The sequence below is a fragment of the Mesorhizobium loti genome (genome assembly GCF_003148495.1).
Classification (GTDB): domain Bacteria; phylum Pseudomonadota; class Alphaproteobacteria; order Rhizobiales; family Rhizobiaceae; genus Mesorhizobium; species Mesorhizobium loti.
In genome coordinates this window covers 446,868-558,216 of record NZ_QGGH01000003.1, presented here as the reverse complement: position 1 = coordinate 558,216, position 111,349 = coordinate 446,868, and the positions used below count along the sequence as shown (strand labels likewise).

Genomic DNA, 111,349 nt, shown 5'->3' with positions numbered 1-111,349 from the left:
TACCGGCATAGGTCGGATCGGTTTCGACCTTGGTGGCGATACGGTTCATCATCGCCACGGCTTCTACTGGATAGGCACCGGCCGCTGATTCCGCCGACAGCATGATGGCATCGGCGCCTTCGAAGACGGCGATCGAAACATCGGACACCTCGGCGCGGGTCGGCACCGGTGCCGTGATCATCGATTCCAGCATCTGCGTTGCAACCACCACCGGCTTGCCGGCGCGGCGTGCGGCGCGCGTGATCTGCTTCTGGATGCCGGGCACCGCCTCGAGCGGCATCTCGACACCGAGATCGCCACGGGCGACCATCAGCGCGTCGGACAGTTCGATGATCTCGGCCAGCCGGGCGACAGCCTGCGGCTTTTCGATCTTGGCCATGATCAGCGCCCGGCCGCGCGCGATCTTGCGCGCTTCCGCCAGATCCTCCGGCCGCTGCACGAAAGACAGCGCGACCCAGTCGACGCCTGTCGCCAGCACGGCATCGAGGTCCTTGCGGTCCTTCTCGGTCAGCGCGCCGACCGGCAGGTCGGTGTCGGGCAGGCTGACGCCCTTCTTGTCGGAAATCGTGGTGCCGGCGACGACGGTGCAGACGATAGACTTGCCGTCGCTCTTCACCGCCTTCAGCTCGAGCTTGCCGTCGTCGATCAGCAGGCGATGGCCGGCTTCGACCGAGCTCAGGATTTCCGGATGCGGCAGATAGACCCTGGTCGAGGTGCCGGGCTCGGGACTGTCGTCGAGCGTGAAGGTCTGGCCTTGCGTCAGCACTTCCTTGCCATTGGCAAACTTGCCGACGCGCAGTTTTGGTCCTTGCAGATCGGCCAGGATGCCGATCGGCCGGCCGACCGCCTCCTCGACAGCGCGGATGCGCGCGACCAGCGTGCGCATCAGTTCGTGATCGGTATGGCTCATATTGATGCGGAACACATCGGCGCCCGCTTCGAACAGCTTCTTCAGCATCTCCTCCGACGAGGACGCCGGACCGATGGTGGCTAGGATCTTGACCTTGCGGCTACGTCTCATTGACTGTTTGTTCCCGGGGCGGCTGGAGCGCCTCCCGTTGTGGACTCATCGGTCAGCTGGACCATCCAGCTTGCCTGTTCGCCCGTGTCATATTCCTGGAATCCGGCGCGCTGGAAGCCCCGGGCGACGCAGTCGGTTACGCCGGCGATCTTGAACTCTTTTTCAGCCACGCACATGTTGATCGGGCCGTCCCAGCGTCCACCGCGCTCGGCGTCTTCTGCATAAAGATAGTAAAACCTTGATGACAGCGGCCCTTCGATCAGCGTCTTGCAGCTCGATCCCTCGATGTGCCACCAGCCCTCGGTGATCCAGCCGGCCTTGGCGCGATAGCCGATGCCGACGCCGACCAAGTTCTGCGTGGCGTTGCAGACGCGGAAATCGGCACGCGCCGGCGAGGCCATGGCCATCGCCGCCAAGCCCACGGCAAGGCTCAGGAGCGGCATGGCAAAGGCAGAGCGCATGCGCTGCCTGCCGGCGGAACTCATCCGAAAACCCCTCAAGAACCACATCAGCATCTCTCTGCGCCCCTTTTCGGAAAAGTCCGGGCGCATGTCAACGCACCGTTTTGTTCAATTCCAATCGATTTAGAAAGGCTCCGGCGCACAATTCGCCGACTCCTGCCAGATTTCTCGGGAAACCTTGGCCAAACAACGGCATTGCGCAAGCGTCGTCTTCGTGGAATGACGATAGCATCCTCCCCGGAAGCCAGCGAACAGACCATTTCCCGCCAATGACCCGATCCACAGTTTTCGCGCCTTTCGATGTTGTCGAAGGCGACCGCAAGCGAGGCATCGTGCTGTTGGGCGATCATGCCCGCCGCGACCTGCCCGACGAGTATGGCAGCCTCGGCCTGCCCTTGGCGGAGTTCGACCGCCACATCGCCTATGACATCGGCGTCGAGACGGTGACGCGCGAACTGGCCGCCCTGCTTGGCGTGCCGGCGGTGTTCGCCAATTTTTCGCGGCTGCTGATCGATCCCAATCGCGCAGAGGACGATCCGACGCTCATTCGCCAGCTCTATGACGGCACCGTCGTACCCGGGAATTACCCCATAGCTCCCGAGGAGCGCGAAAGACGGCTCGACCGCTTCTACCGGCCCTATCACGACGCCGTCGGCGCCATGATTGCCTCGGTCGCACAGGCCTCTGCCCGAGCACCCTTCATCTTCTCGGTGCATTCCTTCACCCCTGCCATGCAAGGGATCCAGCGTCCCTGGCATGTCGGCATCCTGTGGGACCTCGACGACCGGGTGGCGCGGCCGCTGATCGACATGCTGGCGGAGGACAAGAGCCTCGTTGTCGGCGACAATGAACCGTATGACGGCGCGCTGCACGGCGACACCATGTACAAGCACGCCATCGTCAACGGTTTCGCCCATGCGCTGATCGAGATCCGCCAGGACCTGATCGCTGACCAGAAGGGCGCACTCGCCTGGGCCGAACGGTTGGCGCCGATCGTTGACGCCATCGACCGCCGTCCCGATATACATGTGGTCAAGCAATTCGGCTCCCGCACCGGGCCGCTATGACGGAGGCTGTGACCATGACCGAACTCAGTGACGAGCAGCAACGCGATTTCGAGGCTGCCGCCTTTCGCCGGCTGGTCGAGCATCTGCGCGAGCGCAACGACGTGCAGAACATCGACCTGATGAACCTCGCCGGCTTCTGCCGCAACTGCCTGTCGAACTGGTATCGCGAAGCGGCCAATGCCGAGGGCGTCGACCTCAGCAAGGACCAGTCGCGCGAGATCGTCTACGGCATGCCTTACGCACAATGGCAGGCGCTCAACCAGACCGAAGCCTCCGACGCCAAGAAGGCCGAATTCGAGGCAAGACGCCCCAAGGACCACTAGGTCAACCGTCGACACCCTCGATCGCCTCCAATCCTCTGTTTGGCCCAAATGCTTTCCCGAAAGAGCGCTTGACTGAAAATTGAATCGATCTAATTTGCCGCGCGAAGCCATTTTTTGACCGGATTAGCCTCATGAACGCGTCGAACGCCATGCAGACTGCCATTCGCGGACGATGGGCCGTCGCTGCCATTTTCCTCGCCAACGGCTTCCTGACCGGCAGCTGGGCGCCGCAGATCCCGGTGTTCCTGACCCGGCTCGACATCTCGAAGTTCACGCTTGGCCTGCTGATCCTGCTGTTCGGCGCCGGCGCCGTCGCCGCCATGACCTGGTGCGGCCATTTGATCTCCAGACATGGTTCCCGCACCGTGCTGCGCTGGTTCGGCCTTTGCGGCAGCCTCGGCCTGCTGGTCGTGGCGCTGGCGCCCAACGTGCCGCTGGCGGCCATCGCCATGTTCATCTTTGGCGGCTCGATCGGCGGCATGGACGTCGCCATGAACGCCAATGCCGTGGTGGTCGAACGGCGACTCTCCCGCGCGATCATGTCGTCATCACATGGCTTCTGGAGCCTCGGCGGGTTCGCCGGCGGCCTCCTCGGCGGTTTCGCCATCCAGACTTACGGTCATCTCGTCCACGCGGCGGTGGTGACCGCGCTCGCCTTCGCGGTTATCGCGGTGGCGGTTCGCCATCTGGTCGGCGAGGACAGGCCGCAGGCCGCGGAGCATCACAAATTCATCCTCCCGGCAAATCCGCTGGTTTATCTGATCGGCCTGATGGCCCTGCTGACGATGATCTCGGAGGGCGCGGTGCTCGACTGGGCAGCGCTGTATCTCAGGCAGGAACTCGGCGCCGACCTTGCCATCGCCGGCCTCGCTTACGCGGCCTTTTCCGGTGTCATGGCAATCATGCGCTTCTTCGGCGACGGCGTGCGCAACCGCTTCGGCGCGGTGACGACTCTGCGCGGCTCGTCGGTTGTCGCGGCGGCCGGCATGCTGATCGCCGGGTTGTCACCCTCGCCCTGGCTTGCGATCGCCGCCTTTGCCCTGTGCGGCTTCGGCATCGCCAACATGGTGCCGATCATCTTCTCGGCCGGCGGCAACCAGGAAGGCATGTCGTCGGGCACCGGCATGAGCGTCGTCACCACAATGGGCTATTCCGGTATCCTGGTGGCGCCGTCGGCGATTGGCTTCGTTGCCGAGCATTCCAGCTTCGGCCCGATTTTCGTCGCTATGTCGGGGTTGCTGATCGTCGTGCTGCTGATGGCCGGCCTTGCTCACCGCGCCGAATTCGCGGCCGCGCCGGCCGAATAGCGCTTCAGCTCCTCGTAGAGGAAATCCACTACCCGGCGGATGCGCACGCTGGTGCGTACGTCGCGATGCATGGCCAGCCACACCGGCAGGACAGGCAAAGGCAAGCCGGGCAGCAATTTCTCCATCGATGGATCACGGTCGACCAGCGGCTCCTGGCCGAGACCGATGCCGTTTCCCGCTCGCACCGCCTCCCACAAAACGATCTGGTTGTCGGTCCTGACGCGAAAACTGCTCCGGGTGACCGGGATGCCATACTGGGTGAAGCCTCTGATGATGTCGTCGCTGCGGTCGAAGCCGACCAAATCGTGATCGACAAGGTCGGCGGGCTTCAGCGGGTGGCCGCGCCTGTCGAGATAGGATCTGGCGGCGCAGGCGCAGAGGGGAATGTCGCAGACCTTGCGCGCTGTCAGCTCATTCTGCGCCGGCTTGACCATGCGGATGGCGATGTCGGCATCCCTGCGCAACAGGTTCTCGACCTGGTTTGAAGCAACGATCTCGACCTCTATGCCGGGCTCCTCGACACCCAGCCGCATCGTCATCTCGGGCAGCACATAGGCCGCCACCACCTCGCTGGCGGCGATGCGCACCGTGCCTTCGATGGCCTCGACCGAACCCAGCGCCAGCAGTGAGAAGGCGCTTGCCTGCTCGCTGACCGCCTTGCCGCGTTCGAACAGCGTGCTGCCGGCCTCCGTCAGTTCATAGCCGCGCCGCCCACGCCGGAACAGCGTGACGCCCAGCGCCTGTTCGAGCTCGCCGATGTGACGGCCAAGCGTCGGCTGGCTTGCCGAGAGCTTTCGCGCGGCAGCCGACAGGCTGCCGGTTTCCGCCACGGTGACGAAACTCTTGATCAGGTTCCAGTCGATTTCAGCCATTCAAAAATGAATATCAAAACTCCATCAATAGTCAATTTCCATTCGCATTCGTAGCGACGATATTCCAGATGCAGACACCAACACGGACTGCAACCACCAACCAGGAGAACATGAAATGACCAAGATCGCCCTCATCGCCGCCGCCATCCTCATCTCCGCCAGCAACGCTTTTGCCGGCAGCGACAAGTTCGGTTCGAACAACGCCAGCCAGCCGGCTGTCACCAGCACCGACAACACCAACACAAGTTCGATCGAGAAGGTGGATGCGACCGCCAAGAAGCCGGTCGCCCAGGGCAGCAACCGCGAACTCTTCGGCAACCGCTGATCCCGATCGCGCTTGTCGCTGATCCCGATCGCGCTTGTCGTGGATCGGACCTCCCGAGCCGACCATGAAAATTCCAAATCAGGAGTACTCGAAATGACCAAGATCGCAATTCTCGGTGCCAATGGCCGGCTCGGCCGCGTGGTCGCCAAGGCCTTCATCGACGCCGGCTACGACGTCCGCACTATTACCCGCAGCGGCAAGGTGCCGGGCGAACTCAAGGGGGCCACCGCCGTCGCCGGCGACGCGCTCGACCGCGAGGGGCTGATCCACGCCACGCAAGGCGTCGACATCATCTTCAACGGCCTCAATCCGATCTACACCGACTGGGGCAAATGCCTGCCGATGGCCGAGAACGTCATGGCCGCCTGCCATGCGAACGGCACGCTGCATCTCTTCCCCGGCACCGTCTACAATTACGGATCGCCGATGCCCGCGGTGATATCGGAAGACACACCTTCCCACCCGACCACGCAAAAGGGCCGCATCCGCTGCGCCATGGAGGAGTTGTTTCGCCGCGAGGCCGAAGCGGGCCGGGTCCGCACCATTCTGCTGCGAGCCGGCGACTTCTTCGGCGGCACCGGCAGCGGATCATGGTTCGATCTGGTCGTCGCCGCCAAGATCAATAAAGGCGTCTATACCGCGCCCGGCCCGGTCGACCTGGTGCATGAATGGGCCTATCTGCCGGACTTCGCCGTTGGCTTCGTCGCGCTGGCGCGCAATCTGGACAAGCTCGGCTTCTATGAAGCGCTGAACTTCCCGGGCCACGCGGTCACCGATCTGCAGATCAAGGCCGCTGCCGAGAAGGCTGTTGGTCGTCCGCTCAAGATGACCTCGATGCCTTGGTGGGTGCTGCGCGCCGGCAGCCCGTTCGTGGCGATGTGGCGCGAGATCGTCTCCATGTCCTACCTGCGCTTCGAGCCGCACCAACTGGCTTCGGCAAGGCTGGAAGGCATCATCGGTGCGATCCCGCACACGCCTCTCGATCAGGCGGTCATCGAGGCGCTCGAGGATATCGGCATCGCCACCGTGAACGGTCTTGCGAAAGCTGCCTGACAGGCAAGGCGGGCGCAGCTACGGGCCTGCCAGCCCCGTCCCTGTAGACTGAAAAGTCTTTCTTCGGCTGAAAGGGCGGCTCAGAGCCGCCCCATCAACAGCAACACCAGAAGCACCACCAGCACCACACCGACAATGCCCGACGGCCCATACCCCCAGGAGCGCGAATGCGGCCAGGCCGGCACCGCGCCGATGAGGACTAGGATCAAGACGATGATGAGAATGGTGGTGATCGGCATAGGAACCCCGCGCTTTGACGTTTGCCACGAGACGACGCTTTCGCATTGCTCCGGTGACAACGCTTTGCGTTGCACCCGGGACAATGCAAAAGGCCGCCCGGTTGTTCCGGGCGGCCTTTGCCGGTCAAATCGGCAATGGGTCTATTCGGCGGCTTTCGGAAAGGCGATTTCCGGCTCGACTCCGGTATCCTGCCCCGGCGCATCGGTCGATGAGATCTCACCCTTGCCGCGCGGGAACAGCCGGCTGAACCAGCCGCGCCGTGCGCCCGGCTTGACCTTGGCACGGGTGAACACCATCAGCATCGACGGCGTCACCACCAGCGTCAGCACCGTGGCGAAGGACAGGCCGAAGACGATCGCCGAGGACAGCGAAATCCACCATTGCGTCGACGGCGCGTTGATCGTCGTCTCGTGATGGAAGATTTCGAGGCCGAGGCCGAAGGCGATCGGCAGCACGCCGAGAATGGCCGACACCGCCGTCAGTACCACCGGGCGAGCGCGTTCGCGGCAGGTCTGCAGCACTGCTTCGACCTTGTCCCAGCCCTCTTCGCGCAACCGGTCATAGGTGTCGATCAGCACGATGTTGTTGTTCACCACCACGCCGGCCAGCGCGATGACGCCGATGCCCGACATGACGATGCCGAACGTCTCGCCTGTTATCAGCAGCCCGAGGAACACCCCGATCGTCGCCATGACCACGCAGGACAGCACCAGCCAGACGCTGGTGAACTTGTTGAACTGCGCCAGCAGCACCAGGAAGATCAGGAAGATCGCCGCACCAAAGGCCTTACTGAGGAAGGCGCTGGCTTCGGCGCTGTCCTCGTTCGAGCCGGCCAGCTTCCAGCGGATGCCGCTGCCCAGATCCATCTCCGAGACAGCCTTGGTGACCTCCTGCTGTACGGCCGCGACCTGGGCGCCGGCGGCGACGTTGGCCTGGACGACCACCGTACGCGCCCCGTCGATGCGGTTGAGGATGCCGACCGTCGGCTCGGGCTTGCGCACGACAAAGTTCGAGATCGGCACCGAGCCTTGCGAGGTCTGCACCCGGAGTTCGTCGAGCGTCGACAGCGTGCGCCGGTCCTCGGGTAGGCGCAAACGGATGTCGACGGCGTCATCGGCGCCGGCCGGACGGTATTCCGAAAGCTTCAGGCCGTTGGTCACCAGCTGCACCACGGTTCCGACCGAGGTCGGACTGATGCCGTACTGCGCCGCCTTGGCGCGGTCGACCTCGAGCGCCCAGTCGACGCCGGGCGGCGGCAGACCATCGGAAATGTCGATGACGCCAGGCACCTTGCCGATGCGCGCCGCGACAGCACGGGCCTTGTCGTCGAGCCCCTTGGGGTCGACGGCCGAAAGCCTGATCTGGATCGGCTTGCCGGTCGGCGGACCGGCCTCCGGCACGCGCACCTCGACATCGACGCCGGGAATGCCGGCCATCACGCCGCGCAGGTCATCCAGGATGTGGTTCGCCGACTTGCGCTCGCGCCAGTCGATGAATTCGTACTGGATGACGCCGACAACGTCTTCGGGAACGTCCTGACCGCCGCCTTGCGTCTTGCCGACGCGGGTATAGACCGACTTGACGCCCGGCCAGCCGAGCAGCCTGTTTTCCGCGATCTTGGTTGCCGTATCCATTTCGGCCAGCGAGAGATTGCCGCGCGCATGCACGTAAAGCAGGCCGTAATCCGGCTCGACATTCGGGAAGAACTCGACGCCGGCGCCATATTTCGAATAGGCAAAGCCGACGCCGAACAGCAGCGCGACGGTCAGCACCAGCACGGTGATGGGGAAGCGCACCGCCTGCTTGACGATTGCCATGTACCAGCCGTCTCGATTGTCATCCTCGTGATGCGGCGGCGCCTTGGCGAAGATCGCACCCAGCGTCGGTGCGAAGACCAGCGCGTAGAGCATCGAGGCCGACAGCGTGACGATCAGCGTGATCGGCATGTACTTCATGAAGTCGCCGATAATGCCCGGCCAAAACAGCAGCGGCGAGAAGGCGGCGATGCGCGTCATCGTCGCGGCGATGACCGGACCGGCCATGCGCTTGGCGGCAAGCGCGAAGGCTTCCTCCTTGGGCATGCCTTCGCTCATCCGTCGTTCGGCGAACTCGGTGACGATGATGGCGTCGTCGACCAGCATGCCGACGGCAAGGATCAGGCTGAACAGCACGATCATGTTGATCGTGTAGCCCATCATCGCCAGGAGCAGGATGCCAATCAGGAAGGATGACGGGATGGCCAGGCCGATGAGCAGCGAGGCGCGGCCGGACAGCGCGTAGAGAATGACGATGAACACCAGGATGACGGCGATCATGACGTGGTTCTGCAGATCGCCCAGCAGTTGGTTGACGAAGACCGACTTGTCCTGCGTGTAGGTGACGTTCATGCCCTGAGGCATGGACTTGACGAACTCGTCGGACACCGTCCGCACCTTGGCGATGGTGTCGATCAGGTTGGAGCCGATGCGCTTCTTGACTTCGATGGCGATGGCCGGCTTGCCGTTGAGGCGGGTCACCGTCTCGGCATCCTTGAAGGTCGAGCGAATCGTCGCGATGTCCTTGGCCTGCACCACGGCATTGGGGCCGGCGACCACCGGCAGTGCCGCGACATCCTCCGGCGTTTCGATCAGCGACGGCACCTTGACCGCGTATTTGCCTTCCGAGCCCTCGATGTTGCCTGCGGCGACCAGACTGTTGGAGTTGCCGACCGCACCGATCAGCTGATCGAGCTGCAACCCATAGGAAGACAGCTTCATCGGATCGATGACGACCTCGACGAGATCGTCGCGCGCACCCTGCAGCGAACCTTCGAGAACGCCGGGCACCTCCTCGATGCGGTCGCGCAGTTCGCGGGCGGCGGCGGTCAGCACACGCTCCGGCAATTCGCCCGAGAGTGTGACGACGAGCACGGGAAACTCGGAAATGTTGACTTCGTTGACTGTCGGTTCCTCAGCCGCCTGCGGCAGGTCGGCCTTGGCGTCCTGCACCTTGCTGCGCGTGTCCTGCAGCGCAGTGGCCAGATTCGTCTGCGGCTGGAATTCGACCAGCACGTAGCCGCCGCCTTGGAAAGCGGCCGAACGCATCTCCTTGAGGCCCTTCAAGCTCTTCAGCTTGCTTTCCATCGGTCGCAACAGCAGCCGTTCCGAATCCTCAGGCGAAATGCCCTGATAGATCAGGCTGATATACATCATCGGAATCGGAACATCGGGCTCCGCTTCCTTCGGCGTCGACTGGTAGGCGACCGCGCCGGCAAGGATGAGGAAGACCAGGACCGAGATGGTCAGGCGGGCATTGTTGATTGCGAGTCTGACGATATCCATGGCTAACGCCTGTTCTTGAATTTCAGGAGCTGCGTCGCAGCCGATTGTCCCCGCCCAGGGCTAGTCCGTCACGGCCCCTTGCTACTGCGTGCCGGCAGTCGCCTCGCCGAGCAGTTTCTTGATGGTCGCCTGGTCGGCCTCGACCGGATTGACCAGATCGCCTTCCTTCACCAGTTCCTGGCCGGCGACGATGATGCGCGCGTCGGCCGGGATGCCGCCGAGCACGAGGCCGGTCGGCGTGTCGTCGACGAGGTCGATCGGGAAGAACGCCACCTTGTTGTCCTTGCCGACGGCACGGATGCCGAGGTCGCCCTTGTCGCCGAGCGTCACCACCGAGCGCGGCAGCAGGACTGCGTCGGTCGGTTGTGCGTTGAGCGCGATTTCCGCCGTCATGCCGGCCGGCACTGAGCCGTCACCATTGGGGATCGCCACCTCGACGCGGAAGGTACGGGTCGCCGACGATGCGTCGCGGCTGATGTAGCGCACTGTGCCTTCAACCGTCTGGCCGCTGACCAGCCGTACATTGGCCTTGTCGCCGAGCTTGAGGTAGCCGAGGTCGCGCTCGCTGACTTCGCCGCGGGCAATCACCGGATCAAGCTTGAGGATGGTTGCCACCTCGCCGCCCTGCATGATGGAACTGCCGAGTTCCACCGGCACCCGGTCGATGACGCCGTCAAACGGCGCCTTGACTTCGTTGCGGTCGAGCTCGGCCTGCGCGGTATCCAGCTGCGATTGCGCCAGAGTCAGATTGGAGCGGGCGGTGTCGAGCTGCAGCTTGGGCAGATTGCCTGTTTTCATCAGCCGCAGGGCCGCGTCCAACTCGGCCTGGCGCTGCACCACGAGCTGCCTGGCGTTGTCGACCATCGAGATCTTTTCTTCCGCCGCCAACATCAGCACCAGATCGCCGGTCTTGACGTGATCTCCTTGCTTGACCGGCAGCTTGTCGATGACGCCGGCGACGCGCGTTGCCAGCACCGCCCGCTTGTCGGCTTCGGTCAGCCCGGAAACACGGATGGCGCGTGCATAGGTCTTGCGCGGCGGCGTCACCACCGCGACGGTGCGCAGCGGTGCCTTCGGCTCGGCTTCGGCCGCCTTGGGCTTGGCCGCGTCCGGCGCCTTGGCCTGCTCGACTTCGGCTGCCTTGGCTTTGTTGGCGGCTACGCTGCCGACCGACGAAAACTCACCTGTCGCCATCCACGCCGCGAAACCAATGAGCACAACAATGGCTGCAAGCTTGTGAAACCTGATTCTCGGCATCGTCGTTTTTTCCACTGCGGGTTCGGCCAGCGTCCTCATAACGCGGGCGCGTCGCCGATATGGGTGCGCGCCAGGCCGTGTTCAATTTGCCGTGATCGGCGAAGCGCGCTTCTACATCAAAGTTGCATCGCAATATAGTGCGAAAGTTGCGGGATCATTGCGCCACCGGACAAGATGCGCCCGCCGCAATCCAATTTTCGATCGCTTGATAGGTTGCTTCGGCAGAGCCCGGAGCCGGCTCACGATCAGACCCCGGCGCCCAGCCCCAGGCGACCAATTTGTCGTCGCGAACATGCAGCGCGATATCCTTCAAGCTGCGGTTGCCATTGCGCAGGGGATCCTTGATCTGGCTGCAGATTTCGGCCGAGGATTTGCCGAACCAGGCCATCTCAGCTGGCGCCAGATGCCAGTTATCGGCCCCGGGAGGCCCATGCAATGCATTGGAATTGCTGGAAAAATGGCAGGTTGTGCAGCGCAGGCCCGGATTGCCGAAGCCCGATCCGTCAGCACCGCGCTGGACATTGAAGGCGTGAACGCGGGTGCCGCCATAATGCGCACCGGACCAGCGCGGCCGGTCGTCCGCGACATGACAGTCGGCGCAGCGCGGATGCGAGAACACCGCATAGATCTTGTCCCATTCGGACAGGCCTTTTGCAGCGTCGACCGTCACCGGCGTCGGCGTCTGGCTCTCTTGCGCGATCGCGAACGGCGCCGCGAGAACGAGCATGGCAGCAGGCGTCAGCATGATGAGGAGCTTCTTCATGCGAAGGCCACCGTTTTCGACAGTGGCAGCGTGCGGATGCGCTTGCCGGTGAGCGCGAAGATGGCGTTGGCGAGTGCTGGAGCCGCCGGCGGTGTGCCGACCTCGCCGACGCCGCCCATCTTGTGGAAGTTCTCCAGGATGGCGACTTCGAAGACCGGGCACTGGAAGATCCGCATGGCGTCGAAATCATGGAAGTTCGACTGTTCGACCATGCCGTCGGCGAAGGTGATTTCCTGACCCATCGCCGCCGACAGGCCGTAGATAGCGGCGGAAGTCAGCTGCGCCTCGATGATGCCGGGATCGAGCGCGGTGCCGACATCGGCGGCGATCCACACCTTCTCGATGCGGATGCCGGCCGGCGTGTCCGCCACCTGGACGATCTCGCCGACCCAGCTGCCGAAGGACAGCGTGAAGGCCATGCCCTTGGCCTTGCCGGCGGGCAGCGCCTCACCCCATTTCGCCATCGCGGCGACTTTCTCCACCACCTTCACCGCCGAGGGATAGGCGGCCATCAGTCTCTTGCGCATCTCGACCGGATCGATTTTTCCGGCAACGGCGATCTCGTCCATGAAGCCCTCATGGAAGAAGCCGTTGACCGAACTGCCGACCGAGCGCCAGGAGCCGACAGGGATGGAGACCGGCGCCGCGACACCACTGACCCGATAATTCGGAATGATATAGGGCTGGTCATAGGCGCCATCGACAATGGTCTTGTCGGGACCGAGCGGCGATATCGAGGGAAACAGCCGGCGCAGCGTGCCGGCAATCACCGATGGCGAGGCCATCTTCATGTCGAGCGCGACCGGCATGCCGTCGTCACCGAGCCGCGCCTGGAATTTGCCTATGGCGGCCGGCCGGTAGGCGTCGTGGCGCATGTCTTCTTCACGCGTCCAGGTCACCTTGAGCGGACGCCCACCCGTCTCCTTCGCCATCAGCGCCGCGCACAGCGCGTAATCCATCTCGACACGCCGGCCGAAACCGCCGCCCATGAAGGTGGTGTGCACGGTGATCTTGTGCTGCTCGATGCCGACCGCGTTGGCGCAAAGCTGCCGCACCAGGGTCGGCGCCTGGTTGCCACACCAGATATCGAGCACGCCGTCCCTGAGCTGTGCCGTTGCGTTCATCGGCTCCATCGTCGCATGCGCCAGATAGGGCACCGCATAATCGGCCTCGACGATCCTTTCGCGCGGCGCGTCGGCGAAGGCGGTATCGACATCGCCATTGTCGCGCATCACCGAGCCCTTGGTGCCAAGCGCCTGCTTCAGCACATCGGATATGGCGGCGCTGCTGAGCGGGTATTCAGGATCGGACCACTGGGCGTCGATCGCCTCGGCCGCCTTGAACGCCGCCCACGTGTTGTTAGCGATGATGCCGAAGCCATGGCCGTAATTTGTCTCGAGCGGCACAATCTTGATCACACAGTCATTTTCTCGGCCCTGGAGAGGTCCGCTTTGACCGGCCTCGACCAGAAGCGCGGGCTCATCTTGACCGTGCCGTAGAGCATGTCCGGCAGCCGGACATCGATGCCGAAGATCGGCGCTCCGGTGACCTTGGCCAGCATGTCGATGCGCTTTTGCGGTTTTCCCAGCAGTTTCCAGTCGGCCCGGTCCTTGAGCCTGACTTCGGCAGGCGGCGCCATCGCGGCGGCGACCGCGGCGACCGCGCCATAGGTCAGCGACTTGCCCGACGGCTTGTGCAGGATCGAACCGTCGGCCGTTTCCAGATCGGCCGCGGCGACACCCAGTTTTTGCGCCGCCGCGGCGATCAGCATCTGTCGGGCGGCTGCACCAGCTTGCCGCATCTTGTCAAAACCGTCGCGTGTCGAAGCCGAGCCGCCAGTGCCTTGCAGGGCAAGGAATTTGCCGACCACGCCAAGACCCGAGCGCACCGCTTGCGCGGTCATGCTCTCGTCGAAAAAGGCGAACGGACCGCCCTCTTCAAGGATCGCGGCGTTGTAATAGGCGTAGGAGGCGGGGCCATGCTCGACCTTGACCCGGTCGAGGCCGACATCGAGTTCTTCGGCGACCATGACGGCAAGCGTCGTCGATATGCCTTGCCCCATCTCGGCGCGCGGCGCGACGATGGTAATGGTGTTGTCGGCGCCGATCTTCACATAGGGGTTGAACGTCGCCTCGCCCTTGCCGAGTTCGGCCTCGAGCGGATTCGGGAACGGCTTGCGATAATAGTAATAGCCGACGGCAACGCCGCCCGCGACAGCAGCCGCGCCGATCAGAAACGTGCGGCGGGCGATCTTTCCGACACTGGCCATGGTCAGAGCCCCGCCGTCTTGAGCGCCGCGGCCTTCTTGATGGCCGAGCGGATCCTGGGATAGGTGCCGCAGCGGCAGAGATTGCCGCCCATGGCGTTGTCGATGTCGGCGTCGCTCGGGTCGGCGACCTCGTCGAGCAGCGCCACCGCGCTCATGATCTGGCCGGCCTGGCAGTAGCCGCATTGCGCAACCTGTTCCTCCAGCCATGCCTGCTGCACCGGATGCAGTCTGCCCGCTGTACCGATACCTTCGATGGTGGTGACAGCGCCGTTGACCTGGCCAACGGGAAGCGAGCAGGAACGCACCGGCTGACCGTCGACATGCACCGTGCAGGCGCCGCAGGCAGCGATGCCGCAACCGAACTTCGGCCCGGTCTTGCCGATGAGATCGCGCAGCGCCCACAGCAGCGGCATGTCCGGATCGGCGTCGATGTCGAATGATTGTCCGTCGACGGTGAGGCGCATGGGGATACCCTTTGTTGTCGTCCACTGCCGTTGGCGAAATGGCCAACCGGTCATTTCCCCTCGATACAGATTGACAAATTACGTCATTTTGTCAATAACGATTTTGCAGGATAGAATTGTTCCATGAATCAGATCGAAGACATGGCCGCCGCCGACCCCAAACGCGTCCGTATCCTGGATGGGGCGATGAAGGTGTTTTTGGCCTATGGCTTCTCCCGCACCACCATGGACGACATCGCCCGCGCCGCAGAGATGTCGCGCCCGGCGCTCTATCTCCTGTTCAAGAACAAGACCGATATTTTCCGCGCCATCGCCATGATGATCCTGTCGCGCTCGGTCGAGGCGGCAAAGATGGCTCTGGCCGGCGATGGCACTTTCACCGAGCGCATGATGCAAGCCATCGACGGGGCATTCATCTCGATGATGAGCGCGGTCATTGCCTCGCCGCATGGCGCCGAACTGCTGGACATGAAATCGAGCCTTGGCGATCTGGTGGGCTGCTGGCGCGGCAGGCTTGGCGAACATATCGCCGGCGCGATCGAGGGCGAAGCAGCCAGGAATGGTGTCGATCTGGCGGCCAGGGGCCTGTCGACGCAACTGCTTGCCGACATGCTGCTCGACGGGCTGGAAGGCATGAAGGCGCGGATCAGCGATCCCCAGGGGCAGCGGCAGGCAGCCGCCGCCCTGATCAGGGTGATCGACCTGACTTTGAAGGCATGATCGCGGACCAATCGACGAACATCGATTGGTCGTTCAGGCCCGGCGGCGCTCCGCCTCGGGGTTCTTCCGCGCAGCAAGAAATTCCTTGACCCGCCGGCCGGGTGCCGGACCGCGCACCGGCTTGAAGCCGTCATCGAGTTCACCGGAGAGATCGAGCGTTGGACGCTTGCCGACGGCGTCGTAATTCTCTTCCAGCCAGTCGCTGGCGGCGGTGCGGCCGAGATCGCGCAGATAAGTCAGGAATGCCCATTCGGCATTGACCTTGGACGATGCCGACAGGTCCTTGAACGCTTCATCGGCATCGATGCGATGCATGCGGATGTCGCGATATTCGCCATGCGGCAGACGGCCGGCGGCGATCAGCTCCTTGACGAAGGCGATAGAGCGGAATTCGCGCAGCAGCCCGGCGTTGAAGGTGATCTCGTCGATGCGGTTTTGAATCTCGTTGGCGCTCCTTGGTGTTCCCTCCCGCACCACTGGATTGATCTGCACCAGAAGCACGTCCTCGGTCGCCGCCGTCTTGAAGAACGGATAGAGCGCCGGGTTGCCGCCATAGCCGCCATCCCAATAGGGCACGCCCTTGATCTCGACGGCACGGAACAGCTGCGGCAGACAGGCCGAGGCCATCACCGTGTCGAGGTCGATCTCGCCATCGGAAAAGACACGCAACTGTCCGGTCTCGACATTGGTCGCCGAGATGAACAGTTCCATCGACTTGCAGGCGCGGACATTCTTGAAATCGATCTCCTGCTGAACCACGTCGCGCAGCGGATTGAGGCCGAGCGGGTTGGCGACGTAGGGCGAGAACACCCGCGACATGGTGTCGAAGAAGAGATAGCCCGGTGTGTTCTCGATCGACCAGTTGCCCCAAGCGACATCCCACGGCATGCGCTGCACCGGGCTGAACCGGCCCTTGGCCGCCACCGCACGCCAGAAATCGTCGAGTTTTTGCCGCGCGCCTTCAACACCGCCGCGGACAAAGCCGTCGGCCAGCGCCACCGCGTTCATGGCGCCGGCGCTGGTGCCGGACACCGCTGATATCTCCAGCCGTCCGTCCTCCAGCAGCCGGTCGAGCACGCCCCAGGAAAAGGCCCCGTGCGAGCCGCCGCCCTGAAGCGCTACGTTGATCTTCTTCGTTTCCTCCGCCTTGCCGTTTTTCGTCATGGCGTCGTCCTTGATCTGTCTGTTTGCGTAGATGATAAATTTTGCGCCTCACGCGGCGATCCAGCCACCGTCGACCGAGAGATGCGTGCCGTTGACCTGCGCCGCCGCGTCCGAACACAGGAATACCGCCGCTGCCGCGATCTGCTCGACCGTGACGAATTCCTTGGTCGGCTGCTTGTCCAGCATGACCTCGCGGATGACCGTCTCGCGGTCCATGTTGTGGGCTTTCATCTGGTCGGGGATCTGCGCCTCGACCAGCGGCGTCAGCACATAGCCCGGGCAGATGGCGTTGCAGGTGATTTTTTCACGCGCCAACTCGAGCGCGACCGTCTTGGTCAATCCCATGATGCCGTGCTTGGCCGAAACATAGGCCGACTTGAACGGTGACGCGACCAGGCCGTGTGCCGAGGCGATGTTGACGATCCGGCCGCCGCCGGCCTTTTTCATCAGCGGGATCACTGCCGCGATGGTGTGGAACGCCGACGACAGGTTGATGGCGATGATGGCGTCCCATTTCTCGATCGGGAAGTCTTCCACCGGCGCGACATGTTGGATGCCGGCATTGTTGACGAGAATATCGACCGACCCGAATGTCTCAGCCGCCTTGGCGATCAGCGCCCGGCATTCGGCCGGCTTCGACATGTCGGCCTTGATGTAGGCAGTCTTCACCTTGTGCTGCCTGGCGATCGCATCGGCGACGGCGTGGTCGGCGGCCGTGTCGGAGAAGGAGTTGACGACGACGTTATGGCCTTCGGCCGCCAACGCCTGGGCGATGGCCAAGCCAATGCCTGATGTGGAGCCGGTGATAATCGCGGTTTTTCTGGCGGCCAAGGGCGGAATCCTCTGGTTGCGGCAAGAGCGGGCTTATGTTGCAGTGCAGCATATATGCTCAATGCGACGCAATAACAGCGGCCAGAATTTGCGGCGAGATGAAATTTTCGTCATGAACGGTCACACAACCGCTCCCAGGAAGACGTCGGCTGGATCGCCCCGTCCTTCCCTGCAAAACAAAAAAGCCTCAGGCGACGAGGTCCGGCACCGGCCCGACATAACGCGACTGCGGACGGATCAGCCGTCCGGTCGTCTGCTGCTCGCGTGCATGCGCAATCCAGCCGGCGACACGCCCGGCGGCAAAGACATTGCTGAAGGCTGACGGTGGAAAGCCCGCCGCCTCCAGCAGCAGCGCGGTGTAGAACTCGACATTGGTCTGCAGCGAGCGCGACGGCTTGGCGACCCGCAGCACGTCAAGCGCTGCTTGCTCCACTGTCTCCGCGAAGGCCAGCCGGCGGCCGGTTTCGCCCTCGCCGCCGAGTTGCCGTACGACCGCTTTCAGCACATCGACGCGCGGATCGCGCACGCGGTAGATGCGATGTCCGAACCCCATGATGCGCTCGCCATGCGCGACCTCGTCGCGCAGCCAGCCGGCGGCATCGCCATGCTCCGCGATCGCATCCAGCATCTCGATCACCGGCCCTGGCGCGCCGCCATGCAGCGGCCCCTTGAGCGCGCCAAGCCCGGCCAGCACGGACGATGTCAGGCCGGCCAGTGTCGAAGCGACCACGCGGGTGGCAAAGGTCGATGCGTTGAGGCCATGGTCGCAGACGGTCACCAGATAGGTGTCGAGCGCGCTCGCCAGTGCCGGTGAGGCGACGCTGCCGCTCAGCATCCGCAACATGTCGGCGGCATGGTCAGCGCGGCTGTCCGGCGCGATCGGCTCCTCGCCACGCTGCAGGCGCAGCAGGGCCGGCGTCAGCACGGCGGGCGCCGCGATCAGCAGCAAGGCGTCCGTCAGCCTGTCGCCGTCCGGCAGCAGCGCCATGCCGGCGCGCATGGCACTGTAGACATCGAGCGATGCCAGCAGGGGCAACGAGGGCAAAAGCCGCTCAAACACATCCGCACGTGCTTGGCCTAGCGCCCGGGTCAGGTTCGCATCGCCGGGAAGGTCGTCGAAGAAGCCGTCGAGCAGCAGGCGCACCACCTGGGCATAGTTCCAGCGGCCGGCCAGCTCCGGCAGCGAATGACCTCGGATCGTCAGACGACCGCCAAGACCATCCACGTCGGAAAGCACGGTTTCCGCCGCTACCACGTCATCGAGCCCATTCGCCATAGCCTTGTCTCCTTGAAGCATTTCCGGATCGGAGATAAGGCTGGGCAACATGCCCATCAATCTTGATCAATAGAATCAATATCAGACCCCCAATATGTCCGAGTGGTTGTCCAGGGAAGAAGCGCTCGAGCGCCTCAAGGTGCGGGCACAGACGCTGTACGCCTATGTCAGCCGTGGGCGCATCGGCATGCGGCCCGACCGCGCCGATCCGCGCCGCAGCCAGTACCGCGCCGACGATATCGCCGCACTGGCGACCCGCCGGGCGCGCGGACGGAGCCCGTCAGTCATCGCTGAAAGCGCCATTGCCTGGGGCGAACCCTCGATCGCAACGGCGATTTCGACCGTCTCGCACGGTCGGCTCATCTATCGCGGGCAGGACGCCGCAGCGCTCTCCAGGCACGCCACACTGGAAGAAGCCGCTGCCGTCTTGTGGGCCTTGCCGGAACCGGTGGCTTTCGAAGCACCGTCACCCGATGCACCCCACCAGGCTGGCCGGGCCGCGGCCTTTACGCAACTTGCCGTGCTTGCCGACCAGGGACGCCCATCGCTTGGGCGCAGCGCCGCCTCTCTGCATGCCGATGCGGCGCACGCGGTCGGCGTGCTGGCCGGCGCGCTGGGGGCACCGGCAGGATCAAATCTGGTCCATCAGCGGCTGGCGCAAGACTGGTCGGTGGATGCAGGCGGCGCGGAAGCGATCCGCCGCGCGCTTGTCCTGCTTGCCGATCATGAACTGAATGCGTCAACCTTCGCCGCGCGCGTCGCAGCCTCGACCGGCGCGCCGCTGGCCGCTTGCCTGCTCGCTGGGCTCGCGACGCTATCGGGGCCACGTCATGGCGGCGCCGGCGAGGCGGTGATGCAACTGGCCGAGGATGCGGCGCGACATGGCGCTGAGGCGACGATCCGGCGCTGGCTCAGCCATGACCGGCCGCTGCCGGGATTCGGTCATCAGCTATATCCCGACGGCGATCCCCGAGGAGCGGCGCTGCTGTCGGTGATCGAGGTTGACGGCACACTATCGTCGCTGCGCGATGCTGCCCTTGCCGCTACCGGTGCGCTTCCCAACGTCGACTTTGGGCTGGCCGCCCTGACGCGCAGCCTTGCCTTGCCGCGCGATGCACCGTTCCGCCTGTTTGCGCTCGCACGCAGCGTCGGCTGGGCCGCGCACACGGTCGAACAGATAACAAGCGGAAGTGTCATCAGGCCGCGCGGCCGCTATGAGGGAGTGCTGCCGTAAGATCGCGAGAGTGCTAAGCGCTCACGACATCGTGTCGAGCTTGCGCTGCATGGCCGCGATCTGATCCTTCAATTCCTGAAGGTCGTCGGGTTTTTCTGGCGTTTCCTTCCTGGCCGGCTCGGGCGTTGGCGCAGCCGCTGGCGCGGAGCCAGCGGGCGGGAACGGCGTGAACAGCCGCATCGCATTCTGGAACATTTCCATGTTGCGGCGTGTTTGTTCCTCCAGCGCCTTGATCGGCGTGGTGATCTTCATCATGTCGAGCGGCGACTTGCCGATCGCCCCCTTCATCTGCTCGCGAAAGCGCTCCTGCTCCTTGGAGAAGGCGAGCATCGACTGTTCGAGGAAGCTCGGCACGATCATCTGCATCTGGTCGCCGTAATAGGCGATGAGCTGGCGCAGGAACGGGATCGGCAGCATGTTCTGCCCATCCTTGTTCTCCAGTTCGAAGATGATCTGTGTCAGCACCGGATGCGTGATGTCGTCGCCGGTCTTGGCGTCCTGGACGGTGAACTCCTCGCCCTTCTTGACCATCTCGGCGAGGTCCTCGAGCGTCACATAGGTGCTGGTGCCGGTGTTGTAGAGGCGGCGATTGGCGTATTTCTTGATGATGATCGGATCGTCTTTAGCGGCCATCTACATCCTCCCAGGGACACCGGCGCGCCTCTGAGTAAGCCGCCGATAACGATTGTGCCTTTTTTGAGGATATGCGCAAAAGCCTCACAATTCCAAGCAGTTTGTGCAGTGCGGGATCACTAAATGCTGCATAGCGGGCAAAATATGCTGCGCAGCAATGGACGAATGGCCGCCACGGCAAGGCGCGACCTGCTTGCCGCGCATGGGCGCCATGCCTATTTCCGGTTTGACTTGGGGTTGGGAAAGGGCAAGAAAAGTCCTCAACGACAGAACAACACCTTTGAAGTCTGGAGAAGAAAATGTCCGCTTCCATCGTCATTGCCAGTGCAGCGCGCACGCCGGTCGGTTCCTTCAACGGCGCCTTCGCCGCCACCCCGGCGCATGAGCTCGGTGCCATCGTCATCAGCGAATTGCTGTCGCGTGCCGGTGTCGAACCAGGTGAGGTCGACGAGGTCATCCTCGGTCAGGTGCTGACTGCCGCTCAGGGTCAGAACCCGGCCCGCCAAGCATCGATCAATGCCGGCCTGCCCAAGGAAACCACCGCCTGGGGCCTCAATCAGGTTTGCGGCTCGGGCCTGCGCGCCATTGCGCTCGGCATGCAGCAGATCGCCACCGGCGATGCCAAGGTGATCATCGCCGGCGGCCAGGAATCGATGTCGCTTTCGACGCATGCCCAGCACCTGCGCGCCGGTGTCAAGATGGGCGACTTCAAGCTGATCGACACCATGATCAAGGACGGGCTGTGGGATGCCTTCAACGGCTATCACATGGGCAACACCGCCGAAAACGTCGCGCGTCAATTCCAGATCACCCGCGAAGACCAGGACCAGTTTGCGCTCGCCTCGCAGAACAAGGCCGAGGCCGCGCAGAAGGCCGGCAAGTTCAAGGACGAGATCGTCGCCGTCACCATCAAGGGCAAGAAGGGCGACACCATCGTCGACCAGGACGAATACATCCGCCACGGCGCCACGATCGACGCCATGACCAAGCTGAAGCCGGCTTTCGACAAGGACGGCACGGTGACCGCCGCCAACGCCTCCGGCATCAATGACGGCGCCGCTGGCGCGCTGCTGATGAGCGAAGCGGAAGCGGTGAGGCGCGGCATCACCCCGCTGGCGCGCATCGTGTCCTGGGCAACCGCCGGCGTCGATCCGCAGATCATGGGCACCGGACCTATTCCCGCCTCGCGCAAGGCATTGGAAAAGGCCGGCTGGTCGGTCGGCGATCTCGACCTGGTCGAGGCCAACGAAGCTTTTGCCGCCCAGGCCTGCGCCGTCAATAAGGACATGGGCTGGGATCCCTCGATCGTCAACGTCAATGGCGGCGCCATTGCCATCGGCCACCCGATCGGCGCGTCGGGCGCCCGCGTCTTCAACACGCTGGTCTTCGAGATGCGCCGGCGCGGCGCCAAGAAAGGCCTCGCCACCCTATGCATCGGCGGCGGCATGGGCGTCGCCATGTGCGTCGAAGCACTCTGAACAAAGACTAACCCGGGCGGCGCGAGCCGCCCGTTCTGTATCCAGTGCCTGCCAAGCCCGACAACAGGGCGATATCAAAAAAGGGGAAATGCATGACCAAGGTAGCAATCGTCACAGGCGGATCGCGCGGTATCGGCGCGGCAATCTCGATCGCATTGAAGACCGTCGGCTATTCGGTTGCCGCGAACTATGCCGGCAATGACGAAGCGGCGGCGAAATTCAAGGCCGAGACCGGCATTCCGGTCTACAAATGGTCGGTCGCCGACTATGACGCCTGCGCCGCCGGCATCAAGCAGGTCGAGGCCGATCTCGGCCCCGTCTCGGTGCTGGTCAACAATGCCGGCATCACCCGTGACGCCATGTTCCACAAGATCACGCGTGAACAGTGGAAAGAGGTCATCGACACCAACCTGTCCGGCGTCTTCAACATGACGCATCCGCTGTGGGGCGGCATGCGCGACCGCAAGTTCGGCCGCGTCATCACCATCTCCTCGATCAACGGCCAGAAGGGCCAGGCCGGCCAGGTCAACTATTCCGCCGCCAAGGCCGGCGACATCGGTTTCAGCAAAGCTCTCGCTCAGGAGGGGGCGCGCGCGGGCATCACCGTCAACGTCATCTGCCCCGGCTACATCGCCACCGAGATGGTCAAGGCGATCGACGAGAAGGTGCTCAACGAGCGTATCATTCCGCAGATCCCCGTCGGCCGCCTCGGCGAGCCCGAAGAAATCGCGCGCTGCGTCGTCTTCCTCGCATCCGAAGATGCCGGCTTCATCACCGGCTCGACCATCACGGCCAATGGCGGCCAATACTTCGCCTGACGACGTGGCGATTTAGGTGGAGAGATCGACGGGCCGGCACACCGGCCCGTTTTTCGTTGCCGGCATGATCCCTTTGACGTGCTCGCGACGGCAGCTGACCCAATCCGGCACGCAGAGGTTAACAGCCACCCGCTGCCCTGTGCGAAAGCTGCTTCGCAACCTGTGGATTCTCGGTGGATAAGCTGTTCACAACACAAGATATTGGGGTGAACAAACCAAGAAAATTCCGGCATCGCTGATTCGTCGCCGATTCGTTCCGGCTTTGAGCGGAACGTTAACGACGACAGCCGGAATCGCCTGCCAGTTCCTTAACGTCGATTAAGAAAGATCAACAATTTCATAATCTTGGCCAAGGCGCGCCAAGCCAATATGATCGTTCATCGGCAAAGGTTAACGGCAATGCCCTCTTAGCATCAAACGGGCCAGTTCAGCGATTCAGCATGTTGTGCGACTCGCGGTCGCAAAATCCACATGTAGCCGTGAACAAAAGCTGAATCTGCAGGAGTCACTGATTCGTCGCTGATTCGTTCCAGACTCGTTCTATCTGTTAATCCGCAGCCGATTGTGAGCTTGACAAAAACACCTTCTGGCCGCTGGCGGAACATTCCGCTTTCGCTTCGCGCCCGAAATCCCTATGTGTCGCCTGTCATACGCGCCACTTGAGGCACGCTCCCGACAACCAGAGGCCAGAAAGCCTTATTTCCAGGTCCCGGAAGCCTTATTCTAGGTCAATGAACATCCAGCCCAAACACACCGAGCCGCTGATCCTGTCGGGCCGCGACGTGACCGCCGTGCTTGGGCCGACCAACACCGGCAAGACCCATCTCGCCATCGAGCGCATGGTGGCGCATGAGAGTGGCATCATCGGCCTGCCGCTCAGGCTGCTGGCGCGTGAGGTCTATGCCCGCGTCTGCGAAAAGGTCGGCGCCCACAAGGTCGCGCTGATCACCGGCGAGGAAAAGATCCAGCCGCCGGGCGCCAGATATTCGGTCTGCACCGTCGAGGCCATGCCCCGCGAGACCGACGCCGCCTTCGTCGCCATCGACGAGGTGCAGCTTGCCGGCGACCTTGAGCGCGGCCACATCTTCACAGACCGCATCCTGCATTTGCGCGGCCGCCAGGAGACGCTGCTGCTGGGTGCGGCCACCATGCACGGCATCCTGCAGCGCCTGCTGAGGGGGGTCTCGGTGGTGACGCGGCCAAGGCTGTCGCATCTTGCCTATGCCGGTTCGAAGAAGCTGACACGCCTGCCGCGGCGCACGGCGATCGTCGCCTTCTCCGCCGACGAGGTCTACGCCATCGCGGAACTCATCCGCCGCCAGCAAGGCGGTGCCGCCGTCGTGCTCGGCGCGCTCTCGCCGCGCACCCGCAACGCCCAGGTGGCACTATTCCAGTCCGGCGATGTCGACTATCTCATTGCCACCGACGCCATCGGCATGGGCCTGAACCTCGATCTCGACCACGTCGCCTTCGCCCAGAACCGCAAGTTCGATGGCTTCCAGTATCGCAACCTGACGGCGGCCGAGCTTGGCCAGATCGCCGGCCGTGCCGGCCGGCATCTGCGCGACGGTACCTTCGGCGTCACCGGTCAGGTCGACCCCCTGGACGAGGAGCTGATCAAGAAGATCGAAGGCCATGATTTCGATCCGGTGAAGGTGCTGCAGTGGCGCACCGCGCATTTCGACTTTGCTAGCCTCGATGCGCTGAAGCGCTCGATTGAAACCAACGCCCCGGTCGAGGGCCTGACGCGGGCATTGCCTGCCGTCGACGCGCAGGCACTCGAGCATCTGTCGCGCGACGAGGACATCCGCGCACTCGCCACCAATGCCAAGCGCGTGGCGCTGCTGTGGGAAGCCTGCGCGCTGCCCGACTACCGCAAGATCGCGCCGGCCCAGCATGCCGACCTCATTGCTTCGATCTACACGGACCTCGCACGCCACGGCCATGTCGACGAGAATTACATGGCCGAGCAGGTGCGCCGCGCCGACACAACGGAGGGCGATATCGACACGCTGTCGCATCGCATTGCCCAGATCCGCACCTGGACATTCGTGTCGAACCGGCCCGGCTGGCTGGCCGATCAGGCACACTGGCAGGAAAAGACGCGCGAAATCGAAGACAGATTGTCGGATGCGCTGCATGAGCGGTTGACGAAACGCTTCGTAGACCGCAGGACTTCCGTCCTCATGCGGCGCCTTAGAGAAAATACCATGCCTGAAGCCGAAATTAGTCCTACCGGAACCGTCCTTGTCGAAGGCCACCATGTCGGCGAGTTGCAAGGGTTCCGCTTCACCGCTGATCAGACCGCCGGCGGCGAAGACGCCAAGGCAGTGCGCACCGCCGCGCAGAAGGCGCTGGCCGCCGAGTTCGAGGCGCGTGCCGAACGCTTCGGCGCCTCGGCCAATGGCGACATCGCGCTTGGCTCGGACGGCACGCTGCGCTGGATCGGCGCGCCAATCGGTACGCTGGTCTCGGGCGAAGACGCGTTGAAGCCGCGCCTGGTGCTGCTGGCCGACGAACAGCTGACCGGCCCGGCGCGCGACAAGGTTGCCGCGCGTGCCGAACGTTTCGTCAATTTCCAGATCGAGTCGCTGCTGAAGCCGCTGGTCGACCTGAAGAATGCCGACCAGATTTCCGGCATCGGCCGTGGCATCGCCTTCCAGCTGGTCGAGAATTTCGGTCTCATCAACCGCCGCGACATCGCCGAGGAGATGAAGTCGCTCGACCAGGAAGGCCGCGCCGCGCTTCGCCGACTTGGCGTGCGCTTCGGCGCCTACCATGTCTTTGTGCCGGCGCTGATCAAGCCGGCGCCTGCGGGGCTGGTGACGCTGCTGTGGGCGCTGAAGAACGACGGCAAGGACAAGCCAGGCTTTGGCGACGTGGTCCATGCGCTCGCCTCTGGCCGCACCTCTGTGGTCATCGATCCTGCCTTCGACAAGACATTCTACAAGCTTGCCGGCTATCGCAATCTCGGCCGCCGCGCCGTGCGCATCGATATTCTGGAACGGCTGGCCGATCTGATCCGTCCGGCGACCAACTGGAAGCCCGGTCTCGGCCAGCGTCCGGATGGCGCCTATGACGGCCAGTCCTTCATGGTGACGCCGCCGATGATGTCGATCCTCGGCGCCACCGCCGACGACATGGAAGAAGTCCTGAAAGGCTTGGGCTACCGCGCCGAGCCGAAGCCAGCCGTCGAGGTCAAGGCGCGGCTCGAAGCACAGGACAATGCCGCGCGCGAAGCGGCGGTGGCAAAGTTTGCGGCGGAAGAGGCTGCACGAGCCGAGCAGGCCAAAGCGGCCGTTTCGGAAACGGCGGCCGAGATCGTCGCGGACGCTGCGGCCGAACCTGCTGTGCCTGCCGTGGAAGAACAGGCGGACGCTCCGGTCGAAGCCGTGCAAGACGAAGCGCCGGTAGCCGAGACTGCTGCCGAAGCCGCTGAACCGGCGCCGGTTGAACCGCAGGCAGAGGCTGAGACTGGCCAGATTGAAGCCGCGGCGGCAGAAGAAGCCGCACCGGCCGAGCTGGTGTTGGATGCCGCGCCCGCGACGGACGCGGTCCCGGACGAACCTACTGCGGTGGCTGAAGCAGCCGTCGGCGAACCCGCTCCGGAAGCCGAAGCGCCAAAACCCATCCTGTTGTGGCGTCAGGGGCGGTTCGAACAGCGCCCGCGCAACCGCGACGACAACCGCAGGAACAATCGCCCGCGCAACGGACAAGCGCGCGGCCGAAGTGATGCGCCTGCGGATGCCGCCGGCGCACCGGCCGCAGCTGCACCCGGAGAACGTCCGGCCCATGAAGGACGGCGCGATGGAGCCGGCAAGCCGCGCTTCGACCGCTCGAAGTTCAAACCCAAGCCGCAGGCCGAAGGCGAGCAGCGGCGTGAGGGCCGGCCGCAAGGCGAGCGTCCCGACCGCCGCGAAGGCCGTCCCGACTGGAAGGGTGGCAGGCCGGATGGCAAGGGTGGTCCGCAAGGCGGCAAGCCCGCCTTCCAGCCGAAGCCGCGCGAGGAGCGCCCGGTGCGCTTCGATCCGGACTCGCCCTTCGCCAAGCTCGCCGCGTTGCGCGACCAGCTGAAGAAGTAGAACCCGGCTCGCTTCGATGGTTGCTGAAGGCCGCCAGCGTATCGACAAATGGCTGTTCTTCTCGCGCGCCGTGAAATCACGCTCGCTGGCGGCAAAGTTGGTCATCGCCGGCCGGGTCCGCATCAATCGCGACAAAGCAGCGCAGGCCTCCGATCAGGTCAAGCCAGGCGACGTGCTGACCATCACGCTTGAGCGGCGCATTTTCATCTGGAAGGTGCTCGGCGCCGGTGCACGACGCGGCCCGGCCGAGGAGGCCCGCACGCTCTACGAGGATATCTCGCCACCGCCCGCACCGAAGGGCGAAGCCCCTCCTGATACAATTCCGGGGCTGCGTGAGGCCGGTAGCGGCCGCCCGACCAAGAAGGAACGCCGCCAGACCGACCGACTGCTCGGCGAAGATTGATGCCTAGCGTACGCAGCGGTTTTGCGACAGCGATACGCCTAAGGCAAGAACTGAGCCCGGCAAACAAGACGTTCTGCGGGACACGACTGACTTCCGCCGGCGCTGCCGTCTGGAATTCCATTCCGGAAACACCGGCACCGCCCGCAATGGCTACCCTTGCAAGCGGTCGATAAAGGCGTTACCTGACGGAAAAAGCCCAACAAAAATGGGACGTCCCGGAGCCGACCGATGACCTATGTCGTGACCGACAATTGCATCAAATGCAAATACATGGACTGCATCGAGGTCTGTCCGGTCGACTGTTTCTACGAAGGCGAGAACATGCTCGTCATCCATCCCGACGAGTGCATCGACTGCGGCGTTTGCGAGCCGGAATGCCCGGCCGACGCAATCAAGCCCGACACCGAGCCGGGCCTCGACAAATGGCTGCAGGTCAACACCGAATACGCCGAGAAATGGCCCAACATCACCGCCAAGAAGGAACCGCCGGCAGACGCCAAATCCTTCGACGGCGAGGCCGGAAAGTTCGAGAAATACTTCTCGGCAGAGCCAGGCGAAGGCGATTGACAACACGGCCGCAAAGGCCGGTATTACCCAAGGTAAGAGGCAGGTCACATTAACCGGCTTGACAGCTGGCGCTGACCCGTGGCCTTCGCGTATGCAGCAAAACCTTGATTCTTCCGACTTTTTGTGTTACATCAGCCAAACATGCCGGTGACACAACGTCGATTTATGGCGCAGACGCCCCAAATCACTGAAAGGTGAAAATCCCATTCCGGACCAGAGCGATCTGGGCCAGGCGGCCGCAATATTGCGTTTGCCGGTCCGGCTTTTCCGATGGGTTCATCTGTTGTGCGGCTAACGATCGGTTTCCCCGATCGCGCGAGTTCGGGCCGGCAGGACGCCGGTACCACAACAAGGAGTTCAGGGCGTAATGGCAACGATCACCCCGCAGAAGAAGTCCACCGCTGCGCGTCACGGTTTCAAGACCGGCGAGTACATCGTCTACCCGGCACATGGCGTCGGCCAGATCGTCTCGATCGACGAGCAGGAAGTTGCTGGACACAAGCTGGAACTGTTCGTCATCGACTTCTCGAAGGACAAGATGCGCCTGAAGGTGCCGGTCGCCAAGGCGACCTCCATCGGCATGCGCAAACTGTCGGAAGAGGATTATGTCGAGCGCGCGCTGAAGGTCGTGCAGGGCCGCGCCCGCGTCAAGCGCACCATGTGGTCGCGCCGCGCCCAGGAATATGATGCGAAGATCAATTCGGGCGACCTGATCTCGATCTCGGAAGTTGTGCGCGACCTCTACCGCGCCGACAACCAGCCGGAGCAGTCCTATTCCGAGCGTCAGCTCTACGAGGCGGCGCTCGACCGCATGGCCCGCGAGATCGCGGCCGTCAACCGCATGTCGGAAACCGAAGCCGTGCGCCTGATCGAGGTCAACCTCAACAAGGGCCCTAAGCGTGGCGCCAAGGCCGACAATGAGGAAGCCGAGCAGGAAGAAGCTGCCTGAGCTTTTTCGCCTTTGAATTCATGAAAAACCCGACCTCGCGCCGGGTTTTTTGCTTTCTGGCGTGACGCTCAACCGAAGGCAGCGCTTACACCTCGCCGCCACCTTCCCTCATGGCCTCCTGCTTCAGCGTCGCAATGAAGCGCTTGGTCCGTTGCTGCTCAGGGTTGTTGAACAGCACCGCGGCCGGCCCCTTCTCGATGATGACGCCAGCGTCCAGGAACACCACTTCCTGGGCGATCTTGGAAGCGAGGCGCAGATCATGTGTCGCCATCACCATGGTCGTGCCTTCGCTGGCGAGCTTGCCGAGCACGTCGACCACCTCTTGCGCCAGTTCCGGGTCGAGCGCCGAGGTCGGCTCGTCGCAAAGCAGCACTTTCGGCGACGGAGCCAGGGCGCGGGCGATCGCCACGCGCTGCTGCTGGCCGCCGGACAGCGTCGCCGGCCAGGCATCGGCCTTGTGTGCCATGCCCACCTTCTCCAGCAAAGCCAGCGCCCGCTCGCGGGCCCTCTCAGGCGGCCATTTCAGCACCGTCACCAGCCCTTCCATGACATTTTCGATCGCGGTGCGATGCGGAAACAGCTGGAAGTTCTGGAACACCATGCCGGTCTGCAGGCGCAGGCGCTGGATATCCCTGGCCGGAACCCTGCCGCCAGGGTGGAATTCGAGCGTCTCGTCGCCGATACGCACCCTGCCCGAGGTCGGGATCTCCAGGAGGTTGATGCAGCGCAGTAGGGTGCTTTTTCCGCCGCCCGAAGGGCCGACAAGCGCCGTGACGTTGCCTTCGGCAATGGTGACCGTCACACCCTTCAGCACGAGATTGTCGCCAAAGCGCTTCTCGATTTTGGTAAGGCCGATCATGAGCGTGCCTCCAGGAAGCCGCCATAGCGATTGAGCCGGGTCTCCAGCCGCGTCTGCAAGGCCGACAGCACCGAACTCAACGCCAGATAGAGGATCGCCGCCTCGACATAGAGGATCAGCGGCTCATAGGTGGTGGCGACGATGCGCTGCGCCGCCTGGAACATCTCCGGCACGGTGATGGCGGCGGCCAGCGAGGTGTCCTTGACCAGCGAGATGAAGGTGTTGGAAAGCGGCGGCACCGCGACCCGGCCGGCCTGCGGCAGGATGGTGCGCCGCATCGCCTGACTCCAGGTCATGCCTATCGAATAGGCGGCTTCCCACTGGCCTTTCGGCACCGAGCCTATTGCCGCGCGGATGATTTCCGACGTGTAGGCGCCGATGTTGAGCGTGAAGCCGATCAACGCCGCCGTGAAGGCGTCGAGCAGGATGCCGACCGACGGCAGGCCGTAGAAGATCAGGAACAGCTGCACCAAAAGTGGCGTGCCGCGGAAGATCCAGACATAGAAGCGCACAAGCGCGACCAGCGGCTTCGGCCCGAACAGCCGGGCAAGTGCTGCACCCAGGCCGACCGTCAAGCCAAGAGCGAAGGACAACAGCGTCAGCGGCACGGTGAAGATCAGCGCCGCCCACAGGAGCGAAGGCAGCGACTCCAGCATCAGTTGCAGCCAGTGCGGCACGTAAGACCCTCCAAATTGGTCGAGGCAGTTGGTCAAGACGCGAATGCGTCAGCCATATCACGACAAAAGCGGCGGGCCGTCAAAGACGGCTCGCCGCTCGATATCTCTCGTGGCCGGAGACCGGCCCACCTCATTAGATTACTTCGAAACGTCCTGGCCGAAATAGGTGTCGGCGATCTTCTTGTAGGTGCCGTCGGCCTTGATGTCGGCCAGCGCCTTGTTGATCGCCGCGACCAGCTCCGGATCGCCCTTGCGCACGATGACGCCGGAATAGTCGGCGTTTTCCTCTTGCGCGGCGATCTTCACATTGGCGTCGGGCTTGTGCTTCTTGAAGTCGAGGAACGACAGGCTGTCATTGATCGTCGCGTCGGCACGGCCTGTCAGAAGCAGCTGGATCGACTGGTCGAAGCCATCGGTGCCGACCAGCTCGGCGCCGTTCGTTTCGGCCAGCTTGCCGAAATTCGAGGTCAGCGACTGCGCAGACTTCTTGCCCTTGAGATCGGCGAAGCTCTTGATGTCGGTGTTGTCACCGCGCACGATCAGCACTGCCTTGGAGGCAATGTAGGGATCGGAGAAGTCGTACTTGGCTTTGCGGGCGTCGGTGATGCCGACTTCGTTGATGACGGCGTCATAGCGATTGGCGTCGAGACCGGCGATCAACCCGTCCCACTTGCCTTCGAGGAACTCGGCCTTGACGCCGAGCTTGTCGGCGATCGCCTTGGCGATTTCGACGTCGAAGCCGACCAGCGCGCCGGAAGTGTCATGATAGGTGAATGGCGCATAGGTGCCTTCCGTGCCGATCTTGATGGCCCCGGCCTGCTTGATCTGGTCGAGATTGGCGCCGGCATGGCCTGCGGTGACAGCCAGAGCCTGCAGCGTTCCGGCGATGATGAGCGACTTGAGCCATTTCATTTTTCTGTGATCCCGTCCTTGGCCGGATATCCGGCATGTTGTGAGCGCTGGAAACTGGCAGATGCAAGGCAAGAAAATAAGGAATGAAATTTCAAAAACAAACCGCTCTTGAAATCGGATACTCAAGATTCTGCTTTTTCGACGAGAGTCGGCGCCATTCCAGACCATCCCGCAAGCCGTCTGGACAGCGCGTCAGGCGCGGCGCCGGCCAGGGAACCATTCCCCTGCATGGCACGTTCTGGCTGTTCTAGGGCACGACGCCGCCATTTCAACCCGGGCGCCAGCCAAGTTTGCAAAGTCATCCGCATCGCCCAGGGAGCGCCTCATGATGGAAGACACGGCAGGACGGATCATGGTCCGCGCGGCAATGAGGGCCCCCTACCTCGAACGTGACGAGGAGCATCGGCTGGCATTGCTCTGGAAAGAGGACAACGACCAGAACGCGCTGCACAGCATCACCGTCGCCCATATGCGGCTGGTCATTTCCATGGCCTCCAAATTCCGCCATTACGGCTTGCCGCTTGGCGATCTGATCCAGGAGGGTCATGTCGGCCTGCTCGAAGCCGCCGCCCGCTTCGAGCCCGAGCGCGAGGTGCGGTTCTCGACCTATGCGACGTGGTGGATCCGCGCCTCGATGCAGGACTACATCCTGCGCAACTGGTCGATCGTGCGCGGTGGCACCAGCTCGGCGCAGAAGGCGCTGTTCTTCAACCTGCGACGCCTGCGCGCGCGGCTGGCGAATGGCGCCGAGCCGCTGTCCAACGCAACGCTCTATCGCGAAGTGTCGGAGGCACTCGGCGTCTCCGAAGCCGATGTGGCGATGATGGATTCGCGGCTGTCGGCACCCGACTCCTCGCTCAACATGCCGATTGCCGACGATGCGGGTTCGACTGAGCGGATGGATTTCCTTGTCTCGGACGATCCCTTGCCCGACGAGATCGTCGGCGACAAAATCGATGTCGCGCGCCGCTCGCTCTGGCTGAGGGAAGCGCTTCGCGCGCTCAACGCGCGTGAGCTGAGGATCATCGAAGAACGCCGGCTGAACGACGAGGGCGCGACACTCGAAGCGCTCGGCGAGACGCTCGGCATTTCCAAGGAACGTGTCCGCCAGATCGAGGCGCGCGCCATGGAAAAGCTCAAGGTGGCGTTGGTGAAGCAGAACCCGGAGTTCATGGCGACGGCCGCCTGATCTCCTGACGCCCCCGATCTGCTGAAGCAAGGACGACGGTGTCAGACATCCGGCAACTCGCGACGAGCTTATTTGTCGGTGACGATCTTGACCTTGTCGCCGGCCGAAACCGCGGCGCCCGGCGACAGCGCATTGAGCACGCGGAACAAATCGAGCTTGCGGTCGACGCCAACCATCTGCGCCGAGAGCGAACCCATCGTCTGCCCTGGCTGGACAGTGACGACGCGGATATGCAGCGGCTTCAGCGCCGCCTTTTCGGCAGCGCTGAGGATTCGGAACGAGCCGCTGACCGAACGCGCCACGGTGTCCAGCGAGGTGCTGGCCGAAGGGGCAGCGGTCAGCAGCCGGTAGACCTGGCCACCGGCGCGGATCACGGCGATGTCGAACTGCCAGCCTTCGGCGCCGGCGTGCGCTGTCGCCGCCTCGTTGCCGTTGATGGTTTCCTGCTTGACGGTGCTGTCGTCGAGACCGGCCACCCAACCACTGCGGATATAGTCGGTGAGCGCGCGGTTCTTGTCGATCGAGACGCCGTCGAAGCGGATGGCCATGTCACCGGGACCGGTTGCCGTCACTGCCGCCGCCGAATTGTCGATGATGAAGCCCTGCGGCACCGAGAAGGACACGCCGAGGCCCGGATGCAGGAAGGTTTCGCCGCGCACATAGCCTTCCTCGGGCGTGTCGCCATAGAGTAGACCGTCTATGCCGGCGAGAAAGGAATCGCGGTCGCGCGTGCCGAAGCCGGGCGCGCCGAACTGGCGGGCATGGCGCTGCGCCAGATCGATGCGCTGCGGCGTGTTGGGGTGCGTGGCCAGGAAGTCGAGGCTGGCATCGGTGGCGCCGCTGATCGAACGGAAATCGGTGTAGGCCGACATCGACTGCAGAAAGCGGCCGGCGGCGAAAGGATCGTAGCCGGCTTCACCGATCGACTTGATGCCGATGGCGTCGGCTTCCAGCTCCTGGTTGCGCGAGAATTGTGCCAGCCTCAGCTTGCCGCGGATCAGCGCTGCTTTGGCGGTCGGGCTGTCGCCGAGCACATCGGAAACCACCTTGGTCGCCAGGCCTTCTTCGGCCTCGAGCTGCTGGCGCTGCAGGCCGTGATTGGCGGTGACGTGGCCCATCTCATGCGCGATGACCGCGGCAAGCTCTGCCGAATCATTGGCCAGCGCCAACAGGCCGCGCGTGATGTAGAGATAGCCGCCCGGCAGCGCGAAGGCGTTGACGTTGGGCGAATTCAGGATGGTGATGCGATAGGTCTGCGTCGGGTTGGCCGAGACCACGGTCAGATTGCCGACCACCTTGGCGACCATGCGCTCGAGCTTCGGGTCGGAATATTCGCCGCCATAGGTCGCCAGGATGCGCGGATGCTGCGCCTTGGCCAATTCTGCGAGCTTGTTGTTGGCGCCGACATTGTCGACCGTGATCGGCTTGTCGGAAGGCTGGAAGCCGGACTCCTGGACCTCCGGCGGCGTGAACATCTGGCAGCTCGCCAGCGCCACGGCAAAGCCGGCCAGCGCAAGAAAGCGCGCCAGCGGCTTCATTCCTAATGTGTTAGCGCCGATCGCCAGAACGGCTTCCTTTCGGGTCCCGGCGCATGATCACGAAAATCGGGGGCGATCTTCGGAATGTGTCATGCGCCATATCTCAAACTGCTGCAGTATCCGTTGCACGTCCCCCAGGGGCGGGCGGCGGATACTGCAGGCAAATCACGTCCTGTGCCGGACCAGTAGGGCGGACCTAGCCACACTCCTCCAGTCATGGCAAGCAAGCGCCACATCGCCCGGAACCGGTTTGACCGTAAATTATGTCCGCTTCCGGGCAACATCTCGTGATACGGCACCCCCGGCACCTGCGCCGATATAGCGCCGGAACGCTTCCGGGCCAGCCCCGGCAAAGAAATCATCCGCCTTGCCGGTTGCGGCAACCAACCCATTGTCCAGAAACACCATGTGCTCGCCGATACGGCGGGCGTCTTCGGGCTGGTGGGTGACGAACAGTATCGTCATGCCCCGCTCGGCATGAACGGCGGCGACCAGCTCCAGCATGTCGTCACGCAGCGCCGGACCGAGCGAGGCGAAGGGTTCGTCGAGCAGCAGCACCGGCCGGTCGCGCACCAGCACCCGGGCCAGGGCGACGCGCTGGCGTTCCCCGCCGGAGAGTTCGCGCGGCAGGCGTCGTTCCTTGCCGGCAAGACCGGTACGCGCGAGCGCCCCGGCGATCGCGGCGCGGTCCGCTTCTGTCAGCCGCAAGGATGGCGAGCGGCCGAGCCCGACATTCTGCTCGACGGAAAGATGGGCAAAGAGATTGTTTTCCTGGAACACCATCGACACCGGCCGAGCTGAAGGCGGCTCGGCGCTGACATCGGCCCCGCCGATCAGCACGCGGCCCGATTGTGGAGTCTCGAAGCCGGCGACCAGATTGAGCAGCGTCGACTTGCCAGAACCGCTCGGCCCCATGATGGCGTTGATCTTTGCCGTGGCGAAATCGACGTCGAAGACAAGCGGCGCTTCGCCATAGCTGCCATGACTACCATAACTGAACGACACCTTGTCCAGCCGCACCGGTGCGCCCTTTTCAAGCCCGCTGGCCACCCCCTCAGGCATCCCGGACCTTCTCCTTTCCCAGCCAGTGCGCCGCCACGATCAACGCGAGGCAGACGAGGCCGAGCAGCAATGCCAGGCCGGCGGCGTCCTCGGTGCGGTAGCTGCCCATCCGCGCCAGGAGAAGGTAGGGCAATGTCTGCACGGAATCACTGCCGAACAAGGCAATGACGCCGAGATCGCCGAGCGATAGCGCCATGGCGAAGGCGAAGGCCGTGGCGAGCGGCCGCCGCAGCGGCGGCCAGTCGACCAGCGTGAGCCGGTTCCAGCCGGCAATGCCGAGCTGTGCACAGAGCCGTTCGTGGCGCTCGCTGGCCGCATCATAGGCGGGACGGACGGCGCGCAGGGCGAACGGCATTGCCATCACCGCATTGACGGTGACGACCATGACCGGGGCAATGGCGAAGACATCGCCGACATGGCGCAGCAACAGGAACCAGCCGGCGCCGACGACGATCGGCGGCACGACCAGGACAAAGCCGGCGCCGGTATCGGTGGCGTGTTCGAGCACTGTCTTGCGGCCAGCCCGGCGGTTCAGCGCCAGGGCCCGCCGCGCCATGGTCAGCGCCAGCGATAGCGTCACCGAAAGCAGCGCCGACAGGAAGGCGAGCATCACGCTGGTCAGCGTCGCCTGCCGGACAGTGGCCTCGCCAGCCAGCCGGCCGAGATCGGCGCCGAGCCCGGCCATCACCGTCGCCGCCATCGGCGCGACAACGAACAGCAACGCCAGCACGATCAGTAGGGTGTTCAGCCAGGTCTCGCTTCTGTTGACTGAGAGATAGCGGCGTTGCGCGACCGGCAGGTTGGTGTCGCCGACCACATTGGCGCCCAGCCGCGTCAGCGCCAGCACCACGATAAAGGTCAAGGCGATCTGCAGCAGCGTCAGCGTCACCGCGCGTGCGGGATCGAAATCGAAACGAAGCGCCTGGTAGATGCCGACCTCCAGCGTCGTCGCGGCCGGCCCGCCGCCCAGTATCAGCACGATCGTGAAGGATGTGATGCAGAGCATGAACACCAGCCCGGCGACTCCTGGCATGGCGGCACGCAGCGTCGGCCATTCGATCAGCCGGAACGCCGGCCGCGCCGACATGCCAAGCTGGCTCGCCAGCCGCCATTGGTCGGCTGGAATCGTTTGCAGCGCCTCGAGGAACAGCCGCGTCGCCAACGGCAGATTGAAGAAGACATGGGCGACGAGAATGCCGGACAGGCCATAGATCCCCGGCCAGCTTCCACCGCCGATCACGGCGAGCACGCCGGCGAAATAGCCGGCGCGGCCATAAAGCGCCAGGATGCCGAGGGCCGCGACGATGGCCGGCAGCGCCAATGGTACGGCGAAGAGCTGCAGGATGAAGGCGCGGCCAAAGAAGCGTGGATGCCGCGACAGAGCGCGCGCCACGAACAGCGCCGGCACGACGGAAAGCAGCGTCGACAGCGCCGCTTGCCAGAGCGTGAAGCGAATGACGCGCAACAGATAGGGATCGAAGGCTGCCCAAGCGCCCGAGAAATCATGGGTGCCCTCGAAAAGCAGGCCAGCAAACGCGCCGCCGATCAGCAGCGCGATTGCGGCGAGCGCGACAATGCCGGCGCTGACGCGGGAATCCGTGGAATACGCCGGCGTCATCGCGCTGCCTACTTGCTCATCACCGCCAGCCACTCATCCACCCAGGCCTTGCGGTTGGCGGCGACCTCTTGCGGGCTGAACTGCAAGGTCTTGGTTGGCTTGACCAATTTGTCAAAGGCCGGGTTGAGCGGCTTGTCGGTCTTGCCTGCCGGGAACATCCAGTTGGTCTCGGGGATGGCATCCTGGAATTTCGGTCCGGTCATGAAGGCCATGAACTTTGCCGCCAGCGGATTCTTGGCCCCTGTCGTGGTGATGCCCGCCACCTCGATCTGCAGATACTCGCCCTCCTCGAAGGAGGCCGCCTGATAGCGCTCGGTGTTCTCGGCGACCATGTGGTAGGCCGGCGACGTCGTGTAGGACAACACCATCGGCGCCTCGCCCTTCGTGAACAGGCCATAGGCCTCGCTCCAGCCCGGCGTCACCGTCAGCACCTTCGGCTTGAGCTTGGCCCAGGCCTCCGGCGCCTTGTCGCCATAGACCGACTTGACCCACAGAAGCAGGCCGAGGCCGGGCGTCGAGGTGCGCGGATCCTGGATGACGATCTTGTCGTCGGCACTGCCTTCGACCAAGTCCTTCAGGCTCTTCGGCGGCGTCTTCAGCTTCTCGGTGTCGTAAACGACAGCGAAATAGCCGTAATCAAAGGGGACAAAAGTGTCGTCGCTCCAACCGCCCGGCACATTGACGTCAGTCACCGCGCCATGCGGTGCGAACAGGCCTGACGCCTTGGCATCGGCGGTAAGATTGGTGTCGAGGCCAAGCACGATATCGGCCTTGGTCGACGCGCCTTCGAGCTTGACGCGGTTGAGCAGCGCGACGCCATCGGCGACCGAGACGAATTCGACATCGCAGCCGCATTCGGCCTCGAATTCCTTCTTCACCACGGGACCCGGACCCCAGTCGGCGGTGAAACTCTCATAGGTGTAGACGGTGAGCTTGTCCTTGGCCAAGGCCGGTCCGGACAGGACCACGGTCATTGCTGAGACAAGAGAATATAAAAGCGTGCGCATCGGCGCCTCCTTCGTTCGAATTGAAAGGAATTGAGGCGTCGGACTGTCCGAAACGTCTAATCCCTCCGCCGGTACAAACCGGATCAGGTTCAGCGGGTTGGCGAGATTGCCTCTCAGCCGGTCCGCGAAGATCGCGTCCGGCACCCCGTTAGAGCGTTTCGACACATAGGCCGGGCCGATCCCCCACGCAAGTGGGAGTTTGCCGCCTTCCGTTTCCCGTGCCGGGCTGGTAAGGGCCACACGATATGAGCACATTCACCATCCTGCTTGGCGGCGATCTCATCCGCACGCCACGGCTCGACCGCCAGGTCGAAGGCTCCCGCGTCATCGCCGCCGACGCCGGCATCGGCCATGCGCGGCTGCTGGGTCTCGTGCCGGAGCTGTGGGTGGGTGATTTCGATTCGGTGCCGGCCAACCTGCCTGACGATCTCGCTTCCGTGGCGCGCCGGACCTTCCCGGCGGAAAAGGACCAGACCGATGGCGAACTGGCCATCGCCGCCGCACTGGAGCGCGGTGCGACCAGCCTGGTGCTCGCCGGCGCCTTCGGCGGCAAGCGCGCCGATCACGCTTTCCTGCATCTGGCGCTAGCCCTGCGGCTGGCCGAGGCCGGAACTGATGTGCTTTTGACCAGCGGCGCCCAGGAAGGCGTTCCCCTGCCGCACGGAACGGCTGGCTTCGACTATGCCGACGGCACGCTGTTTTCGGTACTCGGCTTTTCCGAGCTTGCCGGCCTGACCGTCACCGGCGCCAAATGGCCGCTGAACAACGTCAAAGTGGCGTTCGGTTCGTCGCTGACCATCTCCAACGAGGTCAAGGGCCACCTCGAAATCGCGCTGGATCATGGCCGCGCGATGCTGCTCGCTCATCCCTATCCCTTACCTGAAAGCTGACATGGCCCCGCCCCTTCTCAACCTCGACGGGATAAAGCTGACGTTTGGCGGCACGCCGCTGCTCGATGGCGCCGCCTTGACCGCTTCGGCCGGCGACAAGATCGCCCTGGTCGGCCGCAACGGGTCCGGCAAGTCGACGCTGCTGAAGATCGCCGCTGGCCTGATCGAGCCGCAGGACGGCGAGGTGTTCCGCCAGCCTTCGGCAACCGTTCGATACCTGCCGCAGATGCCCGACATGGAGGGTTTTGCGACCGTTCGCGCGTATGTCGAGGCCGGACTTGGCCCCGCCGACGATCCCTACCGCGCCAGCTATCTGATGGAGCATCTCGGCCTGTCGGGCGAGGAGCGGCCGAACGATCTTTCGGGCGGCGAAGCGAGGCGCGCCGCCCTTGCCCGCGTCATGGCGCCGGAGCCGGACATCCTGCTGCTTGATGAGCCGACCAATCATCTCGATCTGTCGGTGATCGAATGGCTGGAAGAGGAGCTCATCCGCACCTCCTCGGCACTGATCGTCATCTCGCACGACCGCCGCTTTCTCGAGCGCGTGTCGCGCGCCACCGTCTGGCTCGATCGCGGCCAGACCCGCAGGCTGGACAAGGGTTTTGGCCATTTCGAGGAATGGCGCGACCTCGTGCTGGAAGAAGAAGAGCGCGAGCAGCACAAGCTCGGCCGCCAGATCGTGCGTGAGGAGCACTGGCTGCGCTACGGGGTGACGGCGCGGCGCAAGCGCAACATGCGCCGGCTCGGCGAACTGCAGACCATGCGCCAGCGTTTTCGCGGCCATCGCGGCGCCGAAGGGTCGGCCACCATGGTGGCGAGCGACGCTACCGAATCCGGCAAGCTGGTGATCGAGGCCAAGAACATCGAGAAGAGCTTTGGCGATCTCACCGTGGTCAAGGGGTTTTCAACCCGCATCCAGCGCGGCGACCGCGTCGGCCTGGTCGGGCCGAACGGCGCCGGCAAGACGACGCTGTTGAAGATGCTGACCGGCGAGATGAAGCCTGACGCCGGCTCGATACGGCTCGGCACCAATCTGGAGATCGCCACGCTCGACCAGAAGCGCGAGGCGGTCGACCCGCAAGAGACGCTGGCGCAGTATCTCACCGACGGTCGCGGCGAAAACCTCGTCATCAATGGTGAGCAGCGCCACGTCGTCTCCTACATGAAGGATTTCCTGTTCAAGCCGGAGCAGGCGCGCACCCCGGTGCGCGAGTTGTCCGGCGGCGAGCGGGCACGCCTCCTGCTGGCGCGCGTGCTGGCGCGGCCGGCAAACCTTCTGGTGCTCGATGAGCCGACCAACGATCTCGACATGGAGACGCTGGAACTGCTGCAGGAACTGGTCGCCGGGTTTGCCGGAACGGTCATCCTGGTCAGCCACGACCGTGATTTCCTCGACCGCACCGTGACCAGCCTGATCGCGCCGGACGGTGACGGCCGCTGGATCGAATATGCCGGCGGTTACTCCGACATGCTGGCGCAGCGCGGCGGCACCCGGCTCGACGACCGCAGGGCGCGCGCGAAGGCCGAAAACGGCGATGCGCCAATGACGACCAAAAGTGAAGCTGCTGCGCCAAAGGGGCCGGCGAAGAAACTGTCGTTCAAGCAGAAATTCGCGCTGGAATCCCTGCCCAAGAAAATCGAAGCTGTGATGGCTTCGATCTCACGGTTGGAGAACAACATCGCCGATCCGGCCTATTACGAGCGCGACCCGGCCTCCTTCCAGAAAACCATCGCCGCCCTCGACAAGGAGCGCGCCACGCTGGCCGCGCTTGAAGAAGAGTGGCTGGAGCTGGAGATGCTGCGGGAGGAAATGGAGAGGTGAAGGATTGCGTGCGGGCTTTTATGCGCCTACATTATGCGCATAAAAGGAGGCGGTCTCTATGCTTCAATCGACGCCAAAACCTCAGCGAAAGTCCGTTAACACATCCATTGATTCTCAGCTGATCAAAGACGCCAAGGCGTTGGGCATCAACATCTCCCGCGCCGCAGAGGCAGGTATCGCAAAAGCGATTGCGGCGGAAAAGACGCGTCGTTGGCAAGAAGAAAACAAGGAAGCTATTCAAAGCTCCAATGAGTATGTCAGGCGCAACGGGCTGCCATTGGCCAAACACCGGCTGTTTTGATGGCACTCTACGATCTCTATCGGAATGCCGAAGGTAGCGGTTATCTTCTCGATGTTCAGTCCGACCTTCTTGAGGGACTGACCACGAGGGTCGTCATTCCGTTGATGCCGCCCGACATAGCCCCGGTTCCGGGCCGCCGTCTAAACCCGACCTTCGCAATCGACGGCAGGAATCATGTGATGGTCACACAATTCATGTCAGCCTTGATGGCCTCAGAATTGCCTGATGCCGAGGGAAATCTCTCCAGACACCACGACGACATCGTCGCCGCGCTCGACATGTTGTTCCAAGGCTTCTAAACCAAAGGGGCTCCGGGCCGGCGCCCTTCTCAGCCCGCCGTTTTCGCCTGCCAGGCCTTGATCGCCTCGTCGAACACCTTCTCGCCGGGAATGCCCTTTTCCATGGTCAGCAATGCCCGCCGTCCGGTCTTGTAGACGACCGGCACGTCGATCCAGTCCTGGCCGCGAAGCAAGGTCATGTTGGCGTCTTCGTCGGCCTTGGTGTCGTTGAGCGCGACGAGGAAGAAACCGTCGGCGATCTTGGCCGGAATCCCGATCAGCGGGCTGCCGGCATCCTGTTCCGAACTTTTCATGGCGACGCGCAGGATGTTGTCGACACCGCCGCCCTCAAAACCGTCGGGCGTCAGAAAGATCATCTCAATGATATGGCTGGCCGGCAGTGTCTGGTCGGTGTTGCGGCGGATGGTCATGCGCAACTGGATATCCTTGCCGGGAATGGTGGCTTCGGCGCGGATCGCCGGCTCCGGCGGCAGGTCGCCTCCGGGCGATTCCTGAACCAGCGACCAGACGATATTGCCCGGCTCCGCCGAACCCTGGGCGGTGCTGGTGCGCTCTTCATAGAAGATCGCCTTCTGGCCGACCGGCAGCGCGGTTTCCGCGGGCGCGGCCGCCGGTGCGGGCGGCGCAGCACCTGCTGGTGCGGGCGGAGTGGCGGCAGCATTGACCGGCGCTGCCGGGGCAGCTCCATTGGCAGGCGGTGTTGCGGGGGCGGCACCTGTCGCCGGAGGCGTAGTCGCGGCAGGCGTGCCGGCGGCCGGTGCGGAAATCGCCGGCGCGTTCGTCGCCGAGGGCGGCGTGGTCAGCGCGGCGACCGATTCGCCTTCACCGATACCGCTTTGGCCACCGGCCGGGCCGGGGTCGACTTCACTGCCCTGCGGCGTCAGCCGCTGGGTGAATTTCGTGCTTTCGGCTTCCGTGCCGCCAGCCGCGGGCGCCGGCGGCGTTGCCCCCGCATCGGTTGCCGGCTTGGCCGGCGCCGGCTTCACGGGCTCGGTCTTCGCGACCTTGGTGCCGTCAAGCCCCAGCATCTTGCCGAAGGCGTCCTTGTTCAGCCAGATGCCGTAGCCGCCGCCGGCAACGACCAGCAGCGCAACCACGGCGGCGATCAGCCCACCATAGCTGCGCTTGCGCTCCGCGGGACGTAGCCGCTGGAAGGTGTCGGACACCGGCTCTTCGTTGCTGGAAAAGATATCGGCCCCGTCGTCCGCCTCGTCGGCGTCCATACCTGCAGCGTCCATGCCTGCAAGAGGCGCGTCGGCGCGAGCCGGCTGGGAAGGTGCGGCTGCAGGCTTCCAGCTTGGCTCGACCTTGGCGGCAGGTGGAGGTGCCGGTCGATAAGGTTCAGGCTTGGCCGCGGGCGGTGCCGGCAAGGCGGGTTCCGCCTTCGCCGGTTGCCGTGTATGGCTCGGCTGGTTCTTGTTGCGATCGATCGAGGAAAAGATGTGTTCCAGTTCCGCGAGCGGGTCGGTCTCCGGCACGCTCTTGGCATAGTCCCGCTCGACACTCGCGATGGCGTCTTCCAGACCGCGTTTCTGCTTGGCGACATCCTCCGGCGAAAGCGGCGGATCGCGCTGGGCAATCTTCGCTGCGATCGTAGAGCGGGCCTTGTCATAGACCTTCGCCCGCATCTCTGGCGACTGATCGCCGAGACCGTCTATCGCCTTTTTCAGAACAAAAACGAAATCTGCCATGCTTCAGTCGACCTGTATTTTGTTTCCGCGCCGGCCCCCGCAAATCGGCCGCGATGCCCGGAAAGGCTGAGAAACTAGTCTTGAAACGGATCGGTCACAAGTATCGTGTCGTCGCGTTCCGGGCTGGTGGAAAGGAGCGCGACCGGGGCGCCGATGAGCTCCTCGATGCAGCGGACATATTTGACGGCCTGGGCCGGCAGATCGTTCCAGCTGCGCGCGCCGGCGGTGGTGCCTTTCCAGCCCTCGAGCGTCTCGTAGACCGGCTCGACACGCGCCTGTGCGCCCTGGCTGGCCGGCAGATAATCGATCATCTCGCCGTCGAGCCGGTAGCCGGTGCAGACCTTGATCTCGTCCAGCCCGTCGAGCACGTCGAGCTTGGTCAGCGCGATGCCCTTGATGCCGTTGACAGCAACAGCCTGGCGCACCAGCACCGCGTCGAACCAGCCGCAGCGGCGCTTGCGGCCGGTGACGACGCCGAATTCATGGCCGCGCGTGCCGAGGAATTCGCCGATCTCGTTCTTCTGCTCGGTCGGGAACGGACCTTCGCCGACGCGCGTCGTATAGGCCTTGGTGATGCCGAGCACATAATTGATGGCGCCTGGGCCGACGCCGGAGCCGGCGGCCGCCTGGCCGGCAACCGTATTCGACGAAGTAACGAACGGATAGGTGCCGTGGTCGATATCGAGCAGCGTGCCTTGCGCGCCCTCGAATAGGATGCGCTCGCCAGCCCGGCGCTTGTCGTCGAGGATTTTCCAGACCCGGTCCATATAGGGCAGGATCTCGTGCGCAACCGAAGTCAGCTCATGCATGATCGCATCATGCGTGACTTCCGCATGGCCAAGCCCGCGACGCAGCGCATTGTGGTGCGTCAGCAGCCTGTCGACCTTCAAGGGCAGCGTTTCCAAATCCGCCAAATCCATCACCCTGACCGCGCGCCGGCCCACCTTGTCCTCGTAGGCGGGGCCGATGCCACGACGGGTCGTGCCAATCTTCGTTCCGGAATTGGAGGCGGCGTCCTCGCGGAATCCGTCCAGTTCCCGATGCAGGGACAGGATAAGCGCTGTGTTTTCGGCTATTTTCAGGCGATCCGGCGTTACTTCGACACCTTGTGCCTTGAGCTTCGCCACTTCGGCAACGAAAGCGTGCGGGTCGAAAACCACGCCGTTGCCGATGATGGACAGCTTGCCCTGGCGCACGACGCCCGACGGAAGCAACGACAATTTGTAGACCTTGCCGTCGACGACCAGCGTGTGGCCGGCATTGTGGCCGCCCTGGAAACGCACCACGACATCGGCGCGCTCCGACAGCCAGTCGACGATCTTGCCCTTGCCTTCGTCGCCCCACTGCGAGCCGACGACCACCACATTGGCCATGTTTGTTTTCCCTTGAGACGCCGCGTGGCGGCTGGAAGACTGTTCAAAACGACAGGCCTCTATAACGTCAAGACCTCGCGAGCGCGACCTTTCTTTGCCGCCGAAAATGCCCTGAGGCACAACAATTTTCGGCTTTGACATCATTTACTTGGATGCACGGGGGCAATAGGCCGACAAACACCGCGGCTTGTCCTCAAAGCGCGTCATGACGTGCTTTGAGTTTTTTTGTTTCAATGCATGTCGTTGTCCCAAAACCGCTGCCCACTTTTGGGCGACATGCAATAGTGGCCGGAATCCCGCGATGCATCGAAGCGCTTACATATTCCTGCTGCTCACCACCTTGCTGTGGGGTGGCAACTCGGTGGCCGGCAAGCTGGCGGTCGATCACGTCTCGCCGATGACGCTCGTCTTCCTGCGCTGGGTGCTGGCCGTGGCGATCATGCTGCCGATAGGCTTGAAGACAATACGCAAGGACTGGCCGGTGGTGCGCAAGCACTGGCTCGTGCTGGCAGCGCTGGGCGCCAGCGGCTTCGCCTTGTTCAACACCATCTTCTACACGGCGCTCAACTACACCACAGCGATCAACGTCTCGATCGAACAGGCGGCGATGCCGATCCTGATCATGACAGCCAATTTCGTCTTCTTCCGCCTGCGTGTGAACTGGGCGCAAATTGTCGGTGTCGTGCTGACCATCGCCGGCGTGATCCTCACCGCCTGCCACGGCGACCCGCGCCGGCTGTTGACGCTGGAGCTCAATTTCGGCGACGCCATCATGCTGGTCGCCGTGTTTCTCTACAGTGGCTATTCGGTCGGACTGCGGCTGAAGCCGGTGATGCATTGGCAGAGCCTGATGCTGGCCCTGTCGGTTGCCGCCCTCGTCACCTCGCTGCCGTTCTTCCTGTGGGAGGTCGCCGCCGGCAGGGTCATCGTGCCTGACGCGCGCGGCTGGGCCGTCATCGTCTATACCGCGATCGGCGCCTCGGTCATCTCGCAGATCTTCTACATCAGGGGCAACGAACTGATCGGCGCCAACCGCGCCGGCCTGTTCATCAATCTGGTGCCGATCTTCGGCACGCTGCTGTCAGTGCTGATCGTCGGCGAGACGTTCCAGCTCTATCAGGCACTGGCTTTGGTGCTCGTGCTGGGCGGCATCGGGCTTGCCGAATACAGCGGGCGCAAGATGGCGATTCAGCGATCCGCCAGGACACGCTGAACGAAAAAAGGCGCGGCCCGGTCCGCGCCTTTGGATCTTTCACAGCAGTCCGGCATCACATCGCGTTGACGTCGAACTGCAGCCGCTTGGCCGAGTCGATCGACTTGTGCGCCTTGATCTTTTCCAGAACCGAATCAGGGAACGGCGCGTCGAGATAAAGCAGCGCGATGGCATCGCCGCCGGGCCGGTTGCGGCCGAGCTGGAAGTTGGCGATGTTGACGCCGTTCTCGCCGCACACGGTGCCGAGCAGGCCGATGATACCCGGCGCGTCGGCATTGGTCGTGTAGAGCATGTGCTGGCCGACCTCGGCATCGAGATTGATGCCCTTGATCTGGATGAAACGCGGCTTGCCGTCGGAGAAGCAGGTGCCGGCGATCGAGCGCGTCCTGTGCTCGGTCGTCACCGTCAGCTTGATGTAGCCGTCGAACACGCCCGATTTGTCGCGCTTGACCTCGGCGACGATGATGCCGCGCTCCTTCACCATGATCGGCGCCGACACCATGTTGACGTCGGAGACCTGCGGCCGGATCAGCCCGGCAAGCGCCGCACTGATCAGCGCGCGCGTGTTCATTGTCGCCGTCGAGCCGTCGAACAGGATCTCGACCTCCTTGATCGGATCCTCGGTGACCTGGCCGACAAAGGCGCCGAGCACTTCGGCGAGCTTGACGAAGGGCTTCAGCCGCGGTGCTTCCTCGGCTGTAATCGACGGCATGTTGATGGCGTTGGAGACGGCGCCCTTGATCAGATAATCGGCCATCTGCTCGGCAACCTGCAGCGCGACATTCTCTTGCGCTTCCGCTGTCGAGGCACCGAGATGCGGCGTCGCCACCACGTTCTCCATGCCGAACAGCTCATTGTTCTCGGCCGGTTCGACCTCGAACACGTCGATACCGGCTCCGGCCACCTTGCCGCTCTTCAGCGCCGCGACTAGGTCGGCCTCGACGATCAGCCCGCCGCGGGCGCAGTTGATGATGCGCACGCCTTTCTTCATCTTGGCGATCGCCGCCGCATCGATGATGTTGCGCGTCTTGTCGGTCAGCGGCGTGTGCAGCGTGATGAAGTCGGCGCGGGCGAAAAGCTCATCCAGCTCGACCTTGTCGACACCGAGTTCCTCGGCACGCTTGTCCGACAGGAATGGGTCGAAGGCGATGACATGCATCTTCAGCCCGACGCCGCGCGTCGCGACGATCGAGCCGATGTTGCCGCAGCCGATGACGCCCAGCGTCTTGCCGGTGATCTCGACGCCCATGAAGCGGTTCTTCTCCCATTTGCCGGCGTGGGTAGAAGCGTTGGCTTCCGGGATCTGGCGGGCAAGCGCGAAGATCATCGCCACCGCATGTTCGGCCGTCGTGATCGAATTGCCGAAGGGCGTGTTCATCACGATGATGCCCTTGCGGCTCGCCGCCGGGATATCGACATTGTCGACGCCGATGCCGGCGCGGCCGATAACCCTGAGTTTGGTGGCGGCGTTGATCAGCTTTTCGGTGACCTTGGTCGCCGAGCGGATGGCGAGGCCATCATACTGGCCGATCACTTCGAGCAGCTTTTCCTTGTCCTTGCCGAGATCGGGCAGATAGTCGACCTCAACGCCACGATCCTTGAATATCTGCACGGCGGTGGGAGAAAGTTTGTCTGAGACGAGAACGCGGGGCGCCATGGCGGCCTCCTTGAAATGGATTTGATGGGAATGGGCGGCCCGAAGGCCGCCACCGAAAGATGTCAGGCTGCCGCTTTGAGCGACGCCTTCTGTGCGGCGAAGGCCCAGTCGAGCCAGGGCAGCAGCGCTTCGAGATCCGATGTCTCGACCGTCGCGCCACACCAGATGCGCAGGCCGGGCGGTGCATCGCGATAGGCGCCGATATCATAGGCGACACCTTCCTTGTCGAGCACCGACACCAGTCCCTTGGCGAAAGCCGCCTGCCCGTCGGCGTCGAGCGCGGACACATCCGGGTCGGTGAAGTGCAGGCAGACCGAGGTGTTCGACCGCGTCGCCGGCAGGGTGGCGAGATGACCGAGCCATGAGGACTTGCCGACAAAGCGATCGAGGACGGCCGCATTGGCATCCGCCCTGGCGATCAGCGCATCGAGGCCACCGATCGACTTCGCCCAGTTGAGCGCATCGAGATAGTCCTCGACGCACAGCATCGAGGGCGTGTTGATGGTTTCGCCCTTGAAGATGCCCTCGATCAGCTTGCCGCCCGAGGTCAGTCGGAAGATTTTCGGGAGCGGCCACGAAGGCTTGTAGGTCTCCAGCCGCTCGACGGCACGAGGCGACAGGATGAGCATGCCGTGTGCGCCCTCGCCGCCCAGCACCTTCTGCCAGGAGAAGGTGACGACATCGAGTTTTTCGAAATCGAGCCTCTGTGCGAAGGCGGCCGAAGTCGCGTCGCAGATGGTCAGGCCCTTGCGGTCCGCGGGAATGAAATCGCCGTTCGGCACACGCACGCCGGACGTGGTGCCGTTCCAGGTGAAGACCACATCGCGGTCAAAATCGATCTTTGTGAGGTCCGGCAGTTCGCCATAGCCGGCTTCGATCTTGCGCACGTCGGCGAGCTTCAGTTGCTTGACCACGTCGGTGACCCAGCCGGAGCCAAAGCTCTCCCAGGCGACCATGTCGACGCCGCGCTCGCCGAGCAGCGACCACAGCGCCATCTCGACAGCGCCGGTGTCCGATGCCGGCACGATGCCGATGCGGTAACCCGCCGGGACCTGGAGAATTTCCCGCGTCAGCTCGATCGCCTGTTCGAGCTTGGCCTTGCCGATCTTGCCGCGGTGGGAACGGCCGAGCGCAGCAGCTTTCAGCGCCTCGACCGACCAGCCGGGACGTTTTGCGCACGGACCTGAGGAAAAATTGGGGTTTACCGGACGGAGTCCGGGCTTCGTATGCGTCGTCATCGTGGTCTATCCTTCCAGATAGTGGCCCCTCGTTGGGGAGGGGTGGCCCACTCCGGGAAATACAGAAACGGCCGGAAAAGCGCAATAGGGAAATGGATTTGTCAGCGACATCGCGGCCGGAACGAGTGGGCACACCGCCAGGATATGTCCGCAAGGGAGAGGCGAAAAGAAGGGGATTTCCCCGAAAAACGCGACAGCCCGAATGCAAAGTGCCCGCCACCTTTCGGCAACGAGCACTTTGTTGGAAGAGCGTTTGCGGCGAATCTAGAACCTTACGATGATCCCCGCAGTGCCCTTCAGCGCATGGCTGCCTTCGAAGCTGGACGAGGCCAGCGCCTCGCCAAACAGGGTATATTTGCCGCCGGCCCATTTGTAGGTGCCACCCAGGCCGAGTTCGCCGCCGAAGCGCTGTGGCTCGAACGAAAGGTCGACCCCTGAGACGGCGACCGAAGTGCCGTTGAGGAACTCGTAGGTCAGGTTGGCGATGCCATAGACATGGCTTCCGGTCGCCTGGACGTCGTAGTTCAACGCAGCACCCAGCCGGCCCTTGAGGCTGTCACCCTTGCGCAGCGACACATTTGCGCCGAACGGATCGGTGAAGGCGTCGAAATCGACCGAGGCATAGGCAAGCTGCGCCTGCGGGGTCAGCGACCAGGCGCCGTCGAGCCCAATCTTGCGTCCCGCCTCCAGGCTGAGCGCATAGCCATTGCCATGAATGCCATCGCCGATCTTGCCGATGACGGCGGCGTTCATGTCGCTGCGCAATGTCGCGAGTTGGGCCTGGCCGTCGACATAAAAGCCATTCTCGCCATACCAGGTCAGCGTGGCGCCGACGCCATAGCTGACGGTGGTGTTGCCGCCCTCGCCGAGGCTTGAGAAGATGTCGGCGTCGGTGCGTGAATATTGCGCCGTCAGCCCGGCGACCAGCCTGCCGGCCGCCGTTTCCGAAAGCTGACCGTCGATGCCCGCCTGCACCAGCGTGGTATCGACGTCATAGGAAGCATCAGCGCTGGACGCATTGGCCTCGACATGGCCGTGCGCGCCTTCGAAACGGGTCCAGATGGCTTGCTGGCCCGTCTCGGCTCCGCCATCGAGCACGGTACGGCGGCGGTCACCGACGCGCTGCTCAAGCGTCGGTAGCGCAATCATCCCCAGCAGGACCTGCGGGTAATTCTGGTAGACCGGCGTCGTCGGCGCAAGGCTGGCGGCGCGCAGATACCAGTCGCCGTCAGTCGTATTGGCGAGGCCGTTCTGGAACAGCTTGTAGCTGTAGGCGCCACCGATCGCCGGGCCGTTGAGCACGAAGGCGTCGGCCGCCGAGGTGCCATCGACCTGGACGATCTTGATGCCGTCGGCTGTTGTTTGCGCACCCAGGCCGCCGACGTTGAAGACGTGCACCTGAGTTGTGCTGGTACCCAGAATGCTGTTGCCGGTGATGATCAGGAGGTCAGTCTGCGAGCTGTCGCCGGCAAGGACGGTCTCAATTTCAAGCGCGCCGCCATTGCTGGTATAGGTGCCGTCCACCATCAGCGTGCCGAAACCGTCGATGCCGGGTGCGATGACTCCGCCGAGGTGGTTGGTGGTGGCACCGACGGTGCCATTGCCCTGCAGTCGGCCGCCCAATACATCCATGGTGCCGCCTAGCGTGCCGTTCACGGAGAGTGTGCCGCCTTCGACGCGCGAAGACCCGGCAAACAGCGAGCTGTCACCGGTGAGCATCTGCTGACCGCCGGCAAGAACGAAGCCGCCATTGCCGGCGAAGTCGCCGGAGAAGGTGTCGTTGGCTTCCGTAAGTGTCAGCGTCTGGTTGCCGAACTCGACGGTGCCCGCACCCGCAAGCCGCTTGATCGATGCCCCGTCGGCTACGCCAGAAATATCCAGCGTGCCATCGACAACCGCACGGCTCGATGCAGCGATGCTGCCCGTGCCGCTCAGCGCCAGCTTGCCTGCCGACACGGTCGTTTCGCCCGAATAGCTGTTGTCGCCGGTCAGTTCCAGCGTGCCGCCGCCGGTCTTGGTCAGGCCACCGGCACCGCTGAGAATGCCTGACGCCGTCAGCGTGGTTGCTGCCGCTGTGTCGATTTTGCCGGTTGTATTCAGCGCCATGCCACGGTTCGTGGTGAAACTGGCCGTCGTCTGCAGCGTGCCGCCGTTGAACACAAGCCCGCTTGCGGCGTCACCGAGGCTGCCATCCCCGGCAATCGACAACGTACCGCCACTCAGCGTCCAGGGCGTCAACGCCGATGTGACGCCGGTCAGCACCCAGGTGCCACTGCCGGTCTTTTCGAAGCTGCCGAAGCCACGATATTGCGCGCTGTTACCGATGGAGGCGGCGTTGAAGCTGCCGTTGCCGGCACCGCCGAGGGTGAAGCTATCGGCGGCGCTGAAGGCCTGGACATTGCCTGTTATGAGCGAGGTCGACCACAGTTCGAGCGAGTTGACCCCGCCGGTGAAGGTGATGGCATTGACCCTGCCACCGCCGGTAGTCGCGCCGCCGGAGATCGTGCCGGCATTCAGCACCGAGACGTTGGCACCTTTGATGCCGGCCCCGCCGGAGGATGCGGCGACACCAAATCCGCCAATGCCGGCTCCATTGAGGCCGGCGGCCCCGCCGGTAATCGATGCCCCGGCATTGTTGACGACCGTGCCGCCATTGATCAGCCGAATGCCTTCGCCGCCGCTGCCGCCCGCACCCGTCGGAAACCCCGCGCGCCCATCGCCCCCCTTGCCACCGAGCAACGTGCCACTGTTGGTGATCGTGCCGCCGCCGGTGACCAGGAGGGCTGCCGCGCCACCGCCGCCGCCGCCCTGGCCGGCCAGCAGGCCACCGGCGCCGCCGGTAACTGTGCCCAAGGCGTCGATCGTGACATCGGCGGAAGTGAACACGCCGACGCCACCGCCACCGCCGCCGCTGGATGAGCCGGCTGATCCGCCCGCGCCGCCTTTTACCGCGCCGCCCGCCTGCACGGTCAGATCCATCGTCGTGGACAGGCCGACGCCACCGCCGCCACCGGCGATCCCGGAGCCAAGGTTGCCGGCGCCATTGCCCCCGGAAACCGTCCCACTGACCGTTGCCAGACCAATGGCACCGGCCCCACCGTTGGTCGGACGAGTGGCGCTGACGCCGCCGAGCAATTTCGCATTGCCTCCGGCCTGGCCGTTGCCCGTCGTCAGGTCGGTCGCGCCGCCGCCGCCGCCTGTGATGGACGCACCAGCCGGGCCTTTCGTACCCTCGGCCTCGGCCGCCGTGCCGTCGACACCGCCCGCACCACCTTTGACGCCTGAGGCGGTGGAAATGCCCTGCCCGCCGTCTGCCGCATAGGCGCCTTGCGGCATTGCGACACCGCATGCCAGCAGCGCCGCGACCGAGACAGCACCAAGCAATGGCGAAGAAAAACCTCGGCGACTTAGAAAATTAGAGCCATCTAATACAGAGGATATACCCGAATCAGATTTACGATTGTTCACGAGAAAACCCCAGATTCGCCATTAAAGCTGTACATAAACCACTATGGACACATATGTACGGAATTATATATTCCGCCAGCGGTTAAAAATAGCTGACATTGTAAGGCACAGGGCTGAACGACGGCCCCACGATGACGGTGGCGCGAGCCAGGGTGGAATACGAAGCACTGGAGCCTAGCCGACGCATCCGCAAGGCCGGGCCAGGCCGGTGTTCGACGAGAGAGTTTTTTGAACGGATAGGCATGGCTACTCCCTGCCGGAAGCCGCCTTGAAGGCTCCGGATTCGATATTCAAATACGAGCCTTCCTGTCAGGGATTGCGGGGCGCATACGGCAGGCTGCCGCACAGCCTGCCCCCTCCGTCATGCCCGCCGCGCCCGGAGGGTAGCGTGGAACCGGACGAGTGACCGTAGCGCCATGTCTCATTTATCCACGCACTATGTCTCATCTCACTAGGCAAACCCCGGCTTGAGCACCAAGCCATTGAGGCGGCAGGAGAATCACGATAGCGCTACACACCGTGAACCTGCCGGCCACGGCAGTGATCCAGCCTGTCACAGCAAGTGTATTCAGCGCCTCGGCGCACATGGACGAGGCCTATCGTGCAGGAGGGATTGCTCCTCTCTACGGATCTTGTTCAATCGGACCTGCGCACCGAATATTGGCGCGAGATCACGCGGCCGTTCTTCGAGACCACGCAGCATCAGGAAGGCAGCAATGCCACACTCGAAGGCTCCTTGAAGTCGCGGGCGATAGGCTCGCTGCTGATTGGGCCGACCAGCTTCAACCAGCAGCAATATCGCCGCGACCGATGCATCGTCCTGCAAGGCGGGCTCGACCAATATCTGGTCCAGCTGTTCATCGCCGGTACGCTTGAAGGCGACTGCGACGGCCAGTCGATTTTGGTCGGTCCCGGCGACATTTGCGTTTTCGATCTCACGCGGAATTTCAAAAGCCGGGTGCATGAGGGCGCGACCATATCCATCGTGCTCCCGCGCGAGCGGGTGGACAAGGCAGCGGGTGGACGCAGCCTTCACGGCGTGGTGCTCAGGAAAGGCGCTCCCCTTACGCGGCTTCTGGCGGATTTCATCGTCAGCCTCTCGGATGTGTCGGCGGAAATGGAACGCGCCGACGCGCTGGCCATGGAGGACGCGGCAATGGAACTGCTTGCTTGCGGGCTTGCGCGCCAGCTGCCCGACGGCGCCACGAGTGATCCCGCCCTCGCCCAAGTGCTGCGCCGGCGCGTGCTGGATTTCATCGATGCCAACCTGACCGAGCCTGAACTTGGCCCAACGCTGCTCATGCGCCGCTTCAGGGTTTCACGCGCCCATCTCTATCGGGTGTTTGCCGCCGATGGTGGCGTCGCCAGGGTCGTGAAGGAAAAGCGGCTGGATGCGGCGTGCCGCGAACTCATGCACATCGGCGGTCTGTCCCGCTCGATCATCGAGATCGCCCACGGGCTGGGCTTTTCGAGCAGCAGCCAGTTCCTGCGCGCCTTCCGTGCCCGTTTCGACATGACGCCGAGTGACGTTCGGCAGCAAAGGGAGGAACTCGCCGGTCAACGTCTCGCGCATGTGCAGGCACACTTTGCCGAATACGCACAGCAGCTTGGCTTGATGAACAGGCTGGGATGACGCACACGCGATTGCCGATCCAGCGCATTTATCGGTTCATCGCCAGACCTCCGAGACGCAGGAAGAATGCTGACCATCAGAAGAGCAAACGGCGAGCCAGAGGCTCGCCGCTACAAATGCCGTCTTCTAACACCGCTACCAGAGGTCGTATCGCAGCCCGAGCTTGACCGACTGATAGTTCACCCCCTTGTGGATGCCGAAAGCACCGCCGTCATAGGCGACATATTTCATGCCGGGTACAGCAAAGTATTCGTAGCCGAGGTCGACCGACACATTTTTTGTCACCTGATAGGAAAGCCCCGCGGCTAGGGAATAGGCAAAATCGTAGCTTGACTTCGATGTTACGGCTCCCTCGTAACCGGCCGGATCGTCGCAATTGAACTGTTGGACAGTCTGTAGGCCGCCGGCCGTGCTCGTGGTGGTTGTCGGAACGCAATCGCGCGCGCCAATCGCCCTGCTGAGTTTGCTGTACGCCAACCCGACACCGCCCCCGAGATACGGCGTGATCCCCACATAGGTACCTAGGTCGACATAGCCATTGGCCATCAGGCTATAGGCCTTGTTGTTTGCAAAGTTCGTTCCCCTGCAAGGCGGTGGCGGAGCGGCAGCGGCATTGGTCTGGCTGACAATGGTGCTGGTTGCGATGCTTGTTACCGTTGTCGTGATGGAGCCATCGCAAGTCGTCACCAGTTCATCGCCGAACTTGTTCGATGGCAGGATGCCGAAGTTTAATTCAGCCCGCAGATAGTCGTTGAAATGATAGCCCATGCCTACACTGCCATCGAACAGGGTGCTGCTCGATGAGAAGCCCGAAGCGTCTTGATGATTGTCGAAAGGATGGCTGAAGGCGTAGCCGATATCGCCGCGCAGATACCAGCCGGAACCGACCTCGACCGGCACGTAGTCGGGCGCCTGGTCGACATAGATCGGCGGATCGTAGTCGGCTGCGTGCACGGGCGTCAGCGGTGCCAGGGCGAGTGCGACAAGCGCCATACGCAATGTGAATTTCATGGTCCCCGACTCCCGAATTTGGCGCCGCTAGCAATCGCAACGGCAGCCATCGTTTCAAGGAGCATTGTTAACCATAGTGGTTAAGTGCCGGTTAAGGCTAACGGAGCGTTAGCAGTTTGATTTTCAAGAATTTCATCCGAAACGCACAAACGAAAACCGCCCGGTCGATGCCGGGCGGTTCGCAGACTTCAAGCAGTGCAGGTGTTACTTTGTGTAGATCGGCTCGGGTTCGGGCTGGTAGGCCACGACCGGCGCGGCGCAACCATTGTTGCCGCCGAACTGATAGCGCAGGCCACCGCGTACTTCGTGCGTGTTGATGCCGCGGTCGAAGCCGGGGCCGGAGCTGCCCACATTCCAATCGAACATGCGGCCGCCCTGGATATGGGAGAAGCGGTAGCCTGCATCGAGGATGATCTTGTCGGTCAGGCAGTAGGAAGCGCCGGCCATCAGAGCGTAGGCGAAACGCCAGCTGGATCTGCCGGGATTGGTCTCGGTAGCGCCCGGCGTCGGGTCATAGACTGTATCCCATTTGACATGCGCGCCGCCGATGCCGGCGCCGACGTAAGGCGTAATGCCATGATAGGTACCAAGATCGGCATATGCATTAGCCAGGAGCAGGAGGGCGCTCATTTTCGACGACTCAGCCGACGTGACAATGACCGGCGAACCGCCAGCCGTGCCAGTTGTCTGACCGTTGAAGTTCGACTTGAACCAGTAGTCGGCGGTCAGGTCGGTGCGGAAATGGTCGTTGATCTTGTAGCCGACGCCGGCGCCGAGCGAGAAACCGCCCTTGAGCTTGCCGAAATCGAAACTCTGGCTGCCGGGTGTGACCGTACAGTTACAGGGATCGACGGTGTAGGTCATGTAGTCGATGCCGCGCACGGTCGACTTATGATAGTCGATGTCGCCGCGGATGTACCAGCCGCCAACTTCGGCCGGCTGCTCGTAGACGGCCGGAGGCGGAGCCTCTTCGACCACCGGCTCCGGCAGGTCGGCTGCGAACAACGGTCCTGCCAAGCCCGCGAACAGTAAGGCGAGCAGGACCTTTCTTGCTGTATTGAACATGCTTGTCACCCCTGAGAAGTTCGGAACGGCCATCGCGTCCGAATGCAATTGGCTTTCAGTCGTGGATAATGAAGTGCAAAGGTTAAAAGGCGTTTAACCCTGTTGCTTAACCACGAATCTCGAAACTTCGAGGGATCGGCGCATGGTTTTCGAAATCCCGGAGCACCCGCCGGCGAACGAAAAAAGCTCGCCAGGAGGGCGGGCTTTGAACTGGTGAAGCTGTATGCGGCGACGCCCTGCCGGGCGCGCTGGGATCAGGCGGCGCTGCGCGTTTCCGAGATGATGTCAACGATGCCATTGACGACGGACTCGACCAGTTGCGGGTCGTCGCCCTCGGCCATCACACGGATCAGCGGCTCTGTGCCGGAGGGCCGGATAACCAGCCGCCCGGCCTTGCCGAGGCGGTGACGGGCGTCTTCGATGGCTGCCTTGACCGGCGCTTCCTCGAGCGGCTTGCCGCCGGAAATATGGACGTTCTTCAGAAGCTGCGGCACCGGTTCGAACTTCTTCGACAATTCGCTGACCGGCCGCCCCTGCCGCTTGATGCAGGCCAGCACCTGCAGCGCCGAGACGAGGCCGTCGCCGGTGGTCGAAAAGTCAGACAGCACGATATGGCCCGATTGTTCGCCGCCGACATTCAGCCCATGCGCGCGCATATGCTCGACGACATAACGGTCGCCGACCTTGGTGCGGTGCAATTGCAGCTTCATGTCGCCGAGGAAGCGCTCGAGGCCGAGATTGGACATGACCGTCGAAACGACGCCGCCGCCAGCAAGCCGCCCGCTCTGGTGCCAAGATTCGGCAATCAGCGCCATGATCTGGTCGCCATCGACGATCGCCCCGTTTTCATCGACAATGACGACGCGGTCGGCATCGCCATCGAGCGCGATGCCGATGTCGGCGCGCACTTCGTGCACCTTCTTCTGCAGGCCGGCGGGATGGGTCGAGCCGCATTCCTTGTTGATGTTGAAGCCGTTGGGCTCGACATTGATGGCGACGACTTCGGCGCCCAGTTCCCACAGCGCCTCGGGCGCCACCTTGTAGGCCGCGCCGTTGGCGCAATCGACGACGATCCTCAAGCCGGAGAGTGACATCGAGCGCGGCAAGGTGCGCTTGGCGAATTCGATATAGCGGTCATGCACGCCGTCGACGCGCTTGGCGCGGCCAAGCCCGTCGGAATCGGCGAGCGTCAGTTCGATATCCTTGTCGAGCATGCTCTCGATGCGCTCCTCGATCTCGTCGGAGAGCTTGTAGCCGTCGGGTCCGAACAGCTTGATGCCGTTGTCGTAGTAGGGGTTGTGCGAGGCCGAGATCATGACCCCGATATCGGCGCGCAGCGAACGCACCAGCATGGCAACCGCCGGCGTCGGGATCGGGCCGAGCAGGAACACGTCCATGCCGGCAGCACAGAGACCGGCGACCATGGCATTCTCGATCATATAGCCGGAAAGCCTGGTGTCCTTGCCGAGCACGACGCGGTGGCGATGGCTGCCGCGCTGGAAGGAGAGGCCGGCGGCCATGCCGACCCGCATCGCGATTTCCGCGGTCATCGGAAACTTGTTGGCGCGCCCGCGAATGCCGTCCGTGCCGAAATAATTCCCTGCCATGCTAGCCAGTTTCCTCGACGTTTCTTCCCCGGCACGTCATGCCACAATTGGCCAGGGCGCTATGATCACAGTGTGTGATTATATGTTACCAATCCTTAGAAAATCATTGTTGTGCACTGCACACAACATGGCTGCATCCTAACATGCTGAGACTGCCATGCTGCAATATACCAGTCATGCGAGCCTCTCAGCGCAGATGCACCTGGAAAATCTTGCTCTGAAGCTGGCAACGGGCAACGATTTCATCACCTTATCGGGAGAAGACGGCTTTCGGCGATATATACGCCACTTAGCATCTGGCGCAACCGATCGTTGAGCGTTATTGATTCGCCGGGACGTATCATGGGCTGCTGCAACGGAGAAACGCTATGCTCATCCACCGACTTGCCACTTTGACCGGCCTCGCCGTCGCGACCTTGTTCCTGGCCGCGCCGGCCAACGCACTGACGATGGCCGAGTGCAGCACGAAGTACAACGCCGCCAAGGATGCGGGGACACTCGCCGGGGCGACCTGGAACCAGTTCCGCAAGGCCCAGTGCGGCACCGACGCTGCGGCCACGACCGACGCCAAGCCAGCCGATACCAAGAAAGCAACCGACACCAAGAAGGCTGCCGAGACGAAACCGGCCAAGGCGGCCAAGGCAGCCGCTGCGGCGGACGACAGCACGGCCAAGGGCCTGACGGCGAAGGAATGCAGCACCAAGTACCAGGCGGCGAAGGCTGCCGGCACGCTGAACGGCATGAAGTGGAACGACTTCCGCAAGTCCGAATGCTCCGCCGGTGCATCCGCCGCTGCCGCCGCCAAGCCGGCAACCACCAAGGCTGCCGCGGCTCCCGCCGACAATGGCGGCAAGGGTCTGAGCATGGCCGAATGCAGCACCAAGTATCAGGCTGCCAAGACGGCCAACACGCTGAAAGGCATGAAGTGGAACGACTTCCGCAAGACCGAATGCGGCGCCGGCGCATCGGATGACGACACCGTGCCGGCCGCCGACGAGGCGAGCTACACCAAGGAGCCGGCGAAGCCGACGACGGCTGCGCCCAAGGGCGTCACTTTCCCCTCTGCGATCTCGGCGAAATATGCCAGCGAGACCCCCGGAAAAGGCCGCATGCATACTTGCCTTGACCAGTACTATGCCCTCAAGGACGCCAATGCGCTTGGCGGCCTGAAGTGGATCCAGAAGGGCGGCGGCTTCTACAGCCTGTGCAACGCCAAGCTGAAGAGCTGAACGACAACAACATCTGAACAAGAAAAGGCCCGCGAGCCGCAAGGTTCGCGGGCTTTTTTCTTGGGCTACGTTCAGGACAGGCCGTTTGCAGGGAGGCGCCATCGGCAAAGCTGCCAATCTCCCTCCCCGTGGGGGAGATGCCTGGCAGAGCAGAGGGGGGCGCGAAAGATCGCTGCCTTTCTGGCTTGGGTTCCTCGCGCCTCATGAAAGGGGGAGAGTGCCTCAGCGAAGCCAAGACAGAGAGAAAAGCAAGGATAACAGTCCGAACGAAAGTCCGCCCAGCAGAAGGGCCGGCCTGAGATGTCGGCGGGACAGCGCCCCCCTCTGTCCTGCCGGACATCTCCCCACACGGGGGGAGATTGGCTGCCACGCCGGCTTTCGCCAACTTGCCAGCGTTGCAGGATGGGCGCCTGCATTGCAGTTGGGCAATTGAGGAGCAGCGCGCTGGGTCCGCGACAACTGGGCGGCCTTAAGCTAGGCAGACCGCCAGCAAGGCCTCTATAAACAAAAACGCCGCGGATCATGCCGCGGCGTTTCTAAAAATCAACCTGCTTGGTCGAACTCAGCTCGACGGCTGCGGTTCCATGCCGCCTTCGGGCTCCGGGCCCTTCTTGCGGCGGCCACCGGACTTCGGCACAGCCGAGCCGCGGCTCGGCGGCGTGTCGTCGCCAAGGTCGCGCGCGGGCTTGTGGCCGGCGATCAGCTGCTTGATCTCCTCGCCGGACAGCGTCTCGTATTCGAGCAAGCCCTGCGCCAGCGCAATCCATTCCTTCTTCTTCTTGGTCAGGATGGACTTGGCCGAGACATAGGCCTCGTCGATCAGGCGGCGCACTTCGGCATCTATGATCTGAGCCGTCTCTTCCGAAACGTTTTGCGTACGCGCCACCGAATGGCCGAGGAACACTTCTTCCTGGTTGTCGCCATAGGCGACATGACCGAGCTTGTCTGAGAAGCCCCAGCGCGTGACCATGGCGCGCGCCAGCTTGGTCGCCTGCTCGATGTCCGAGGACGCGCCCGAGGTGATGTTTTCCTTGCCGAACTTGAACTCCTCGGCGACGCGACCGCCCATCATGATGGCGAGCCGCGAGATCATGTATTTGTAGCTCATCGAATAGCGGTCGCCTTCCGGCAACTGCATGACCATGCCGAGCGCGCGGCCGCGCGGGATGATGGTGGCCTTGTGCAGCGGATCGGCCGACGGCACGTTGAGCGCGAGGATGGCGTGGCCGGCCTCGTGGTAGGCGGTGAGCTCCTTCTCGGCCTGCGTCATGGCCGACGAACGACGCTCGGCGCCCATCATGATCTTGTCCTTGGCGTCCTCGAATTCGGCCATGGTGACGAGACGCTTGTTGCGGCGCGCCGCCATCAGCGCGGATTCGTTGACGAGGTTCATCAGGTCGGCGCCGGAGAAGCCCGGCGTACCGCGCGCGATCACCTTGAGGTCGACATTGGGCGCCAGCGGCACGTTGCGCACATGCACCTTGAGGATCTTTTCGCGGCCGACGATGTCGGGGTTCGGCACCACAACCTGGCGGTCGAAGCGGCCTGGCCTGAGCAGTGCAGGATCGAGCACGTCGGGCCGGTTCGTGGCAGCGATCAGGATGATGCTTTCGTTGGATTCGAAGCCATCCATCTCGACCAGCAACTGATTCAACGTCTGCTCGCGTTCGTCATTGCCGCCGCCGAGGCCGGCGCCGCGATGACGGCCGACAGCGTCGATTTCATCGATGAAGATGATGCAGGGCGCGTTCTTCTTGGCCTGGTCGAACATGTCACGAACACGGCTTGCACCGACGCCGACGAACATCTCGACGAAGTCCGAACCGGAAATGGTGAAGAACGGCACATTGGCTTCGCCGGCAACCGAACGGGCGAGCAGCGTCTTGCCGGTTCCCGGAGGACCGACAAGCAGCACGCCGCGCGGGATCTTGCCGCCGAGCCGCTGGAACTTCTGCGGATCGCGCAGGAACTCGACGATCTCTTCCAGATCTTCCTTGGCTTCGTCGACGCCGGCAACGTCCTGGAAAGTGACGCGGCCATGCGCTTCGGTGAGCAGCTTGGCCTTGGACTTGCCGAAGCCCATGGCGCGCCCGGACCCGGACTGCATCTGGCGCATGAAGAATATCCAGACGCCAAGGATGAGGATCATCGGCAGCCACGAGATCAGGTAGCCGAACAGCGAATTGGAACCGTCTGTTTCAGGCCGCGCGTTGATGGTGACGTTCTTGTCCTGCAGCCGCGAGACCAGTGAAGGGTCGCCGGGCGAATAGGTCTGGAAGCCGCTGGCATTGTCGGTGTAGGTGCCGCTGATGCGAGCGCCTGCGATGGTCACTGTCTTGACGCGGCCCGCCGCGACATCCTGCAGGAACTGCGAATATGGCACATCGCTGGAAGCCCCCCGCGTCTGCGGCGTCTGGAACAGATTGAACAGGGCGATGAGCAGGACCGCTATGATCGCCCAAAGCGCGAGGTTGCGATAGTTCGGATTCATCAATTGTCCCGTTGGCGTCCGCCGGGCGGACACGCGTCATAAGAGGAAACTTGCGCCTAACATAGGGAGAGCGCCTCCCCTTGCCAAGCATAACAGCATGTCTGGGTTAAGCTTTCGCGCAACCATCAACCGGCACTGTGGCCGCTGAAAGGCAAGGGCGGCACCGGGGCCGCACCAATCAACCCGGCGACGACCCGCGCCGGCGCCAGATCGAAGGACGGTAGGAAGCGGGCAAAGGGCGCAACGACCGGCCGCACTTCAACCATCGCGGACGTCGTTCCATGTCCAGGCAAACCAAGGCATTCCCCGGCCTGCCACAACGCCGGCTCGGCGGCGAGCGCGGCGCGCATCAAGCTCGGCGGGGTTTTTCCTTCGCCAATCGCCAGCCGCTTCGCCGCTGTCCCGAACGGGGCGATCAACAATGCGCCGCTGCTGTCGTTCAATGTGATGCGCCGGCGGCCATCCCAGACGGTGCTGTCGGTGGCGGCAGCGGCGGCGGGCAAGCCGCGCGCCTCGCGGCGCAGGAAGATGCCGGCGCGCCGGAAATCGACAACCGTCCGCGACAATGTGGCGCAAAGAAATCCGGCCTTCAGCCGGCCGAACAGCGCCTCGCTGCGGGCTTGATCCGGCAGGAAGGCGATCCCGCCGGCCGTGGCCAGCAGGATGCGCAACGCATAGATGGTTGCCCGCTCGTCGCCGGCGCTCAACAAGCCCGGATCAAGACGAGTGAGCCCGCAGGCCGGCTGGGTCGCAAAATCGCCGATCAAGCTTGCGGCGCCAAGGCCGAGTTGACCGCGCGCACGGCTCTCATGCGCGGCCAGCGCCAGCGCATCGTCGATGCGCCGCGCACCGTCGCCGTCGGCAAGGGCTGCCCGCATGCGCGGCCGCTCGAAAGCCTCGTCGGCATTGGTTGGGTCGTCGGCCCAGCCGACATTTTGGCGGCGCAGGACATCGCGCAATGCCGCGCGCCGCATGCCAAGGAGCGGCCGCACGATCCAACTGCGCCAGTCATACAAGGTGGCCGGCGCCATGCCGGCAAGACCGCGGCCTGACAGTTCGACAAGACCTCGGCCCTCGTTCCGCGCCAACCCTTCTTCGCGCCCTTGACGCATCAGCACCGTTTCCGCCTGGTCGTCGGCGGTATGGCCGGTGAGGATCAGGCCGAAGCCTTGCGCTTGTGCCGCTTCAGCCAGCAACCGGTAGCGCTCTTCCCGTGCCGCGGCGGGCAGACCCGTCGACGGCTTGGGACCCGACCATGTCACAATGCGGTGTGGAATTCCGTGTGTAGCGCACAGCTTGGCCACCGCTTGCGCCTCCGCTGCCGAACCGGACCGCAAGCCGTGATCGATCGTCACCGCCAGCAGCTTGGTTGCCGGCGCCGTGCGGTCGAGATGGTGTTTGAGAAGGAGGAGCAGGGCGGTCGAGTCGCTGCCGCCGGACACGGCCGCAACAGCGCCGCTGGTAAAATCGATATGCGAAAAGAGACTTGTCGAAAGATCCGGCTCGATGTCGAGCATAATGCATGTCGCCCAAAAGTGGTCCCGGTTTTAGGACAACGACATGTATGACAAGGATTAGCAGGCAGCCAGAGCCTTCTCCTGCTTGACGCGTTCCTTGAGCGCACTGGAGATATCAGGGTAACGCTTGCCGACCTCGCTGAAGGTGGCGCAGGCAACGTCATGCTGCTTGAGGCCGACCAGCGACACGCCGAGCTTAAGCAACATGTCGGGAGCCTTCTTGGCCTTGGGATAATCCTTGCTGGCGGCAAGGAAAGTCTCGGCAGCGTCGCGGTACTTCTGCTGGCCAAGCAGCGACTCGCCCAGCCAGTAATGCGCGTCCGCCGCCTTCGCATCCTTGGGGAAGCGGGCAATGTGGTCGCGAAAGCCCTGCTCGGCGGTGCCATAGTCGCCCGAGAGGATGAACTGGTAGGAGTTGCGGTAGAGCTCCTCCGGGTCGTTGGTGGCGGGCAACGCCGCGACCACCGTATCGGATTTGCCGGCCTTGGCCGGGGCGCCGGTGGCTGGGGCGCTATCCTGCGCCGGCGCGGTCGCCTGCGTGTTGCCGCCGGCATCGATGACATTGCCGTTCTTGTCTACGGTGATGGTCCCGAAGGTTTTTTCCGGCGCTCCCGCACCGGGAATGACCTTGCCGGGGTCGCCATCGGGCGATTCGACGATGACGTCCTGGACCGTCTTGCCGCCTGCTGACTGATCGTTGCCGGGCGCGGCGCCGGCATCGGCCGGCGCCTGTGTTGCCGGGGCCGCTGCCACGTCGGTGTCGGTGCCGGTGGTGGCATCCGATTTCTTCTGCGCCGGCGGCTGTCCGCCTTGCGTGCCGCCGCCTTCAAGTTGCTGGAAGCGGAATTCGTTGTCTTCCTGCTGCTTGCGGATCTGCTCCTGCATCTGCAGGACCTGGAAATTGAGTTCCTCGATCTTGCCGTTCATCTGGCGCAGCTGCTCTTCCAGGCTGGTGACAGCGGCAGGATCGGACTGCACCATCTGGACCTGATCCGGCTTCTTCTTCTGGCCGAAAAGGCTGGGCAATTCGATGCTGGGCAGATGAAAGGAAAAGCCGCTGTCGGTTGATTGCCCTGTACCGCTAGCCCCCAAGCCGCTAGCCAAGGCGGTGACGCCTGATAGGAGCAGCAGCGCAAGCGTGCCGCTCAGAACCGATCTCAAATGCATGTGCCTCTCGCCGTGATTTCGTTAGCTTGTTCGCGCCTTCCAATCAGAATGGGACCAGCCAAGCGCCTTCGGCTCATAGCAGGAGCCGAGACTTCGGCCAAATTTTGTTTCGGGCATCCGGATATGGAAAAGGCGGCCCCAGGGCCGCCTTTCGCATAGATATGTTGCATTTTTACCGCTAGACCGCCGCGCGTTCTTTTGACGCGCCGATCGGTGCACGATGCCTCAGGAGCCAGCGCCGCTGAGCGTGGTGACCGCCCGGCGATTCTGCGACCAGCAGGAGATGTCGTCGCACACCGCGACCGGACGTTCCTTGCCGTAGGAAATGGTCTTGAGACGGCTGGCCGAGACACCCTTGGCGACGAGGAAGTCGCGGGTGGCGGCAGCACGGCGGGCGCCGAGCGCCAGATTGTATTCACGTGTGCCGCGTTCGTCGGCATGGCCTTCGACGACGATGGCATACTGCTTGTACTGGTTCAGCCACTGCGCCTGGCGAGCCAGGGTCGTCTGCGCGTCGGCACGGATCGAGGTCGAGTCCGTATCGAAGAAGATTCGGTCGCCGATGTTGACGGTGAAGTCCTGCGCCGATCCGGGTGTTGCGGCACCCGCGCCATTGAGGCCGAGATCAGCCGCGTTGTTCGGCGTCTTCTTCGAGGCGCAACCCGCGATGGCGAGCATCGCCACCAGCGCGATCATGACCGGGTTTCTGGTAAGTGCTGCGATACGGCCCATGCCGCCTCTCCTTCGTATTTCGAGTGATCGTATTCGAGTGATTTCGTTGATCACCCAGTAACCACGTTTGGGTTAACCGGCATTCAAGAAACACGGTTAAAATTTGGTTTAGGCTGCCCGTCCGCAGCCGTTCGGCTATGAGCCACAGTTGGCGCGGACCCTAGGCGGAAATGCGGCCAAAACGCGACCAATGCATGGAAAAGGGGCCGAAACGGCCCCTTTTCAGTATGTGTTGCAATCCAGCCGAACCTATTCCAGCAGCGGCGACCAGGCCGGGTCCGAAGCGAAGTTCGCCGTCGGGATCGATTGCTCGTTACGCCCGGTAAGATCGACCGAAACCAGTTTGGGCCCACCGGCGGAATCGCGGAAGAACATCAGCACGCGGCCGTTCGGCGCCCAGGTCGGCCCCTCCTGCTGGAAGCCGGAGGACAGGATGCGCTCGCCCGAACCATCGGTCTTCATGACGCCGATCTGGAATTCGCCGCCAGTCTGCTTGGTGAAGGCGATGAGGTCGCCGCGCGGCGACCATACCGGCGTCGAATAGACGCCGTCGCCGAAGGAGATGCGGGTCTGGCCCGAGCCGTCGGCGCCCATGACGTAGATCTGCGCGCGGCCGCCACGGTCGGAGGTGAACACCACCTTGCTGCCGTCGGGCGAATAGGACGGCGAGGTGTCGATGGCGGTCGAGTTGGTCAGGCGCGTCGTTGAACGACTGCGCAGGTCCATGGCGAAGATGTTGGAATTGCCGTCGTCGCGCAGCAGGCTCATGATCACCTTCTGGCCGTCGGGCGAAAAGCGCGGCGCAAAAGTCATGCCGGGAAAATTGCCGACCAGTTCGCGCTGGCCGGTCTCGATCTGCAGGAGATAGACCCGCGGCTGGCCGCTTTCATAGGACATGTAGGTGATTTCCTGCCGGTTCGGCGAGAAACGCGGCGTCAGCACGATCGACCTGCCGTCCGAGAGATAGCGGACGTTGGCGCCGTCCTGATCCATGATCGCGAGGCGCTTCTTGCGCGCGTTCTTGGCACCGGATTCGTCGATGAAGACGACGCGGGTGTCGAAATAGCCTTTTTCGCCGGTCAGCCGCTCATAGATGGCGTCGGCGATGATGTGGGCAACACGCCGCTGATTGGCGTCGTTGGCAAAGAACTGCTCGCCAGACATCTGCTGGCCCGCAAAAGTATCCCACAACCGGTACTGGGCGCGGATACGGCCATCGGCTTCCTTGCTGACGCTGCCGGTGACCAGCGCCTGCGCGTTGATCACTTTCCAGTCGTCGAAGCGCGGGGCGGCATCGGGGTTGGTGATCTTTTCGATGAAGGCGCTCTTGTCGATCGGAGCGAACAGGCCCGAACGCTTCAGGTCGGCGGTGACGATCTGCGAAATCTGCGCGCCAAGCGCGTCGCCGCCCTGGAAATCCGTGATGGCGATCGGCAGCGGCTCGACATTACCCTTGTTGACGTTGAGCTCGACGAGCGCCAGCGCCGGCAACGTACCAGCCGCGGTCATGCCCGTCGCCATTGCTGCGACCATCAGGAGCGGCTTGAGGATTGATTTCATGTCTTCTCGCTTCTCGTACTGATTTTCGGATGTCAGGGCCCTAGAGGCCCAGCATCTCCCTTGGATCGAAGGTGACGCGGACGTCGGCCCAGATGTCCTGTTTGCCGGCAGGAACCTGCAGGCCGGTGACATCGCATTTCTGCACCGCGCGAACGGCACTTTCGTCGAACTGGCGGTTTCCGCTCGACTTTTCGACCGCCGGGCGCCCGTCCAGCTTACCGGACGCATCCAGGTTGAACCGCACCACGACGACGAAATTCTCGGAACCTTCAAGGCCGACAGGAAGCGTCCAGCAGCCGCCAAGCTGGCTTTCCAGGGCGCCCATTTCGGACCTGGAAAGCTTCTGGCCCTGATCCTTGTCGCCGCCGAGCGACGCCTGCTGGGTCGAGCGCTTGGCGCCACCGCCGGATGGCTTCTGCTTGTCGAGGAGCGCGGAGATCTCGTCGGCGTTGAATTGCTTGTCGTCGGACTTCGGCTTCGACGAGGCTTCCTTGACCGGCTTGTCGGCATCCTTGCGCTCCGGCGCCTTGGCGCTTTCGGCCTGTGCCGGCTGCGGCTTCGGCCGGGCTTCCGGCGCGGGCGCCGAGTCGGGCAGCTGCGTCGCCTCGGCAGGCGGCTCCTGCGCTATGGCTTCGGCAACGGCGTCAGGCTTGACCTCGGGCGTCGGATTGATGGCGGCGGTCTTGTCCTGCGGCGGCGGGGTCGGCGCCGGCTTGGCTGGTGTCGGCTTGGGGTCTGCCTGCTTGACCGGCTCGGGCTTGACCTCTTCCTTGGGCGTCGGCGCCGGCGCCACTTCGGTTGCCGGAATAGGCTTCGGCTTTTCCTGCGGCTTCGGCACGTCCTCGGGCTTCGGCTTCTCGATCGGGGTCGGTGCGGGCGGTGGAGCCGAGGTCATGTCGACGGGTTTCGGCTTGGCCTCCGGCGTTATCGGTTTGTCGGTATCGACGCTGTTCTCGCCGACCTTCTGCGCATCCGGCACGATGTCCGGGCGCTGCGTCGGCACAGGGGCCGGCTTTTCATGCATCACGGCCTTCTTGTCGCCCTGCAACGTCTGCGCAATGGCTTCCATCGGCACGATGTCGACCGCGACCGACTCGACGTCGGAGGACGGAAGCGCGGCCGGCGCCGTCAGCGTGAACAGGCCGAAGGTCAGCGCCGCCGCATGCAAGATCACCGATGTGGTGAGGCCGGTCTTCATCTTCTTGTCTACTGATCCTGTTCCTGCAATGAAACCAGGCCGATGTTCTTGTAGCCGGCGGCCGAAATGCGGGCCATCACCTTCATCGCCGTGCCATAGTCGGTGGACTTGTCGCCACGGATGAAGATGCGCTCCTCATAGCCGGTCTTCGAGATTGCCTGCAGCTTGGCCACCAGCTCCTCGATCGGGATCTCGGTTTCCTGCAGATAGATCTGGCCTGTGGCGTTGATCGAGACGGTGATCGGCTGCGTGTCGGCATTCATCGCCTTGGCCTGCGTATCCGGCAGGTCGATCGGCACGCCGACCGTCAGCATCGGTGCGGCGACCATGAAGATGATCAGCAGCACCAACATCACGTCGACCATCGGCGTGACGTTGATCTCGGACATCAGCGCATGGTGACGGCCGCGCCGCCTGTGGCCGCGCCCGCCGCGTCCTGCCATGCCCATGGACATACCCATCTGCTACTCCTCAGGCCTTGGGGGCCACTTTTTCATCGATTTGGCGCGAGAGTATGGCGGAGAACTCGTCGGAGAACCCTTCCATGCGCACGGCGATCTTGCTCGCATCGGACGACAGCTTGTTGTAGGCGATGACGGCGGGAATGGCGGCGAGCAGGCCGATGGCCGTCGCCAGCAGCGCTTCGGCGATACCCGGCGCAACCACCGCGAGACTGGTGTTCTTGGAGCCGGCGATTGCCTGGAACGACGTCATGATGCCGATGACGGTGCCGAACAGGCCGATGAAGGGTGCGGCCGAGCCGGTGGTGGCGAGGAAGCCGAGGCGGCCCTCCAGCTTCTCCATTTCGCGTGTCAGCGCCAGGTCCATCGCCTTGTCGATGCGGGTCTGCAGGCCGAGCGGCGTTTTGGCGCCCTTCTCGAAGCTCTTCTTCCACTCGCGCATGGCGGCCACGAAAATGGCGCCCATGCCGGTGGTCTTGCGGTCGGCGAGCGTGCGGTAAAGCTCCTCCAGCGACTGCCCCGACCAGAACACCTGCTCGAACCGGTTGAGCGCCAGCCGCATGCGGGCGTAGGAAACCAGCTTGTCGACGATGATCGCCCAGGTCCAGACCGAAGCACAGAGCAAGCCGATCATGACCAGCTTGACCACCCAGCTGGCCGAAATGAACAGCGACCAAACCGACAATTGCGCGCCCGGATCGGCGAGTGCGATATTTTCCATCGTTACGTCCTTAAGATTTTCCGGGCGAAGCTGGCGGCTGGCCCCTGGCATCCCTTGTGGTCGGTTCGCACGAACATACCGGAACAACCCCAAACTGTGCCGTTCTCGGCCTTTTCGGGGCAAATATTGGTGAAAGGAAGGCGCTCCGATAACGCCAATCTTCACCAATCTCTTCATGAACCGTTATGGTTAAGGATGGGTTAGTATATAAGGCGCGGCGCATTGCCGCGCCCAGTGGCAAGGCCATCAATTCAATGGCTGCGCCTAGGGTGTGCCGAGATTCAGGTCAGGCCGAGCCGAAAACGGTAGATTCCGAGAACCGGAGCGGAGCGTACTTTTCGTACGTGAGCACCGGAAGCGCAGGAAGCTGCTGTTTGCAGGTCGGCATCACCTGAATATCAGCGCACCCTCGGCATGAACGCCGCCACCCACTCCCTGGGAAAGCGCCTTGGGCGGCCATTCTCGCCGATGATCGCAGCTTCGACCTTGGCCTCGACCAGCAACTCGTCGCCGCGTTTGAGCTGCTGCGCCATGAAGATGCGCGCGCCGGAAATGTCCTCGGTGCGGGTGTCGACCGTCAGGATGTCGTCTATGCGGGCCGGGCCGCGAAAGTCGATCTCCATGCGCCGCACCACCCAGACTATTCTTTCGCCGTGCTTGCCGTCGGCAAGCTCGGTGTGGTGCACGCCGGTCAGCCGGAGATAGTCGGAGCGGCCGCGTTCGAAGAATTCGAGATAGCGCGCATGGTAGACGACACCGGAGAAATCGGTGTCGGCATAATAGACCCGCGCCATCAGCCGGTGGCCGAACGCCGTCAGCGCGCCGGAAAGCCCGGCCAGCAGCGTCGCCGATTCACCATGATCGCCCATTGCGCTTCCTTTTTCAGCCCCGACGGGGCACCTGTTCCCGCGTGGCACAGCATCGGATGGCACTGTTGGCGGCGATGATCAAGACCTTGATGGCGGCGCTGCTTGTGCTCGCGGCGTTGGCACTGCCCAGCCAAGCGGCGAGCTTTTCGATGAAGCGCGGCCTCAATCTGGACCAATGGGTCACGTGGCCGGGCGAGGACCAGTGGGGCGATACCAAGGCCATTCTGCCCTATCCGGAATGGCGGAAATTCCTTGGGGAGGGCGACCTCAAGGCACTGAAGCACGCGGGCTTCGATTTCCTGCGCATGCCGGTCGACCCCTCGCCCTTCCTGTCCGGCCAGACCGTGGCGTTGCGCGACGATCTCTATGCCAGCGTGCTGGACTCGGTGCGCATGATCAACCGCGCCGGGCTGAAGGTGGTCGTCGACATGCACCTGATCCCGGCCGGCGGCAGCCGCAAGATCGGCATGGCGCAAGTGATGGAAGACCCGCGGACCTTCGACACCTATGTCGACATGGTGCGCAGGATGGCCCGCACGCTGGCGAATGAAGATCCCGCCCAAGTCGCTTTCGAGCCGATGAACGAACCGATCGTCGATTGCGACAGCGACAGCACCAGCCTATGGCCGGACCGCCAGCGCAAACTGTTCGCCGCGGCGCGATCCTCGGCGACGAAACTGACGCTGGTGCTGACCGGCGCCTGCTATTCCGCCGCGAGCTCGCTGGAAAAGATCGATCCGAAGACGATCCCGGACGATAACGTTATCTGGACCTTCCACTCCTACGATCCGTTCCTGCTCACCCATCAGGGCGCGACCTGGGCCGGCGACTTCATTCCCTATGTGACCGGCCTGCCCTATCCGCTGACCGCGGTGCCGCGGGCACAGCTCGACGTGACGCTCGACACCATCCGCGCCAGGATCAAGGCCGAGGCGCCCTGGACGCGGCAAAGCGGTCTGCTTGCCTATCTCGACGAACAGGTCGCCAGCATGGACAGTCCCGACAAGCTGCTCGGCCTGATGGATGCGCCGTTCAAGAAGGTCGAGGCCTGGGCGAAGGCCAACGGCGTCAAGCCGGAAAACATCACGCTGGGCGAGTTCGGCATGATCCGCCAGGAATATGGCAACGCCTATGTGATGCCCGCCGAGTATCGGGCCGCCTATGTCAGGGACATGATCTCGCGCGCCGAAGCACATGGCTTCTCGTGGTCGGTGTGGAGCTATGGCGGCGCCTTCGGCATCGTCGATGCCTTCAACGGCGACAAGGCCGAGCCGGACGTGCTGGAAGCGATCAACGGGCTGCGTTGACCGTTCAGGCAAGATCGATCGAGAAGACTCCGGGAGCATTCCAAACGCACCTGCGCAATGCTGAAGCCAAGCCCGCCTGAGACAACGTAGCGGCGCTCTGGAAAATTACTCCTCCTGGAACAGGTTGATCTGCTGCTGCGCCAGATCCTTCGGCGCGTCGAGGCCGAGATGGCGCCAGGCATTGGCCGTCAGCATGCGGCCGCGCGGCGTGCGCTGGATAAAACCCTGCTGGATCAGATAGGGCTCGATGATGTCCTCGATGGCGTCGCGCGGCTCCGACAGGCCGGCGGCGATCGTCTCGATGCCGACCGGGCCGCCGCCGAAATTGCGGGCGATCATGCTGAGATAGCGGCGGTCGAGCGCGTCGAGGCCGAGCGCATCGACCTCCAGCCGCGTCAACGCCTCGTCGGCGATCTTGCGGTCGACATGGCCGTCGCCGGCGACCGAGGCGAAATCGCGCACGCGGCGCAGCAGCCGGCCGGCGATGCGTGGCGTGCCGCGCGCGCGGCGCGCGATCTCCAGTGCGCCATCGTCGCCGAGCGGCATTTGCAGGATGCGCGCACCGCGCCGCACGATCTGCTCCAGCTCCTCGACCGTGTAGAAATTGAGCCGCACCGGAATGCCGAAGCGATCGCGCAGCGGGTTGGTGAGCAGGCCAAGCCGCGTTGTTGCGGCGACCAGGGTGAAACGGGCAAGGTCGATCTTGACCGAGCGTGCGGCCGGTCCCTCCCCGATGATCAGGTCGAGCTGGAAATCCTCCATCGCCGGATAGAGGATTTCCTCGACCGCCGGGCTCAGCCGGTGGATCTCGTCGATGAACAGCACGTCGCCTTCCTCGAGATTGGTCAGCAGCGCGGCAAGATCGCCGGCCTTGGCGATCACAGGACCCGAGGTCGAGCGGAAATTGACGCCGAGCTCGCGCGCCATGATCTGCGCCAGCGTCGTCTTGCCGAGGCCCGGCGGCCCGACGAACAGCACGTGGTCGAGCGCCTCGTTGCGGCCCTTGGCGGCCTCGATGAACACTTTGAGATTGGCCCGCACCGCCGCCTGGCCGACGAAATCGTCGAGCGTCTGCGGCCGCAAGGTCTGCTCGGCATCCTCGCCGCGTTTTTCCGGCGCAATCAGGCGGGGCGACAGGCTCATGCCGCCTTCCTTGCACACGGCAAGGGGCTGGACAAGCGGCGGTTCACCGCGCCAGTTCCTTCAGTCCAAAGCGGATCAGCTTCGGCGCATCGGCATCCTCGCCCGCCGTCTTCAGCGCGGCCGCCACAGCATTGGCGGCCGTGTCGCGCGAATAGCCGAGATTGACCAGCGCCGAGACCGCATCGGTGATTGGCGCGGATGCGACGCCGTCGCCGAGCTCCTGCTTCAGGCCGATAGTCCCCGAGGCAGTGCCGGCATAGGCCGGCGCCTTGTTCTTCAATTCGGTGACGATGCGCTCGGCCACCTTCTTGCCGACGCCGGGTGCGCGCGAAACCATGGCGATGTCGCGCAGCGCAATGGCATTGGCGAGATCGGCCGGCGCAAGCGTCGACAGGATGGCCAGCGCCACCTTGGCGCCGACGCCCGGCACATTGTTCATCAGCAGCCGGAACCACTCGCGCTCGAGCTGCGACTGGAAGCCGTAGAGCCGCAGCATGTCCTCGCGCACATAGGTCTCGATGAACAGCACCACCGCTTCGCCGGGCGAAGGCAGCGCCGCCAGCGTGCGCGCCGAGCAATAGGCGACATAGCCGACGCCATGAATGTCGACGAGGCAATGATCCTCGTCGACCTCGTCGAGCCTGCCCTTGAGCTTGCCGATCATTGGACGCAGCCCCCGTTAGGGATGAGTATCGGGCGTGATGAGCTCGACATCTGGAAAGTACTTTCTGAAACCTGCGGGATCGCGAGTAAGAATGGGATAGCCTCGGATGGCAGCGTGAGCCCCAATCAGGAAGTCGGGCATCACCTTCTCTCGGGGTCCGCCCAACCGCCGATAGACCGAGAACGCTCTCGACGCCGCAAAGGCCGCTTCGAACGGAAGACTTTCGCGTCGGAACTCATCTTCAGGCAAGGCATCATCGACATCGTCTATCGCCTCATAGCGCATCGAAAACTCGGCGTAGATGATCTGATTGATGACCAGGCTGCCTTGCTCAAGGGCAGACACCATTTTGGACCACGACCACTTTGACCAGACGGGATCGCGAACGGCGACATCGATAAGTACATTGGTGTCGACAAGCGTCGCCAAGATCAGCGATCCCGGGTCAAAGCCATGACGGCATCGGCATTCATTGTCTGATCGCCGCTGCCCTCAAGCCGATCGAGCGCAGCAAGAAAACGGTCCAGTCTTTCGCGGTCGGCCAACCGCCCCTTGTCATGCTTCGGCGTGATCGTGATCTTGCCGCCCTCAATGCCGAAGATGACTTCGCTGTTGGCGCCAATCCCAAATGTCTCCCGCAGATCCCGTGGGATTGTCACTTGGCCTTTGCTCGTCACACGCATGAAACGTACCTTTCTTACAAGTAAGGAATATTCCAACTGCGTGAACAAGTCAAGAACACCACTAGCCGGCAAGCGCCATCCGATAGACCACGCTCTGCCGGTGATGCGCGTGGCAGATGGCGATGGCCAGCGCGTCGGCGGCATGTTCGGTGTCGAAAATGGCCTTCGGCAACAGCACCTTCACCATCATATGGATCTGCTTCTTATCGCCATGGCCAACGCCGATCACCGCCTTCTTGACCGCATTGGGCGCATATTCGGCGACCACGAGGCCCGCACGCGCCGGCACCAGCATTGCGATGCCGCGTGCCTGGCCGAGCTTCAACGTCGCCACGGCGTCCTTGTTGACGAAGGTCTGTTCGACGGCCGCCTCGTGCGGCATGGCGCTGTGCAGGATCTCGGCCAGCCCGTCATGCAATTGGCACAGCCGCGTCGCCAGCGCCGCCTTGTCGTCGGACTTCACCGTGCCGGAGGCAATGAAGCGCAGCGAGTTGCCAAGGCTTTCGACGATGCCCCAGCCGGTGCGCCGAAGCCCCGGATCGATACCGATGATGCGAATCGCTTCCGCCATTTGCCGACTTTACCTCCGGCGTACAGCGATGCCAGCAAAATGTGAACAAACCGGAAACGAAGAGGTGACCGAGGTTACCCTCTGGCGAAAGCCGTGTTCAGCAGGCTGATCTGGTCGGAAACCGGATTGAGGCGGCGAGCCATCGGTTGCATGTCGACTACGGCGCCGGAGCCATAAATCTCCTCGTCCATGCGGCGCACCAGTGCCTGCAGGCGCAGCGAACGGGTGACGAGGTCGAGAAAATCCTCGGGCAGTTCGGCCCAGCCGGCGGCTTCGTCATGGGCAGAAGCGGTGTCGAGACGCACCTTGGACTTTTCCGACGCGACCTGGTCGCGGGTCATCTCGCCGGAGTTGGCGGCGCGCTGCAAAAGCAGCCAGGAGGCAACCTGCATCAGCCTGGTGGTCAGCCGCATCGATTCGGCGGCATAGAGCGTGGCCGCCAGCCTGGACAGTTTCTTCGCCTCGGCCCGACCCTTGCCGTCGAGATATTCCGCCGCCTGTTCGACCAGGCCCATACCTTCCTGGTAAAGCGGCTTGAAGGATTGCGAGAAAACCCGGCGTTCCGCCAGCTTGACGGTTTTCGCACTGCCCTTCGAAGGCTCGTTCATTGATACGCCCCTGCACTTGCAACCGGCTGATTCGGCTCCCTGCCGTACACCCGGAACCCTATCTGACTGAAGCTTGAAAATGCGCTTCGGCACCGGTGAAGGCAAGCACATGTTTAACAGAAGGTTAACGGCGAGCCGATGTCGGGCGTCCCCTCTGAAATTCGAACGAAAAGAGAAAATGCGGACAAAAAAAGAGCCGCGGATAAGGCGGCTCTCAGGAGTTTAACAGGGAGGCGTCAAACAAAGTGGCTCCAACCACTCGGTAAGAATCCAGATCACTGGATGAACATAGTAAACACCTGTAAAGCTTAATGAAGCCTTAACCGCGCGGATGTTTTTTGACCGAACGCCGCCATCCTGTGCCGTAACAGTACAGCCTCACTGCCTCTGGTTCAGCTCAGGCCGTCTTCCAGACCGCAGGCAAAGCGATGAAGGCAAATAGCAGCATGCCCGCATAGAACCCGATCGAGAAAATCCCGAGCAGCGGTTCTATCCCCGGATTGCCGGCGAGCAGAATGTAAAGGCCGATCATGAGCCCGATACCGCTGATGGCAGTCAGCCAGAAATGAACTTTGGCCAGGGCCTTTTGCCCGACAGCCGGAAACAGATGGTAGAAAAAGGCGAAGACCGCCGACATCAGCCATCCGGCCACCATCGTGTGGGCGTGGGTTGGCATCTGGCCATGGTCATCGCTGATCGCCATGTGGATGCCGAGCGCCATGCCGCACAACGCATAGATGATGGCCAGCGTGAAGAAATTCCGTGCTACCCCTTGCATAATGTCCCCTCGAATTGCCTTTTCCCGTTTCTCGGGAATGGGTTGATCGTCAGGCGACTGTTGTCGCCACCGGGCTCCCGGCGTTAGCGCACTAGCATCGGCGATGTTTCCGGACGATGTCGCGCCAACCCCTCCCGACGATTCGTATATTAGCAGGAAATCAGATAGCGCGTTCACGATCTCAGCCGCTTCTTCATTGCGCTGAAACAGAGCCGGATTTTTCGTGACATCGTTCCGAAACAGGCGCCGCGCTAAACGCCCGCTCCTCTGACGGCGGCCAATCCGCGCCGCCGCAAACCTGACACTGCAGGAGCAACCCATGGACTGGTACTCGATCGTCAAATTTCTTCACGTCGCCACTGCCATTCTGTGGGTCGGCGGCGGCTTCGTGCTGTTCCTTCTCGGCATGCTTGCCGAACGGGCGGGCAACATCGAGGAAAAACTGCAGGCGATGCGCGCCAGTGGTCAGCTGGGCGGCAGGTTCTTTGCGCCGATGTCGATGCTGACGCTGATCTTCGGTCTCATCATGTGCTGGTTCTGGGTCGGCTTCTCCGATCTGTGGATCCTGATCGGCCTGGCCGGCTACGCCACGACGTTTTCGATCGGCATGCTCATCTTCAAGCCGACCGGAGAGCGCATGGGCGCGATGATCGCCGAGGAAGGCGTCACACCAGCTGTTCTAGCCATCGGTGAGCGCATGATGAGCGCGGCACGCTTCGACTATGCGGTGATGCTGGTGATCATTGCCGACATGGTGCTCAAGCCGACCGCGCATGACATCGGCATCCTCGCCGGCATGGTGCTGGTCGTCTTGGTGGGCGCCACACTTGCCTTTGGCGGCAACCGTCGCCTGGTGCCGAGCGCCGCCTGACCCCTGGCGGTGAGGGACGGTTGCGCGGCGGCCTTTCTACATCAGGCCGACGATACCATCCCACAGCAGCTTCAGCGCCACGACCGCGACGGTTGCGTATGTGAAGGGATAGAAGGTCTCCGGGCGCATCCGGCGCACCAGCCACGCCCCGGCGATGGTCGACAGCGGCGCCAGCGGCATCAGCACGGCCGACGCCGTCAGATTGGCGGTGTCGAACTGGCCGAGCGCGAAATAGGGCACCAGCTTCAGCGCATTGGTGGCGGCAAAGAAGATCGCGGCGGTGCCCGACAGAACCTTCGGATCGAGCCGGATCGGCAAGGCATAGACCTGGAAGGGCGGCCCGCCGACATGGGCGACGAAGCTGGTGAAGCCGGCGACCGTGCCCCAGACGGCGGCGGCCACGCGGTTGGGCGCGGCCGCGTGATCGGCGCCGTGGCGGAACTGCAGATAGAGCCAGCGCAGGACGAAAATGATCGCGACGGCGCCGACGATGAGCCGCACCGCCTCTTCGGTTACCAGTGCCGCCGTCAGCCAGCCGAGACCGATGCCGATGACGGCGCCCGGCATCATGTCGACCAGCATCTTGCGGTCGTAAACACCCCACCATGTCCACACCGAGACGATGTCCATCAGGCACAGGATCGGCAACAGGATGGCCGCCGCCTGCACCGGCGGCATGGTCAGCGCCATCAGCGGCACGCCGACGAAGCCGACAGCGCCGCCGAACCCGCCCTTGGACAGGCCGACCAGAATGACCGCCGGAATGGCAGCCGCGTAGAACCACGGATCGAGAAGCAGGCCTGACATGGGAGGGGACTGGTCCGGAGGGAAAGCGTGTCGACGCTTGAATAACCCAGAAAGCCGGGCGGAGCGACAGCAAATGTGAGCGTGGCGGCCGCGCATCCGGCCGACGCCGACCAGTGCCTATCGGCGGGCCGAGACCAGCAGGAACATCGGCCGCTCGAGCTCTTCCGCCAGTTCCGGCTTGGCCGCGATCTGCTCGGCAGTCGGGCAGAATTCCTCGACATGGTCGATGGTGAAGCCGGCTTGGATCAGAGCGTTGAGCGTGGTGCCGATCGTGCGGTGATGTTTCACCACGCCCTTGGCCAGCCAGTCGGTGCTGCGCGGCCCCTCAACCAGATACTGGTCGACGGGCCATGTCTTTCTTCCCGCGACGTCGATCGACCAGCCGGGTTTGGTCGGCGCCATGAAGATCGGATGCTCGGTCGAGAAGACGAAATGCCCGCCGGGCGACAGGGCCTGATGCGCGGTCCCGAACAGGCGCATCACGTCCTCGACATAGTGCAAGGCGAGCGAGCTGTAGACGAGATCGAAGCTGGCTTGCGGCAAGCTGAGCTGGTCGAGATCGGCTGTCTCATAGCTTATGCCCGCATCCGGGCCGGCGGCCCTCGCCCGGGCAAGCATCTTCTCTGACAGATCCAGGCCAAGCACCCGCGCCGCCCCATGCTCGTGGGCCCAGCGGCAGAACCAGCCGAAACCGCAGCCGAGATCGACGACCCTCAAGCCGCTGACATCGGGCAGCATCGCGTGCAGCGCCGGCCACTCGGCGGCACCATCCAGGCCTTCCACGGAGCGGCCGAGCTGACTGTAGCCTGCGAAGAAATCCTCGCGGTCGTATATGTTCTGCGCCATTATCGTCTCAGCCTCGTTTGGGCCGACACCCTAACCAACCGGCCGCCGGCTTTCCACCCGCTGCGACCAGCCCTCTGAAAACCAGGGCGTGGCCGGTTCGGCTCAGATTGCCTGCAAGGCTTTTGCCCTGTCACGAGGCGATGCTGCATCGAGCGGCGGCGGCCGGCGGCGGATCGGCTGCGCCTTGATGATGGCGGTGCTTGTCTCGGCCTTGTCGGCGATACGGTCGAGAATCCCGTCGAGGTCGCCGATCGAACGCACGAACAGGCGGGCGACGAAGCAGTCATCGCCCGTCACCTTGTCGCATTCGCCGAATTCGGGGATGTCCTCGATCAGCTTCTGGACGATGTGCAGCTTGCCGGGCAGAGGCCGGATGCGCACGATGGCCTGCAAGGTATAACCAAGCGCCAGCGGGTCGATGTCGACAGTGAACGCCCGGATGACGCCGCGCTCCTCGAGCCGTCGCAGCCGCTCCGAAACGCTTGGCGACGACAGCCCGACTTGGGCGGCCAGATCCTTCAGCGAGGTCCGTGCATCCTTGACCAGGATTTCGAGGAGATTTCGGTCGAGATCGTCCAGCATTTTACATTTCCTGCTGATTTGGAGCCGTCGCCTAATATAATTAGGCCATTTACTCATACCTCCTTCCTCATCCGATGGAAAGCCGCGTAGCCGCATGAGATTATAGCGGTCGAACGGATACGGAGGTTTGTTGTGAACGAAACAGTGCGTGGCACGGTCGAAATGTCCGCCGCAATGTTGATCCTGGGAACGATCGGATGGTTCGTCGTCCTGTCCGGCCAGCCGATCATGGATGTGGTGTTCTGGCGTTGCGCTTTCGGCGCGCTGACGCTGCTCATCATCTGCGCCGCCCTCGGGTTGCTGCGCAACAGACTGTCGCTGCGCATCATCGGCATCGCCGCGCTCGGCGGCGTCGCCATCGTCGTCAACTGGCTTTTGCTGTTTAGCGCATTCTCGCGCGCGTCAATCTCGATCGCCACCGCTGTCTACAACACGCAACCCTTCATGCTGGTCGGCTTCGGCGCGCTCTTCTTCGCCGAGCGGCTGACCCTGACAAAGCTGACCTGGCTGGCCATCGCCTTCGCCGGCATGGTGCTGATCGTGCAGTCGGGCCCCGATGCCGGTGATGTCGGCACGGATTATTTTACCGGAATCGTCATGGCGTTGGGCGCGGCTTTCTTCTGGGCCGTCGCCGCCATCGTCACCAAGAAGCTCAAGGGCACGCCGCCCCACCTCATCGCGCTGATCCAGGTCTGCGTCGGCGTCGTCATGCTGGCGCCCTTCGCCAATCTTACCCATCTGCCCACCGATCCATGGAGCTGGGCCATGCTGGCGACGCTCGGCATCGTCCACACCGGCCTGATGTACATCCTGATGTACGGGGCCATCCAGAAGCTGCCTACACATCTGCAGGGATCGCTGTCCTTCATCTATCCCGTCGTCGCCATTCTGGTCGATGTCTTGGCCTTCGGCCATCGGCTGCATCTGAGCCAGATCGTCGGCGCCACCGCCATCCTGATCGCCGCAGCCGGCATGAATCTCGGCTGGACGCTGTGGAAGTCGAAACCATCAGTCGCGAGCCCGCACCCGATCAAGTGAAGCGGCCCCGCCGGCTGCCCGGCGGGTCAAACATCGCGATCCCGGCTGCCCGCCTGTTCAAGGCGGGCACTTTGCTCTATGCCGCAATCCAACCATCTTCGCCCGGCATAGGCGAAACGCGGGACCCGAAGAACCATGAATGACGCAACGCCCCCCAACCGCTGTCGCATCGTACTGATCGCGCCGCCAGGCGTGCCGGCGGCCCGTATCACCGCGGCATTCGAAGGCGGCGATGTCGCTTCGCTGATCCTGCCCGAGAACGGCATGGATGAGGCCTCCTTCCAGGCTTTCGCCGAACAGATCGTGCCGGCAGCGCAGGCCGCGGGCGTGGCTGTCATCATCGCCGGCGACACCCGCATAGCCGGCCGCGTCCAGGCCGACGGCATCCATGTCGAAGTCTCCAAGGCTGAACTCGCCGAGACGATCGAGCATTTCCAGGCAAAGATGATGGTCGGCACCGGCGGCGCCAAGACGCGTGATGACGCGCTCGAGCTTGGCGAGACACGGCCCGACTACATCTTCTTTGGCCGCTTCGGCTACGACAACAAGCCCGAACCGCATCCGCGCAACCTGTCGCTCGGCGCATGGTGGGCCGACATGATCCAGATCCCGTGCATCGTCATGGCCGGATCCGACATCGCCTCGGTGGAAGCAGTGGGCGCCACAGGTGCTGAATTCGTGGCGCTGTCGAGCGCCGTGTTTGCCGACGGCACCAATCCCAAGACAGCGGTCGCCACCGCCAACGCGCTGCTCGACGAGACCGCGCCGCGCTTCGAGGACTGACGTGCTCTCGGCGAGGCTTCCCCTCCAGGCTCTGCTTGCGGTGCTCATGGTTCAGGCGGCGGCCGCGGAGACCATCCCGCTGCCGCAGCCCAAGCCGGAACTCGGCGTCCACACCGACAAGCCGATCGACAAGCCGCTGCCGCAACCCGCCACCACAGCCGAGCCCGCGCCGCTGCCGTCGGCCGACACCATCAACCCCGACCGCTTCGGCGCCAAGCCGGCGGACGCCGCCTATGGCGCCTTCCAGCGCGGTCTCTACAAGACGGCCTACAATCTCGCGCTAGTCCGGGCGCAAAACGGCGACCCGGCGGCGCAGACGCTGGTGGCCGAGATTCTGTCGCGCGGGCTCGGTGTGCCGCTCAATTCGGCGGAAGCGGCGAAATGGTATGCGCTGGCCGCCGAACAGGGCGTGCCGGAATCACAATTCCAGTATGCGCTGATGCTGCTCGACGGCCGCTACGTCAAGAAGGACGAAAAAGGGGCCTATGCGTTGATGCAGGCCGCCGCCGAAGCCGGCAACCGGCTGGCGCAGTTCAATTTCGCGCAGATGCTGGTCGAGCAGGACCCCGGCGACGCCGGCATAGCCAAGGCGGTTTCCTATTATGAGCGCGCCGCCGCGACCGGCCTCGCCGACGCGCAATATGCGATGTCGCAGATCTACGCCAATGGCGTCGGCGGCAAGCCGCGTGACGATGTGCAGGCAAGGCGCCTGCTGGCGCAGGCAGCAAGGCAGAATTACGACACCGCACAGATCGATCTCGCCGCCTGGATGATCGAAGGCCGTGGCGGTGCGCGCGACCTGAAATCCGCCTTCGGCTGGATGAAGCAGGCGGCGGAGGGCGGCAATGTCGCCGCCCAGAACCGCCTCGCAAAACTCTATATGCAGGGCATCGGCACCGATCCGGATCTGGTCCTCGCCGGCGCCTGGTACATCGTCGCCCGCCGCGCCGGCCTCATCGATCCGCAGATGGACGACTTCCTGCAGGGGCTGAGCGACGACGAAACCAAGCAGGCCCTGCAGAAGGCAAACCGCCTGCCGTAACGGCCTCTCCGGCTCAGCGCCAACTTGGCGCTCCCTTGCCTCTTCTGACGATTTGTGGTCTTGGGAGCCCGAAATCGCTTTACCAGCGAACACCCCGTACCAACGGCCAGACCGTTGGTATCCATTCCGGATCACCTCATCATGGCCAAGATCAATGGCAACGAAATCCGTCCCGGCTATGTCATCGAGCATGATGGCGGCCTTTGGGTGGCGGTCAGGACCAACACCGTCAAGCCCGGCAAGGGCGGCGCCTACAATCAGGTCGAACTGAAGAACCTCATCAACGGCACCAAGCTCAACGAGCGCTTCCGCTCGGCCGAGACGGTCGAACAGATCCGGCTCGACCTGAAGGACTTTTCCTTCCTCTATGCGCAGGAAGACGCGCTGGTGTTCATGGACACCCAGAGCTACGAGCAGCTCGAATTGAACAAGGACTTCGTCGGCGATCGTGCTGCGTTCCTGCAGGACGGCATGATGGTGACGGTCCAGCTCTACGAAGAGAGGCCGATCGGCATTTCACTGCCCGACTATGTGACGCTGACCATCACCGAGGCGGACCCGGTGGTGAAGGGCCAGACGGCAGCCTCGTCCTACAAGCCGGCGATCCTGGAAAACGGCATCCGCGTGCTGGTGCCGCCATTCATCGGCGCCGGCGAGCGCATCATCGTCGACACCAACGAAATCACTTACGTGCGCCGCGCCGACTGATGCATGTCGCCCAAAAGTGGCCCCGGTTTTGGGTCACCGACATGCATCAAGCCAGAGCTTAAGTGCAGCACCAGGAAGAACCACTATGGCACGCTCAGCCCTCCTCAACGTCATGGTCCAGGCCGCAATGAAAGCCGGCCGCTCGCTGTCGCGCGACTTCGGCGAGGTGCAGAACCTGCAGGTCTCGATGAAGGGCCCAGGCGACTATGTCAGCCAGGCCGACCGCAAGGCCGAGGACATCGTCTTTGCCGAGCTGTCCAAGGCACGGCCGGGCTACGCCTTCCTGATGGAAGAGCGCGGCGCGGTCGAAGGTGACGACGGCCAGCATCGCTGGATCGTCGACCCGCTCGACGGCACCACCAATTTCCTGCACGGCATCCCGCTCTTTGCCGTTTCGATCGCGCTGGAACGCCAGGGGCAGATCGTTGCCGGCGTCATCTACAATCCGGCGATGGACGAGCTCTACACCTGCGAACGCGGCGGCGGCGCCTTCATGAACGACCGCCGCTTGCGCGTCGCCGGCCGCATCAAGCTGGTCGACACGGTGATCGGCTGCGGCATGCCGCATCTCGGACGCGGCCACCACGGCAATTTCCTCGTCGAGCTGCGCAATGTCATGGCCGAGGTTTCCGGCGTCCGCCGCCTCGGCTCCGCCTCGCTCGATCTCGCCTATGTCGCCGCCGGCCGCATGGATGGCTTCTGGGAAACCGGCCTGTCGGCCTGGGACATCGCCGCCGGGCTGCTTTTGATCCGCGAAGCGGGCGGCTTCGTCTCCGACATGGATGGCGGCCAGGACATGCTCGACAACGGCTCGGTTGTCGCCGGCAACGAGGTCATTCAACGCGCGTTGCTGAAGGCCGTAAAGAAGCCGCTCCCCTCTCGTTGACAGGCAAGCCGCGCTGACCGCCGCGCTGATGCGCCGCAGTCGCAAAACCGCAACGGAAGCTTGAAATACTGCCCGGCGAGCGCCCAAATTGAGTGCGCGGCGCAGGAAACCCGGCAGTGAACGACATCAAGCCCACCCCCGACATCCCGTTCATCGGACGCTGGCACTATTCGCGCGCCGAGATGATCGCCGATGGCATCGTCCACGCGGTCGGCATCGTGCTGGCGATCTCGGCCGGTTCCGCACTGCTGGCGCTGGCGGCCTTTCGTGTCGGACCGGGCGAATACATCGCCGCCGCCTTCTACGTGGTTTCGCTACTCACCGTGCTGTCGGTGTCGATGACCTACAATCTGTGGCCGGTGTCGTCGCCGGCGAAATGGGTCTTGCGGCGTTTCGACCACGCCGCGATCTATCTGCTGATCGCCGCGACCTACACGCCTTTCCTGGCCCAGCTCGAAGGCTCGCCGCTGGCGCGCTGGATGATCGCCCTCGTCTGGACCGCGGCAGCACTTGGCATCGCCATCAAGGTGTTTTTTCCCGGCCGCTTCGACCGGCTCGCCATCGTCTTCTATCTCGCCATCGGCTGGAGCGGTATCGTCCTGGTCAAGCCGCTGGTGCAGACGCTGCCGACGACATCGATCGCGCTCATCGTCGCCGGCGGCATCGTCTACTCCTGCGGCGTCATCTTCTTCGCCTGGAAGGGGCTGCGCTTCCACAATGCGCTGTGGCACGGTTTCGTCGTCACCGGCGCCGGCCTGCATCTGGCCGCCATGGTCGACTGTCTGGTCATCAATCGCCTCTGACACGGTACAGCAATATTGCCAGGACAATCGGGTGAATGAAAAATTCCTCGGTCGAGCCGAACAGGCGGTGATTTCCATTTTTGCGCAGCGAAAATGGCAAGGCCGAACGGCCGTCGGCGCTTATGCGCCGTAAGCCAAGGGCGCGGATGCGCCCGCCCGGCGCTTGAGGGGAGAAAAAGGAAAGGGCAAGCGGGTTCACCCGATTGCCCTGGCAATATTGCCAAGCGCCATTCAATTTGGTCACAATTCCGTTTAGAGTCGCGGTTTACGTGATCGGCGGCGGCATCGGAAACGGGGCACGGATGGCTTTTCTCAAATCCTTCGGCATGGGCAGACGTTCTGATGTCCTGATCTACGATCCGCACAAACTGTCGAGCCCGCAGGTCTTTCTGCTGACCATGGTGATCTTCCTGGTCATCGTCGCCTTCATCGCCGCCATCCTGACCCGCCAGATCTCGACCGCCTTTGGCAGCAATCCCGGCCTCAACGGCCTGATCGTCGGCGTTCTGGTGGTCGGCATCCTGCTGGCCTTCGCCCAGGTCGGGCGGCTGTTTCGCGAAGTGCGCTGGGTCAACTCCTTCCGTGCCGGGTCGGAGACCACCGAACCGGTGCTGCTGGCGCCGATGAAGGCGATGATCGGCCGCTCCTCGGCGACGGCCTTCTCGACCAGTTCCATGCGCACCATGCTCGATTCCATCGCCACCCGCCTCGACGAAAGCCGCGACACCTCGCGTTATCTCGTCGGCCTGCTGGTGTTTCTCGGCCTGCTTGGCACCTTCTGGGGCCTGTTGAACACCATCGGCTCGATCCGCGAGACCATCGAATCGCTCGATCCCGGCACGGGTGACGCCGCCGCGGTGCTCGATTCGCTGAAGCAGGGGCTTTCGGCGCCGCTCGCCGGCATGGGCACGGCCTTCTCGTCCTCGCTGTTCGGCCTGTCCGGCTCGCTGGTGCTCGGCTTTCTCGACCTGCAGGCCGGCCGCGCCCAGACGCGCTTCTACACCGAGCTTGAGAACTGGCTGTCCTCGGTCACCGATCTCTCGTCCGACATCGTCGTTGCCGATCCAGCCAAGACCGAGCCTTCCGACGAGATTCGCCTACTGTCGGAACGGCTGCGCAGCATGCAGGAGAATGGCGGCGGCTCCAATCCGCGCGTCGCCACCGCCATGGCCAATCTCGCCGACGGCATTTCCGGCCTGGTCAAGAACATGCGCTCCGAGCAGCAGATCATGCGCGACTGGGTCGAGGCACAGTCCGACGAACAGAAGGCGATGCGCAACACGCTGGAGAAGATCGCCGACGCCCTGAAGAAGCCCGGGGTCCACTAGCATGGCACTCGCCAGGGGCCGGCGCACCGATCGCCGCATCGACTATTGGCCGGGCTTCGTCGACGCGCTGTCGACGCTGCTTTTGGCGATCATGTTCCTGCTCACGGTCTTCGTGCTGGCGCAGTTCCTGCTCGGCCGCGAAATCTCCGGCAAGGATACGGCGCTGTCGCGCCTCAACTCGCAGATCAACGAGCTGACCCAGCTTCTGGCGCTGGAGCGTTCGACGGCGCAGGACAAGGATGATTCGCTGGCCAATCTGCAGGCGTCCCTGTCGGCCGCCGAAGCGGAGAAGAGCCGGCTCGAACAATTGCTGGCGCAAGGTGCCGGCGCCGGCGACGCCGCCAATCAGCGCGCCGCGGCGCTCGGCGGCGAACTCGACAGCCAGCGCCAGATCAGTCAGCAGGCGCTGAGCCAGGTCGAGATCCTCAACCAGCAGATCGCGGCACTGCGCAAGCAGATCGGCGCGCTTGAGGATGCGCTCAACGTCTCCGAAACCCGTGACCGCGATTCCAACACCAAGATCGCCGATCTCGGCCGCCGCCTGAACGTCGCACTTGCGCAGCGCGTCCAGGAATTGAACCGCTACCGCTCCGACTTCTTCGGCCGCTTGCGCGAAATCCTCGCCGACCGCGAAAACATCCGCATCGTCGGCGACCGCTTCGTCTTCCAGTCGGAAGTGCTGTTCCCGACCGGCTCCGAGGTGATCAACGATGCCGGCAAGGTCGAGATGAAGAAACTCGCCGACGCCATCATCGAGCTGCAGAAGGAAATCCCGCCCGAGATCAACTGGGTGCTGCGCGTCGACGGCCATACCGACAACAAGCCGCTCTCCGGCACCGGCCGCTACCGCGACAACTGGGAGCTGTCGACGGCGCGCTCGACCTCGGTGGTGAAATTCCTGATCGAGAACGGCGTACCGGCCAACCGCCTGGTCGCCGCCGGTTTCGGCGAGTTCCAGCCGCTCGATCCCGCCGACACCGAAGAGGCACGCAACAAGAACCGCCGTATTGAACTGAAGCTCACCGAACGTTGATCCATCATCGCGCGAACTCACGCGAATTTGTTCGTCGGCTCAACTCTAGGGCGCAGATCAAGGCCGGCAAGGCCTGAAAACATTATCTTTTTTTAATTACACATTGTCGCAGGGCGGTCCTAGCTTCCCGCCTGGGCCGAGAACCGCCGGCGATGAATCCCCCCCTCGTCGCGACACGACGGAACCCGACGGCCCACGGCCGGAAGGCAGGCGGAACGACCGCTGCCTTCCTCTACAAGAGGAGACGCGTGATGCGCTCTTTCACTCCCAAGACCTCGCTCAGAACTGCAACGCTCACGGCGTTCCTCATCGCCGTTCCGCTTGCCGGTGCCTATGCCGCGGGCCATCACAAGGGCGCTCTCGACGCGAGCGATCCGACCGATTTTACCGGCCCGCGCGTCGAAGGTCTCATCCAACAGGTTGAAGGCGTCCGTCAGGGCATCCTGGACGCGAGGCAGGCCAACAACATTACGCCGGCCGTGGCGGAGCGTCTGGAAATGCGTACCGTCCGCATCAGCCAGGCGGCCGAGAAGATAGCGGCGTCCGATCACGGCAGGATACCGGCCGCGCAATACCATGACCTGCTGCGCCGTCTCGACAATGTCGACCAGCGGCTGAGGGTCGATACCGGCAGCGGTTTCCTCATGGGCGATGGCGCCGACGGCGGAAGCTACCCGAACGGCTGAGGCCATAGCGGCTGAAACGGTCCAAGAGGAAGGGACCACCTGACGCCTTCGGGAGCCAATCCCGCGGGCGTCCTTTTTACCAGCCCAGCCAGACCGCGATCAGGGCAATCACCGCCGGCACGGTCTGGATGAACAGGATCTTGCGGCCAACCGTGGCCGCGCCATAGAGGCCGGCAACAGCCACACACAGCAGGAAAAACGCCTTGACCTGAAAACCGGCCGCACCGAGGTAAAGTCCCCAGATGAGGCCGGCGGCAAGGAAACCGTTGTAGAGCCCCTGATTGGCGGCCAGCACCTTCGAGGCGCTGGCGAATTCGGGGGTCAGATTAAAAGCCTTGTGCCCACGCGGCGTGTCCCACAGCACCATCTCGAGATAGACGATGTAGACATGGATCAAGGCCACCAGCCCGACCAGGATGTTGCCGACCATGTTGTTCCCCCTTCATTGGCCGCCGGCAGCATTTCATACGCGGCGTCGTCCGCGCAAGGTGCATTTGCCGGACGTGCCTGAGGGTTGCAAACGCCTTTGCGTTGGTATCTTTTCGCGCCGTCCCCAATCACGGAAGCCGCCATGTCCTTTCAGAAACTCGATGACCTCGGCCACAAGCTCGAAGCGCTTGAGCATGCGCTGGCTATCCTCGGCGCCGACGAGGCCACCCACATGGCCGTCGGCGGTGGCGAGAAGCGTGCCGAGGCGATGTCGGCACTGGCCGGCATGTATCACACCAGGGCAACAGCGCCGGAGATAGCGGACTGGATCGCCGCGGCCGAACAGGAAGCGTTGGGTGAAGAGCAGCGCGCCGCCGTCTCGGAACTGCGGCGGCAATACACCAACCTGACTTGCCTGCCGGTCGAATTCGTCGAACGCCAGACAACCGCGCGCATGCGTTGCGAGCAGCTGTGGCGCGACCTGCGCGCCAAGAACGACTGGGCTGGCTTCCAGCCGGCGCTGGAGGGCGTGGTGGCGCTGGTGCGCGAGGAGGCGGCGCTGCGTGCCGACGTGCTCGGCCTTGCCCCCTATGACGCGCTGATGGAGCAATACGATCCCGGCAACCGCACCGCCGACATCACGCCTGTTTTCACCGACCTGAAGGCTTTCCTGAAAAGCTTTGTGCCGGAGGCGCTGGCGATTCAGGACGCGCGGCTGCGCAAGCGCCCGTTGAAGCCGCTGTCGGGCACCTATGCGATCGACCGGCAGCGCGAACTCGGCCTCGCCATGATGGCGGCGGTCGGCTTCGACCTGACGCACGGGTCGCTGTCGGTGTCGCACCACCCTTTCTGCGGCGGCGTGCCGAGCGACGTGCGCATCACCACCCGCTACAAGACCTCCGATTTCCTGTCGGCGCTGATGGGCGTGCTGCACGAGACTGGCCATGCGCTTTACGAACAGAACCTGCCCAAGGCATGGTCGCACTGGCCGCTCGGCAAGGCGCGCGGCATGGCCGTGCATGAAAGCCAGAGCCTGTTCGTCGAAAAGCAACTCGGCCGCAACCCGGCCTTCTGGCGCTGGGCGCTGCCGGTGGTCGAAAAGCATCTTGGCGAAGCCTGGTCGCTCGACGACATCCTGCCGCATGTGCATCGCGTCGAGCGCGGCCTGATCCGCGTCGATGCCGACGAGGTGACCTATCCCCTGCATGTCATCCTGCGCTACGAACTGGAGCAGGAGCTCGTCGCGGGCAGGCTTGAAGTGGCCAACCTGCCCGAAGCCTGGGACGCCAAGATGCGCGACTATCTCGGCCTCTCCACCATCGACAACCCCGCCGACGGGCCGATGCAGGACGTGCATTGGCCAGGCGCCGCCTTCGGCTATTTCCCGTCCTACACGCTGGGCGCGATGATGGCGGCGCAGCAATGGGCGGCGCTGACGAGGGAACATCCTGCCGCCGATGAGGATCTCGCCAAGGGCAATTTCGAGGCGATCAACGACTGGCGCCGCCAAAAGATCTGGTCGCAGGCGTCACGCTGGTCGACGCCGGACCTGCTCGAACGCGCCACCGGCGAAAAGCTCAATGCCGCGTATTTCGTGAACCATCTGAAGCAGCGATACGGAGGCTCATAGCGGCGGTCGGCGCAGCGGCAGATGTTTCTGACTACTCTGCCGCGCCCCTGAAGGCGCTGGCGCCGGTTTCGAACTGCAGCTTGGCCAGCCGCGCATAAATGCCGCCCTTGGCGACTAGGCTCTGATGCGTGCCTTCCTCGACGATCGTGCCGCCATCCATGACCAGGATCCTGTCGGCCTTCAGCACCGTTGCCAGGCGGTGGGCGATGACGATGGTGGTGCGGCCCTGCATCAGGCGTTCCAGCGCCATCTGCACCAGCGTCTCGCTTTCGGCGTCGAGCGCCGAGGTGGCCTCGTCGAGCAGCAGGATCGGCGCGTCGCGCAGGATGGCGCGGGCGATCGCCACCCGCTGGCGCTGCCCGCCTGACAGCGTCACGCCGCGCTCGCCGACCTGGCTGTCGTAGCCCTTTTCGAGCTTGAGGATGAATTCGTCGGCAAGTGCATCCTTCGCCGCCGTCTCGATCTCGGCCTTGCTGGCTCCTGGCCGGCCGAAACCGATATTGTCACGCGCGCTTGCCGCAAAGACGGTGACGTCCTGCGGCACGATGGCGATGCGCTGGCGGACGGAAACGGGGTCGGCCTCGCGCACGTCGACGCCATCGATCAGGATCTTGCCTGTTTCGGGATCGTAGAAACGCAGGATCAGCGAAAAGACCGTGCTCTTGCCGGCCCCTGACGGGCCGACGATCGCCACCGTCTCGCCGGGCATGACCTGAAAGCTCAAGCCGTGCACGGCAGCGCGGTCGGGCCTTGCCGGGTAGGAGAAGGAGACATTGTCGAAGACGATCGCACCCTTGGCGACCGCAGGCAGCGGCTTCGGATCGGCCGGAGCCTGGATCGCCGGCTTCTCTGCCAGGATCTCGGTCAGCCGTTCGGCAGCGCCCGCCGCCTGCGCAAGCTCGCCCCAGACTTCCGACAGGGCGCCCAGCGCGCCGGCGGCAAACACCGAATAGAGCAGGAACTGACCGAGCGTGCCCGGCGATATCGAGCCTTCGAGCACGTCGCGCGAGCCGAACCACAGCACCGCCACAACGGACGAGAAGATGGTGAAAATGGCGAAGAAGGTGAGGAAGGAGCGCGCGAAGATCGAGCCGCGTGCCGCCTCGAAAGCGGCTTCCACCGCGGCCGAGAAATGCCCGGTTACCAGCTTCTCATTGGTGAAGGCCTGCAGCGTGCGCACAGCGCCGATCTGCTCGCTGGCATAGGCGGTGGCATCGGCAAGCGTATCCTGCGCCTGCCGCGACTTGCGCCGCACCGAGCGGCCGAAGGCGACCAGCGGCAGCACGATGACGGGAATGGCCGCAATGACCAGGCCGGACAGTTTCGGGCTGGTGACGACCATCATCGCCAGCGCGCCAAGGCCGAGGATGACATTGCGCAGCGCCACCGAGGCCGTCGCTCCGACCGCCGACTTGACCTGCGTCGTGTCGGCGGCGAGCCGCGACACGATCTCTCCCGACTGGGCGGTGTCGAAGAAGGAAGGCGACAGCGTCGTGACATGGGCAAAGACATCTCGGCGGATGTCGGCGACGACGCGCTCGCCGAGCGTGATGACGAAATAGTAGCGGCTGGCCGATGCACCCGCCAGCACGGCGGCCATCGCCACCAATGCGGCGAAATATTCGGCGATGAAGATGGTGTTGGCCGACGAGAAACCATGATCGATCATACGCCGTACGGCCAGCGGCAGCGCCAGCGTCGTTGCCGCGGCGATGACCAGCGAGATCACGGCGCCGACGACCAGCGTGCGATAACGCGTGATGTACGGGAACAGGCGCCTGAGCGGCTTGAGCGAACGCCGACGCTCGTCTGCGCTGATGAATTGCGCCATCCCAGTGTTTCCTCTGGCCGCCCTTGGGCTATGCGCCGCAATATGCGCTTGCCCCGGCCTTGTGATTCAATTCCGGCTGATGTATAGGCTCGCCGACCGTTTTAGAAGCCGTGGCTCCTCAATAGCTGCGGCTTCGAGTTTAAAAAAGGGGCGCATCGACGCAGGCTTATGCCCGTCGGCAGCGCCGGCAAGCCAGGAACCGAACCCATGAAGACCGACATTCATCCCGATTACCACACCATCAAGGTCGTCATGACCGACGGCACCGAATACATGACCCGTTCGACCTGGGGCAAGGAAGGCGATACGATGAACCTCGATATCGACCCGACCACCCACCCGGCCTGGACCGGCGGCCAGCAGACCCTGCTCGACCGCGGCGGCCGCCTTTCGAAGTTCAAGAAGCGTTTCGAAGGTTTCGGCCTCTAAACCAAACAGCGTTCTGCGATCAAAAACCCGCCCACGAGGCGGGTTTTTTGTTGCGACGAGGTGGATCGCCACAAGCTGGCGCTCGCCCCCTACCTCCCCCTGGTCGGACCGAAGGTCCGGGTGGGGGTCTGGCGCCGCCCCCACCCCGCTGCTTCGCAGCGACCCTCCCCACGAGGGGGAGGGTGGGGAGCATTCTATCCGTCCAGCAATTCCCTGAGCGCCATGCGCTTGTAGGCGGCGACCAGCCTGTCGCCCTCCTGCCGCTCAACGGAAATCGCCAGCCGCATGGCGGCTTCGCCCATTTGCCAGACGAGGAACGCCGTGGTTTCCAGCGCCACTGGATCGGCTGCCGGCCGCAGCCGTTTCAGCACCGCGGCGAGGAATTCGGCGTTGGCGCGACTGTCGGCGAGTTCGAGCTGGCGCAGCGCCTTGTCGGCCTGCGTGCCCGACCAGATATCCCGCATCACCGGCTCCGCCAGGAACAACCGGTAATAGATGTCGACCAGTTCCGAAAATGCCTGGCCCAAGCCTTCGGCGTCGCCGACGCCGGCAAGTGCTGCCGAGATGCAGGCCTGGCTCTCGGTGGTGTAGCGCTCGGCCAGCGCCCAGACGATCGCCCGCTTGTCCGGAAAGAACTGGTAGAGCGAACCGATCGACACCCCTGCCCGTTCCGCCACCTCACCCATGCGCATGGCATCGCTGCCTTGCTCGGCAATCAGCGCCGAGGCAGCGGCCAGCATGCGCTCGACCCGCTCGCGGCTGCGCTGCTGGCTGGGCGCCCGGCGCGGTGAAGCAATCTGCTCCTGCGGGGAAACCGGCGTGGCCGTGTCTTCCATGACTGACTCCAATGCCGGCAAAATCGCTTGACTCGCAAAATACGAGGGTTTATCACGTTTTGCAAATATGAGGGTTACTCATGTTTGTAAACGGAGGAAACCACCATGAATGACGCAATAACCAGCCCCATCCTGATCCTTGGCGGCACCGGCAAGACCGGCCGCCGTCTCGCCGAGCGGCTGACGGCGCACGACCTGCCGGTACGGATCGGCTCGCGCTCCGGCAACCCGCGCTTCGACTGGGAAATCCCCGCGACCTGGGGGCCGGCCTTGCAAGGCGTGAGTGCCGTCTACATCAGCTACTACCCCGACATCGCCGTGCCGGGCGCCGCCGAAACCGTCGGCGCCTTCGCCAGGCTTGCGGTGGCCAATGGCGTCACCCGCCTGGTGTTGCTCTCCGGCCGCGGCGAGGCGGAAGCCCAGCGCGCCGAGGAGATGCTGAAAGCCTCGGGCGCTGACTGGACGATCCTGCGCTGCGCCTGGTTCTCACAGAATTTCAGCGAAGGTTTTCTCGTCGAGCCCTTGCTGGAAGGCGAAGTAGCCTTGCCGGTCAGCAATGTCGGCGAGCCGTTCGTCGATGTCGACGACATCGCCGAAGCCGCCTTCGTCGCGCTGACGGAGCCAGGCCATGTCGGCCAGCTCTATGAGCTGACCGGACCACGGCTGCTGAGCTTCGCCGATGCGGTCGCTGAGATCGGCAAGGCCGCCGGCCGCGACATCCGTTTTGTCAGGATCCCGCATGACGAATTCACCGCCGCGATGGCCGCACATGAACTGCCGCCCGAAATCGCCTGGCTGCTCAACGAGCTGTTCACGCAAGTGCTCGACGGCCGCAACGAGACGCTGACCGATGGCGTCCAGCGTGTGCTCGGCCGCGCGCCGAACGACTTTTCCGCCTACGCAAATAAAACCGCCGCAACCGGCATCTGGAGCAACTGAGATGACCAAGCTTCTTCCCACCCTCACTATCATTGCCGCAATCGGCTCGGGCGTCGTCGGCGGCGTGTTTTTCGCCTTTTCCAACTTCGTCATGGCGGCGCTTGCCCGACTGCCCGTCCCAAGCGGCATCGCCGCGATGAATTCTATCAACATCACGGTGATCACCCCGACCTTCATGACGGCGCTTTTCGGTACCGGCCTGCTCTGTCTGGTGCTTATCGCCGCCGCTATCATGGGCTGGAGCCAGTCCGGCTCGTACTGGTTGCTTGCCGGCGCGGTGATCTATGTGGTCGGCAACCCGATCGTGACCATGGTCTTCAATGTGCCGCTCAACGATGCGCTCGCCGCCGTCGACCCCGCCAGCAGCAATGGCGCCGCCGTGTGGGCGAACCATTTGAGCCAATGGGTGATATGGAACCACGTCCGCACCATCACCGCCATCGTGGCGATGGCCTGCTTTATCTTCGCATTGCTCTAAGCGGTTTTACGAAACGCAAAGGACCCCGCTCAGGCGGGGTCCTTTTGCGTCTGGTCTTTCGACGTGTGACCCTTGCGGTCGGCATGGCCGAGATCGCGATCCGGGTCGATGACATCACGGACCAACTGCTTGAGCTTCGCCGCGTCCGGAAAGCCGCCGTCGCGCTTGCGGTCCCAGACCAGCGTGTCATTGCAGGAAATGGTGAAGATGCCGCCGGTGCCGGGCACCAGGGTGACCTCGCCCAGATCGGTGCCGAAGGTCGACAGAAGCTCCTGCGCCATCCAGCCGGCGCGCAACAGCCACTGGCACTGCGTGCAATAGGTGATGCGGATGGTGGGCAGAGGTTGCTCGCTCATGCCGCGCTGAGCTTAGCCATGGTCTCGTCGTCGACTTCGAAGTTGGCGTAGACGCTCTGCACGTCGTCGTCGTCCTCAAGCGTGGCGACCAGCTTCATCAGCGACTGTGCCCGCTCCTCGTCGACCGGAACATTGTTTTGCGGCCGCCAGATCGGCTTCACCGATTCAGCCTCGCCGAGCGCGCCTTCCAGCGCCTTCGACACTTCGCCGAGATTTTCGAAGGCGCAGTAGATCGTGTGGCCTTCCTCGTCCGACTCGACATCATCGGCGCCGGCTTCGATCGCCGCATCCATGATCTTGTCGGCGCTGCCCGCCGATGCCGGATAGTAGATCTCGCCGGCACGGTCCCACATGAACGACACCGAGCCGGTTTCACCCATCGCCCCGCCGGCCTTGGTGAAGGCGGCGCGCACATTCGAGGCCGAGCGGTTGCGGTTGTCGGTCAGGGCTTCGACAATGACGGCGACGCCGCCGGGACCATAGCCCTCATAGCGCACGGCTTCGTAGTTCTCGGCATCGCCCATCGAGGCCTTGTTGACGGCGCGCTGGATGTTGTCCTTCGGCATCGACACCGCCTTGGCGTTCTGGATCGCCAGCCGCAAACGCGGGTTCATCGATGGATCGGGCGTCCCGCTCTTGGCGGCGACGGTGATTTCGCGCGCCAGCTTGGAAAACATTTTCGACCGCACCGCATCCTGGCGGCCCTTGCGGTGCATGATGTTCTTGAACTGTGAATGGCCAGCCATGGCACCCCTGTCGTCTTCTCGGCTAAAGCATCCCGAAGCGAAGTGATCTCACCTCGTCTTCCGCAATGCCCGAATTCAAAATTTCAGAGCGTCCCAGGTGCAACTCGTGGAAGCACGGCGTTCTCTGTCGGAATGGCCGGCTTATAGATAAATCGGCTCAATTCGTCCAGCCGCACCGCACACGGGACGCCCGACATTGGCGGCTGCGAGCGCTCACGCCTCCAAATCGGACTTCAACCGGTCGATGATGCTGAGCGCATGGCCGGCATACTGGCTGATCCAGCGGTCGTGGATCTGCTTGATCGGCAGCGCGTTGAGATGGTTCCAGCGCTCGCGTCCGTCGCGCTGCGCGACAATCAGATCGGCCTCCTCCAGCACCTTCAGATGCAGCATCACGGTGCAGCGATCGATATCGGGAAAGGCCTCACACAGCATGCCGGTCGTCTTCGGCGTATCCTTCAGCTGATCCAGCATTTCGCGCCGGCGTGGATGCGCCAGCGCCTTGAAAACATTGTCGTCTTGCGATTGGCTTGACATGTTATATTTCTATAACATATCGTTGAGCCAATCAAGGGAAGGAGCTGTGGATATGTCACTTGGATTCAAGGTTTCCGGCCGCATCGGCAAGCCGGTCGCCGACGTCTTCGACGCAGTCGTCAATCCGAGGAAGCTGAGCGGCTATTTCACCACGATCGGCGGCGCCAGCGCGCCGCTGGTGGCGGGTGCCGGCGTCGTCTGGTGGGGCAAGGTGCCGGTCGAGGTCGATGAAGTGGTCAAGGACAGCCGCATCGTGCTGCGCTGGGATGCCACCGACGCCGACGGCAAACCCGCCTACAAGACCCGTATCGAGATGAATTTCGAGCCGCTGGACGAAGGCGGCACCTTCGTCACCATCGCCGAGAGCGGTTGGCAGGAAGGCGCGGTCGGCCTGAAGAAGTCCTACCTCAATTGCGAGGGCTGGTCGCAGATGCTGGCCTGCATGAAGGCCTATGTCGAATACGGCATCAATTTGCGCGACGGCTACTACCGCAGCGAGATGAAGGGCGAACCCGCCAACGAGACCAATATCTGAGCGACCCCATATCTGAGCACCCAGGAAGGAAGATGGAGGCCTGCAATGACGAAAGTAACGCCATTCCTGATGTTCGAGGGCAAGGCCGAAGAGGCAATGACCCTCTATTGCGAGACCATTCCCGGCAGCAGCGTCCTTGACGTCACAAATTACGGCCCCGGCGAAGACGGTCCACAAGGAATGGTCAAGCTGGCACGGGTGTCGATCGCTGGCCTGGAAGTCCTGGTCTTCAACAGCCCCGTGCACCACGCCTTCACGTTCACGCCGTCGGTCTCGCTCTATGTGGACTGTTCCTCCGAAGACGAACTGAACCGCATTGTCGAGACACTGGCAAAGGACGGTGGGTTTCTGATGCCGCCCGACAATTACGGCTTCAGCCGCCGTTTCGCATGGCTCAACGACAGGTTCGGGGTCTCCTGGCAGGTCAATCTCGCATAACCAGCCCGGGCAAAGCCGACCAACAGCTGAAACGGAGCCAGCTATGACCACGAAAATCACCGGCGGCATCAACATCGCCATGAAGGTGCCGCCACACCAGTATGAGGCGACGATCGCCTTCTACCGCGACGTCGTCGGCCTGAAGCCATTCACAGACAAGGCGCCGGCAATCGGCTTCGAGCTTGGCCCCAACCGCCTGTGGATCGATGAGGCGCCGATGATGAGCCAGGCCGAGGTGTGGCTGGAACTCTTCACCGATGATTTCCCCATGGCCGCGGATCGTCTCGCCAAGGCGGGCGTCGTGCGTTGCGACGCCATCGAGCCCCTGGGCGAGGGCTTCCGTGGCGGCTGGATCACCAACCCAGCCAACATCGTTCACATGCTGCGCGAACCGGACGCCTGGTGAGCGCCAAGCCCCGAAAGGACAATCCGATGGAGATCCGCGAAACACCAACCGCCGAAGCCGGCATGCTGATCCGGCGACCTGTCCCTGAAGTGTTCGAGGCCATCGTCGATCCGGCCATCACCACGAAATTCTGGTTCACCCACGCCAGCGGGCGCCTGGACAGCGGCAAGGAGGTGCGATGGGAGTGGCGCATGTACGGGGTCTCGACGACGGTCGATGTCAGCGAGATCGTCGCGAACGAAAAGATCGTCATGCGGTGGAGCGATCCTCCGACCACCGTGGTCTGGACCTTCACCGAAATGCCGGATCAGACGACTTTTCTCGAAGTTCGCAACTTCGACTTCGCAGGCAATGGCGACGAGCAGGTGAAAGAGGCCATCGGCTCAACCGGCGGCTTCACGCTCGTGCTGGCCGGCGCCAAGGCCTGGCTGGAACAGGGCCTGACGCTTGGCCTGATCGGCGACCGTCAGCATTAGGCTAGCCCGACAGACCAGCCTCAGTGCCCGCCGCCCGATTTCGCCTTCTTGCGCCGCCGCGCCAGCATGTTGAGTCCCTCGACCAGTGCCGAAAAACCCATGGCGGCGTAGATGTAGCCCTTGGGCACATGGTAGCCCATGCCGTCGGCGATCAGCGTCATGCCGATCATCAGCAGGAAGCCCAACGCCAGCATGACGATGCTCGGGTTCTTGGCGATGAAATTGGCCAGCGGCCCGGCCGCCAGCATCATCACGCTCACCGCGACGATCACGGCGATGTACATGATGGCGATCTCGTCGGTCATGCCGACAGCGGTGATGATCGAATCGATCGAGAAGACCAGGTCGAGCAGCAGGATCTGGAAGATCGCGCCGGCAAGGCTGATCTGCAGCGTCTCACCCAGCATCGAGTCCTGGTGGTCGTCGGGGTCCACCATGTGATGGATCTCCTTGGTCGCCTTCCAGACCAGGAACAGGCCGCCGGCGATGAGGATCAGGTCGCGCCAGGAAAAGCCATGGCCGAAGGCCGTGAACACCGGCGCCGTCAACTGGACGATGATCGAAATGGTGGCCAGCAGCACCAGCCGCATGATCAGCGCCGCCGAGATGCCGAGGCGGCGGGCGCGGGCCCTTTGCGCTTCCGGCAGCTTGTTGGTCAGGATCGAGATGAAGATCAGGTTGTCGATGCCGAGCACGATCTCCAGCACCACCAGCGTCAGCAACGCGACCCATGCCGTTGGGTCGGACACGAATTGAAAATGCGGCGCCAGAAATTCGATGAGCTGCATGGAGGTCGTCCCCTACGATCTAGAGCAGTGTCGCCGGCAGTTAGGTACTGCGCGCGCCTATATCAATGTCACGACCAGAAGGATGGCGCGGTTTCCTCCAGCCGCGGGCCGCGACGAAACGGCGCGATCCGCTCGGTGAGCCCCGTGCGGTCGGAAATATCGACGCCGACGCCGCACAATGTCGCCGGTCCGGTGGCTGCCTCGAAACGCCCTTTCGGCACTTTCGACAGGAAGCGGTTGAGTGGCTCCTCCTTGTCCATGCCGAGCGAGGAATCGTAGTCGCCGCACATGCCGGCATCGGACAGATAGCCGGTGCCGCCATTCAGGATCTGGTGGTCGGCGGTCGGCTGGTGCGTGTGAGTGCCGACGACGAGGCTGGCGCGGCCATCGACGAAATGCGCGAAGCACATCTTTTCCGAGGTCGCCTCGGCGTGGAAGTCGATGACCACGGCATCCGCCTGCTCGCCAAGCGGACAGGCGGCAAGCTCGCGTTCGCCGGCCTGGAACGGATCGTCGAGCTCGGGATGCATGAACACCCGGCCCATGATGTTGGCGACCAGCACGCGCGCGCCGCTCCTGGCAATGTAGACGCCGGAGCCGCGCCCGGGTGTGCCCTTGGGAAAATTGGAGGGGCGCAAAAAACGCTCTTCGCGCGGCGCGAAGGCCAACGCATCGCGCTGGTCCCAGACATGGTTTCCGGTGGTAACGACATCCGCACCGGCCGCGATGGTCTCGCGAAAGATATCTTCGGTGATGCCGAAACCGCCGGCGGCGTTCTCGCCATTGACGATGACGAAATCGAGTTTGAAGTCGGAGATCAGGCCGGGCAGCTGTTCCCACACCGCCGTCCGTCCCGTCTTGCCCACCATGTCACCGAGGAAGAGAAGTCTCATATGATCTCGCACCGAAGGTCAGCGAAAGCTGCATGACGCCAGTGAAAGATCATGCGTCCCTTGTACTTATCTACAATTTTGGCGCGAAGCGGCGCAACCCGCTCTCGGTGAGTATTTCCGGAATGATGACGTCGTGGTTCTCATCCGGCACCATTGCCACCTCCTGGCAATCGAAGGCGATGCCGACCAGCCGCGGCGGCTGGCCCTTGTCGACCAGCCTGCCGATGGCGCGGTCATAATAGCCGGCGCCGTAGCCGATGCGATGGCCGCGCGCATCGAAAGCGGCAAGCGGCACCAGCATCACCGCGGGGTCGAGCACCTCGGCCTCTTCATGCGGGCCGACGGTGCCGAAGCCCATTTCGACCATCGGCGCGCCACGCACCAGTTCGCGAAAAACGATGGTGGTCTTGTCGAGAATGGCCGGCAGGCAAAGCCGTGCGCCCTTTTCGCGCAAGGCAAACATCAGCGGCCTGACGTCGACTTCCGAGCGCATCGGCCAGAAACCGGAGACGATCTGGCCCGGCTCGATGTGGAGGTGATCGCGTGCGGTCTCGGCCATTTCAAGCGCGACCTCCACCCGCCAGAATTCATCGAGTGCGTCGCGGCGCCCGAGTGCCTCGCGGCGAAGCTGCTTTTTCAGGTCTTTGGGAGAGGTCATGCGGCCAGGGTAGAAAAGGTCAGAGCGGGATGAAGCGTTGGGAGCGACGTTTTCCACCGCATCGTCCACCGAAATGCGTGGACGCGTGGCAATAAGTGACGATCCACACAACCGGTGGAGAGAGCGATCCCGGGAACCTACAAAGTAGGTGGGCGCCGTGTGAGAAAACCCACGGGTCTTCCCAGGGACAGCTCCCTAAGGATCGTTAAGGCCCCGGGGAAAATGTTCTCCTGCCGGGAAGCACAGACCGTCCCAGCCAATATAGGCTGCCGGTCGACTAAGCGCCAGTGAGACTGGCAGATGTTTCCATCGCGGGTTTCAAGTCTTTCGTGGCGGTGGGTGCGCCCTTGCACAGGCTGAGCCGCGTCCTTACGGTCGCGATGACCAACCGAGGAGCAAGAATGCGTTTCGAAGGCACGGCGGCCTATGTCGCCGACAAGGATCTGATGGTGGCCGTCAACGCGGCGATCGCACTGGAACGGCCCTTGCTGGTCAAGGGTGAGCCCGGCACCGGCAAGACGGAACTCGCCCGCCAGGTGGCGTCAGCACTTGGCCTCGACCTCATCGAATGGCACGTCAAGTCGACCACCAGGGCGCAGCAGGGCCTTTACGAATATGACGCCGTCTCGCGCCTGCGCGACAGCCAGCTTGGTGATATCAGGTTCAACGACATCAGGAACTACATCAAGCGCGGCAAATTGTGGGAGGCGTTCGCGGCCGGTAGGAAGGTCGTGCTTCTGATCGACGAGATCGACAAGGCCGATATCGAATTCCCCAACGATCTCCTGCAGGAACTCGATCGCATGGAGTTCTTCGTCTACGAGACCGGCGAGACGATCCGCGCCGCCGTCAGGCCGATCGTCATCATCACCTCCAACAACGAGAAGGAGCTTCCGGACGCCTTCCTGCGCCGCTGCTTCTTCCACTACATCCGCTTTCCCGACGTCGACACGCTGCATAAAATCGTCGACGTCCACTATCCCGGCATCAAGCAGAACCTGGTTCGGGCAGCGCTCACCCAATTCTACGAGATCCGCGATGTGCCGGGGCTGAAGAAGAAGCCGTCGACCTCCGAGGCGCTCGACTGGATAAGGCTGCTGGTCGCCGACGACATCGCGCCCGAGGATTTGCGCGCCGATCCGAAGAACGCCCTGCCCAAGCTGCATGGCGCTCTCCTGAAGAACGAGCAGGACGTGCACCTGTTCGAGCGGCTGGCCTTCATGGCCAGAAGGCAGGGATGAAGAGCGGTTCGCGCATGATCTCTGGACCGCAACAACACGGCCTCTGACGCCGAGCTGGAAGGCCGGTTGCTACGAGCGGGCCTCGCCCGCAGTCTGAGCGGAACCATGCCCGCTCTGCTCTTGCGGCGCGTCGGTCTTGGCGCGAAGATGATGAAGCTGATGACGGCAAGAGCGAGAACGCCGATCCCGCAATAGAGCATGACCCAGCCAAAACCGTTGACCAGGGCGGCATGCGCGATGGCGCCGGATGGGTCGAGGGTCGCGAGCCTGGGCGAATATTGCGTCAAGCCATCGAGATTTCCGGTGGCGATCTTTTCCGCTAGTGCACCCAGTTCATTCGGGTCGAAGGCCCCGTCAAACGCGTTCCGCAGATAAGAGACTATCCCCTGCGTCAGCAGCAGGCCCAGCACCGCGATGTTGATGGCGAGCGTGATCAAGCGCGCACTGATATCGATGCCCGAAGCCATGCCGGCGCGATCCGGCGACACCGAGCCGGTCGTGGTGTTGGTGGTCGGTGAATTGGTCAGGCCGATGCCGATGCCGGCGATCAGCGTGCCGGGCAGCATGGTCACCCAATTGGCGCCCTCGAGCCCGGACCCTATCCGCATGGCGATAAAGCCGATCCCTAATGTCAGCAGACCGAGCGGGATCGCAACCCGCGCCTGATAGCGCGCGCGCAGGCGCTCGGCGGTCGAGGACATCAGCATCAAAGGAAGCGTGTAGACCAGCAGCAACAGCCCGGTCGTTGTGCTGTCATAGCCCAGAACACCCGAAAAATAGATCGGCAGATAGATGATGAACGGCCAGTAGCTGAAATTCATGCCAATGCCGCCCATGATCGCTCCCGAAAACTGGCGGATGCGGAAGACGGAGAAATCGAACATCGGATAGGGACTGATCTTCTCGGCAAAAAGGAACGCGATGAAGGACAGGACGGCCGCGACAGTCACGCCGATGCGGGCGCCGGACTCGAGATCGGCGCCTTGCGTGATCAGATAAGAGAAGCCGAACACCGCGAACGAGAGCGTCAGGATGCCGGCCCGATCAAGCCTCTGGGCGTTGTGATCGCGTGATTCAGTGACACCTCTGCCGATGAAGACCAGAGCAAGGATCGCCAGCGGCACATGGATGAGGAACACCCATTGCCAACTGGAGAACGCCACGATCAATCCGCCAATAGCGGGCCCGAAACCAAGCCCGATGCCCGAGACGACGCTCCAGGCAACGAAAGCCTTGCCGCGTTCACCCCCATCCTGAAACTGATGGGACAGCACGGCCACGCTGCAGGTGAACATCGCTCCACCCGCGAGCCCTTGCAAAAAGCGGGCAATGATCAGAATTGGAGCGCTCGGTGCGAGGCCGCACAGCAAAGAGGCAAAGCCGAAGGCCATGGTGGTGATGACCATAACCCGTTTGCGGCCGAAACGGTCGGCCAGCGTCCCCGTCGCCATCAACACCGTGGTGCAGGCAATGGTGTAGGCATTCATGATCCACTGCAAATCCTTGAAATCGGCGGCGAGCACGCTTTCCAGTTTCGGAAGGATCACCGGTACGCTGGAGATTTCGAGACCGAACAGCAGCGAGGCAAGGCAGGCCCCCACAAGCGCAACGGTGTTTCGCTCAATTTGAAACCTCATATCGATCACTTTCTATCGGAGTTGCAGGCAATGCTTTTCAAACTGCCGTCGATGAGATAGACCAGCCCTGATCATGAAAAAAGGCTATGCATCTCTATTTCAGAGATGACAAAATGGAATACTCGAGATGACCAGTCTTGATGTCGACGCCGTGCGGACCTTCGTCATGGTGGCCGATCTGCAGAGCTTCACCCGGGCGGCGGCGGCGCTGGGCAGTACCCAGGCGACGATCAGCGTCAAGCTGCGCCGGCTTGAAGAAAAGCTCGGCGCACGTTTGATCGAACGAACCCCGCGCCGCGTGAGCCTGTCAGCGAGAGGAGCGATCTTTCTTCCAGCGGCGCGCGAATTCCTTGCCGCCCACGAACGCGCCATCACGGAGTTTTCCGAGGCGCCGTGCCGGCTTGCCCTCGGCTTTGTCGACCATGTCGCGGGGCCCGAGCTTTCCATCCTGATAGCCCAGCTTCATGCCCACGATCCGTCGCTCGCGCTCAACATAAGGATCGATACCAGCTCCTTGCTGGAGGATGCTTTCGATCGCGGCGAACTCGATGCGGTCATTGTGCACCGGGAGAGCGACGGTCGCCGGGGCGAGGCCTTGTCGCGCACCCATTATGGCTGGTTCGCCGCCCCCGCCTTCGAATGGCGACCCGGGACGCCCTTGCGCCTGGCGCTTTTAAGCACCGTATGCAACTGCCCCGACCGCGTGAGAGCGGTCGAGGCGCTTGATAAAGCAGGCATTGCCTGGAATGAGGCTTTCGTCGGCGGTGGCGGCGCGGCCGTCAACATCGCGGTATCGGCCGGTTTTGCTCTATCCGCCCTCGCTTACCGTGTCGCCCCTCCCGGTTTGATCGAGGTTGGCCGCAAATTCAGCCTGCCACCAATTCCCCCTTCCGAGATTGTTCTGCATGCGCGCGCTTTGGCGCCACGGGCACGAGAGGCGCTGAAGATGCTCGCAACCGCTTTTCGCGAGTCCAATTTGCCGACAGGATAGGCACAGGTGTCCCGATCCGATTCTATCGGATCGGGCTCCAAACTTCGGAGGAATGAAATGACCGAGATCACCGTCCGCCCGCTCGCGCGGTCCGACCACGCCGACTGGCGGCGGCTGTGGACCGATTATCTCACCTTCTATGAGACGAAGCTGCCGGAAGAGGTCTACGCCGTCACCTGGAAGCGGCTGTTCACGGCGGGCGAGTTCGAGCCCAAGGGTTTCATCGCCACGCTCGACGGCAAGGCGGTCGGCCTCACCCACTATCTCTACCATCGCTCCGGCTGGTCGGAGCACAACAACTGCTATCTTCAGGACCTGTTCGCCGACCCGGATGTGCGCGGCAAGGGCATTGGTGCAGCACTGATCAAGGCTGTAAAAGAGGAAGCCGCAAAAATCGGCGTCAAGAACGTCTACTGGATGACGCACGAGACCAACACCACCGCGCGCAAGCTCTACGACCATGTGGCGCGCAGGACCGGCTTCATCGAGTATGATCTGCTGTAACTGGCCATGTTCATCCCCTTCTTCCTTGAACTGAAGGCAGCGCGTGTTCCCGTCTCGCTGCGGGAATATCTGTCGCTGCTTGAGGGGCTGGAAGCCGGGCTGGTCGACTATGATGTCGAAGGTTTTTACTACCTCGCCCGTGCGGCGCTGGTGAAGGACGAGCGCCATATCGACCGCTTCGACCAGGTGTTTGCGCATGTCTTCAAGGGCATTGAAGCGCTGGGCGGGCCGGATGCCGTCGATGTCACCAACATCCCCGAGGAATGGTTGCGCCGCCTCGCCGAAAAGCACCTGACCGACGAGGAGAAAAAGCTGGTCGAAGCGCTCGGTGGTTTCGAAAAACTGATGGAGACCTTGAAGCAGCGGCTGGAGGAGCAGAAGGGCCGTCACCAGGGCGGCTCGAAATGGATCGGCACCGGCGGCACCTCGCCCTTCGGCGCCTATGGCTACAATCCCGAAGGGGTGCGCATCGGCCAGCATGAAAGCCGCAACCGCCGCGCGGTAAAAGTGTGGGACAAGCGCGAGTTCAGGAATTTCGACGATGCGGTCGAGCTCGGCACGCGTAACATCAAGATCGCGCTGAAGCGTCTGCGTCGCTGGGTGCGCGAGGGCGCCGAGGAGGAGTTCGACTTGCCCGGCACCATCCACGCCACGGCCGAACATGGCTATCTCGACGTGCAGACGCGGCCCGAACGGCGCAATGCGGTGAAGCTTCTGATGTTCTTCGATGTCGGCGGCTCGATGGACGACCATATCAAGAGTGTCGAGGAGCTATTTTCGGCTGCGCGAGCCGAATTCCGCCAGCTTGAATATTTCTATTTCCACAACTGCCTCTATGAGGGCGTGTGGAAGGACAATCGCCGCCGCCATGCCGCGACAATCCCCACCTTCGACCTGCTCCACAAATATGGGCCGGACTACAAGGTGATCGTCGTCGGCGACGCCTCGATGAGCCCTTACGAGATCGCGCACCCCGGCGGCTCGGTCGAACACTGGAATCCGGAGGCAGGCAGCGTCTGGCTCGGCCGCCTGCTGCAGCAATGGCCGAACGCGGTATGGCTCAACCCCGAAAACCCCGGGAATTGGGGCTTTACCCACTCGATCGCGATGATCCGCGACATCTTCGGCGGCCGCATGTTTCCGCTGACTTTGGCCGGGCTGGAAAGCGCGACGAAGCAGCTTTCGAGGAAGCATTGAATGGACCGGCAAGAAACCTGCTTTCTCTGCCTGCAATGCGGCGTCCAGTTCGCGGCAACAGAGACGCCGCCGGAACACTGTCCGATCTGCGAGGACGAGCGCCAATATGTGCGCTGGGAGGGGCAGGCCTGGATCACGCCGCAGGAACTCGCTGGCGAGCACCAGCTTGTGATGAAGGACGACGCCGGCGTACTCGCCTTCGGCATCGAGCCGCGCTTCGCCATCGGCCAGCGGGCGCTGCTGGCGCAGACGCCGCACCGCAATGTGCTGTGGGATTGCATCTCGATGGTCAGCGACGAGGCGGTGACCGAGATCAACCGCCGCGGTGGCCTGGCGGCGATCGCCATCTCACACTGCCACTATTATTCGGTGATGGTCGAGTGGAGCGAGGCGTTTGACGGCGTGCCGATCTATCTCCACGCCGACGACCGCCAGTGGATCATGCGGCCGCACAAGGCGATCGTTAGTTGGGAGGGCGAGACGCTGGCCATAAACCTTTCGCTGACGCTCATCCGCTGTGGCGGCCACTTTGCCGGTGGCCAGGTGCTGCATTGGAAGCGCGATGGCGGCAACGCCCTCATGTCCGGCGACATCCTGCAAGTAACGCCGACGCGTCGCCATGTCAGCTTCATGTACAGCTACCCGAACCAGATCCCGCTCAACGCAGCCGCGATACGCCGCATCGCCGCCGCGCTGGAGCCATTCGCGTTCGATGACATATTTGGCGCATGGTGGGACCAGAACATCATCGGCGGGGCAAAACCGGCCTTGTCTGCCTCAGTCGATCGCTATCTCGCGGCAATCGCATGACAACCCGATCGAAAATGCGGGCAATGCCGTAACAAATGCCTATCTTGGTGCGAATATGAGGTTGCAATCAACAACGAGCCGGCAAGGCTGAGGAGATCAAATGGACACCCACACCTACCCCGTAACCCGCACCGACGCCGAATGGCGCGCCCGGCTGACGCCGGAGCAATATGCGGTCATGCGTGGCCACGGCACCGAGCGGCCGGGAAGCTGCGCTTTGCTCTACGAGAAGCGCGCCGGCACATTTTCCTGCGTCGGCTGCGACCAGCCCTTGTTTGAATCCAAGCTGAAGTTCGAGAGCGGTACCGGCTGGCCGAGCTTCAACGATCCGGTGCCGGGTTCGGTCGAAAACACCGTCGACCGCAGCTACGGCATGGTCCGCACCGAATGCCATTGCGCCCGCTGCGGCAGCCATCTCGGCCACGTCTTCGAGGACGGCCCGCCGCCGACCGGCCTGCGCTATTGCATCAACGGCGTGGCACTGAAATTCGAGCCGGCGGCTTGAGCCAAAATTCGATTGAATGAATGAAAAGGGCAGCTGCGGCTGCCCTTTTCATTGCCCAGGCGGGAAACCCGGCGAACGCGATGGGCACCCGTGTCCGCGCTGTCAGACCACGACCGTCAGGATTAGCCATAATGTGGCGCCGAGCGTCATCAGCGAGGCCTTGGCGCCACTGACCTTTTCCGTGGTTCGCCATACGGCAAAGGTCAGAAAGATGTTGTAGGGCACCGGCGCGAAATGCACCGCCAGAACCACCGCGAGCGGCAGCTTCAGTCCGAGCAGGATGATCGCGGCCACCAAAGATGCGACGTTGAACGCCGTGCCGACAAGAACAAGGTCGCGCCAGAACAGCCGGTCGAGCGGCACCAGGCCTTGCCAGCGCGCGCGAAAAAAGCTCCGGCTTGCGGTGTCGCTTTCGTCTTCGGGACGTTTTGAAACACTCATCGACGCGACCTTCTCCTCGGCTGCCGCAGAGATTTCAAACGCAGCAAACTCTCAACGCCAGGCGATGATGGACCTGTATCGCCAGATGATCCGACCCGTTGTCATCAAACGGTCGCGAAACCTTTCTACGCCGCCCTTGTCGATACACTTTGCCAAGCGGCGACGTCCCGATGGAATTTGTCGCCCAATCATCCAGTCGCCTGCCAGGGAGGTCTTGAGATGAGCGACAATTTCTACAATGTGCTGTTTCTGTGCAACGCCAATTCGGCGCGATCCATTATGGGGGAAGCGATCCTCAACCGGATCGGCGCCGGCAAGTTCAAGGCCTTTTCCGCTGGTTCGCAGCCGAAGGGCACTGTCAATCCCCACGCACTTCAACTGCTGGAAACTCTCAACTTCGACACTGGCTTCGCCCGCTCGAAAAGCTGGGACGAATTCGCCGCGGCCGATGCGCCGCAAATGAACTTCGTCTTCACCGTCTGCGACAACACCGCGAACGAGGCCTGTCCCATATGGCCAGGCCATCCGATGACGGCACTGTGGGCGATACCGGACCCGGCCAAGGCCCACGGCACCGACGCCGAAATGCATCTCGCCTTCGCCGATGCCTATCGCATGCTCAACAATCGCATCTCGCTGTTCGTCAATCTGCCGGTGGACACGCTCGACCAACTGACGCTGCAGCACCATCTGGACGAGATCGGCCGGGACACCCAGAAGCCAAATTAGAGCAATTCCAGGAAAAGTGTGAAGCGGTCTTCCCGGGAGAAGCGCATAGCGCTTTCCCTTGGGAATTGTGTCAAAACAAAGAGATAGAGCGGCAGGCCATCGGATTCACGAACCGCCGTCGCCGGCATTGCCAAGAACCTCGGTCACCGCACGTTCGATGCGCGAGCATTCGGTCACCAGCCAGTCGGTCATCGCTGGCCAATTGTCCTCGGCATAACAGTTCACCCGCCACATCGAATTGATGCCGAGGCCCTCGCAACTCTGTTCGGGCCTGAGCTCCAGCCTGGCTTCGATCGCCGGTTGGAACGGTTTCAACCGCGACCAGGCTTGCGTGGCGCCGAACTTCTCGTTGCGGCCAAAGAAGACGCCGACATGGTTCTGCGCCGGCGCGACATACATGGAAAGGACCAATGCGAAGTCGGGCAGCCCGCGCTGCCAGAACCAGGGTCCGCGCCTCGCCATCAGAGCCCTTTCTTCCGAATGCCGCTCAGCGAACAGCGTCCAGAAGCCGCGCTGGCGGAACTCAGAGGCGCGACGGGCACCGAAGTCGAATTCGCTCATGGCTCAAACCGTATCTCCGGCAACCGCGTCGGTGCCGGGGCCGGCTAGTCTTACACCATGCCGAGTGCGGCCTTGTACAGATCGAGGATGGTTTCCTCTTCCTGCCGCTCGGCCTGGTCCTTCTTGCGCAGCCGGATGATCGTGCGCATCGCCTTGGTGTCGAAGCCGGTGCCCTTGGCCTCGGCGAACACTTCCTTGATATCGTCGGAAATGGTCTTCTTCTCTTCCTCGAGCCGCTCTATGCGCTCGATGAAGGCACGCAGCTGGCCGGCGGCAACAGTCTGGCTGGTCTCGGTGATATCGTCGGCCATGTTTTTCTCCAAAAAAATCGGTTCTGCGCCGCGACTCGGAATGCATGCAGCGGCGAATTGAGCGGGCTCGATGCCCGACCGGGGGCGGCGGGTCAAGCCGTTATCGAACAGCTAGCCAAGGGCTGCCGACAGAAGCCGACAGCCATCTCGCCGACATGGACCTGGGCATGTCGAGATTCAGGTCAGGCCGAGCCGAGAATGGTGGCTTCCGAGAACCGGAGCGGAGCGTACTTAAAGTACGTGAGCACCGGAAGCGCAGGAAGCCGCTATTCGCAGGCCGGCCTCACCTGAATATCGACATGCCCTAGCTGAAGGCGATCAACAAATCCTTGGCATCGATCTGGTCGCCGGCCTTGACCAGCACCTCGGCGACCGTGCCGTCGCGCTCGGCATGCAGCGCCGTCTCCATCTTCATCGCTTCGATGGAAAGCAGCACGTCGCCGGCCTTCACAGCCTGGCCGGCAGCCACTGAAAGCGCCGAGACGACGCCCGGCATGGGTGCGCCGACATGCGCCTCGTTGCCAGGCTCGGCCTTGCGGCGGGCCTTGGCGGCGGACGCGCCATGCGCCCTGTCGGGCACTTTCACGCGGCGCGGCTGGCCATTGAGCTCGAAGAACACGGTGACCATGCCCTTCTCATCGACATCGCCGATTGCAAGGCAGCGCACCACCAGCGTCTTGCCCTTCTCGATGTCGACGAAGATCTCGTCTTCCGGCCTCATACCGTAGAAATAGGTCGGCGTCGGCAGGACGCTGACCGGCCCGTAGGTCTCCTGCGCGCCGGCGAAATCCGTGAACACCTTCGGATACATTAGCCACGAGGCGAATTCGAACTCCGAAAGCTTGCGCTCGAGCTTCTCCTCGATCTCCTTGCGGCTGGCCTTGAGGTCGGCCGGCTTGAGCAGCGAACCGGGCCGCACCGTGATCGGCTTGTCGCCCTTCAGCGCCTTCTTCTGCAGCGCCGCCGGCCAACCGCCTGGCGACTGGCCGAGATCGCCGCGCAGCATCGAGACGACCGAGTCCGGGAAGGCGATATCCCTGTCGGGATTTTCGACATCGGCGACGGTCAGGTCCTGGCTGACCATCATCAACGCCATGTCACCGACGACCTTGGACGACGGCGTCACCTTGACGATGTCGCCGAACATCAGGTTGACGTCGTGATAGGTCTGCGCCACTTCGTGCCAGCGCGTTTCCAGCCCGAGCGAACGCGCCTGCTCCTTGAGGTTGGTGAACTGCCCGCCCGGCATTTCGTGCAGATAGACTTCCGACGCGGGCCCCTTGAGGTCGCTTTCGAAGGCGGCGTACTGGTTGCGCACCGCCTCCCAGTAAAACGAGATGTTGCGGATCCATTGCGGGTCGAGGCCCGGGTCGCGTTCGGTGCCCTTCAGTGCCTCGACGATAGAGCCGAGACATGGCTGCGAGGTGTTGCCCGACAGCGAATCCATCGCCGCGTCGATGGCATCGACGCCACTGTCGACCGCCGCCAGCACCGTCGCCGCCGACAGGCCTGACGTGTCGTGGGTGTGGAAATGGATCGGCAGGTCGGTCGCTTCGCGCAGCGCCTTGAACAGCACGCGTGCCGCCGCTGGCTTCAACAGCCCGGCCATGTCCTTGACGGCGATGATGTGGGCGCCGGCCGCCTGCAATTCCCTGGCCAGGCCGACATAGTATTTGAGGTCGTACTTCGCCCGCGCCGGATCGAGGATATCGCCGGTGTAGCAGATCGCCGCCTCGATCAGCTTGCCCTCGGCGCCGACCGCATCCATGGCGACGCGCATGTTCTCGACCCAGTTCAGGCAGTCGAACACCCGGAACAGGTCGATGCCGCCGGCAGCTGCCTGCTTGACGAAATGCTGCACGACATTGTCGGGATAGTTGGTGTAGCCGACACCGTTGGCGCCGCGCAGCAGCATCTGCAGCAGGAGATTGGGCGCGGCCTCGCGCACCAGCGACAGCCGCTCCCATGGATCCTCGGTGAGGAAGCGCATGGCGACGTCGAAGGTGGCGCCGCCCCAGCATTCGAGCGACAGAAGCTGCGGCAGGGCACGCGCATAGGTGCCGGCGATGCCGGCAATGTCATGCGTGCGCATGCGCGTCGCCAGCAGCGATTGATGGCCGTCGCGCATCGTCGTGTCGGTGACCAGCACCTCTTTCTGATCGCGCATCCAGGCGGCGAATTTCTCCGGTCCGAGCACATCGAGCTTCTGCTTGCTTCCGCCGGGCACATTGCCGTTGAGGTAGGGCACCACGGGTGCGGCCGCATCGGCCTTCGGCTGCGGCCGGCCGCGCGTCTCGGGATGACCGTTGACCGACACGTCGGCCAGGTAGTTGATGAGCTTGGTCGCACGGTCCTGCCGCTTGACCTGCTGGAACAGCTCCGGCGTCGTGTCGATGAACTTGGTCGTGTAGGAATTGTCTGCGAAGCTCGGATGGTTGATGATCGCTTCGAGGAAGGTCAAATTGGTGGCGACGCCGCGGATGCGGAATTCGCGCAACGCCCGGTTCATGCGGGCGATGGTCTCGGCCGGCGTCGGCGCCCATGCCGTCACCTTCTCCAGCAGCGGATCGTAGAAGCGGGTGATGACCGCGCCCGAATAGGCGGTGCCGCCGTCGAGGCGGATGCCGAAACCGGTGGCGCCGCGATAGGCGGTGATGCGGCCGTAATCCGGGATGAAATTGTGCTCAGGATCTTCGGTGGTGATGCGGCACTGCAAGGCGTGGCCGTTCAGCCTTATGTCCTTCTGTGCCGGCACGCCCGATTCCGGCGTGCCGATGGCAAAGCCGTCGAGGATATGTATCTGCGCCTTGACGATGTCGATGCCGGTCACCTGCTCGGTGACGGTGTGCTCGACCTGGATGCGCGGGTTGACCTCGATGAAGTAGAATTTGCCGGTGTCTGCGTCCTGCAGGAACTCGACCGTGCCGGCGCCGATATAGCTGGTCTCGCGGGCGATCTTCAGCGCATGGCCGCAGAGCTCCTCGCGCTGCGACATTTCGAGATAGGGCGCCGGCGCCCGCTCGACGACCTTCTGGTTGCGGCGCTGGATCGAGCAGTCGCGCTCGAACAGGTGCACGGCGTTGCCATGCGTGTCGCCAAGCACCTGCACCTCGACATGGCGGGCGCGCTCGATCAGCTTTTCGAGATAGACCTCGTCCTTGCCGAAAGCGGCTTTCGCCTCGCGCTTGCCTTCCGTGACTTCACGGGCAAGGTCGGCTTCGGCGCGGATGGCGCGCATGCCGCGGCCGCCGCCGCCCCATGATGCCTTCAACATCACCGGATAGCCGATCTCCTCGGCCAGTTTCTTGACCGCATCCATGTCGTCCGGCAACGGATCGGTGGCGGGGATCACCGGCACGCCGACTTCGATGGCGAGATTGCGCGCGGCGACCTTGTTGCCGAGCCGCCGCATCGTGTCCGGCTTCGGCCCGATGAAGGTGATGCCGGCCTCGGCACAGGCGTCGGCGAATTCGGGGCTTTCCGACAACAACCCGTAGCCGGGATGAATGGCATCGGCGCCCGAAAGCCTGGCGACTCGGATCACCTCCTCGATCGACAGATAGCTTTCGATCGGTCCCATGTCCCGGGTCAGATGCGGCCCGCGTCCGACCTGGTAGCTCTCGTCGGCCTTGAAGCGGTGCAGGGAATACTTGTCCTCCTCTGCCCAGATCGCCACGGTTTTGAGGCCGAGTTCGTTGGCCGCGCGAAAGACGCGAATGGCGATTTCGGACCGGTTGGCGACGAGGATCTTCGTGATGGCCAAGGACTGGGCTCCAGCAACGGAAGGAAGAGAAATCGGCGCAATGATTAGCGTGAAAATGCTGCAGTGCAAACAAAATTGACGCGCGTTTAAACCGATTGAAATAGAATCTTTGCGC

General features: G+C 63.3%; 109 protein-coding genes, 1 other RNA gene, 2 pseudogenes and 1 riboswitch (1 of these 113 running past the window's edge). Of the genes and pseudogenes, 49 read left to right on the top strand and 63 right to left on the bottom strand.

Features of this window, described 5'->3' with window-relative positions; all coding sequences use genetic code 11:
- Together pyk and C8D77_RS16210 are read right to left on the bottom strand one after the other, a co-directional pair.
- Window positions 1–1,021, bottom strand: partial view of a pyruvate kinase gene (gene pyk / locus C8D77_RS16215; RefSeq protein ID WP_109664909.1) — the 5' portion only. It extends 416 nt beyond the left edge of the window; 1,021 of the gene's 1,437 nt are visible here — the first part of the coding sequence; the start codon lies at window positions 1,019–1,021; its stop codon lies beyond the left edge, outside the window.
- Window positions 1,018–1,464 (bottom strand): DUF1036 domain-containing protein, encoded by a 447-nt coding sequence (locus tag C8D77_RS16210; protein ID WP_425453737.1) that lies wholly within the window; start codon window positions 1,462–1,464, stop codon window positions 1,018–1,020. Before C8D77_RS16210 ends, pyk begins: the two co-directional genes overlap by 4 nt.
- Between C8D77_RS16210 and C8D77_RS37630 the strand changes: the two genes are divergently transcribed.
- The 4 genes from C8D77_RS37630 to C8D77_RS16195 all read left to right on the top strand — a co-directional run bounded on the left by C8D77_RS37630 (window position 1,421) and on the right by C8D77_RS16195 (window position 4,179).
- Entirely contained in the window at window positions 1,421–1,609 is a 189-nt protein-coding gene (locus C8D77_RS37630) for a hypothetical protein (RefSeq protein WP_170136741.1), read from the top strand. The two genes, C8D77_RS16210 and C8D77_RS37630, sit on opposite strands and share 44 nt — an antisense overlap.
- A 142-nt stretch (window positions 1,610–1,751) precedes the next feature.
- Entirely contained in the window at window positions 1,752–2,549 is a 798-nt protein-coding gene (locus C8D77_RS16205) for an N-formylglutamate amidohydrolase (RefSeq protein ID WP_109664903.1), read from the top strand.
- 14 nt (window positions 2,550–2,563) lie between these two features.
- The gene (locus C8D77_RS16200; RefSeq protein ID WP_109665457.1) at window positions 2,564–2,872 is read left to right on the top strand and encodes a DUF1244 domain-containing protein; all 309 of its coding nucleotides are present in this window, start codon (window positions 2,564–2,566) and stop codon (window positions 2,870–2,872) included.
- Between the two features lie 131 nt (window positions 2,873–3,003).
- Window positions 3,004–4,179 carry an MFS transporter gene (locus tag C8D77_RS16195; protein WP_109664898.1) on the top strand — a complete coding sequence of 392 codons (1,176 nt, stop codon included), beginning with the start codon at window positions 3,004–3,006 and terminating at the stop codon, window positions 4,177–4,179.
- Here the strand turns inward: C8D77_RS16195 and C8D77_RS16190 are convergent.
- The gene (locus C8D77_RS16190) at window positions 4,143–5,051 is read right to left on the bottom strand and encodes a LysR family transcriptional regulator (protein WP_109664895.1); all 909 of its coding nucleotides are present in this window, start codon (window positions 5,049–5,051) and stop codon (window positions 4,143–4,145) included. The two genes, C8D77_RS16195 and C8D77_RS16190, sit on opposite strands and share 37 nt — an antisense overlap.
- A 115-nt stretch (window positions 5,052–5,166) precedes the next feature.
- Between C8D77_RS16190 and C8D77_RS16185 the strand changes: the two genes are divergently transcribed.
- A complete protein-coding gene (locus C8D77_RS16185) occupies window positions 5,167–5,376 on the top strand; it encodes a DUF680 domain-containing protein (protein ID WP_109664891.1) in 210 nt (69 codons plus the stop codon).
- Between the two features lie 93 nt (window positions 5,377–5,469).
- Complete coding sequence (locus C8D77_RS16180; RefSeq protein ID WP_109664888.1) at window positions 5,470–6,429, top strand: SDR family oxidoreductase; 960 nt, start codon at window positions 5,470–5,472, stop codon at window positions 6,427–6,429.
- An 80-nt stretch (window positions 6,430–6,509) separates the two neighbouring features.
- Here the strand turns inward: C8D77_RS16180 and C8D77_RS16175 are convergent, their stop codons facing one another.
- The 6 genes and pseudogenes from C8D77_RS16175 to C8D77_RS16150 form a co-directional block, all read right to left on the bottom strand.
- Window positions 6,510–6,668 (bottom strand): DUF3309 family protein, encoded by a 159-nt coding sequence (locus C8D77_RS16175; RefSeq protein WP_082525418.1) that lies wholly within the window; start codon window positions 6,666–6,668, stop codon window positions 6,510–6,512.
- Window positions 6,669–6,809: 141 nt separating this feature from the next.
- On the bottom strand, window positions 6,810–9,989 hold the full coding sequence (locus C8D77_RS16170; protein ID WP_109664885.1) for an efflux RND transporter permease subunit: 3,180 nt from the start codon (window positions 9,987–9,989) through the stop codon (window positions 6,810–6,812).
- A gap of 81 nt (window positions 9,990–10,070) precedes the next feature.
- Window positions 10,071–11,246 (bottom strand): efflux RND transporter periplasmic adaptor subunit, encoded by a 1,176-nt coding sequence (locus tag C8D77_RS16165; RefSeq protein ID WP_109665452.1) that lies wholly within the window; start codon window positions 11,244–11,246, stop codon window positions 10,071–10,073.
- Between the two features lie 154 nt (window positions 11,247–11,400).
- Window positions 11,401–12,009 (bottom strand): hypothetical protein, encoded by a 609-nt coding sequence (locus C8D77_RS16160; protein ID WP_109664882.1) that lies wholly within the window; start codon window positions 12,007–12,009, stop codon window positions 11,401–11,403.
- A pseudogene (locus tag C8D77_RS38960) lies at window positions 12,006–14,278 on the bottom strand (xanthine dehydrogenase family protein molybdopterin-binding subunit). Before C8D77_RS38960 ends, C8D77_RS16160 begins: the two are co-directional and overlap by 4 nt.
- A 2-nt stretch (window positions 14,279–14,280) precedes the next feature.
- Complete coding sequence (locus C8D77_RS16150; protein WP_109664879.1) at window positions 14,281–14,742, bottom strand: (2Fe-2S)-binding protein; 462 nt, start codon at window positions 14,740–14,742, stop codon at window positions 14,281–14,283.
- 123 nt (window positions 14,743–14,865) lie between these two features.
- Between C8D77_RS16150 and C8D77_RS16145 the strand changes: the two genes are divergently transcribed.
- On the top strand, window positions 14,866–15,462 hold the full coding sequence (locus C8D77_RS16145) for a TetR/AcrR family transcriptional regulator (protein WP_109664876.1): 597 nt from the start codon (window positions 14,866–14,868) through the stop codon (window positions 15,460–15,462).
- A gap of 33 nt (window positions 15,463–15,495) precedes the next feature.
- Here the strand turns inward: C8D77_RS16145 and C8D77_RS16140 are convergent, their stop codons facing one another.
- The 3 genes from C8D77_RS16140 to C8D77_RS16130 form a co-directional block, all read right to left on the bottom strand.
- Window positions 15,496–16,626, bottom strand: coding sequence for a patatin-like phospholipase family protein (locus C8D77_RS16140; RefSeq protein ID WP_109664873.1), 1,131 nt, complete (start codon window positions 16,624–16,626; stop codon window positions 15,496–15,498).
- 48 nt (window positions 16,627–16,674) lie between these two features.
- Entirely contained in the window at window positions 16,675–17,457 is a 783-nt protein-coding gene (locus tag C8D77_RS16135; RefSeq protein WP_109664870.1) for a 3-hydroxybutyrate dehydrogenase, read from the bottom strand.
- A 187-nt stretch (window positions 17,458–17,644) separates the two neighbouring features.
- A complete protein-coding gene (locus C8D77_RS16130; RefSeq protein WP_109665449.1) occupies window positions 17,645–18,733 on the bottom strand; it encodes a citrate synthase/methylcitrate synthase in 1,089 nt (362 codons plus the stop codon).
- A gap of 94 nt (window positions 18,734–18,827) precedes the next feature.
- On the opposite strand from C8D77_RS16130, the gene C8D77_RS16125 reads away from it, so the two are divergent.
- Window positions 18,828–19,967 carry a citrate synthase gene (locus tag C8D77_RS16125; RefSeq protein ID WP_109664867.1) on the top strand — a complete coding sequence of 380 codons (1,140 nt, stop codon included), beginning with the start codon at window positions 18,828–18,830 and terminating at the stop codon, window positions 19,965–19,967.
- Window positions 19,968–19,988: 21 nt separating this feature from the next.
- Here C8D77_RS16125 and phaR read toward each other — a convergent pair whose 3' ends face one another.
- Window positions 19,989–20,600 carry a polyhydroxyalkanoate synthesis repressor PhaR gene (gene phaR, locus C8D77_RS16120; protein WP_056586571.1) on the bottom strand — a complete coding sequence of 204 codons (612 nt, stop codon included), beginning with the start codon at window positions 20,598–20,600 and terminating at the stop codon, window positions 19,989–19,991.
- A 299-nt stretch (window positions 20,601–20,899) separates the two neighbouring features.
- Here phaR and C8D77_RS16115 point away from each other — a divergent pair, with 299 nt between their 5' ends.
- The 6 genes from C8D77_RS16115 (at window position 20,900) to C8D77_RS16090 (ending at window position 28,897) form a co-directional block, all read left to right on the top strand.
- A complete protein-coding gene (locus tag C8D77_RS16115) occupies window positions 20,900–22,078 on the top strand; it encodes an acetyl-CoA C-acetyltransferase (protein WP_109664864.1) in 1,179 nt (392 codons plus the stop codon).
- Between the two features lie 92 nt (window positions 22,079–22,170).
- Entirely contained in the window at window positions 22,171–22,896 is a 726-nt protein-coding gene (gene phbB, locus C8D77_RS16110) for an acetoacetyl-CoA reductase (RefSeq protein WP_109664861.1), read from the top strand.
- A gap of 731 nt (window positions 22,897–23,627) precedes the next feature.
- Window positions 23,628–26,978, top strand: coding sequence for a helicase-related protein (locus tag C8D77_RS16105; protein ID WP_109664858.1), 3,351 nt, complete (start codon window positions 23,628–23,630; stop codon window positions 26,976–26,978).
- 16 nt (window positions 26,979–26,994) lie between these two features.
- Window positions 26,995–27,381 carry an RNA-binding S4 domain-containing protein gene (locus C8D77_RS16100; RefSeq protein WP_109664855.1) on the top strand — a complete coding sequence of 129 codons (387 nt, stop codon included), beginning with the start codon at window positions 26,995–26,997 and terminating at the stop codon, window positions 27,379–27,381.
- A gap of 228 nt (window positions 27,382–27,609) precedes the next feature.
- Window positions 27,610–27,948: a ferredoxin FdxA gene (gene fdxA, locus C8D77_RS16095; protein ID WP_013529180.1), complete on the top strand. Its 339-nt coding sequence runs from the start codon at window positions 27,610–27,612 to the stop codon at window positions 27,946–27,948.
- Window positions 27,949–28,315: 367 nt separating this feature from the next.
- The gene (locus C8D77_RS16090) at window positions 28,316–28,897 is read left to right on the top strand and encodes a CarD family transcriptional regulator (protein WP_013529179.1); all 582 of its coding nucleotides are present in this window, start codon (window positions 28,316–28,318) and stop codon (window positions 28,895–28,897) included.
- Between the two features lie 85 nt (window positions 28,898–28,982).
- Here C8D77_RS16090 and C8D77_RS16085 read toward each other — a convergent pair whose 3' ends face one another.
- From C8D77_RS16085 to C8D77_RS16075, 3 genes are all read right to left on the bottom strand, one after another.
- Window positions 28,983–29,756, bottom strand: coding sequence for an amino acid ABC transporter ATP-binding protein (locus C8D77_RS16085; RefSeq protein WP_109664852.1), 774 nt, complete (start codon window positions 29,754–29,756; stop codon window positions 28,983–28,985).
- Window positions 29,753–30,433: an amino acid ABC transporter permease gene (locus tag C8D77_RS16080; RefSeq protein WP_109664849.1), complete on the bottom strand. Its 681-nt coding sequence runs from the start codon at window positions 30,431–30,433 to the stop codon at window positions 29,753–29,755. The genes C8D77_RS16085 and C8D77_RS16080 overlap by 4 nt, the downstream gene beginning before the upstream one ends.
- 138 nt (window positions 30,434–30,571) lie before the next feature.
- Window positions 30,572–31,345, bottom strand: coding sequence for an amino acid ABC transporter substrate-binding protein (locus tag C8D77_RS16075; protein ID WP_109664846.1), 774 nt, complete (start codon window positions 31,343–31,345; stop codon window positions 30,572–30,574).
- 325 nt (window positions 31,346–31,670) lie between these two features.
- Here C8D77_RS16075 and C8D77_RS16070 point away from each other — a divergent pair, with 325 nt between their 5' ends.
- Window positions 31,671–32,534, top strand: coding sequence for an RNA polymerase factor sigma-32 (locus C8D77_RS16070; RefSeq protein WP_109664843.1), 864 nt, complete (start codon window positions 31,671–31,673; stop codon window positions 32,532–32,534).
- A 68-nt stretch (window positions 32,535–32,602) separates the two neighbouring features.
- Here the strand turns inward: C8D77_RS16070 and C8D77_RS16065 are convergent, their stop codons facing one another.
- From C8D77_RS16065 to thiB, 4 genes are all read right to left on the bottom strand, one after another.
- Window positions 32,603–34,072 (bottom strand): M48 family metalloprotease, encoded by a 1,470-nt coding sequence (locus C8D77_RS16065; protein WP_109664840.1) that lies wholly within the window; start codon window positions 34,070–34,072, stop codon window positions 32,603–32,605.
- 261 nt (window positions 34,073–34,333) lie between these two features.
- Complete coding sequence (gene thiQ / locus C8D77_RS16060) at window positions 34,334–35,134, bottom strand: thiamine ABC transporter ATP-binding protein (protein WP_109664837.1); 801 nt, start codon at window positions 35,132–35,134, stop codon at window positions 34,334–34,336.
- On the bottom strand, window positions 35,127–36,752 hold the full coding sequence (gene thiP, locus C8D77_RS16055; protein WP_109664834.1) for a thiamine/thiamine pyrophosphate ABC transporter permease: 1,626 nt from the start codon (window positions 36,750–36,752) through the stop codon (window positions 35,127–35,129). Before thiP ends, thiQ begins: the two co-directional genes overlap by 8 nt.
- Window positions 36,753–36,760: 8 nt before the next feature.
- Window positions 36,761–37,759 carry a thiamine ABC transporter substrate binding subunit gene (gene thiB, locus C8D77_RS16050; RefSeq protein WP_109664831.1) on the bottom strand — a complete coding sequence of 333 codons (999 nt, stop codon included), beginning with the start codon at window positions 37,757–37,759 and terminating at the stop codon, window positions 36,761–36,763.
- 43 nt (window positions 37,760–37,802) lie between these two features.
- Window positions 37,803–37,917, bottom strand: a riboswitch (TPP riboswitch).
- An 87-nt stretch (window positions 37,918–38,004) separates the two neighbouring features.
- Here thiB and C8D77_RS16045 point away from each other — a divergent pair.
- The 4 genes from C8D77_RS16045 to C8D77_RS16030 are packed head-to-tail and all read left to right on the top strand — an operon-like array spanning window position 38,005 to window position 41,071.
- The gene (locus tag C8D77_RS16045) at window positions 38,005–38,649 is read left to right on the top strand and encodes a thiamine diphosphokinase (RefSeq protein WP_109664827.1); all 645 of its coding nucleotides are present in this window, start codon (window positions 38,005–38,007) and stop codon (window positions 38,647–38,649) included.
- 1 nt (window position 38,650) lies between these two features.
- Window positions 38,651–40,471 carry an ABC-F family ATP-binding cassette domain-containing protein gene (locus C8D77_RS16040; RefSeq protein ID WP_109664824.1) on the top strand — a complete coding sequence of 607 codons (1,821 nt, stop codon included), beginning with the start codon at window positions 38,651–38,653 and terminating at the stop codon, window positions 40,469–40,471.
- A 58-nt stretch (window positions 40,472–40,529) separates the two neighbouring features.
- Entirely contained in the window at window positions 40,530–40,772 is a 243-nt protein-coding gene (locus C8D77_RS16035) for a type II toxin-antitoxin system CcdA family antitoxin (protein ID WP_109664821.1), read from the top strand.
- Window positions 40,772–41,071, top strand: coding sequence for a CcdB family protein (locus C8D77_RS16030; protein ID WP_109664818.1), 300 nt, complete (start codon window positions 40,772–40,774; stop codon window positions 41,069–41,071). Before C8D77_RS16035 ends, C8D77_RS16030 begins: the two co-directional genes overlap by 1 nt.
- A 29-nt stretch (window positions 41,072–41,100) precedes the next feature.
- Here the strand turns inward: C8D77_RS16030 and C8D77_RS16025 are convergent, their stop codons facing one another.
- Both C8D77_RS16025 and C8D77_RS16020 read right to left on the bottom strand, forming a co-directional pair.
- Entirely contained in the window at window positions 41,101–42,762 is a 1,662-nt protein-coding gene (locus tag C8D77_RS16025; protein ID WP_109664815.1) for a hypothetical protein, read from the bottom strand.
- Between the two features lie 74 nt (window positions 42,763–42,836).
- The gene (locus tag C8D77_RS16020; protein WP_109664812.1) at window positions 42,837–44,135 is read right to left on the bottom strand and encodes an adenylosuccinate synthase; all 1,299 of its coding nucleotides are present in this window, start codon (window positions 44,133–44,135) and stop codon (window positions 42,837–42,839) included.
- Between the two features lie 301 nt (window positions 44,136–44,436).
- Between C8D77_RS16020 and C8D77_RS16015 the strand changes: the two genes are divergently transcribed.
- The gene (locus C8D77_RS16015; RefSeq protein ID WP_109664809.1) at window positions 44,437–45,348 is read left to right on the top strand and encodes a DMT family transporter; all 912 of its coding nucleotides are present in this window, start codon (window positions 44,437–44,439) and stop codon (window positions 45,346–45,348) included.
- 55 nt (window positions 45,349–45,403) lie between these two features.
- On the opposite strand, the gene serA is transcribed toward C8D77_RS16015, so the two are convergent.
- From serA to C8D77_RS16000, 3 genes are all read right to left on the bottom strand, one after another.
- Window positions 45,404–47,005, bottom strand: a complete 1,602-nt coding sequence (gene serA, locus C8D77_RS16010) for a phosphoglycerate dehydrogenase (protein WP_109664806.1) — start codon at window positions 47,003–47,005, stop codon at window positions 45,404–45,406.
- A gap of 62 nt (window positions 47,006–47,067) precedes the next feature.
- Complete coding sequence (locus tag C8D77_RS16005; RefSeq protein WP_109664803.1) at window positions 47,068–48,243, bottom strand: phosphoserine transaminase; 1,176 nt, start codon at window positions 48,241–48,243, stop codon at window positions 47,068–47,070.
- 264 nt (window positions 48,244–48,507) lie between these two features.
- Entirely contained in the window at window positions 48,508–51,627 is a 3,120-nt protein-coding gene (locus tag C8D77_RS16000; RefSeq protein WP_170136752.1) for an autotransporter family protein, read from the bottom strand.
- A gap of 697 nt (window positions 51,628–52,324) precedes the next feature.
- Between C8D77_RS16000 and C8D77_RS15995 the strand changes: the two genes are divergently transcribed.
- Entirely contained in the window at window positions 52,325–53,344 is a 1,020-nt protein-coding gene (locus C8D77_RS15995; protein ID WP_146211789.1) for a helix-turn-helix domain-containing protein, read from the top strand.
- Window positions 53,345–53,479: 135 nt separating this feature from the next.
- On the opposite strand, the gene C8D77_RS15990 is transcribed toward C8D77_RS15995, so the two are convergent.
- The 3 genes from C8D77_RS15990 to glmM form a co-directional block, all read right to left on the bottom strand.
- The gene (locus C8D77_RS15990; RefSeq protein WP_245462942.1) at window positions 53,480–54,337 is read right to left on the bottom strand and encodes an outer membrane protein; all 858 of its coding nucleotides are present in this window, start codon (window positions 54,335–54,337) and stop codon (window positions 53,480–53,482) included.
- A gap of 222 nt (window positions 54,338–54,559) precedes the next feature.
- A complete protein-coding gene (locus tag C8D77_RS15985) occupies window positions 54,560–55,420 on the bottom strand; it encodes an outer membrane protein (protein WP_109665444.1) in 861 nt (286 codons plus the stop codon).
- A 254-nt stretch (window positions 55,421–55,674) separates the two neighbouring features.
- Window positions 55,675–57,027 carry a phosphoglucosamine mutase gene (gene glmM, locus C8D77_RS15980; protein WP_109664793.1) on the bottom strand — a complete coding sequence of 451 codons (1,353 nt, stop codon included), beginning with the start codon at window positions 57,025–57,027 and terminating at the stop codon, window positions 55,675–55,677.
- Between the two features lie 157 nt (window positions 57,028–57,184).
- On the opposite strand from glmM, the gene C8D77_RS37625 reads away from it, so the two are divergent.
- Entirely contained in the window at window positions 57,185–57,343 is a 159-nt protein-coding gene (locus tag C8D77_RS37625) for a hypothetical protein (protein WP_170136751.1), read from the top strand.
- A 52-nt stretch (window positions 57,344–57,395) separates the two neighbouring features.
- Window positions 57,396–58,256 carry a hypothetical protein gene (locus tag C8D77_RS15975; protein WP_109664790.1) on the top strand — a complete coding sequence of 287 codons (861 nt, stop codon included), beginning with the start codon at window positions 57,396–57,398 and terminating at the stop codon, window positions 58,254–58,256.
- Between the two features lie 562 nt (window positions 58,257–58,818).
- On the opposite strand, the gene ftsH is transcribed toward C8D77_RS15975, so the two are convergent.
- The 9 genes from ftsH to ybgC form a co-directional block, all read right to left on the bottom strand.
- Complete coding sequence (gene ftsH, locus C8D77_RS15970) at window positions 58,819–60,747, bottom strand: ATP-dependent zinc metalloprotease FtsH (protein ID WP_109664787.1); 1,929 nt, start codon at window positions 60,745–60,747, stop codon at window positions 58,819–58,821.
- Between the two features lie 125 nt (window positions 60,748–60,872).
- Entirely contained in the window at window positions 60,873–62,264 is a 1,392-nt protein-coding gene (gene tilS, locus C8D77_RS15965) for a tRNA lysidine(34) synthetase TilS (RefSeq protein ID WP_109664785.1), read from the bottom strand.
- A gap of 57 nt (window positions 62,265–62,321) precedes the next feature.
- Complete coding sequence (ybgF, locus tag C8D77_RS15960) at window positions 62,322–63,431, bottom strand: tol-pal system protein YbgF (RefSeq protein WP_109664782.1); 1,110 nt, start codon at window positions 63,429–63,431, stop codon at window positions 62,322–62,324.
- Window positions 63,432–63,656: 225 nt separating this feature from the next.
- Window positions 63,657–64,163, bottom strand: coding sequence for a peptidoglycan-associated lipoprotein Pal (pal, locus tag C8D77_RS15955; protein ID WP_109664780.1), 507 nt, complete (start codon window positions 64,161–64,163; stop codon window positions 63,657–63,659).
- A gap of 249 nt (window positions 64,164–64,412) precedes the next feature.
- Window positions 64,413–65,723 (bottom strand): Tol-Pal system beta propeller repeat protein TolB, encoded by a 1,311-nt coding sequence (gene tolB, locus C8D77_RS15950; RefSeq protein WP_109664778.1) that lies wholly within the window; start codon window positions 65,721–65,723, stop codon window positions 64,413–64,415.
- Window positions 65,724–65,763: 40 nt separating this feature from the next.
- Complete coding sequence (locus tag C8D77_RS15945) at window positions 65,764–66,921, bottom strand: TonB family protein (RefSeq protein ID WP_109664775.1); 1,158 nt, start codon at window positions 66,919–66,921, stop codon at window positions 65,764–65,766.
- Window positions 66,922–66,929: 8 nt separating this feature from the next.
- Entirely contained in the window at window positions 66,930–67,382 is a 453-nt protein-coding gene (tolR, locus tag C8D77_RS15940; protein ID WP_109664773.1) for a protein TolR, read from the bottom strand.
- A 10-nt stretch (window positions 67,383–67,392) separates the two neighbouring features.
- Window positions 67,393–68,103 carry a protein TolQ gene (gene tolQ / locus C8D77_RS15935; RefSeq protein ID WP_056586472.1) on the bottom strand — a complete coding sequence of 237 codons (711 nt, stop codon included), beginning with the start codon at window positions 68,101–68,103 and terminating at the stop codon, window positions 67,393–67,395.
- Window positions 68,104–68,501: 398 nt separating this feature from the next.
- A complete protein-coding gene (gene ybgC, locus C8D77_RS15930) occupies window positions 68,502–68,972 on the bottom strand; it encodes a tol-pal system-associated acyl-CoA thioesterase (RefSeq protein ID WP_109664770.1) in 471 nt (156 codons plus the stop codon).
- A gap of 56 nt (window positions 68,973–69,028) precedes the next feature.
- On the opposite strand from ybgC, the gene C8D77_RS15925 reads away from it, so the two are divergent.
- Window positions 69,029–70,279, top strand: a complete 1,251-nt coding sequence (locus C8D77_RS15925; RefSeq protein ID WP_109664767.1) for a glycoside hydrolase family 5 protein — start codon at window positions 69,029–69,031, stop codon at window positions 70,277–70,279.
- Between the two features lie 105 nt (window positions 70,280–70,384).
- Here the strand turns inward: C8D77_RS15925 and ruvB are convergent, their stop codons facing one another.
- The 7 genes from ruvB to C8D77_RS15890 form a co-directional block, all read right to left on the bottom strand.
- The gene (gene ruvB, locus C8D77_RS15920) at window positions 70,385–71,422 is read right to left on the bottom strand and encodes a Holliday junction branch migration DNA helicase RuvB (protein ID WP_023811851.1); all 1,038 of its coding nucleotides are present in this window, start codon (window positions 71,420–71,422) and stop codon (window positions 70,385–70,387) included.
- A 43-nt stretch (window positions 71,423–71,465) separates the two neighbouring features.
- Window positions 71,466–72,086: a Holliday junction branch migration protein RuvA gene (gene ruvA / locus C8D77_RS15915; protein WP_109664764.1), complete on the bottom strand. Its 621-nt coding sequence runs from the start codon at window positions 72,084–72,086 to the stop codon at window positions 71,466–71,468.
- A gap of 15 nt (window positions 72,087–72,101) precedes the next feature.
- A complete protein-coding gene (locus C8D77_RS15910; RefSeq protein WP_109664762.1) occupies window positions 72,102–72,515 on the bottom strand; it encodes a type II toxin-antitoxin system VapC family toxin in 414 nt (137 codons plus the stop codon).
- A 2-nt stretch (window positions 72,516–72,517) separates the two neighbouring features.
- Window positions 72,518–72,769, bottom strand: coding sequence for an AbrB/MazE/SpoVT family DNA-binding domain-containing protein (locus C8D77_RS15905; protein ID WP_013529138.1), 252 nt, complete (start codon window positions 72,767–72,769; stop codon window positions 72,518–72,520).
- 61 nt (window positions 72,770–72,830) lie between these two features.
- Window positions 72,831–73,340 carry a crossover junction endodeoxyribonuclease RuvC gene (ruvC, locus tag C8D77_RS15900; RefSeq protein WP_109664759.1) on the bottom strand — a complete coding sequence of 170 codons (510 nt, stop codon included), beginning with the start codon at window positions 73,338–73,340 and terminating at the stop codon, window positions 72,831–72,833.
- Between the two features lie 74 nt (window positions 73,341–73,414).
- Entirely contained in the window at window positions 73,415–73,948 is a 534-nt protein-coding gene (rcdA, locus tag C8D77_RS15895) for a protease adaptor protein RcdA (RefSeq protein ID WP_109664757.1), read from the bottom strand.
- 397 nt (window positions 73,949–74,345) lie between these two features.
- A complete protein-coding gene (locus C8D77_RS15890; protein WP_109664752.1) occupies window positions 74,346–74,726 on the bottom strand; it encodes a hypothetical protein in 381 nt (126 codons plus the stop codon).
- A 319-nt stretch (window positions 74,727–75,045) separates the two neighbouring features.
- Here C8D77_RS15890 and C8D77_RS15885 point away from each other — a divergent pair, with 319 nt between their 5' ends.
- Entirely contained in the window at window positions 75,046–75,597 is a 552-nt protein-coding gene (locus C8D77_RS15885; RefSeq protein WP_109664749.1) for a DUF2269 family protein, read from the top strand.
- A gap of 36 nt (window positions 75,598–75,633) precedes the next feature.
- On the opposite strand, the gene C8D77_RS15880 is transcribed toward C8D77_RS15885, so the two are convergent.
- The 3 genes from C8D77_RS15880 to C8D77_RS15870 form a co-directional block, all read right to left on the bottom strand.
- Entirely contained in the window at window positions 75,634–76,404 is a 771-nt protein-coding gene (locus C8D77_RS15880; protein WP_013529133.1) for a sulfite exporter TauE/SafE family protein, read from the bottom strand.
- Window positions 76,405–76,521: 117 nt separating this feature from the next.
- Entirely contained in the window at window positions 76,522–77,250 is a 729-nt protein-coding gene (locus C8D77_RS15875; protein ID WP_109664746.1) for a class I SAM-dependent methyltransferase, read from the bottom strand.
- A 102-nt stretch (window positions 77,251–77,352) separates the two neighbouring features.
- Window positions 77,353–77,832 carry an Lrp/AsnC family transcriptional regulator gene (locus tag C8D77_RS15870; protein ID WP_109664742.1) on the bottom strand — a complete coding sequence of 160 codons (480 nt, stop codon included), beginning with the start codon at window positions 77,830–77,832 and terminating at the stop codon, window positions 77,353–77,355.
- Window positions 77,833–77,964: 132 nt separating this feature from the next.
- On the opposite strand from C8D77_RS15870, the gene C8D77_RS15865 reads away from it, so the two are divergent.
- The 6 genes from C8D77_RS15865 to trhA all read left to right on the top strand — a co-directional run bounded on the left by C8D77_RS15865 (window position 77,965) and on the right by trhA (window position 83,092).
- On the top strand, window positions 77,965–78,870 hold the full coding sequence (locus C8D77_RS15865) for a DMT family transporter (RefSeq protein WP_109664739.1): 906 nt from the start codon (window positions 77,965–77,967) through the stop codon (window positions 78,868–78,870).
- A 135-nt stretch (window positions 78,871–79,005) separates the two neighbouring features.
- Window positions 79,006–79,653: a thiamine phosphate synthase gene (locus C8D77_RS15860; RefSeq protein ID WP_109664736.1), complete on the top strand. Its 648-nt coding sequence runs from the start codon at window positions 79,006–79,008 to the stop codon at window positions 79,651–79,653.
- Between the two features lies 1 nt (window position 79,654).
- Window positions 79,655–80,695 carry a tetratricopeptide repeat protein gene (locus C8D77_RS15855; RefSeq protein WP_109664732.1) on the top strand — a complete coding sequence of 347 codons (1,041 nt, stop codon included), beginning with the start codon at window positions 79,655–79,657 and terminating at the stop codon, window positions 80,693–80,695.
- 141 nt (window positions 80,696–80,836) lie between these two features.
- Window positions 80,837–81,403 (top strand): elongation factor P, encoded by a 567-nt coding sequence (gene efp, locus C8D77_RS15850; protein ID WP_013529127.1) that lies wholly within the window; start codon window positions 80,837–80,839, stop codon window positions 81,401–81,403.
- 85 nt (window positions 81,404–81,488) lie between these two features.
- Window positions 81,489–82,289: an inositol monophosphatase family protein gene (locus tag C8D77_RS15845; protein WP_109664729.1), complete on the top strand. Its 801-nt coding sequence runs from the start codon at window positions 81,489–81,491 to the stop codon at window positions 82,287–82,289.
- Between the two features lie 116 nt (window positions 82,290–82,405).
- Window positions 82,406–83,092, top strand: a complete 687-nt coding sequence (gene trhA, locus C8D77_RS15840) for a PAQR family membrane homeostasis protein TrhA (RefSeq protein ID WP_170136750.1) — start codon at window positions 82,406–82,408, stop codon at window positions 83,090–83,092.
- Here the strand turns inward: trhA and C8D77_RS15835 are convergent.
- Window positions 83,079–83,336, bottom strand: a complete 258-nt coding sequence (locus C8D77_RS15835) for a hypothetical protein (RefSeq protein WP_109664723.1) — start codon at window positions 83,334–83,336, stop codon at window positions 83,079–83,081. The genes trhA and C8D77_RS15835 overlap by 14 nt on opposite strands.
- 58 nt (window positions 83,337–83,394) lie before the next feature.
- On the opposite strand from C8D77_RS15835, the gene C8D77_RS15830 reads away from it, so the two are divergent.
- The 3 genes from C8D77_RS15830 to C8D77_RS15820 all read left to right on the top strand — a co-directional run bounded on the left by C8D77_RS15830 (window position 83,395) and on the right by C8D77_RS15820 (window position 86,139).
- Entirely contained in the window at window positions 83,395–84,420 is a 1,026-nt protein-coding gene (locus C8D77_RS15830; protein WP_109665439.1) for a MotA/TolQ/ExbB proton channel family protein, read from the top strand.
- Window position 84,421: 1 nt separating this feature from the next.
- The gene (locus C8D77_RS15825) at window positions 84,422–85,453 is read left to right on the top strand and encodes a peptidoglycan -binding protein (protein WP_109664719.1); all 1,032 of its coding nucleotides are present in this window, start codon (window positions 84,422–84,424) and stop codon (window positions 85,451–85,453) included.
- A gap of 251 nt (window positions 85,454–85,704) precedes the next feature.
- A complete protein-coding gene (locus C8D77_RS15820; RefSeq protein WP_109664715.1) occupies window positions 85,705–86,139 on the top strand; it encodes a hypothetical protein in 435 nt (144 codons plus the stop codon).
- Window positions 86,140–86,215: 76 nt separating this feature from the next.
- Here the strand turns inward: C8D77_RS15820 and C8D77_RS15815 are convergent, their stop codons facing one another.
- Entirely contained in the window at window positions 86,216–86,569 is a 354-nt protein-coding gene (locus C8D77_RS15815; RefSeq protein WP_109664711.1) for a DUF1304 domain-containing protein, read from the bottom strand.
- 141 nt (window positions 86,570–86,710) lie between these two features.
- On the opposite strand from C8D77_RS15815, the gene C8D77_RS15810 reads away from it, so the two are divergent.
- On the top strand, window positions 86,711–88,198 hold the full coding sequence (locus C8D77_RS15810; protein ID WP_109664706.1) for a carboxypeptidase M32: 1,488 nt from the start codon (window positions 86,711–86,713) through the stop codon (window positions 88,196–88,198).
- A gap of 31 nt (window positions 88,199–88,229) precedes the next feature.
- On the opposite strand, the gene C8D77_RS15805 is transcribed toward C8D77_RS15810, so the two are convergent.
- On the bottom strand, window positions 88,230–90,029 hold the full coding sequence (locus C8D77_RS15805; RefSeq protein ID WP_109664701.1) for an ABC transporter transmembrane domain-containing protein: 1,800 nt from the start codon (window positions 90,027–90,029) through the stop codon (window positions 88,230–88,232).
- 207 nt (window positions 90,030–90,236) lie between these two features.
- Here C8D77_RS15805 and rpmE point away from each other — a divergent pair, with 207 nt between their 5' ends.
- On the top strand, window positions 90,237–90,458 hold the full coding sequence (gene rpmE, locus C8D77_RS15800) for a 50S ribosomal protein L31 (RefSeq protein ID WP_006327661.1): 222 nt from the start codon (window positions 90,237–90,239) through the stop codon (window positions 90,456–90,458).
- Window positions 90,459–90,652: 194 nt separating this feature from the next.
- Here the strand turns inward: rpmE and C8D77_RS15795 are convergent, their stop codons facing one another.
- Window positions 90,653–91,294: a TetR/AcrR family transcriptional regulator gene (locus C8D77_RS15795; RefSeq protein ID WP_109664697.1), complete on the bottom strand. Its 642-nt coding sequence runs from the start codon at window positions 91,292–91,294 to the stop codon at window positions 90,653–90,655.
- A 105-nt stretch (window positions 91,295–91,399) separates the two neighbouring features.
- Between C8D77_RS15795 and C8D77_RS15790 the strand changes: the two genes are divergently transcribed.
- Together C8D77_RS15790 and C8D77_RS15785 are read left to right on the top strand one after the other, a co-directional pair.
- Window positions 91,400–92,233, top strand: coding sequence for an NAD(P)H-binding protein (locus C8D77_RS15790; RefSeq protein WP_109664692.1), 834 nt, complete (start codon window positions 91,400–91,402; stop codon window positions 92,231–92,233).
- A 1-nt stretch (window position 92,234) separates the two neighbouring features.
- Window positions 92,235–92,711, top strand: coding sequence for an anthrone oxygenase family protein (locus C8D77_RS15785; RefSeq protein ID WP_109664688.1), 477 nt, complete (start codon window positions 92,235–92,237; stop codon window positions 92,709–92,711).
- Between the two features lie 29 nt (window positions 92,712–92,740).
- On the opposite strand, the gene C8D77_RS15780 is transcribed toward C8D77_RS15785, so the two are convergent.
- The 3 genes from C8D77_RS15780 to C8D77_RS15770 form a co-directional block, all read right to left on the bottom strand.
- A complete protein-coding gene (locus C8D77_RS15780; RefSeq protein ID WP_109664683.1) occupies window positions 92,741–93,067 on the bottom strand; it encodes an Rdx family protein in 327 nt (108 codons plus the stop codon).
- A complete protein-coding gene (locus C8D77_RS15775) occupies window positions 93,064–93,813 on the bottom strand; it encodes a YebC/PmpR family DNA-binding transcriptional regulator (protein ID WP_023758620.1) in 750 nt (249 codons plus the stop codon). The genes C8D77_RS15780 and C8D77_RS15775 overlap by 4 nt, the downstream gene beginning before the upstream one ends.
- A 213-nt stretch (window positions 93,814–94,026) precedes the next feature.
- Window positions 94,027–94,350 (bottom strand): ArsR/SmtB family transcription factor, encoded by a 324-nt coding sequence (locus C8D77_RS15770; RefSeq protein ID WP_109664679.1) that lies wholly within the window; start codon window positions 94,348–94,350, stop codon window positions 94,027–94,029.
- A gap of 52 nt (window positions 94,351–94,402) precedes the next feature.
- Between C8D77_RS15770 and C8D77_RS15765 the strand changes: the two genes are divergently transcribed.
- From C8D77_RS15765 to C8D77_RS15750, 4 genes are read left to right on the top strand one after another with little or no spacing between them, the layout of a single operon-like run.
- A complete protein-coding gene (locus C8D77_RS15765; protein ID WP_109664675.1) occupies window positions 94,403–94,885 on the top strand; it encodes an SRPBCC domain-containing protein in 483 nt (160 codons plus the stop codon).
- Between the two features lie 45 nt (window positions 94,886–94,930).
- Window positions 94,931–95,323 carry a VOC family protein gene (locus tag C8D77_RS15760; protein WP_109664671.1) on the top strand — a complete coding sequence of 131 codons (393 nt, stop codon included), beginning with the start codon at window positions 94,931–94,933 and terminating at the stop codon, window positions 95,321–95,323.
- A gap of 43 nt (window positions 95,324–95,366) precedes the next feature.
- On the top strand, window positions 95,367–95,729 hold the full coding sequence (locus C8D77_RS15755) for a VOC family protein (RefSeq protein WP_109664667.1): 363 nt from the start codon (window positions 95,367–95,369) through the stop codon (window positions 95,727–95,729).
- Between the two features lie 26 nt (window positions 95,730–95,755).
- Window positions 95,756–96,205, top strand: coding sequence for an SRPBCC family protein (locus C8D77_RS15750; RefSeq protein ID WP_109664662.1), 450 nt, complete (start codon window positions 95,756–95,758; stop codon window positions 96,203–96,205).
- 20 nt (window positions 96,206–96,225) lie between these two features.
- Here the strand turns inward: C8D77_RS15750 and C8D77_RS15745 are convergent, their stop codons facing one another.
- The 4 genes from C8D77_RS15745 to ssrS form a co-directional block, all read right to left on the bottom strand.
- Window positions 96,226–96,993: a TerC family protein gene (locus C8D77_RS15745; RefSeq protein WP_109664659.1), complete on the bottom strand. Its 768-nt coding sequence runs from the start codon at window positions 96,991–96,993 to the stop codon at window positions 96,226–96,228.
- Between the two features lie 68 nt (window positions 96,994–97,061).
- Window positions 97,062–97,886: a TIGR00282 family metallophosphoesterase gene (locus tag C8D77_RS15740; protein WP_109664654.1), complete on the bottom strand. Its 825-nt coding sequence runs from the start codon at window positions 97,884–97,886 to the stop codon at window positions 97,062–97,064.
- A 70-nt stretch (window positions 97,887–97,956) separates the two neighbouring features.
- Window positions 97,957–98,544, bottom strand: coding sequence for a 5-formyltetrahydrofolate cyclo-ligase (locus C8D77_RS15735; protein ID WP_109664651.1), 588 nt, complete (start codon window positions 98,542–98,544; stop codon window positions 97,957–97,959).
- A 96-nt stretch (window positions 98,545–98,640) separates the two neighbouring features.
- Window positions 98,641–98,796: non-coding RNA, 6S RNA (gene ssrS / locus C8D77_RS15730), on the bottom strand.
- Between the two features lie 149 nt (window positions 98,797–98,945).
- On the opposite strand from ssrS, the gene C8D77_RS15725 reads away from it, so the two are divergent.
- Window positions 98,946–99,785, top strand: a complete 840-nt coding sequence (locus C8D77_RS15725) for an AAA family ATPase (RefSeq protein ID WP_109664648.1) — start codon at window positions 98,946–98,948, stop codon at window positions 99,783–99,785.
- A gap of 512 nt (window positions 99,786–100,297) precedes the next feature.
- Here the strand turns inward: C8D77_RS15725 and C8D77_RS15720 are convergent.
- Window positions 100,298–101,422, bottom strand: a pseudogene (locus tag C8D77_RS15720) (MFS transporter); the annotation flags it as partial.
- 127 nt (window positions 101,423–101,549) lie between these two features.
- Between C8D77_RS15720 and C8D77_RS15715 the strand changes: the two are divergent.
- From C8D77_RS15715 to msrB, 5 genes are all read left to right on the top strand, one after another.
- A complete protein-coding gene (locus C8D77_RS15715) occupies window positions 101,550–102,413 on the top strand; it encodes a LysR family transcriptional regulator (RefSeq protein WP_109664645.1) in 864 nt (287 codons plus the stop codon).
- 57 nt (window positions 102,414–102,470) lie between these two features.
- Window positions 102,471–102,917, top strand: a complete 447-nt coding sequence (locus C8D77_RS15710) for a GNAT family N-acetyltransferase (protein WP_109664640.1) — start codon at window positions 102,471–102,473, stop codon at window positions 102,915–102,917.
- A 6-nt stretch (window positions 102,918–102,923) separates the two neighbouring features.
- Window positions 102,924–104,114, top strand: a complete 1,191-nt coding sequence (locus C8D77_RS15705; protein ID WP_109664635.1) for a vWA domain-containing protein — start codon at window positions 102,924–102,926, stop codon at window positions 104,112–104,114.
- Window positions 104,115–104,924, top strand: a complete 810-nt coding sequence (locus C8D77_RS15700; RefSeq protein ID WP_109664631.1) for an MBL fold metallo-hydrolase — start codon at window positions 104,115–104,117, stop codon at window positions 104,922–104,924.
- Window positions 104,925–105,024: 100 nt separating this feature from the next.
- On the top strand, window positions 105,025–105,429 hold the full coding sequence (gene msrB, locus C8D77_RS15695) for a peptide-methionine (R)-S-oxide reductase MsrB (protein ID WP_013529102.1): 405 nt from the start codon (window positions 105,025–105,027) through the stop codon (window positions 105,427–105,429).
- A gap of 102 nt (window positions 105,430–105,531) precedes the next feature.
- Here the strand turns inward: msrB and C8D77_RS15690 are convergent, their stop codons facing one another.
- On the bottom strand, window positions 105,532–105,870 hold the full coding sequence (locus C8D77_RS15690) for a hypothetical protein (protein WP_109664626.1): 339 nt from the start codon (window positions 105,868–105,870) through the stop codon (window positions 105,532–105,534).
- 219 nt (window positions 105,871–106,089) lie between these two features.
- Here C8D77_RS15690 and C8D77_RS15685 point away from each other — a divergent pair, with 219 nt between their 5' ends.
- Complete coding sequence (locus C8D77_RS15685) at window positions 106,090–106,599, top strand: arsenate reductase ArsC (protein WP_109664621.1); 510 nt, start codon at window positions 106,090–106,092, stop codon at window positions 106,597–106,599.
- Window positions 106,600–106,704: 105 nt separating this feature from the next.
- Here the strand turns inward: C8D77_RS15685 and C8D77_RS15680 are convergent, their stop codons facing one another.
- The 3 genes from C8D77_RS15680 to pyc all read right to left on the bottom strand — a co-directional run bounded on the left by C8D77_RS15680 (window position 106,705) and on the right by pyc (window position 111,234).
- Window positions 106,705–107,160, bottom strand: a complete 456-nt coding sequence (locus C8D77_RS15680; protein ID WP_109664618.1) for a hypothetical protein — start codon at window positions 107,158–107,160, stop codon at window positions 106,705–106,707.
- A gap of 50 nt (window positions 107,161–107,210) precedes the next feature.
- Window positions 107,211–107,471, bottom strand: a complete 261-nt coding sequence (locus tag C8D77_RS15675) for a DUF2312 domain-containing protein (protein WP_027027312.1) — start codon at window positions 107,469–107,471, stop codon at window positions 107,211–107,213.
- A gap of 304 nt (window positions 107,472–107,775) precedes the next feature.
- Window positions 107,776–111,234, bottom strand: a complete 3,459-nt coding sequence (gene pyc / locus C8D77_RS15670; protein ID WP_109664613.1) for a pyruvate carboxylase — start codon at window positions 111,232–111,234, stop codon at window positions 107,776–107,778.
- Window positions 111,235–111,349: the final 115 nt, after the last annotated feature.

What these genes read in the sequence shown, in the direction of transcription:
- C8D77_RS37630 (WP_170136741.1), top strand. Translation starts at nt 1,421, where the DNA reads ATGGCCATCGCCGCCAAGCCCACGGCAAGGCTCAGGAGCGGCATGGCA.
- C8D77_RS16210 (WP_425453737.1), bottom strand. Translation starts at nt 1,464, where the DNA reads ATGCCGCTCCTGAGCCTTGCCGTGGGCTTGGCGGCGATGGCCATGGCC.
- C8D77_RS16205 (WP_109664903.1), top strand. Translation starts at nt 1,752, where the DNA reads ATGACCCGATCCACAGTTTTCGCGCCTTTCGATGTTGTCGAAGGCGAC.
- C8D77_RS16200 (WP_109665457.1), top strand. Translation starts at nt 2,564, where the DNA reads ATGACCGAACTCAGTGACGAGCAGCAACGCGATTTCGAGGCTGCCGCC.
- C8D77_RS16195 (WP_109664898.1), top strand. Translation starts at nt 3,004, where the DNA reads ATGAACGCGTCGAACGCCATGCAGACTGCCATTCGCGGACGATGGGCC.
- C8D77_RS16190 (WP_109664895.1), bottom strand. Translation starts at nt 5,051, where the DNA reads ATGGCTGAAATCGACTGGAACCTGATCAAGAGTTTCGTCACCGTGGCG.
- C8D77_RS16185 (WP_109664891.1), top strand. Translation starts at nt 5,167, where the DNA reads ATGACCAAGATCGCCCTCATCGCCGCCGCCATCCTCATCTCCGCCAGC.
- C8D77_RS16180 (WP_109664888.1), top strand. Translation starts at nt 5,470, where the DNA reads ATGACCAAGATCGCAATTCTCGGTGCCAATGGCCGGCTCGGCCGCGTG.
- C8D77_RS16175 (WP_082525418.1), bottom strand. Translation starts at nt 6,668, where the DNA reads ATGCCGATCACCACCATTCTCATCATCGTCTTGATCCTAGTCCTCATC.
- C8D77_RS16170 (WP_109664885.1), bottom strand. Translation starts at nt 9,989, where the DNA reads ATGGATATCGTCAGACTCGCAATCAACAATGCCCGCCTGACCATCTCG.
- C8D77_RS16165 (WP_109665452.1), bottom strand. Translation starts at nt 11,246, where the DNA reads ATGCCGAGAATCAGGTTTCACAAGCTTGCAGCCATTGTTGTGCTCATT.
- C8D77_RS16160 (WP_109664882.1), bottom strand. Translation starts at nt 12,009, where the DNA reads ATGAAGAAGCTCCTCATCATGCTGACGCCTGCTGCCATGCTCGTTCTC.
- C8D77_RS16150 (WP_109664879.1), bottom strand. Translation starts at nt 14,742, where the DNA reads ATGCGCCTCACCGTCGACGGACAATCATTCGACATCGACGCCGATCCG.
- C8D77_RS16145 (WP_109664876.1), top strand. Translation starts at nt 14,866, where the DNA reads ATGAATCAGATCGAAGACATGGCCGCCGCCGACCCCAAACGCGTCCGT.
- C8D77_RS16140 (WP_109664873.1), bottom strand. Translation starts at nt 16,626, where the DNA reads ATGACGAAAAACGGCAAGGCGGAGGAAACGAAGAAGATCAACGTAGCG.
- C8D77_RS16130 (WP_109665449.1), bottom strand. Translation starts at nt 18,733, where the DNA reads ATGGCGAATGGGCTCGATGACGTGGTAGCGGCGGAAACCGTGCTTTCC.
- C8D77_RS16125 (WP_109664867.1), top strand. Translation starts at nt 18,828, where the DNA reads ATGTCCGAGTGGTTGTCCAGGGAAGAAGCGCTCGAGCGCCTCAAGGTG.
- phaR (WP_056586571.1), bottom strand. Translation starts at nt 20,600, where the DNA reads ATGGCCGCTAAAGACGATCCGATCATCATCAAGAAATACGCCAATCGC.
- C8D77_RS16115 (WP_109664864.1), top strand. Translation starts at nt 20,900, where the DNA reads ATGTCCGCTTCCATCGTCATTGCCAGTGCAGCGCGCACGCCGGTCGGT.
- phbB (WP_109664861.1), top strand. Translation starts at nt 22,171, where the DNA reads ATGACCAAGGTAGCAATCGTCACAGGCGGATCGCGCGGTATCGGCGCG.
- C8D77_RS16105 (WP_109664858.1), top strand. Translation starts at nt 23,628, where the DNA reads ATGAACATCCAGCCCAAACACACCGAGCCGCTGATCCTGTCGGGCCGC.
- C8D77_RS16100 (WP_109664855.1), top strand. Translation starts at nt 26,995, where the DNA reads ATGGTTGCTGAAGGCCGCCAGCGTATCGACAAATGGCTGTTCTTCTCG.
- fdxA (WP_013529180.1), top strand. Translation starts at nt 27,610, where the DNA reads ATGACCTATGTCGTGACCGACAATTGCATCAAATGCAAATACATGGAC.
- C8D77_RS16090 (WP_013529179.1), top strand. Translation starts at nt 28,316, where the DNA reads ATGGCAACGATCACCCCGCAGAAGAAGTCCACCGCTGCGCGTCACGGT.
- C8D77_RS16085 (WP_109664852.1), bottom strand. Translation starts at nt 29,756, where the DNA reads ATGATCGGCCTTACCAAAATCGAGAAGCGCTTTGGCGACAATCTCGTG.
- C8D77_RS16075 (WP_109664846.1), bottom strand. Translation starts at nt 31,345, where the DNA reads ATGAAATGGCTCAAGTCGCTCATCATCGCCGGAACGCTGCAGGCTCTG.
- C8D77_RS16070 (WP_109664843.1), top strand. Translation starts at nt 31,671, where the DNA reads ATGATGGAAGACACGGCAGGACGGATCATGGTCCGCGCGGCAATGAGG.
- C8D77_RS16065 (WP_109664840.1), bottom strand. Translation starts at nt 34,072, where the DNA reads ATGAAGCCGCTGGCGCGCTTTCTTGCGCTGGCCGGCTTTGCCGTGGCG.
- thiQ (WP_109664837.1), bottom strand. Translation starts at nt 35,134, where the DNA reads ATGCCTGAGGGGGTGGCCAGCGGGCTTGAAAAGGGCGCACCGGTGCGG.
- thiP (WP_109664834.1), bottom strand. Translation starts at nt 36,752, where the DNA reads ATGACGCCGGCGTATTCCACGGATTCCCGCGTCAGCGCCGGCATTGTC.
- thiB (WP_109664831.1), bottom strand. Translation starts at nt 37,759, where the DNA reads ATGCGCACGCTTTTATATTCTCTTGTCTCAGCAATGACCGTGGTCCTG.
- C8D77_RS16045 (WP_109664827.1), top strand. Translation starts at nt 38,005, where the DNA reads ATGAGCACATTCACCATCCTGCTTGGCGGCGATCTCATCCGCACGCCA.
- C8D77_RS16040 (WP_109664824.1), top strand. Translation starts at nt 38,651, where the DNA reads ATGGCCCCGCCCCTTCTCAACCTCGACGGGATAAAGCTGACGTTTGGC.
- C8D77_RS16035 (WP_109664821.1), top strand. Translation starts at nt 40,530, where the DNA reads ATGCTTCAATCGACGCCAAAACCTCAGCGAAAGTCCGTTAACACATCC.
- C8D77_RS16030 (WP_109664818.1), top strand. Translation starts at nt 40,772, where the DNA reads ATGGCACTCTACGATCTCTATCGGAATGCCGAAGGTAGCGGTTATCTT.
- C8D77_RS16025 (WP_109664815.1), bottom strand. Translation starts at nt 42,762, where the DNA reads ATGGCAGATTTCGTTTTTGTTCTGAAAAAGGCGATAGACGGTCTCGGC.
- C8D77_RS16020 (WP_109664812.1), bottom strand. Translation starts at nt 44,135, where the DNA reads ATGGCCAATGTGGTGGTCGTCGGCTCGCAGTGGGGCGACGAAGGCAAG.
- C8D77_RS16015 (WP_109664809.1), top strand. Translation starts at nt 44,437, where the DNA reads ATGCATCGAAGCGCTTACATATTCCTGCTGCTCACCACCTTGCTGTGG.
- serA (WP_109664806.1), bottom strand. Translation starts at nt 47,005, where the DNA reads ATGGCGCCCCGCGTTCTCGTCTCAGACAAACTTTCTCCCACCGCCGTG.
- C8D77_RS16005 (WP_109664803.1), bottom strand. Translation starts at nt 48,243, where the DNA reads ATGACGACGCATACGAAGCCCGGACTCCGTCCGGTAAACCCCAATTTT.
- C8D77_RS15990 (WP_245462942.1), bottom strand. Translation starts at nt 54,337, where the DNA reads ATGGCGCTTGTCGCACTCGCCCTGGCACCGCTGACGCCCGTGCACGCA.
- C8D77_RS15985 (WP_109665444.1), bottom strand. Translation starts at nt 55,420, where the DNA reads ATGTTCAATACAGCAAGAAAGGTCCTGCTCGCCTTACTGTTCGCGGGC.
- glmM (WP_109664793.1), bottom strand. Translation starts at nt 57,027, where the DNA reads ATGGCAGGGAATTATTTCGGCACGGACGGCATTCGCGGGCGCGCCAAC.
- C8D77_RS37625 (WP_170136751.1), top strand. Translation starts at nt 57,185, where the DNA reads ATGCTGCAATATACCAGTCATGCGAGCCTCTCAGCGCAGATGCACCTG.
- C8D77_RS15975 (WP_109664790.1), top strand. Translation starts at nt 57,396, where the DNA reads ATGCTCATCCACCGACTTGCCACTTTGACCGGCCTCGCCGTCGCGACC.
- ftsH (WP_109664787.1), bottom strand. Translation starts at nt 60,747, where the DNA reads ATGAATCCGAACTATCGCAACCTCGCGCTTTGGGCGATCATAGCGGTC.
- tilS (WP_109664785.1), bottom strand. Translation starts at nt 62,264, where the DNA reads ATGCTCGACATCGAGCCGGATCTTTCGACAAGTCTCTTTTCGCATATC.
- ybgF (WP_109664782.1), bottom strand. Translation starts at nt 63,431, where the DNA reads ATGCATTTGAGATCGGTTCTGAGCGGCACGCTTGCGCTGCTGCTCCTA.
- pal (WP_109664780.1), bottom strand. Translation starts at nt 64,163, where the DNA reads ATGGGCCGTATCGCAGCACTTACCAGAAACCCGGTCATGATCGCGCTG.
- tolB (WP_109664778.1), bottom strand. Translation starts at nt 65,723, where the DNA reads ATGAAATCAATCCTCAAGCCGCTCCTGATGGTCGCAGCAATGGCGACG.
- C8D77_RS15945 (WP_109664775.1), bottom strand. Translation starts at nt 66,921, where the DNA reads ATGAAGACCGGCCTCACCACATCGGTGATCTTGCATGCGGCGGCGCTG.
- tolR (WP_109664773.1), bottom strand. Translation starts at nt 67,382, where the DNA reads ATGGGTATGTCCATGGGCATGGCAGGACGCGGCGGGCGCGGCCACAGG.
- tolQ (WP_056586472.1), bottom strand. Translation starts at nt 68,103, where the DNA reads ATGGAAAATATCGCACTCGCCGATCCGGGCGCGCAATTGTCGGTTTGG.
- ybgC (WP_109664770.1), bottom strand. Translation starts at nt 68,972, where the DNA reads ATGGGCGATCATGGTGAATCGGCGACGCTGCTGGCCGGGCTTTCCGGC.
- C8D77_RS15925 (WP_109664767.1), top strand. Translation starts at nt 69,029, where the DNA reads ATGGCACTGTTGGCGGCGATGATCAAGACCTTGATGGCGGCGCTGCTT.
- ruvB (WP_023811851.1), bottom strand. Translation starts at nt 71,422, where the DNA reads ATGAGCCTGTCGCCCCGCCTGATTGCGCCGGAAAAACGCGGCGAGGAT.
- ruvA (WP_109664764.1), bottom strand. Translation starts at nt 72,086, where the DNA reads ATGATCGGCAAGCTCAAGGGCAGGCTCGACGAGGTCGACGAGGATCAT.
- C8D77_RS15905 (WP_013529138.1), bottom strand. Translation starts at nt 72,769, where the DNA reads ATGCGTGTGACGAGCAAAGGCCAAGTGACAATCCCACGGGATCTGCGG.
- ruvC (WP_109664759.1), bottom strand. Translation starts at nt 73,340, where the DNA reads ATGGCGGAAGCGATTCGCATCATCGGTATCGATCCGGGGCTTCGGCGC.
- rcdA (WP_109664757.1), bottom strand. Translation starts at nt 73,948, where the DNA reads ATGAACGAGCCTTCGAAGGGCAGTGCGAAAACCGTCAAGCTGGCGGAA.
- C8D77_RS15890 (WP_109664752.1), bottom strand. Translation starts at nt 74,726, where the DNA reads ATGCAAGGGGTAGCACGGAATTTCTTCACGCTGGCCATCATCTATGCG.
- C8D77_RS15885 (WP_109664749.1), top strand. Translation starts at nt 75,046, where the DNA reads ATGGACTGGTACTCGATCGTCAAATTTCTTCACGTCGCCACTGCCATT.
- C8D77_RS15880 (WP_013529133.1), bottom strand. Translation starts at nt 76,404, where the DNA reads ATGTCAGGCCTGCTTCTCGATCCGTGGTTCTACGCGGCTGCCATTCCG.
- C8D77_RS15875 (WP_109664746.1), bottom strand. Translation starts at nt 77,250, where the DNA reads ATGGCGCAGAACATATACGACCGCGAGGATTTCTTCGCAGGCTACAGT.
- C8D77_RS15870 (WP_109664742.1), bottom strand. Translation starts at nt 77,832, where the DNA reads ATGCTGGACGATCTCGACCGAAATCTCCTCGAAATCCTGGTCAAGGAT.
- C8D77_RS15860 (WP_109664736.1), top strand. Translation starts at nt 79,006, where the DNA reads ATGAATGACGCAACGCCCCCCAACCGCTGTCGCATCGTACTGATCGCG.
- efp (WP_013529127.1), top strand. Translation starts at nt 80,837, where the DNA reads ATGGCCAAGATCAATGGCAACGAAATCCGTCCCGGCTATGTCATCGAG.
- C8D77_RS15845 (WP_109664729.1), top strand. Translation starts at nt 81,489, where the DNA reads ATGGCACGCTCAGCCCTCCTCAACGTCATGGTCCAGGCCGCAATGAAA.
- C8D77_RS15830 (WP_109665439.1), top strand. Translation starts at nt 83,395, where the DNA reads ATGGCTTTTCTCAAATCCTTCGGCATGGGCAGACGTTCTGATGTCCTG.
- C8D77_RS15825 (WP_109664719.1), top strand. Translation starts at nt 84,422, where the DNA reads ATGGCACTCGCCAGGGGCCGGCGCACCGATCGCCGCATCGACTATTGG.
- C8D77_RS15820 (WP_109664715.1), top strand. Translation starts at nt 85,705, where the DNA reads ATGCGCTCTTTCACTCCCAAGACCTCGCTCAGAACTGCAACGCTCACG.
- C8D77_RS15815 (WP_109664711.1), bottom strand. Translation starts at nt 86,569, where the DNA reads ATGGTCGGCAACATCCTGGTCGGGCTGGTGGCCTTGATCCATGTCTAC.
- C8D77_RS15810 (WP_109664706.1), top strand. Translation starts at nt 86,711, where the DNA reads ATGTCCTTTCAGAAACTCGATGACCTCGGCCACAAGCTCGAAGCGCTT.
- C8D77_RS15805 (WP_109664701.1), bottom strand. Translation starts at nt 90,029, where the DNA reads ATGGCGCAATTCATCAGCGCAGACGAGCGTCGGCGTTCGCTCAAGCCG.
- rpmE (WP_006327661.1), top strand. Translation starts at nt 90,237, where the DNA reads ATGAAGACCGACATTCATCCCGATTACCACACCATCAAGGTCGTCATG.
- C8D77_RS15795 (WP_109664697.1), bottom strand. Translation starts at nt 91,294, where the DNA reads ATGGAAGACACGGCCACGCCGGTTTCCCCGCAGGAGCAGATTGCTTCA.
- C8D77_RS15790 (WP_109664692.1), top strand. Translation starts at nt 91,400, where the DNA reads ATGAATGACGCAATAACCAGCCCCATCCTGATCCTTGGCGGCACCGGC.
- C8D77_RS15785 (WP_109664688.1), top strand. Translation starts at nt 92,235, where the DNA reads ATGACCAAGCTTCTTCCCACCCTCACTATCATTGCCGCAATCGGCTCG.
- C8D77_RS15780 (WP_109664683.1), bottom strand. Translation starts at nt 93,067, where the DNA reads ATGAGCGAGCAACCTCTGCCCACCATCCGCATCACCTATTGCACGCAG.
- C8D77_RS15775 (WP_023758620.1), bottom strand. Translation starts at nt 93,813, where the DNA reads ATGGCTGGCCATTCACAGTTCAAGAACATCATGCACCGCAAGGGCCGC.
- C8D77_RS15770 (WP_109664679.1), bottom strand. Translation starts at nt 94,350, where the DNA reads ATGTCAAGCCAATCGCAAGACGACAATGTTTTCAAGGCGCTGGCGCAT.
- C8D77_RS15765 (WP_109664675.1), top strand. Translation starts at nt 94,403, where the DNA reads ATGTCACTTGGATTCAAGGTTTCCGGCCGCATCGGCAAGCCGGTCGCC.
- C8D77_RS15760 (WP_109664671.1), top strand. Translation starts at nt 94,931, where the DNA reads ATGACGAAAGTAACGCCATTCCTGATGTTCGAGGGCAAGGCCGAAGAG.
- C8D77_RS15755 (WP_109664667.1), top strand. Translation starts at nt 95,367, where the DNA reads ATGACCACGAAAATCACCGGCGGCATCAACATCGCCATGAAGGTGCCG.
- C8D77_RS15750 (WP_109664662.1), top strand. Translation starts at nt 95,756, where the DNA reads ATGGAGATCCGCGAAACACCAACCGCCGAAGCCGGCATGCTGATCCGG.
- C8D77_RS15745 (WP_109664659.1), bottom strand. Translation starts at nt 96,993, where the DNA reads ATGCAGCTCATCGAATTTCTGGCGCCGCATTTTCAATTCGTGTCCGAC.
- C8D77_RS15740 (WP_109664654.1), bottom strand. Translation starts at nt 97,886, where the DNA reads ATGAGACTTCTCTTCCTCGGTGACATGGTGGGCAAGACGGGACGGACG.
- C8D77_RS15735 (WP_109664651.1), bottom strand. Translation starts at nt 98,544, where the DNA reads ATGACCTCTCCCAAAGACCTGAAAAAGCAGCTTCGCCGCGAGGCACTC.
- C8D77_RS15725 (WP_109664648.1), top strand. Translation starts at nt 98,946, where the DNA reads ATGCGTTTCGAAGGCACGGCGGCCTATGTCGCCGACAAGGATCTGATG.
- C8D77_RS15715 (WP_109664645.1), top strand. Translation starts at nt 101,550, where the DNA reads ATGACCAGTCTTGATGTCGACGCCGTGCGGACCTTCGTCATGGTGGCC.
- C8D77_RS15710 (WP_109664640.1), top strand. Translation starts at nt 102,471, where the DNA reads ATGACCGAGATCACCGTCCGCCCGCTCGCGCGGTCCGACCACGCCGAC.
- C8D77_RS15705 (WP_109664635.1), top strand. Translation starts at nt 102,924, where the DNA reads ATGTTCATCCCCTTCTTCCTTGAACTGAAGGCAGCGCGTGTTCCCGTC.
- C8D77_RS15700 (WP_109664631.1), top strand. Translation starts at nt 104,115, where the DNA reads ATGGACCGGCAAGAAACCTGCTTTCTCTGCCTGCAATGCGGCGTCCAG.
- msrB (WP_013529102.1), top strand. Translation starts at nt 105,025, where the DNA reads ATGGACACCCACACCTACCCCGTAACCCGCACCGACGCCGAATGGCGC.
- C8D77_RS15690 (WP_109664626.1), bottom strand. Translation starts at nt 105,870, where the DNA reads ATGAGTGTTTCAAAACGTCCCGAAGACGAAAGCGACACCGCAAGCCGG.
- C8D77_RS15685 (WP_109664621.1), top strand. Translation starts at nt 106,090, where the DNA reads ATGAGCGACAATTTCTACAATGTGCTGTTTCTGTGCAACGCCAATTCG.
- C8D77_RS15680 (WP_109664618.1), bottom strand. Translation starts at nt 107,160, where the DNA reads ATGAGCGAATTCGACTTCGGTGCCCGTCGCGCCTCTGAGTTCCGCCAG.
- C8D77_RS15675 (WP_027027312.1), bottom strand. Translation starts at nt 107,471, where the DNA reads ATGGCCGACGATATCACCGAGACCAGCCAGACTGTTGCCGCCGGCCAG.